We start from the raw sequence: 106,926 nt of genomic DNA on the forward strand, positions 1-106,926 counted from the left end.
GGTGTCGTTAAAATGGTTCAGCTCTTTTGGGAGGGCTTTAGCTGCGGGGCAATGGATACGAGATTGGTATTCTCCTATTGTAACTGAAGACGACAGAAAAGATATTAATGATGGCATCCATGCGGTGCAACTCTATTTTTCTAGCAAACATGTTAAAGCCACGCCCTTTTTTTATTTTTCACCTAAAACTTACGAAGCGCCCGGGATTAAAATCCATATTGATAGCAACCCGAAATTTATAGGTTTAGGGTTGCGATCTCAAACCCTTATCAATGTGATTTTCCCCGTTTATGCTAAAGATTTATACGATGTGTATTGGCGTAACTCTAAGATTGGCGAATGGGGGGCATCGCTTTTAATCCACCAACGCTTTGACTACAACGAGTTTAACTTTGGCTTTGGTTATTACCAAAATTTTGGCAACGCTAACGCAAGGATTGGCTGGTATGGTAACCCGATCCCTTTTGATATAAGAAGTAACAGCATTTATGGTTTGGTTTTTAGTAACGCTGTTACCGCAGACTCTGTTAGCGGATATGTCTTTGGTGGAGGCGTGTATAGAGGGTTTTTATGGGGGATCTTAGGCAGATACACTTATGCCACCAGGGCGAGCGAAAGGTCCATTAACTTGAACTTGGGTTATAAATGGGGTTCTTTTGCTAGCGTTGATGTGAATTTAGCATACTATGCGGTGAGCATGCACAACGGCTATAAGGTTAATGATCTCACTAGCCCTTTTGATAAAGCCTTTAAGGCGAACACACAAGACAGAAGCAATCTCATGGTGAGTTTGAAATTCTTTTTTTAAACCCTATCAATTAGGCTTGGTGGAGTTGAGCCATTGTTTTTGGAAATTAATGGATTTTCTCAATTCGGCTTCTAACTGGGCTAAAACATCTTTTAAAGGCTTAACATCAATCAAATTGTCTTGCTTGAAGGAATCTAGCTGTTTGTCAATTTGCAAAGCGGCATCTAGCGCATCTTGGGGATCAACCGGATTGCCTAAAGCCTTTTTAATCGCTTCGCCGATTTCAATCGTTTCAGAACCTTGATGATCTTTTAAGTTAGGATTATTTTCTTTGTCCTTAGGCTTAGGCTCTAAAATCAAGCGCAAATGTTTGATTTTTTCATGCAAATCGTTAAGATCTTTTAAGTGATCGGTATTGCGCCCCCTATCCACCGCTTTTTCTAAAAGCTTATCGCTCAGGCTCACTAATTGATCGCTTAATTTCACGCTGTTAGCTTGAGCTTCTGTCACTTCATCAATATCAATCGCTGCTAAAGCGCTCACAAAATAAAAGGGCAACGCCCACCTTCTAAAACGAGAGAAAAACTTCTGCATTTACCTTCCTTAAATACGCTATAAAAATGATACTTTTTAATATGGTGGAGCTGTGGGGAATCGAACCCCAGTCCAAAAATCTTGTCCTAAACACAAACTTCTACAATGCTTAGAAAATTGGTTAGCTTTTTAGCCTTAAAACTAGCTCTGGTCCAACTTTCTAAAACCTTGAGGTAGTTTCAAGAGTTCTTGTTTCTTAGTTTAAAAGGCGAACCACCTTTTAAAAGCGTCTAGCTTAAGGTTATGGAGTGATTAAAACGCTAGAAATTCTAATCAGTCCAGCTCCAAAAGGAGATTAACTCACGCAGCTTTAGCGTAAGCTGGAGCGTAATCTGTGTTGTTTACAGTTATTTTTGTTGCTGTTTTACAAGTAGCACTTGGCATGCTATCTGCGCGACAAGAAATCTGTCGAAATCCAAGTCAGCCCCATGGTTTTCAAAAGCTTGGTTATTGTAACTAACTTTTATTAATGAGCGGCTAAATCATTGGCGCACAATATCAATGTTTTCATCTTTAGGCTTAAAGACAAAGATTTCATCAGCAATGGTGGGGTTAATTTCTGCTTGAGAAAAAGTGATCGTTACAAGATTGTTCATTCCATCTTTAAATTCCAGTGAAAAAGGCTTGCCGTCTTTAAAAACCAAACGATAAGTGGTTTTGTTGATAGTCGTTTGAAACGAGCCGTCATCTTGCTTTTTTAAGCGCTTGAGAATGGTGAAAAAATCCGTCTTGTCTTTTAAGGGCGTGATGGTCGCTTGAAACAAATTAGGCTCATAAATTACCACTTCTTTATCGTTCATGTAAATTTCTTTTTTTAAAGGCTTTTCATAAACCCATAAAGCCCAATTAGGGGCTTTAACCTTTAAAACCCCGTAATAAACTAAGGGCTTTTCATTTTTTAAAACCTGCTTGAAATGCGCGCTAAAACTTTGCAAATGCTGCAAAACCTCTTCTTCTTTAGAAAGCGTTGGAGGATTTTTAGCATGAGCAACGCTCATAAAAATTAAAACCATTACAATCTTTAAAAAAGCTTTCATTGTTCAAACCTTAAAACAATCTCTCATCTTTAATAAAACCCTTTATTTTACAAGACTTTTATTTTATCCATGCTAAAATGGGATTAAAAACTGACGCTTTAATAAAATAAATGAGATTGAAGCACTCTTAATAAGGTTATTACTACTATGATAAAAGCAATCATTGGAAAAATCATTGGCACCAGAAACGATCGTTGGATCAAACAATACAAAAAACAAGTCCTAACGATCAACGCCTTAGAGCCTGCTTATGAAAAAATGAGCGATGTTGAGCTGCAAAACGCTTTTGAAGAATTAAAAAAACGAGTGCGATCCACAGAAAAAGATTTGCAAGAAAAAACCCTTTTAGAAGTTTTACCAGAAAGCTTTGCTATCACTAGAGAAGCGAGCAAAAGGATCTTAAAGATGCGCCATTTTGATGTGCAACTCATTGGGGGCATGGTCTTAAACGATGGCAAAATCGCTGAAATGAAAACTGGGGAGGGTAAGACTTTAGTCGCTACTTTAGCGGTGGCTTTGAACGCTTTAAAGGGCGAGAGCGTGTATGTGGTAACGGTCAATGATTACCTAGCCCATAGGGACTCTAAAGAAATGGAGCCGTTGTATCAATTCTTAGGTTATAGCGTAGGCACGATCACCGCGAGCGTGCGAGATGATGATGAACGCTTAGAAATTTATTCTAAAGACATTGTTTATGGCACTAATAATGAATTTGGCTTTGATTATCTAAGGGATAACATGAAATATTCTTTAGAGCATAAGGTGCAAAAATCGCATGCGTTCGCTATTGTTGATGAGGTGGATTCCATTTTAATTGATGAAGCGAGAACCCCTTTAATCATTTCAGGGCCTGTGGATAGGCGCATGGAAAATTACAACAAGGCTGATGAAGTCGCTAAAAGCATGCAAGTGGAAACCGATTTCACCATAGACGAAAAAAACCGCGCGATTTTGATCACTGAAGAGGGGATTAAAAAAGCCGAAAACCTCTTTGGCGTGGATAATTTATACAAGATTGAAAACGCCGCCCTGTCGCACCATTTGGATCAAGCCTTAAAAGCGAATTATCTCTTTTTTATTGATAAAGATTATATTGTAGCCAATAATGAAGTGGTGATTGTAGATGAATTTACCGGCCGCTTGTCTGAGGGGAGGCGCTTTAGTGAGGGCTTACACCAGGCTTTAGAGGCTAAAGAGGGCGTGAGCATTAAAGAAGAGAGTCAAACCTTAGCCGATATTACTTTCCAAAATTATTTCAGGATGTTTTCTAAACTTTCAGGCATGACAGGCACGGCTCAAACCGAAGCCACAGAATTTTTAGAAATCTATAATTTAGAAGTGGTGTCTATCCCTACTAATCTAGCGATCAAGCGAAAAGATTTGAACGATTTGATCTATAAGAGTGAAAAAGAAAAATTTGACGCGGTGATCCTTAAAATTAAAGAATTGCACGATAAGGGACAGCCCGTTTTAGTCGGCACGGCCAGCATTGAAAAGAGTGAAACCTTGCACGCTTTACTCAAAAAAGAACGCATCCCTCACACCGTTTTAAACGCCAAGCAGCACACCAAAGAAGCTGAAATCATCAAAGACGCCGGGCTTAAAGGGGCGGTTACGATTGCGACTAACATGGCAGGGAGGGGCGTTGATATTAAGCTCACTGATGAAATTAAAGAGCTTGGGGGGTTATATATCATTGGCACTGAAAGGCATGAGAGCCGCAGGATTGACAACCAATTAAGGGGGCGGAGCGGACGCCAAGGCGATCCAGGAACAAGCCAATTTTATTTGAGTTTAGAAGACAATCTGTTACGCATTTTTGGGAGCGATAGGATTAAGGGGGTGATGGAAAAATTAGGGCTTAAAGACGGCGAACACATTGAATCCAAGCTCGTAACAAGAGCGGTGGAAAACGCACAAAAAAAAGTGGAGAATTTGCATTTTGAAAGCCGTAAGCATTTGTTAGAATACGATGATGTGGCTAATGAGCAACGAAAAAGCGTGTATAAATTTAGAGATGAGTTGTTAGATGTTAATTATGATATTGGCGCTAAAATCGCTGAAAACAGAGAGTACGCGCTCAATCAAATCTTTTCTAAACTCAAAGCCTTTGACCATCAAAACCTGTCTGAAGAGGAACTTTTAGGGCTTAAAAACGTCTTAAAAGAAGATTTTAACGCTCATGTTGCATTAGAAGATTTAAAAAAAGCCTCTCCTATTGAAGAATTTGTAGCTGAAAAATTAAAAAACGATTATGAAAACAAAATGAAAGTTTTGGATAGCGAACAAAGAAGCCGGATCGAGCGCATCGTGTATTTGCAGATTTTAGATAACGCATGGCGAGAGCACCTTTACACGATGGATAATCTCAAAACCGGTATTAATTTAAGAGGCTATAACCAAAAAGACCCCCTTGTAGAATACAAAAAAGAGAGTTATAACCTTTTCTTAGAACTCATTGAAGACATCAAAATGGAAGCGATCAAAACCTTTTCTAAGATCCAGTTTGAAAACGAGCAAGATTCTAGCGATGCGGAGCGTTATTTGGATAACTTTAGCGAAGAAAGAGAGCATGAGAGCGTAACTTACCGCCATGAAGAAACTTTAGATGAAGATTTGAATATGTCCATGAAAGCTTTTTCTAAAACCCCTAAAAGAAACGAGCCTTGCCCTTGTGGGAGCGGGAAAAAATATAAAGATTGTTGCGCTAAAAGCGGGCCTAAAAAGGGCTTATTTGCCAAATAGATCCTTAATCTTTTTCCTCATCAAGCGTTATTTGCGTTTTGATAAAAGCCAGCCTTTTATTAGCATCACCGCTTTGTTAGCCTTTTTTGGCGTGGCGGTTGGCGTGATGGTTTTGATTGTGGCTATGGCGATCATGAACGGCATGAGTAAGGAATTTGAAAAAAAGCTTTTTGTGATGAACTACCCCTTAACGCTCTATACCACAAGCCCTTATGGGATCAGCAAAGAAGTGGTTCAAGCTTTGGAAAAAAAGTTCCCTAATCTGCTTTTTAGCCCCTATTTGCAAACCCAAAGCCTAATCAAAAGCGCGCATTCCATGAATGGCGGCGTGGTGTTTGGGGTTGATTTTTCTAAAGAAAAACGCATCAATGAAGTTTTAAACGACGCTTTAAAAAACACCAATACAAACGATCTTTTTAAAAACCCTTTTAATTTGATCGTGGGGAAAAGCTTGAGATACAGCTTGAATTTAGATCTCAACCAAAAAGCCGATTTGTTTTTCACCGAATTAGAGCCAACAGGCCTAACTCTCTCCCCTATCATGAAGCGTTTTACCATAAAAGGTGATTTTGATTCAGGGCTAAAATCTTACGACATGAGCTACATGTATACCAGCCTTCAAGCCATAAGCGCGATCAGGAGGTTACCTTTAGGGCTTTATGATGGGGTGCATGTCTATTCTAAAACGCCCATGAAAGATATTGAAATTTTACGCAACGCTTTAAAAACCATCAACCACCATGGCATAGGCATTGAAGGGTGGTGGCAGCAAAACGGGAATTTTTTCTCGGCTATGGAATTGGAAAAAAGAGCGTTATTCATTGTGCTCATGCTCATTATTTTAATGGCGTCTTTGAATATCATTAGCTCGCTTTTAATGGTGGTGATGAACAGGCGTAAAGAAATCGCCCTACTCTTTAGCATGGGGAGCAGTCAAAAAGAAATCCAAAAAACCTTTTTTTATCTGGGCAATATCATTGGTTTAGGTGGTGTGGTGCTTGGAGTAGTTTTAGCGTTTATAAGCATGTATCTTTTAAGCGTGTTCCCTATCATTTCACTCCCGGCGGATGTCTATGGCATTAACACTTTGCCTTTAGATTTGTCTTTAATGGATTTTATGCTCACTCTCATAGGTTCTGTGATTATCGTAGCCCTTTCTTCTTATTACCCGTCTAAAAAAGCTTCTGCTATTGACGCTTTAAGCGTGTTAAGGAATGAATAAATTAAAAAATTAAATAATATTGAGATGAAATAAGGCTTTGAGTGTCTGTATTTGACTAACAAAGAAAAATTTTATTCTTAAAATTAAAAAAAACCATAATATTATGCTAGTATTAACGCACGACTTAGTTAAGAATTAACTTTGTAAGTCGGACTTCGTAGCAAAAAGGACGGAAGATGAACAGACTGATTAGATGTTTAAGATCTGTAAGAAAAAATTTTCTTTGAACGGTGTTGACTTACTCTATTTAGAATTTTTGGTTTATACTAAAGGTTAAACACATGAACTATAAAGTTGCATCTGCTAAAAATATCGCAACGCTTCTTTTTTTATTCTCTTCTCAAAGTGAAGCTCTTGATTTGGGTAAAATCGCTAAAATTAAAGCGGGTGCTGAAAGTTTCTCTAAAGTCGGTTTCAACAACAAACCTATCAACACTAATAAAGGGCTTTACCCTACCGAAACCTTTATGACGATTATGGCTTACATGCAAGTGGATTTTACGGAGCTTTTGCCCAAAAGCGCTACGGCTAACGGGCATCATTTAGACGGGAGCCTTGGGGGTTGGGGGGGTGCTGTAATTTATGATAGCACTAAGGATTTTATTAACGAAGTTACAGGGAAACCCTATGGGTCTATGGCTTGGAACTATGTGGGCTATTGGGGCGGTCTTGTAGGGCAAAAACCATGGGCAACTTGCGGGTTAGCCACAGGGAATTTAACCCAAGGCCAATACGATAAGATGACTCAGGCTGAAATGACGCAGTTATCCGATCAAGAAGCTTTAGCGGCTTCCACTTGCGCAAAAACTTATGCCGATCACACCAGAAACTATGTGATTTATAACGCTTACTTGCGCTACAACTACAAAGATATTTTTGAAATTAGGGGCGGGAGATACGAATCCCCAGCGGATTATATGAGTGGTTACAACCAAGGCTTGGATATGACCTTAAATTTAGGGAATTTCAAATTCTGGTGGTTTAGCTCTTTTGGCCGTGGTTTTGCCTATAACGAGTGGCTTTATAATTTCTATTCGCCTAAAACCTACACTCTTAAAAACGGGCAAACCATAAACCCTGGGGTGCATGCCTTTTACATCATTTGGAATTACAAGGGGTGGAGCATTCAGCCTTTCGTCTATTTTTCACCCTTTAACGAATACGACCCTAACTTTACGATCACTTATGATAGTAACCCCACTTTTACTGGCTTGGGGTTCCGCTCTCAAACCGATGTTACCGTGCTTAATCCTTTTTACGCTAAAAGCTTTTGGGACACCTATCAGTTTGGCATGCCAGCCGGCAAAAACGCGCACAGCTTGATGATCAAACAAAAGTTTGAATGGAATGAATACAATTTTGGTTTTGGGATTTATAAATCCTTTGGGAACGCTAACTGGATGATAGGCTACCATGGTAACCGCTTGGGCTTTGACTTTTGGACGAACAGCGTTTATGCAAACACCCTTAACTCTTTGTCTTACATGATGGACGCGAACGCTTTCACCGTGTTTGCCTTTGGCGGTGGGGTGCATAGGAAACTCCTTTGGGGCTTATTGGGGCGTTTGACTTATGGGCCTAGGGCGAACGAACAAGTCCTATCGCTCAACTTGGGCTATAAATTCACTAAAAATTTCTCAGCCGACATTAAATTTGAATATTATAATGTGTTGATGCATCAAGGCTATAAAATGGGGTGGAACGGGCCAAAATTAGACAGCCAGCCTGCCACTGATCAAGACAGGAGTCATATTTTTACCGAGATAGTGTGGAAGCTTTAAAACCCCTTTAATAAAACCCTTTAAGGGGTTGTTAAAACACCTAGCCATGAAACAGCCATTAAAAAAAACGCTTTATCGCCTGTTTTAGGGCTTGTTTTTAAAATTAGAATTTTAAACTTTTTTATTTTATTGTGCTATAGGTATTTTTGGCTTTGTGATACTAAAACTTTTTAAAATGAGGTTTTTTGTTTTTGTCATTTTAAAAATCATTTTTTAACTTCTTTATTTGGGGTTAGGGGTTTGAAGGTCAGTAGTTTTTCTCGGTAATATTCGTATTGCTTTTTTCGGGCTTCTATTTCAGCGGGGATACCGGCTAATAAATCGGTGGTTAGGGCTGAAAATTGATCCAAAATCTTAACGATCTCTTGTTGGATCTCTAGGGGTGGGATGGGGATGGTTATTTGCATAATATTATTACTAGAAATGCTATAAGGTATAGCGCTTCTATTTGAAATAGAATATAAATAATTTTGCATGTTTGTTAATACATAATAAAGGTATCTATTGATTAGGGTTTCGTTTGGAATGAGAGAAAAACAAACATCATTCGCCCAAAACTTTTGGTTTTGCCAATTGACAAATCCGGCTGTTCCATATTGAGCTATAGTGATTGTATTTTCCTCTCTGTTATATTCATTTAAATATCCCATAAATCCTATTCCACCAGATACAACGGGATATTTTCCTTTATCTAGTATTTCTTTTTTTGTAACCCTTTTACCTCTAATTATTTCACACACCTCCCCCAACTTCCTAAACCCCACCCCCTTAGGCGCTAAAGTATGGAGTAAGGTTTTCAAGCGTTTGGGGTAGGGTTTTGCGCTAATTTTTGCGTCTTTGCGATTTTGGTTAATATCATCAAAGTCTAAAAGCATGTTTTGGTAATACTCATATTGCTTTTTGCGTGCTTTTAATTCTGTGTTTAATTCTGTGTTTAATTCTGTGTTTAATTCTGTGAAAGCGTCCAAAACCTTAACGATCTCTTGTTGGATCTCTAGGGGTGGGATGGGGATGGTTATTTTTGAAAGTAATTGCTTTGAAACATTGAAGCGTGTTACACCATTAGCAACTTTTGAAATATTTTTCCTAAAATTGTAGTCTCTTAAAAAATGTTTAAGAAACGATGGATTAAATAAATTCTTATCAAAAAATCTAAAACCAAAACAAAAACTATTAAGATAAATATCTTCCTCAATCTTTTGAGTAACTACGCAAGACATCGCACAATCCTCTAAATTTTCAGATGAACCAGTAAAAAGCACATCGCCTAATTGAATTGTATTTTGTTTTTCTTTATCCCCTATTTGAACGCTTTCTAAAGCATTTAGATCTAATTGCGGATTATTAAAAACATTGATATAAGGAACATAAAATTTATTCCCTTGAGAGAAAGATTTTTTACTTTTTCCAACAAGTCCACCATAAAATTCCCCAATCTCCCCCAACTTCCTAAACTCCACCCCCTTAGGCGCTAGAGTGTGGAGGAGTCGCTCTATGTGGTTCATTTTGCCCCCCTTCTAAATGGCTAATGATAAATTCAAGGCTTTAAGCCCTCATCGCGCGCATGGAATTGGCTAAGGCTAAAAGCGTAACCCCCACATCGCCAAAGACCGCTTCCCACAAGCTCGCTACCCCCATAAGCCCTAGCACGATAAAAACGGCTTTAATCCCTAAAGCAAACAAGATATTTTGCCAAATAATGCTTTTCGTTTTTTTAGCGATCGCTAAAACTTTGACTAACGAATTTAAGGAGTCATTGGTGATCACAATGTCTGCGCTTTGCTTGCTCAACTCTGAGCCTTTCCCCATGCCAATCCCCACGTCAGCGCTCGCTAGAGTTGGAGCGTCATTGATGCCATCGCCTACAAAAATCGCCGGGGCTTTATAGCGTTCTTTAAAGGTTTTAAACACGCTCGTTTTTTCTTCAGGCAACAAGCTCGCATGATATTCACAGCCTAGAGCTTGAGCGATGCTTTCAGTCGCGCTTTTTCTGTCCCCGCTCAAAATGCAAAAATTTTCTATCCCTTGCGCTTTTAAATCCCTTAAGCACTCTATGGCGTCGTCTTTAATCTCATCGCTAATGACGATGTAGCCGATATAAGTTTGGTTAAAAGCCACATGCACGATCGTGCCGTTTTCTTTGGAAGGGCTGTGCGCGATATGGAATTGATCAAGCATTTTTTCATTCCCTGCGATGATTAGATCCGTATGGCATTGCGCTTTAACCCCCATCCCGCTCACTTCTTCGTAATTTTTAATGTCATGCTGGTGCTTATCGTCCTTTAGCATTTCTTCGCATGCTTTTTGAATGGATAAAGCGATCGGGTGCGTGGATAAAAGCTGCGAACAAGAAGCGTAATGCAAAACTTCTTCCTTAGAATGCCCGTTTTGCGGCACAATATCCGTTACTTTAAAAACGCCTTTAGTCAAAGTGCCGGTTTTATCAAAAGCGATGCTTTTAGCTTGGGTAAGCACCTCTAAAACATGCACGCCTTTCATTAAAATCCCCTTTCTACTCGCCGCTCCCACGCCCCCAAAATACCCTAAAGGCACAGAAATCACTAACGCACAAGGACAGCTCACCATTAAAGCCACAAGCCCCCTATAAATCCACTCATCAAAGCTCCCCATAGAAAACAAGGGCGGTAATACAGCGATCATTAAGGCAATGAATAAAACGCTTGGGGTGTAGTAGCGTGAAAATTTAGTGATAAATTTCTCTGTTTCGCTCTTTTCATTCGTGGCTTGTTGGACTAAATCCACCACTTTAGCGATAGAAGAATCTTTATACATTTTCTCTACTTGGATTTCAAGGACCGCTTTTAGATTCAAGCTCCCCCCTAACACTTTAGAACGTTCGCTGACATTAACAGGCATGGACTCCCCGCTCAACGCCCTTTCATCTAGCAAACTTTCGCCCTTAACTACCACGCCATCCACAGGCACTTTTTCGCCAACTTTCACCACCACGATGTCATTGACTCTTAAATCTTCAGGTGCAACGCTCACTAGATCATCGCCCTTTTTCAAATAAGCCAGATTAGGAGCGACATCCACTAAAGCCTTAAGGGATTTTTTAGAGCGAGCGATAGCGAGTTTTTGCAAAAATTCGCCCGCTGAATAAAACACCATAATAGACACGCTCTCTTCATAAGCCCCCACGCAAAAAGCCGCAATAGTCGCAATGAGCATGAGAGCGTTTTCATCAAAAAATTGCCCTTTTCTAAGCCCACGAAACGCCCCTAAAATCACATCTTTACCGCTCACTAGATACACTAAGGCTAGCACCACAAACACCGCTTTTTCAATCAAAGGGCTAGGATCTAGGTGTAAGATTAAAATCGCGCCCAAAAAAACAATGATCGTAGTGATGAGTGGGGTAAAACTCAAGGGCTTTTCTGTGGCCTCTTTAAAAGACAGGCTCAAATGCGGTTCATTCTGCTTGATAAAAGCCTTAACTTTTTCAAAATCGCTCGTATCCAAAAACAGCTTACTAGTGCTGAAATTGATTTGAGCCTTTTTCACATAGTCTAGTTTGTTTAAATCCCTTTCTAATTTAGACGCGCAATCAGGGCAATCCAAATTGTGAATGTGGTATTCTTGCATTTTCTCTCCCTTATAAAAATCCTTTTAAGAAATCTTTCTAAAACTCAACGCTTTAAGCATGTGAGATTTTTCTATATTCTCGCAAGCGTTTAAATCCGCAATCGTCCTAGCGACTTTTTTGACCTTATTAACAGAGCGCATGGACAGATTAAACCTTTCAACCGCCTGCTCCAACAACTTTTGCGCTTCAGCGTTTAAAGGGCAAAATCGTTCGATCTGCTCTTCATTAAGCTTACCATTAAAAGCGCTCTGTTCCCTTAACTTTTGTTGTTTGAAAGCTAATAATACCAATTCATGCATCTCTTTTGAAGTCCAAGAATGCGACGGCGTGTCTTTATAATTCCCCTCTTCCATTTGCACGAACAAATCAATCCTATCCAAAAAAGGCTCGCTCAAGCGGTTTTTATACTGCGTGATCTCTCTGTCTTGGCAACGGCATGCTTTGGTGGTGCTGAGTAAATTCCCGCACAAGCAAGGGTTTTGAGCCCCCACGAATAAAAAAGAGGTTTCGTATTCAATCTTGCTATGCACTCGTGAGATCACTAATTTATTGTTTTCTAAAGGCTCTCTTAAAGCTTCCAAAATATCCTTTTTAAAATGGGGCAATTCATCAAAAAAAAGCATGCCGTTATGCGCCAATGCGATTTCGCCAGGTTTTGGCTCTTTTAAAGAGCTTGAGCCTAAAATACTGGATTTTGAAGCGCTCTGGTGAGGGTTTCTAAAACTCCTTAAAGGGTAATAGGTGCTGTCTTGCTCGCTTAAAATGCGTAATTTTGTCGCTTCTAGGATTTCATTCAGGCTTAAGGGAGGCAAAATATAACGCATGCGATTAATGATCATGCTTTTCCCACACCCTGGACTTCCCTCTAAAATCAAATTATGAAACCCAGCGCTAGCGATCAAAGCAGCTTCTTTAGCGACAGCTTGCCCCTTAACTTCTTTAAAATCTAAGGCATAGGTGTCTGAAAAATAATACTCTTTATCGTTCAATTCTATCGTTTTAAAGGGTAGTTTTTTCGTGTGGGTGTCTGCTTTGGTTTCAGGGTTTTGTAAGATTTCTAACGCTTCTTTAAAGTGCTCCACAAAAAAGCATTGCAAATTAGGAATGAGCGAAAAAAGCTCCTCATTCGCCTTAGGCGCAATGACTTTAGCATGGGGGCACTTAATGGCAATGTCTAAGAGCATGGGGAAAATGTTAGAATTGGGTTTGATCTTGCCATCAAGCCCTAACTCCCCAAAAGCAAACCACTCTTTAAAAGCCAACTCTTGTTTTTGTAAAGCGATTAAAAGAGCGATAGGCAAATCAAAATGGCTCCCAGATTTAGGCAAATCTGAAGGCGAAAGGTTGATGGTGATTTTTAAAGGCGGGAAAGTGAAATCGTTATTTTGTAAAGCCGATTGGACCCGTTGCTTGGCTTCTTGGATAGAGCTATTAGCCAAGCCTGAAATCACAAACGCCGGTAAAGCCCTTGTGAAAGTCGCTTCCACAGCCACGATTTCCGCCACTCCCCTTTGCATGGTCGCGCAAAATATCGTGTTGATCATGGTGGTTACTCGCGTTTTTGTTTTTTTTGCAGCTCTTTGAGTTCTTTTTCAAATTTCTTACGCTTCAAAATGGATAATTTATCCACGAATAACACGCCATTGAGGTGATCGATCTCATGCTGAATGGCTACGGCTAAAAGCTCGATCGCTTCTAAAACTTTCACTTCAGCGAAGCGGTTTTGATACTCTATCTTAACCTTTTCAAAACGCTCCACCTCTTCGTAAAATCCCGGCACAGACAAGCACCCTTCTCTATACATCATTGACCCTTTAGTTTCTATCCATTTAGGGTTAATGATTTCTAGGCAATCTTCTTTGTGTTGCACGCCGTCTTCTTGCGGGAGATTGATAATGAGCATTCTTAAAGGCAAGCCCACTTGAATAGCGGCTAACCCTATCCCTTCACTAGCGATCATAGTCTCATGCATATCGTCTAGTTGTTGGTGGAGTTTTGAATCAAAAGAAACGACCTCTTTAGAAATCGTTCTTAAGATTTTAGAAGGGTAATGGATAATTTCTAATAACGCCATGCGATCACTTCACATTTTTCTGCAACACTTTATCGATCAAGCCATACTCTTTAGCTTCTTTAGCGCTCATGTAAAAATCCCTGTCCGTGTCTTTAGCGATTTGTTCCAAACTCTGCCCTGAATTTTGAGCCAAAATAGAATTCATCAAACCCTTAAGCCTGAGAATTTCGTTAGAAATGATTTCAATATCGCTCGCTTGCCCTTGAGCCCCCCCTAAAGGCTGGTGGATCATAATCCTTGAATGGGGCAGTGAAAAACGCTTGCCCTTAGCCCCACAGCTCAGTAAAAACGCCCCCATAGAAGCCGCTTGACCGATGCAAATCGTGGAAACATCAGGGCGGATAAAATTCATCGTATCATAAATACTAAGACCGCTTGTTATCACCCCACCGGGAGAATTGATATACAAGCCAATGTCTTTTTCAGGGTCTTCAGCTTCCAAAAACAAGAGTTGGGCCACAATAGAAGACGCCACGCTGTCATTAATCTCACCGCTCAATAAAACAATGCGATCCTTTAAAAGGCGCGAATAAATATCATAGCTACGCTCCCCACGATCGGTATTCTCTATTACATAAGGAATGTATCCCATCATTTCTCCTTTTTTTAGCTGTTCAACCCACTTGAGTTTTTTGAGCGTTAGGCCTCATTTTCTCTAAAATTTCTTGCTGTTCTTTAGGCAAATTTTTATCCAACAAATAAGCTAACACCCTATCTTCAATCATCGCCATTTTCACCGCCGCTAACATGTTATTTTTGCGGTATTGTTCAATGAGGCTTTCTGGGTTTTGCCCTGTCATCATCGCTTCATAATACAAGGTTTGAAAGACTTCATTGTCATGCACGCCAATTTTTTCTTCCTTCGCTAAAGCGTCAATGATAAAAGTGATTTTCACGCTTTTTGTCGCATCGTTTCTAAAGCTCTCACGCTTTTCTTTGGCTTTTTCTTGACTTTCTTGTAAGGATTTGACTTCTTCGGCTTGCATGGAATAAAGAGCGTTCCTGAATAACAAATCCATTTCTTGCTCTATGATCGTTTTAGGCAAATCAAAAACGATCTTTTCATCTAAATTTTCAATCAATTTTTCTTTCAGCTCTTCATTATAGAGCCTAGCCTTATTTTCTAAAAATAACTGCCCTTCAACCCTTTCTTTTAAAAGCTTTAAAGTCGCATTCTCTTCATTGGCCAGCACGATTTTAGCGAGTTCGTCATTGATTTCTAACGCTTCACGCGCTTGAATCTGGCGTAATTTCACTTTAAAAAGGGCTTCTTTGTCGGCCAAATGCTCTGCGTGGTATCCGCTAGGGAAAGTCAAAGGGAATTCTTTTTCTTCGCTAGCTTGCATGCCTAAAAGAGCCTTTTCAAAATCTTCTAGCATTTGCTTATTGCCTAAAATCAAAGTGAAATTCTCAGCCTTGCCTCCTTCAAAAGGCGTATTATCTATAAAGCCTTCAAAATCAATCGTCAATTTATCGTCGTTTTGAGCTTTTCTTTGAGCGTCAGCATCCACGAATTTCGCGTAATCTTTAGCGAGCTGTTTCAAACGCTCATTAATTTTTTCTTCATTGGGGATTTCCACTCCCACGCTAGGCACACACTCTTTAATCTTGTCTAAAACAATCGTGGGTTTCAAGCCAATGTCCGCTTCTATTTCAAAATGCGTGTCTTTTTTTTCAAATTTAGTGAAATTGTGGCTGCCGATGAGGTCCTTAGTTTCAATCCCTAATTCTTTAAGAGCGTTTTTTAAAACCTCTTGAATCATTTCTTCTTGAGCGTCTTTTTCAATTTGGGCTTGATAGCGGGTTTTCACTAAACTAAGGGGGACTTTACCTCTTCTAAAGCCATCAATTTTAACTTTTTGGGCGATTTTTTGAGCGATTTTATCATAACGCTTTTCTAAATTCTCAATGGAAGGTTTAGCGCTCAAACGGGCGTTGGCGGTGTCAATCTTTTTCACTTCAAGATTCATCTCTTTCCTTAATGGTTAAAAAATTAAATTTTTGTAGTCATTATAGCTTAATTTGTTTTAATTCCGGTTTATAAAAAGCGGTTTTAATTCTGGTTTTCAAAAATTGAAAAAACTAAAAATCATAAGTTGAAGTGAGATAGACAGAAATATTGCGCCTGAAATGAAGGGTGTATAAAGGGGTTTTAAAATAATCATTGGTTAAAAAAGGGATGCGCGCACCAAATTCTATCGCCCAATTCTTATACCTTGAAAAGCGGTAACGATACCCCACATTCAACATCACTTGAAACATGTAAGGGTGGTAAATACTTGAAGGATCTTTAGCCCACTTTTTAAAAATCTTTGTTTCATAAAACCAGGTTTCTCCCACGAAATTCATCCCTAAAATCAGCGTCCCGAAAGAGCGTTTGTATAAAAAGTCAGCTCCCGCGCCATAAAAAATAGCGTTAATAAAAGTCTCTTTTCTTTGCAACTTTTCTCTATAGCTTTTAGGGATTTGCGAACTCTCCCTCAAACTATCGCCCAATACGCCTTTATTTTTAAGAAAAAACCCATAAGCATAATCCAAAGAAACATAAAAACGGAAACCATAGCGCTCTTTTTTAGGAAAAAATTGTTTATAGCCATAAATCAAACTGACTTCAGCAAAAGGAATGTCTCGGTATTTTGAATGGTTTTCAAATCTTTCCCTGCTCTGTAGCCATGACATTTGCACCACGCTTGTGCCATAATAGTGGGAGCTTTTGTCTATGTTAAAAAGCTTTCTTTTAGGCTTTTTAGACCCAGTGAAACATGGAGAGTGGGTTTTGCCCCTTAAACACTTCTTGGCTAAAAACCGCTGGAATCCTAGATCTTTTTCTTTGATAATTGTGTAAGTAACCAAATCATCAGCCCTTAAACACACGCTCAAAAAGAACGCTAAAAACCCCTTTTTAAGCAGTCTGTTCAAGCGTTCTTCTCTTATGCGTTATTTGTCTTTATCGGTTTCTCTTGTTTTTCAATTCCTTGGCGTCTTTTTGATAAGATTCTAAATTCTTTTGAGTGAGTTTTTTGTCTATTTCTTGCATGATATTTGCAAAAATCTTATTCAAAGCGCTCTTGATCGCATCATTAGAATTATCCGTTCCCTTAACCATAGTGCTAACCAACCCCCCACTATGGCTTGAATGGGTGGTTTTTAAGAATTTTTCTTGGATGTCTAACTCGCTCAAATCCATCGTAAAAGAATCTAAAGTTTCCCCACTCATAGGCTCTAGTATGGTAACCTTAATAAACCCAGCCGGGATTAAAACCCCCTCCATTTTATCCAAACCAGTGGAGAATAACAACCCAGGTTCTGATTTTTTCTGTGTGGTTCTTTTAGGATCGGGGCGTAAAACAATTTCCCCATTCATAGCGACAGCCAAATACCCTTCTTTTTTTTGTGCGAAAGAAAAATCGTCTTTATCGCTGCTATCCACGCTAATAACCTTATAGCCTTGATTTTGTAAAATCTGTTCAACCTTGAGCACGGTTTGATTCTTGAATTTATTTTCATACTCTTTAGCGATATTATCGCTGTATTGAAAAGCTGGCCTTAAAAGTAGAATCTTTTCGTCTAACGCTTGAACTTTCTCGCTAGCTGGATGGTAATTCAATTTCAAAGCGACTTCATTGGTTTCAATAATGTGCGGGCTGCATCCCACTAATAACGCTACCACGCTCGCGCCTAAAAGGCATTTTTTCCATGCAAAATCTTTAAAATGATTATTTGCTTTCATCGTTCTATCCTTGATTGTAATATTTTAGACTTCTATAACAACAAACCCGAAGCAACCAACACGCTTTTGTTGTCAAAATGTTATTTTACCCTAACATCTTTAGATTATTAGTTTTTTTCTATTTTTTAGCGTTATAATCCCCACTTTTACCTCCACTCTTATACTCCAACACCACATCGCTAATCACCATGCCCTTATCAATGGCTTTCACCATGTCATAAATAGTTAAAAGCCCTACGCTCACACTCATTAAAGCCTCCATTTCTACACCCGTTTTAGCTTGAGTTTTGACTCTTGCATAGAGTTTAAAACTGCAAGTCTCTTTTTCTTCTAAAATATCAATATCCACCCCATTGAGCATGATTGAATGGCACATGGGAATGAGCTCGCTTGTCTTTTTAGCCCCCATGATCCCAGCAATAATCGCAGTCTGTAATACCGGACCCTTTTTAACGCAATGATTAATAATAGCATCATAAGCCTCTTTATTCATGCTGATACGACCGCTTGCTAGAGCGATTCTTTCAGTGGTTTCCTTATCCCCTATATCCACCATTTTAGGCTGATTTTCTTCATTCAAATGAGTGAGCGGCATTTTTTACCTTATTGTTTGGGGCGAAACGCTTGAATGTTTTTTTCATTCACTTGCATGTAATTCCCTAAAATCAAATCCACGCAATAAGGAATCGCTGGAAAAACCGCTTCTAAGCATTCTCTAATACTTTTTGGCTTACCAGGGAGATTAATGATCAAACTCTTATTCCTAATGCCAGCGCTCTGGCGCGATAGAATCGCTGTAGGCACATATTTCAAACTAGTCATTCGCATAAGCTCTCCAAACCCAGGAAGCATTTTTTGGCACACTTTTTCTGTGGCTTCTGGGGTTATGTCTCTTAAAGCAGGGCCTGTGCCTCCTGTGGTAACGACTAGATCGCATTGGTATTCATCGCACATTTTAATCAGCGATTTTTCAATCAAATCCCTTTCATCAGCGACAATTTCGTAATGAAATTTTAAAGGATTGAGCAAATATTCACGCAACACTTCTTGTATCGCTTTACCGCTTAAATCTTCATAAACCCCTTTTGACGCTCTATCGCTTGCGCTCAAAACGCCTATATGAATCGTTTGCATTTTAACTCCTTTTTAAGCTAAAAGCCCACTCCCTTTTAAAGGGTGGCTTCTTTCTTTAGCGTAAATGCGTTCATTATCAATCAAATCGTATTTCCAAATAGGAGCGTTACGCTTAAAATCTTCAATAAAATCTTCGTATAGTTCTAAGGCATTTTTTCTATTCTTTCCCATTAAAACGCATAAAAATGAGCTTTGTCCTATCAAAACATCGCCCAAGCTGTGTGCCATTTTTAACACCACGCCCAAATCTTTGGCTTTATGGCGCCATTTTTCAAACCAAGCCTTTAATAGCACCTCATAAATATCAAAACTCAAGCCTTGAATGTTATCCTCTTTTCTCACAATCCCCACAAACACACAAAACGCTCCAAAGTTTTTCGCACAAGCTTCCTTTTGGTAGGCTTTCAAAAGCTTCTCCGTATCTAATGCCCCTTGAATGATTTTTAACACCTAGCCCCCACAAACCGGTGGCAACAAACTTACCACATCGCCATCTTTTAAAGGCGTGTTTAAATTGTCTATTAAGTGATCATTAAGGGCTATCGCGCAAACGCCCAACCACTCTTTTAGGCCCTCTTTTTCTTGTAAAATCGCTCTTAATTCTTTTAAATCATTCGCTTTGATGAAAAAATTTTCTTCTTTTATGGGTCCAAAGAATCGCACTTCTACCATCATTTACCCCTATATCCAATCTTTTAAAAGCATGATTTTAATATTTTTAAAACCTCCTTAAAGCATCCATGGTTTTCACAATAAATGCCCCATTTTGAGCTTTTTGACTTCCAAATACCCTTGATTGTGCTCGTTAGCGCACACGATCAAGCTCTCTCTTGTTACCTCAGCGTATTTTTCTAAAGCGGCGATTTTTTTAGGGTTGTTCGTGAGTAAGCGCATTTTTTTAATGCGGTAATATTCTAAAATCTCACCCGCAACACTATAATCCCTTTCATCGTCTTTAAACCCTATCATTTCATTGGCTTGAATGGTATCATAGCCCTTATCTTGCAAAGCGTAGGCATTGACTTTATTAAATAGCCCTATCCCACGCCCTTCTTGGCGCAAATAAATCACTAGCCCCCCTTCTTTAGAAATCCTTTCTAACGCCATTTGCAACGCCCCTCCGCAATCGCATTTTTGAGAGCCTAGAGCATCACCCGTTAAGCATTCTGAATGCAAACGCACTAAAGGGTTTTGAGAAAAATTAGGGGTGAAAACCACTAAATGATCTTTAGAGCCATTAGAACCCTTTTCCCTAAAACACTGGATATAAAACTCCCCAAATTGCGTGGGTAATTTGGCTTGGTTAGAAATTTCTAATCGTTTCAAGGATACTCCTAAAATTAGTTTTAAAACGCATCTTTTAAAAAAAGGTATTCTATCAAAACTCTTTATAATTTTCTTAAATTTTAAGCTCTTAAAATTTGTAAGTCAAATTCAAGCCATTAGGGCTTAAACCAGAACGGATTTCATGTTTATTGCGGATCCCTAAAGCTTCCCCAAGCCCTAAATCCCTAATGATAAAACCGATAGGATCCATAAGAGCGATAACCAAACGCCCTAAAAATAACGAGCCAAAAAGCCTGCCTTCATTGCGTTGGATATAGCGTGTGAGCTGGTAAAACCCTTCCCCTAAAATGGAGCCTAATAAAGGCGTGATCACTAAATCCTGCCAGCTAGGCACTTCCACAAACGCTTCCAAACCATATTCCCAAAAAAGCGTGGAAGTGATAAAAGAAAAAAACGCTGATGCCATCCAGCTAAACCCAGCCATGCGCGGTTGCATATAATACATAGCCCCAAAATAAGGGTGCAAAATTTCATTGAAAATAAAACTATCGTTGTCCAGTTTTGGCCCCATGCGGACATTTTCAAACCAACTTTTGACGCCAAACTTTTCTTTATCCCAATTCGTTACGCTCTCTGGCATGAGATACAACCCCACAATCCCTATCACCAAAGACACGCCTAAAATCCCTATACTTGTGCCTAAATATTTCCAACGGCTATTTGGGGCATAAGGGATCGTGTTGCTCTTTTTAAACTTCTTTTTAAAATAATGCCATGAGAGATTTTTAGAAGGGCGTCTGAGCGTTTCTTCTAATTGGATGCTGTTAGCGTTTAAAAAACTACAGCCTAACCCCCAAACCACCACGCAAACTACCCAAATCTTTTGGAAGGTTTTTAGGAATATTTTCAATAATATTTTTAGGAATGTTTTTAATGAAATCAGCATAAACTCTATTATTACTCTCATCAGGTTGCAAACTTTATTGCTTGACTTAAAAAGAGTTTATTATATCTTAAAAATATTGCAACGCATTCAATGAAATTGAACAAGCTTTAAAGGCTAATCGTTTCTACAAGCTTAAGCCCAAACCCGCTCAAAGCCTGATACTGCCTGTCTTCAGAAGAGCTTAAAAGCCTGAAATCCTTTATTCCCAAATTTTTTAACACTAACGCCCCAATCCCAAAATCTTTAACGATATTGTTTTCTTTAGAATGCGTGTTCATAAAGATCAAATAACCCCCTTCACGCTTCAAATACTCTAACGCTTTAAAAAACGCTTCAAACGCGTCAGTCGTTAAAAAATCAAAATCCTCTTTGATAGGGTGGAAACGCACTAAAGGGGCTAAACCATGGGTTTTTGCACCTTTAAACTTAAAAGCGTAATGGTTTTTTTGCTGGTGGTCTAAAAAAGTGTAGCATTGCGTTTGGTGTTTTAAAAACTCTCTTTCTTCTTGGCAAAACATTTTCAGCAAATTTTCATTTTCCAAACGATAGCTAATCAAATCAGAGACATAAAGGGTTTTAAGATTATGCTTAAGGGCGAAATCGCTCAAAAATTTATCCCCTCTCCTCGCCATAGAGCCGTCTTCTTTCATGATTTCACAAATCACGCTCACGGGCTTTAATCCAGTTAATTTGCATAAATCCACGCTCGCTTCCGTATGGCCTGTGCGCGCTAACACGCCTCCATCTTTTGCGATTAAGGGGAAAATATGCCCCGGGCGCACAAAATCGCTCGGTTTGGTGGTGTCTTTACACAATAATTCAATCGTTAAATGTCTTTCAAAAGCAGAAATCCCGGTTTTGGCTTCTTTAGCGTCAATGGACACCGTGAAAGCGGTCTCATGGTTAGAATCATTCACGCTAACCATAGGAGGCAATTCAAATTTTTTCGCTAAATCTTTGGTTAAAGACACGCAAATCAACCCCCTAGCATGCGTGGCCATGAAATTGATTTTCTCAGGGGTAGAAAAAATCCCGGCTAAAACCAAATCCCCCTCATTTTCTCTGTCTTCATCATCCATAACAATAAGCATTTCGCCATTTTTATACGCTTCTAAAGCTTCAGTAACTCGTTTTAAGATCATTCTAACTCCCTAGTTTTATTCAATAATATTTAGTTTTATAGAAAAAAGAAATATAGCATGTTTAATAACGATTATTACTTTATTGTTAGTGAGGGAAAAAATGATTTCAAAATATTCCATTGTTTAATCGCACCCTTGTGTAAAGAGCGGCCAATCCTGATGCTTAAAGGTAATTTTTTAGGCCTTTGTTTTTCTGTGTTGGAGTTTTGAGCGTTCATCCCGTCGCAAGCGATCGCAAATTCCTCTAACACATAGTTTTTGACCCCATGCCAATAATGCCTATCCATCACGCAATCTATAGGCATCACCCATTCTTTCGCGCTGTATTCCAATAATTTTTGCGCGGCTTTGGGGGCTAAAACATACCCTTGAGTGCCAATGCCATCTTTAAAATGTAAGATTTGAGAAACCCCCTTAATGGGAGTTTTTTGTTTAGCCACATTTTCTTCTAAATGCATCAAGCGGATATAGCCTAATTCGTTGATGTGTTCACCACAAAACTCCAAGCTTTCTTTAAAACGCTCTTTTAAAGTGATGTCATCTTCTAAAATACAGATCGCTTCATTGAGTTCTATGCATTTTTGCCACAACAAATAATGGCTCGCATAGCACCCAAGCTCCCCAAACCCCATTCTCTTCCCGCAATGCTTGAGCGCGTAAAAGAAATTTTTGAACGCGCAAGGAGAGTGTTTTTTATTTTTACAAAAAGCCAATAAATTTTCAATCATGAAAGAAGGGTGCAAATGCTCTAAAATCAAGGGGTGCAATTGAGTGGGAGAGGTTTTAGAATAGATCGCATCAAAAATTTCATAAGAGATCCCTTGAAGTTTGAGACTCTCTAAAAGGGGGGTTATATGAGTTTCTTTTAAAGAAAAATTTTGACAGGTTTTGGGGCTTAAATGAATAATAAAAACACGCATGCTAGCCTTAATTCTTAATACAAATAAAATCAATGTTAAACTTGATTACATTCTAGCGCAAATTTTAGTAAAATACGCATCATGTTAGATGATATTCCTATTACCATTCAAAAAAGTAAAAAAATCAAAACCCTGAGCTTGAATATCACGCCCTCTTTAGAAGTGATTCTCAAAATGCCCTATTCTTGCTCTCAAGCCAGAGCGAACGCTTTTTTAAAAGAACAGAAAGCTTGGCTAAAAAAAACCCTTTCAGCCATGCGAGAAAAATACTCGCTCTTGCACACTAACCTAGAAAAATATCAAAACAAAATCCTTGTGTTTGATGAGATGAAAAACGCTAACGATTACACCCTAACAGAGCTTAAAAAAATCTTAAAAACTTATTTGGAGCAAAAACTCCCCTTAATCGCTCAAAAAATGCAAACTTCATACACCCATTTCAGCATTAGAAATAACGCTAAAGTTTTAGGGAGCTGCTCTTATCATAACCGCTTGAGTTTTGCTTTATTATTGATTTGCGCCCAAAAAGAAGCGATTGATTACGTCATCATCCATGAGCTCGCCCACACGATCCACAAAAACCATTCTCAAAATTTTTGGCGTTGCGTAAAAATCTTTTGCCCTAATTACCGTGCTCTAAGAGAGCATTTAAAGCAAAGGGTTGTTTTTTATGCCCAATTGCTTAAGCAACTACAACCCTAAAGATTAAACCTTAAAAATGATAGCTCACATACGCTGTTATGCTTCTGGGAGGTGCGGCTTCTTTACCATTAGGGCTAGTGCCTATCCCGCTAAACCAATACTTCATGTTAAAAATATTATTGATTTGCAAGCTCGCATTCACGCTTTGATTTTTACGCTCCCACAGAGTGCTAGAAATTTGCAAATTCCACACCCAATACCACGGCGTCATGCCCGCTGTTTTGGTAGTGATGGCCCCGTTTTTAATCGTGGGTGCGTATTCTGTAAAAGGCACGGTGTTTAACACATCGCTATAAGCCGTGCTATAAAAGAACGAACTCAACCCGATCGTGGTTTTAGCGTAAGTGTAGCTCGCGTCTAAAATGAATTGGTGCGGGCTGACAAAAGGGAGCTTTTTGCCAAAAATATCTTTTTTAGGCCCTTTAGGATTGGCAGGGTTAGTAACCATCGTGTGGCTGGTGATAACAGCGTCTATAAAAGTGTAAGCCGCATGGAAATTAAGCCCTCTAATAGGCGTGTAATACAATTCCAGCTCCACGCCTTGCGATCTCGCATTGACCGGCTCTTTATTATCCCCATAGCGCCCGGTAAAATAATTATTCGCAAAAATCACAAAATAATTCGCGTTAAAACTCACTTGATTGTTAAAATAGTAGCGTGAGCCGCCTTCCATGACATTAAAGATTTGAAAATAATCCGTACTTGTGCCTACAAAATTACCGATATTGCTGAATTGGGGCGGGATGTAGCTTCTTTGATAATTGAAATAAAACAACCAATCCTTAATGGGTTTATAGCCGACATTCAGCGCCGGATTTAATTGGTTATAACGCTCTTTTGTGGTTTTTCCTGTTTGACCTGCTTTAAAAGGGGGAGCGTCTTTTTTTTCGTAATTTAAAAAAGTGTATCTCAAGCCTGGCGTGATCGTTAGCATGCCGTCATTGAAATTGATTTCATCGCTGGCATACACGGCGGTATAATTGTTGAAATTATTGAGTGAAGTTCCTGCATCAAAACCACTCCCATTATTAGGCACGCTAGGGTTTTTCCTGGTGGTGGATCGGCGGTATAAATCTTCTGTTAAAAACCGCATTCCCATATTAAAAGTTTGTTTGACTTTACCGGTATTGACAATGAGATTGAGTTTTGGCTCAAAGGCATTCACCACGAAGCGGCGGATATTGTCAAAAAATTGCCAACAAGGACTACTCGTATCGCTATAAGAATACAACCCGCAATTAGGGTTAGTCGCGCTGATTTTTCCTTTGCCTTTAAAAGGTAAGATCTTATTTTGACTGCTCATATACACGCTTTGGTATTGGTTGGAAAACCCAAAATCCCTGCTCATGTCATGCGTGAAATAAGTGAATTTAAAATCTCCCCCCACTTTCCTATCCGGATCGCCAAAATAATTTTGATACACGATCCCAAAGCGCTTGGCTCGCCCTCCATCTTGATTGTCAGGGCGCTCGTTAATAAAGCGGTTATAGGCATAATCTTGCGCGCTCAAAGTGCCTGGGTGGTAAGAATTGTATTGATAATACTGGTAATAAGCTTTAAAAGTGTTGGTCGCATTAATCTTATAAACCGCATCAAGCAAGTAGTTTTGCACCTTTGTGGGGCTGTTTTGCCTGAAACCTTGCCCGTTAATCCAATTGCCTTGCATGCTAATGCCTATATGTTTGCCTAGCATTCCAGCCGTTCGCCCGTAAGTGTTAAACAGCATCTGATTGCCTAAAGTTTGGGCTAAGGGTTTGCCCTTTTCTTCAGGATCTACAAAGCCCCCTGTGGAGGATCGCCCCCAAAAAGTGATTCTTTCAGCCGCTTGATTTTCCCACTCTTTAGGGATTTCTTTAGTGATGACATTCACCACGCCCCCAAAAGTGTTAGGGCCGTATTGCACGCTCGTGCCACCTTTAATCACGTCAATCCTATCCACTGACTGGAAAGTAACAGGGAAAATCGCCAGTTCAATATTAGAATACGGCGCGCCATAAATGGGGATACCATTGACTAAAATCATGCCCGTATTGCTATGCCCGTTACCACCCCCACCAAAACCGCGCACTGAAATTTTAGGCAGCACGCCTGTGCCTGTAGCGTCTCTGATTTGAATCCCTGGCACGTTTTGCAAAGCGTTTTCAATATTCAAATTACCCATTTTTTTGAGTTCTTTGTTGGAAATCACCGTGCGAGAGCTTGTGGAATTACGCACCTCTTCGCTTTGCCATGAAAGCGGGGCACTGGAATTGAATTTTTGCTCAGTGGTTGTAACTTTTTTTAAAAAATGGTGCTGTTCTTTCGCGCCTGCAAAAGAACTAAAAGTCCAAAAAGTCAAAGCGCCCAACGCTAAAAAATAGGGGGTTTTTACCCTCAAATAACCATTCATTATAATAACCTTTCTCATTTAATTCAAACCGATGCATACTATAAAAATAATTATTATAATTAGCTTAAGAATTGAAGTTTGATTTTATTTATTTACAATTCGTTATCAAAACGATTTGAAAAAGGTTTTTAGTGTTTTTTAAATAGCTACCGAGCGCCTTTTAAAACAGAATGTTACGGGAATTTTTGAATGCGTTATTTATCAATTTGACGAAGAAACCATCACAACCGCTATCGCAAAACCAGCGTCATGGCTGATGCTCGCGCTCAAGCTTTGGATGTTGAAATAATCCATTTTTTCTTTGGAAAGGGTGATTAAGGGGGCGTTTTTAGGGCTTTTAGAAATGCGTATATCCAAAAAGCTCAATTCCTTACCAATGCCCACTTGAAGGGCTTTAGAACAAGCCTCTTTAAGCGCGAAAAACCCAGCGATACTACTAGATTTATCCTTGCATAAAAGAATCTCGCTTGGCGATAAAAAACGCTCTAAAAACCTCATTTCAAAGCGTTTCACACACTTTTCTATCCTAGCAATAGAGACAATATCTACGCCAATCATTTAAAACTATTGAATAATGAAATCAGTGAAAAAGACATTTTTAATAAAGCCATCAATCAAAAACGAATTCAAATGGCTCTTAATTTCATCTTTAAGCTTGTTTTTGCCTTTATTAGTAACCACTTCTTCCACGCTTTTAGACGACAGAATCTCTATAATCGTGTCTTTAATCGCTGTGTCTTTAACCTTGACTTCATTTAAAAGCTTTTCATTACTCAATTCTAACGAAATAGAAGCCTTAAGGTAGCGTCTGCCATTTTGAGAGACCAAATTCACCGCAAAAGGCGCATCAATCGCATACAAAGGTCCAAGCACTAAATATTGCTGGATATTAGAGCCTTCTTTGGCCTCTTGATTTTTGTTCGCCATAGGATTAGCTTGAACTTCTTGGGTGTTTTTAGAAGCGTTTTCTTTAGATTCTTCCTTATTCCCCATAAGCAGCATGATAATCACCCCCACTAATAAAAGCATCACTAACACGCTTCCAATGATGACAAATAAAAGGGCTTTGCTTTTTTTGGGAGGTTGTTGCGCGGTATTTTCTTGTTCTTCTGCCATGCCTATTCCTATTGAAAATAAGTTAAAGTGGTTTTCCCGAATTTTTTCTGTTTGATTATAGCTAAAGTTACAAGACTTTTAGGCATTTCATGCAGACTTTCATGCTCAAAAACCACTAAAAGATTTTTTGGATTAAAGCGTTTCAATAACCTTTCTAAAGCTTGAAAACATTTTTCATAAATCCCTAAAAACCCGCTTGTTTCAAAAGGCGGATCCAAATAAATAATATTCAAAACGCCATTTTTTAAACGCAGCGTGGGCAAAAGCTTGAAAGCGTCATCTAAAAAGGTTTGGATTTCCATTTCCTTTTTCAGGCGGTTTTTAAAAAGTGCAATATTTTCTAAAAGCGTTTTATAAGCGTCTTTATTTTGCTCAAAAAACACCGCGCTTGTTGCCCCCCTACTCAAAGCCTCTAACCCCATAGAAGCACTGCCTGAAAACACTTCTATAAAATGCGCGCTCCTAATTTCTGCTTGCAAGGTGTTAAAAAACGACTCTCTTACGATCGCTTTGGTGGGGCGCGTGCTAGAAACGTTAGGCAAATTCAAGCCCAATCCCTTACAAGCCCCCCCAATAATTTTAAATTTTTTTACTGGCTGATGATTTGGCATAATTTTTGGGTGTATTCTTCTAGTAATTGCTGGATCTTTTGCTCTTTAGAAAATTGGATTTCTTCGCAAGGTTTTTCGCTCGTCTTTAAAGCGCGATAAAAATTTTTTACATCTTCTTTCACGCTCTGTTTGGTGAAAGGCTTTCTTAAGCATTCTTCTATAAAGCATAGGGGCTTATTAATCTCTAGCGTTTCATCATCGCTTAAAACAAGATCGCAAACTTCCACAGGAGAGAGGTAACCGCTCAAATAAAATTCCAAACTCCTTTGAATCAACAAAGACTTGCAAGAAAGAAAAATTTTCAAAAAACCCCTTTTATCCCATCAACAAACTTAAATTGTTTCAAATTATAGCGATTCTTTCTTTTAAACACCAATATTAAATAAATAAACTTAAAAAGTGTTTCATTTTGTAAAAAAGAAAAACAGAATGTTAAAAATAAAGCTCAAATAACACCCCCTTTTTTTTTTTTTTGGTATAATGTCGCCTAAGGTAAGAGCGAAAGGCGTATTATATTCCTTCCTTCTTTACTATAACTTAGCATTTTAATAAACTTTTTCATTAAAATGTCCTAACGCTCTTACCTTAATTGAGAAAGCAAGTTAGCCCCTCTCAACTTTTCACGCAAACTAACCTTGAAAGCGTAGTGTTTCATAGTAAATGCTTAGTGTTTAATATTCTAAAATCCAAGATACCAATCCCCCCTTTAAAAATACGCAAACTCTTTATTATTATTAATTATTATTAGATTATCAAAACGCTTTACATTTTATTTTTTTTCACAAACTCTAACGCTTTGAAACGCTCCCCTAAACCCCCAGGGCTAATTAGGGGCTTGATTTTAGCCGCTTTTTTTAAATACCTTTCATAACTCACGCTCTTTGAAAACATTTCTAACAATCCCATAAGCCCCATATCCAGCAAAGCGTTAGCCTGCGATTTGAAGAATGAAAATTGCGCGTGGTGTTTTTCAAACAAAAAACGCACCAAAGAAAAATTGACATCATAAGTCAAATCGCTTTGCTGATACAAAGAAGCTAAATTATTTAAAATATCCTTAAAATCCAGCGCTTGATGGTTTTTAAAAGCCCTTAAATGCATGTCTTTCCGCTCTGTTTCACCGCCATAATCAAAGCTCAAAAACACCCAAGAAGAAGCCTCGTTCAATTTCTCTAACAAATCCTTAATGAAAGCCTCTAAAAACAACGGCGCGCACCCTTGTATTAAATTCAAAGTTTTAAGAAGTTCTTTAGTGGGTTCATCAATACCGCCCCAAACGCCCTGATGATCATGGGTGATGAAAAGCATTTGGTTGTCTTTAATGATCTCGCAAGCGAACGCGTCAAACAATTCATTAGAGACAACAAACGCGCTTTCATGCCCCTTGAAATCTAGATCTTTCAGATCGCAGATCATCAGATCCAATTGCGTGGCTTGTTTGAAAATGGTTCGTTGGAGTTTTTGCAATTCCTTTAAAGGCTCACAGCTGATAAACTCGCATTTTTCCATTACGCCCACGCTCAAAGCGTTTAAAAAGCTGGCTATATCGCTCAAAAAATGCCCATGATGAGAGCCAATTTCTACAATTTTTAAAGGCAAAAATAATTTTTCTTCTTCTAAAAGCTTGATGACATAAAACGCCATAGCGCCCCCAAAAAACTTGCTCAAAGACACCGAAGTGTAAAAATCCCCTTTTTGACCGATTAGCGCCTTTCTGTAATACCCTTTTTCTCCATAAAGCCACTCTTGCATGTAATTTCCAAACGAACGCACGATTTTCCTTTCATTCAAACTCATCTCAACCAACAATAACAGAGCGCTATTCTAGTCAAAATCGCCTTATTTTTGCGCTATGATATTCAATAATAAAGACTTTTTAAGCTAATTTAGTAGGGAGTTTAAAGTTTGGAAATTTTAAGGCGAGAATGCGGGGCGGTGGAAGAAAACGCTTATATTGTGAAGCTTTCTAGTGGGATAGATTTTATTATCGATCCCGGATTTTCTAGCAGCGAATGGGTGTTAGAAAACGCCAAAAACCCTAAGGCGATTTTAATCACGCATGGGCATTATGATCATGTATGGGATAGCGCTCAATTGTCAAAAACCCTTAAAGACACCCCCATTTACGCCCCAAAAGACGATGTTTTTATGCTAGAAAATGATATTTTCCATTTAGGCATGCCGGTTTTTAGCCCCAATTTTAGCGTGCCTTGCAATAAGGGTTGCACCACTTTAGAGATAGCAAACACTACCATTAAATACTGGCATTTTCCCGGACACACGCCCGGTTGTTCTATCATAGAAATAGAAGGGGTGATTTTTAGCGGGGATTTTATTTTTTATCGCAGCATTGGCCGTTATGATTTCCCTTATTCTAATGAAAAAGACATGAAAGAGTCCTTAATAAGGTTTCAAAATTTAGATTTTTCTAAAGACATAGAAATTTATCCAGGGCATGGGGATAAAACAAGTTTTTTTGCCGAAAGAGAGCATTCTAAAATTTGGGTTTCAAGGATGGCTTAATTGTTAAGCCGGCTAGAAAAAGAGCGTTATTTGCGCCATATCATGCTAGAAGATGTGGGCGAAGAAGGCCAATTGAAGCTTTTACAATCTAGCGTTTTAGTCATTGGGGCTGGAGGTCTTGGATCAGCGGTTTTGATGTATTTGTGTGCCGCTGGGATAGGAAAAATAGGTATTGTAGATTTTGATGTGCTAGATGTGAGTAATTTGCAACGCCAAATTATCCATTCACAGGATTTTTTAAACCAACCTAAAGCCTCTAGCGCGAAAGCGCGCTTGAAACAACTCAATGCGGGTATTGAAATAGAGGCTTTTGAAGAACGCTTTAAGGCTCATAACGCTCTTTCTCTCATAGAACCTTATGATTTTATTATAGACGCTACAGACAATTTTAACGCTAAATTTTTGATCAATGACGCTTGCGTGTTAGCCCAAAAACCCTATTCGCATGCCGGGGTTTTAAAATACAGGGGGCAAAGCATGAGCGTTTTACCCCATAGCGCATGCTTAGCGTGTGTTTTTGATAAGCCCCCTAAAAAGGGATTAAATCCTATTTCAGGGCTTTTTGGGGTCTTACCTGGGGTTTTAGGATGTATCCAAGCGAGCGAATGCCTTAAATATTTTTTAGGGTTTGAAACTTTACTTATAAATACTTTACTTATAGCCGATATTAAAACGATGGATTTTAAAAAAATTCAAGCACCCAAAAACCCTGATTGTAGGGTTTGTGGCACGCATAAAATCACGCATTTACAAGATTATGAAATTTAGATTAAGGGGTAAGTTTTGGATTTATCAACCATATTAGGCTTGGTATTGGCGGTCGCTTCTATTTCGTTAGGCGATATTTTAGAAGATGGCAACCCGTTGCACATTATCCATTTGAGTTCAGTCATCATCATCGTGCCTACTTCGCTTTTTGCCGCTATGACAGGCACGCATGCGCGTTACGTGAAAGCCGCTTACAAAGAGATAAAAATTGTTTTTTTAAACCCTAAAATCAATTTAAACGAAACCATTAAAAATTTAGTGGAATTAGCCACTCTGGCTAGAAAAGATGGGGTGTTGAGTTTAGAGGGGCGAGTGGCGCAAATTGAAGACGATTTCACCCGTAATGGCTTGTCTATGATCATAGATGGCAAGGATTTAAAATCCGTTAAGGAAAGCTTAGAAATCAGCATTGAAGAAATGGAAGAGTATTACCACGGCGCCGCTCATTATTGGGAGACTGCCGGTGAGACCGCTCCTACTATGGGGTTAGTGGGGGCGGTTATGGGGCTTATGCTAGCCTTGCAAAAACTAGATAACCCGGCTGAAATGGCAGCAGGAATCGCTGGGGCTTTTACGGCTACTGTTACAGGAATTATGTGTTCTTATGCGATTTTTGGCCCTTTTGGGCATAAGCTCAAGGCTAAGTCTAAAGACATTATCAAAGAAAAAACCGTTCTTTTAGAAGGGATTTTAGGCATCGCTAATGGGGAAAACCCAAGAGATTTAGAAAACAAACTCTTAAACTACATCGCTCCCGGTGAACCTAAAAAATCTCAATTTGAGGGCTAAACATGGCTAAGAAAAACAAACCCACCGAATGCCCCGCTGGTGAAAAATGGGCGGTTCCTTATGCGGACTTTTTGTCGTTGTTGCTCGCGCTTTTTATCGCTCTTTATGCCATTTCAGCGGTCAATAAATCCAAAGTGGAAGCCTTAAAAACCGAATTTATTAAGATTTTTAATTACGCTCCCAAGCCAGAGGCGATGCAGCCGGTTTTAGTGATCCCTCCTGATTCAGGGAAAGAAGAAGAGCAAATGGCGAGCGAAAGCTCCAAACCGGCTTCGCAAAATACCGAAACAAAAGCCACTATCGCTCGCAAAGGCGAAGGCAGTGTTTTAGAGCAAATTGATCAAGGCTCTATTTTAAAGCTCCCCTCTAATTTGCTGTTTGAAAACGCTGCATCAGATACCATTAATCAAGACATGATGCTTTATATTGAACGGATCGCTAAAATCATTCAAAAACTCCCTAAAAGGGTGCATATTAATGTGAGAGGTTTTACAGACAACACGCCTTTAATTAAAACCCGTTTTAAAAGCCATTATGAATTAGCCGCCAATCGCGCTTATAGGGTGATGAAAGTCCTTATACAATACGGCGTGGATCCTAACCAATTGTCTTTTTCTTCTTATGGCTCTACCAACCCTATCGCGCCTAATGACTCCCTAGAAAACAGAATGAAAAACAACCGTGTGGAAATCTTTTTTTCAACCGATGCGAACGATTTGAGTAAGATCCATTCTATTTTAGATGAAGAATTCAATCCTCACAAACAGCAAGAATGAATCGCATGAAACCAATTTTTTTGTCAATCTTTTTGTTGTTAGCGAGCCTTATCGCTAGAGAAAAGGACGCTTCTTCAAACCTTTTTGATTTGATTGATAAGGGGATCAACAGAGAACAAGAATTAAAAGAGCAGGAGCAAAAAACGCGCTTAAAACTGGCTCAAAGCCCTTTGGTGGCTTTAGAGATTGTCCCCCAAGAAACGCCCTATTTAGAATGGCAAGGGGCTAGGGAGTCGTATTATTTAAAGGTGAGCGCTGTGGTGGAGAGCGTGGTTATTTTAAAAATTGACATCAATCAAGGGCGTTCTTGCTCGCTCTACCCCACGCCTAAAAGCGTTTCTTTGGTTAGGAATCAAAGCGTAGCCTATGAAATTTTATGCGAAAACCAGCCGCTATGGATAGAAGTTAGCACCAATCTAGGCAAACGCACCTTTCAGTTTTAACCCACAACCAACATTAAAGAATGCCTTTAGCGTTTTAAAACCCCTTTATTCAAATAAGTTTGGTTATAATGCTAGGCATGGGCGTTTTTAAACAATTGATCAAAGAATTGTATGAATGGTTGCTCCATTTTGTAGATGTGGCTACGCAGCATTTAGTTGTTATGGTATTAAAAATAAGCATGGTAAAATATTTGGTAAAAGAATTTCATGATCGCTTCATTTATTTTATAGATTTGATCGCACAGCATTTTATCATCGTTGCGCTTTCTAGTCTTATCGTGTTGGTGTTTGGGGTTTTGATTGGGGTTTTTGTGTTTTATAACTCAAAGGCTAGAGCGTTCTTGCTCCCTGCGGTGAATTTCCTCTACACCATCCCATCGCTGGCGTTATTTGCGTTATTCATTCCTGTGATTGGGGTGGGGTTAAAAAACGCGCTTTTAGTGTTGGTCTTATACGGCTTATTACCCATTGTCCATAGCACTTATAACGCTTTAAAAGAGGTGCGAGAAGAAGTCATTAAGGCTGCTGTCGGGCTAGGGTGTAACCCCAAAGAGTTGTTTTTTAGGGTGCACTTCTTGCTCGCTATCCCCCAAATTTTAGCGGGCTTAAGGATTGCGGTGGTGATGTTAGTGGCGATGGCTGGGATTGGGGCGCTCATTGGGGCTGGGGGTTTAGGGCAGGCGATTTTTAGAGGACTAAACACGCAAAACACCACGCTTTTAGTGGCGGGCAGTTTGATCATTGCTCTTTTTAGCGTTTTAGCGGATCAATTTGTGAGCGTGTTCCAGCATGAAAACGCCTTGCAACGCCTATTTTCTCAAAACGCCACCCAAAAACAAAAAAGAGGAGTTTATATTAATTTAGCGGTGTTTCTTTTTTTATTGCTAGCGAGCGCTTTATGGCTCATTCCTAGAAACGCTACGGAAGAAAAGCCCTTAGTCGTGGCGACAAAACCTAGCAGCGAGCAGTATATTTTGGGCGAGATTTTAAGCCTTTTGTTAGAAAAACACCATATTCCTATCAAGCGAGCGTTTGGCATTGGCGGGGGGACGATGAATATCCATCCGGCATTACTTAGGGGCGATTTTGATTTGTATGTGGAATATACCGGCACCGCTTGGGTGAATACGCTCAAAAACCCTTTGACTCAAAAAGTGGATTTTGAAACGATTAAAAAGCGTTATGAGAAGGAATTTAATCTTTTATGGGTGGGGCTTTTGGGCTTTAATAACACCTATTCCTTAGCGATTTCTAAAGAAGACGCTCAAAAATACGCTATTGAAACTTTCAGCGATTTAGCCCTTCATAGCCAAAATTTTGATTTTGGTGCGGAGTTTGACTTTTTTGAAAGAGAGGACGCTTTTAAGGGCTTAATGAAAGCTTACCGCTTTCATTTTAGAAGTTTGCATGAAATGGATATTAATTTGCGTTATAAGAGTTTTGAATCCCATAAAATCAACGCTTTAGACGTCTTCACTACAGACGCTCAAATCAAACAGCTGGATTTAAAGGTGCTTAAGGACGATAAAGGGTTTTTCCCTAATTATCAGGCCGGTATTGTTATGAGAAAAGAAATTATCAAAAAGTATCCGGAAGCGTTAGAAATCTTAGAAAAATTGAATGCAAAAATTAGCGATGAGAAAATGCAGGATTTAAACTATCAGGTGGAAGCGTTGAAAAAAAGCCCCCAAATAGTGGCTAAAGATTTTTTAGAAAGCTTAGGGTTATAGCATGAAAGAAATCGTTACAATAGAGAATGTGTCTTTTAACTACCACAATCGCGCGATTTTTAAAGATTTTAATTTAAGCATTCAAGAAGGGGATTTTTTATGCGTTTTAGGGGAGAGCGGGAGCGGTAAAAGCACGCTTTTAGGCTTGATTTTAGGGCTTTTAAAACCCAGTTTGGGGAGCGTTAAAATCTTTAATGAGACCCTTTCAAACAACGCTTTTTTACGCCAAAAAATAGGCTATATCGCTCAAGGCAATTCCTTATTTTCTCATTTAAACGCCTTACAAAACATGACTTTTTGCCTTAATTTACAAGGCATAGACAAACAAACCGCTCAAAAAGAAGCCAAAGCCTTAGCGTTAAAAATGGGGTTAGATGAGAGCCTTATGGATAAATTCCCTAATGAATTGAGTGGGGGGCAAGCCCAAAGAGTGGGCATCATTAGGGGGATTATCCACAAGCCAGAACTCATTTTATTAGACGAGCCTTTTAGCGCTTTAGATAGTTTTAATCGTAAGAATTTACAGGATCTCATCAAAGAGATACACCAAAATTCTTGCGCTACTTTCATTATGGTAACGCATGATGAGGGCGAGGCGCAAAAGTTAGCCACAAAAACCCTAGAAATCAAAGCCCTTAAACAAGAGCAATGATTTTAAGGCTCGTTTAAAAATTCTGGCGTGGTGTTGTTGGTGGGCGTTTGCATAGAAGAATTAGAGCTGTTTGAAGTTTTTTTAGCGGGTTTTTCATTGAATGGGGGGGCTTTATAGCCGCAAGCTTGAATCGTTATTGCTACAAGCGTTAAAAAGCATGTTAAGATCAGTTTATGGAACAAAATATTTTCTCCTTACTCATTCAAAAAAAGTCTTATAAAAAGCTTGAAACCCTTTTGAAACTCAAAAAGCTTAAGGTTTTTATGCCTTTAAGTTTACAAGAAAATTTGCTTTTTATCTTCATAAAAGATTCTAAATTGCTTTTTGCGTTTAAAGATCTTTGGGCTTCTAAGGAATTTAACCAACGATTCGCTAAAGAAATCAGCCACTTTTTAAACACGCAAGGGCATGCTTATGGGTTTGACGGGTTGAATGGGTTAGAAGTTTTAGGTTATGTGCCTAAAGACATGCTAGAAAAAGCCAATTTTTATGCCCCAATTAAAAAACAAGCCCGTTTTTTTCGCCCTAGCGCTTTAGGGTTGTTCCATAACCCCATTAAAGACGCTCGTTTGCATGAATGTTTTGAAAAAGCGCGCGCTTTGATCCACTACCAACGCAGTCTTTTTGAGGAATGAATGGCTGATTTATTGTCCAGTTTGAAAAACCTTTCTAATAGCAGTGGCGTGTATCAATATTTTGATAAAAACCGCCAACTGCTCTATATCGGTAAGGCGAAAAACTTAAAAAAGCGCATCAAAAGCTATTTTTCCATCCGTAATAATGAAATCATGCCCAACCATCGCATCAGTTTGCGCATCCAAATGATGGTCAAACAAATCGCTTTTTTAGAAACCATTTTAGTGGAAAACGAGCAAGACGCTTTGATTTTAGAAAATTCTTTGATCAAACAGCTCAAACCCAAATACAACATTCTTTTAAGAGACGATAAAACTTACCCTTATATTTACATGGATTTTTCCACTGATTTCCCTATCCCTTTAATCACACGAAAAATTTTAAAACAGCCTGGCGTTAAATATTTTGGCCCTTTTACGAGCGGGGTTAAGGATATTTTGGACAGCTTGTATGAATTGCTCCCTTTGGTTCAAAAGAAAAATTGCATCAAGGATAAAAAGGCATGCATGTTTTATCAAATAGAGCGTTGTAAAGCCCCATGCGAGGATAAAATCACCAAAGAAGAATATTTAAAAATCGCTAAAGAATGTTTAGAAATGATTGAAAATAAAGACAAACTCATCAAAGAGCTTGAATTGAAAATGGAGCGCCTTTCTAGTAACTTGCGTTTTGAAGAAGCCCTAATTTATAGGGATAGGATAGATAAAATCCAAAAAATCGCCCCTTTCACTTGCATGGATTTAGCCAAACTCTACGATTTGGATATTTTTGCTTTTTATGGCGCAAGCAATAAGGCGGTGTTAGTGAAAATGTTTATGCGTGGGGGTAAAATCATTTCTTCAGCGTTTGAAAAAATCCACTCCCTTAATGGGTTTGACACCGATGAAGCGATGAAGCAAGCCATTATCAATCATTACCAATCGCATTTGCCTTTGATACCAGAACAGATTTTATTGAGCGCTTGCTCTAATGAGACGCTTAAAGAATTGCAAGAATTTATCTCTCATCAATATTCTAAAAAAATCGCTCTTAATATCCCTAAAAAAGGCGATAAGCTCGCTTTAATAGAAATCGCTATGAAAAACGCTCAAGAGATTTTTAGCCAAGAAAAAACCTCTAATGAAGATCTGATTTTAGAAGAGGTGCGATCGCTTTTCAATTTAGAGTGCGTGCCTTATAGGGTGGAAATCTTTGACACAAGCCACCATGCCAACAACCAATGCGTGGGGGGAATGGTCGTGTATGAAAACAATGCATTTCAAAAAAACTCTTATCGGCGCTACCATTTAAAAGGCTCTAATGAATACGCTCAAATGAGCGAATTGCTCACTAGAAGAGCCTTAGATTTTGCTAAAGAGCCACCGCCTAATTTGTGGGTAATAGATGGAGGGAGGGCGCAATTAAACATCGCTTTAGAAATTTTAAAAAGCAGCGGGAGTTTTGTAGAAGTGATCGCTATTTCTAAAGAAAAAAGGGATTCTAAAGCTTATCGTTCTAAAGGGGGCGCTAAAGACATTATCCATACGCCTAGCGATACTTTTAAATTACTTCCTAGCGACAAACGCTTGCAGTGGGTGCAAAAATTGCGCGATGAAAGCCACCGGTATGCAATAAACTTCCATAGATCCACTAAACTTAAAAACATGAAACAAATCGCTCTTTTAAAAGAAAAGGGCATAGGAGAAGCTAGCGTGAAAAAATTATTGGATTATTTTGGGAGTTTTGAAGCGATAGAAAAAGCGAGCGAACAGGAAAAAAACGCCGTTTTGAAAAAGCGAAATTAAAGGAAAAGACATGAAAAAAAGATTGAATATAGGGCTTGTGGGTTTAGGGTGTGTGGGGAACGCGGTCGCTAAAATCTTACAAGAAAATCAAGAAATCATTAAAGACAGGGCCGGCGTGGAAATTAAAATTAAAAAAGCGGTGGTGCGAGACGTGAAAAAGCACAAAGGCTATGCTTTTGAAATCAGTAATGATTTAGAAAGCTTGATAGAAGATGAAGAAATTGATATTGTCGTGGAGCTTATGGGTGGGGTGGAAGTGCCTTATCTTTTAGCTAAAAAAACTTTAGCCAAACAAAAAGCCTTCGTTACAGCCAATAAAGCCATGTTAGCGTACCACCGCTATGAATTAGAGCAAACCGCTAAAAACACCCCCATAGGCTTTGAAGCGAGCGTGTGTGGGGGTATCCCTATTATCAAGGCTTTAAAAGACGGCTTGAGCGCTAATCACATCCTTTCTTTTAAAGGGATTTTAAACGGCACAAGCAATTACATTTTAAGCCAGATGTTTAAAAATCAAGCGAGCTTTAAGGACGCCTTAAAAGACGCGCAACATTTAGGCTATGCGGAATTGAACCCTGAATTTGACATTAAAGGCATTGATGCGGCACACAAATTATTGATTTTAGCGTCTTTAGCGTATGGTATTGATGCGAAATTAGAAGAAATTTTGATTGAAGGCATTGAAAAGATAGAGCCAGACGACATGGAGTTTGCTAAAGAATTTGGTTATAGCATCAAACTTTTAGGCATCGCTAAAAAACACCCAGATTGCATTGAATTAAGGGTGCATCCAAGCATGATTAAAAACGAATGCATGCTCTCTAAAGTGGATGGGGTGATGAACGCTATCAGCGTTATAGGGGATAAGGTGGGCGAGACTTTGTATTATGGGGCTGGGGCTGGAGGAGAGCCTACCGCAAGCGCGGTCATTAGCGATATTATAGAAATCGCAAGGAAAAAAAGCTCTCTAATGCTAGGCTTTGAAACCCCTCAAAAACTCCCCCTAAAACCCAAAGAAGAAATCCAATGCGCTTATTATGCACGCTTGTTAGTGAGCGATGAAAAAGGGGTTTTTTCTCAAATTAGCGCGATTTTAGCCCAAAATGATATTTCACTCAACAATGTCTTGCAAAAAGAAATCTTGCATTCCAACAAGGCTAAAATCTTATTTTCCACGCACACCACCAACGAAAAGTCTATGCTGAACGCCCTTAAAGAGCTTGAAAATTTACAAAGCGTGTTGGATACCCCTAAGATGATCCGTTTGGAAAATTAAATGCGTTTTTTGAACAACAAACATAGAGAAAAGGGCTTAAAGGCTGAAGAAGAAGCTTGCGGATTTTTAAAAACGTTAGGGTTTGAAATAATAGAAAGGAACTTTTTTTCACAATTTGGCGAAATTGATATTATCGCTTTGAAAAAAGGGGTTTTGCATTTCATTGAAGTCAAAAGTGGGGAAAATTTTGATCCCATTTATGCGATCACGCCGAGTAAATTAAAAAAGATGATTAAAACGATCCGCTGTTATTTGTCCCAAAAAGATCCTAACAGCGATTTTTGCATTGACGCCCTCATTGTGAAAAATGGTAAATTTGAGCTTTTAGAAAATATCACTTTTTAGATTTTTATCCAAAACCCATGCGTTTTCATTAACATTCTTAAGCTAATATAATTCTCGTTAATCAAAATCATATATTTAGGAGTAACTAATGAGTCACTATATTGAATTAACTGAAGAAAATTTTGAAAGCACCATTAAAAAAGGGGTTGCGTTAGTGGATTTTTGGGCGCCATGGTGTGGTCCTTGTAAGATGCTATCCCCTGTGATTGATGAATTAGCTAGCGAATATGAAGGTAAGGCTAAGATTTGTAAAGTCAATACCGATGAGCAAGAAGAATTGAGTGCGAAATTTGGTATCAGGAGCATTCCCACGCTTTTATTCACAAAAGATGGCGAAGTGGTTCATCAGTTGGTGGGCGTGCAAACTAAAGTCGCTTTAAAAGAACAATTAAACAAACTTCTAGGCTAATAGCATGATAGATTGCGCGATTATTGGAGGTGGTCCTGCAGGTTTGAGTGCAGGGCTTTATGCCACTAGAGGCGGTGTTAAAAACGCCGTTTTGTTTGAAAAAGGAATGCCTGGAGGACAAATCACTGGCAGCAGTGAGATTGAAAATTATCCGGGCGTTAAGGAAGTGGTGAGCGGGTTGGATTTCATGCAACCATGGCAAGAGCAATGCTTCCGCTTTGGCTTGAAGCATGAAATGACCGCCATTCAAAGGGTTTCTAAAAAAGACTCTCATTTTGTTATTTTGGCAGAAGACGGCAAGACTTTTGAAGCTAAGAGCGTGATCATCGCTACCGGTGGTAGCCCTAAACGCACAGGCATCAAAGGCGAGTCAGAATATTGGGGCAAAGGCGTGAGCACTTGCGCGACATGCGATGGCTTCTTTTACAAAAATAAAGAAGTAGCGGTGCTTGGTGGGGGCGATACCGCCGTAGAAGAGGCGATTTATTTGGCCAATATCTGCAAAAAAGTCTATCTCATCCACAGAAGAGATGGTTTTAGGTGTGCGCCTATCACTTTAGAACATGCCAAAAACAATGATAAGATTGAGTTTTTAACCCCTTATGTGGTGGAAGAAATCAAGGGCGATGCTTCTGGCGTGTCTTCTTTAAGCATTAAAAACACAGCCACTAATGAAACAAGAGAATTAATTGTGCCGGGGTTTTTTATTTTTGTGGGTTATGATGTGAATAACGCTGTGTTGAAACAAGAAGACGGCTCTATGCTATGCAAATGCGATGAATACGGCTCTATTGTCGTGGATTTTTCCATGAAAACGAATGTTCAAGGCTTGTTTGCAGCAGGAGATATTCGCATTTTTGCCCCTAAGCAAGTGGTTTGTGCGGCAAGCGATGGCGCTACGGCGGCTTTAAGCGTGATTTCTTATTTAGAACACCATTAAATCAAGCTTATAACCCTAGATTTTAGGGTTATAAGTTCTCGCTTCAAACATTCATTGGATTTTCAAAACTTGTAAGGTATTTTAGTTTTTTGTTTAGTTGCAATGCGATTTCATTCTCTTGCTTTGTTTTAATTAAATATTGATCACAAAATTTAAAAACGCTCAAAACATTTTTTACAATCAATATAATAAAAGAACTTGTTTAATCAAAAAAGCGCTCCTTAGGGGGTTGTTGGGATTTAGTTGGGGGTTGTAGGGGAGAGAACTATTTTAATACCCCCTATTCTCTTAAGAGTTTTATTGTAAAACAGAGCCTAAAAACGATATACTCTATTAAAAATTATGGGAGTCTAAGCTTTGCGTGTTTTTATCATTTCTTTAAATCAAAAAGTGTGCGATACATTTGGTTTGGTTTTTAGAGACACCACGACTTTACTCAATAGCATCAATGCTACCCACCACCAAGCGCAAATTTTTGATGCGATTTATTCTAAAACTTTTGAAGGCGGGTTGCACCCCTTAGTGAAAAAGCATTTACACCCTTATTTCATCACGCAAAACATCAAAGACATGGGGATTATAACCAATCCTATCAGTGAGGTTTCTAAGTTTTATTACGCTTTAAAGTATTGTGCGAAATTTATGAGCTTGGGGGAGCTTGGGTGCTATGCGAGCCATTATTCCTTGTGGGAAAAATGCATAGAACTCAATGAAGCGATCTGTATTTTAGAAGACGATATAACCTTAAAAGAGGATTTTAAAGAGGGCTTGGATTTTTTAGAAAAACACATCCAAGAGTTAGACTATGTGCGTTTGATGCATTTATTATATGACCCCAATGTCAAAATTGAGCCGTTAGATCATCAAAACCAAGAGATACAAGAATACATAGGGATCATTAAAACTTATAGCGAAGGAGTGGGGACGCAAGGCTATGTGATCACGCCCAAGATTGCCAAAGTTTTTTTGAAACACAGCCGAAAATGGGTTGTTCCTGTGGATACGATAATGGACGCTACTTTTATCCATGGCGTCAAAAATCTGGTGTTACAACCTTTTGTGATCGCTGATGATGAGCAAATCTCTACGATAGCGCGAAAAGAAGAACCCTATAGCCCTAAAATCGCTTTAATGAGAGAACTCCATTTCAAATATTTGAAATATTGGCAGTTTGTATGACTCATAATAAAATTGTAAAAAATACTAACGAGCGTTTTAAAGCTTTAGTTGTCCCTATTTGATTAGAATAATTTAATTAAAATAAGACTAGTTTTTAATCGCTTTTTTAAAAATGGATTAAAATTTCAAACGAATTTTAAAAGGGTTTTAACCCTTTTAGCTTCTATACACAATCTAAATAAGACGCATTAAGAAAATGAAAGTGCATCAGAAAATTATTTTCTAATGTTATTAAGATTTTTTAGGATTAGCTTCGGTTACCCTAATCGTTCTGCCCATAAAATCCGTATTGTCTAATTTAGCAATCGCTTCGCTAACGCCCTCTTCTTGCATTTCCACAAAGCCAAAACCTTTAGGTTTCTTCGTTTCTCTGTCATAAATCAGCTTGACATTAAACACCTTGCCAAATTGACTGAAAAGCTCCTTGACTTGCTCACTGGTAGCGCTATAAACCAAATTCCCTACATAAATGTTTTTCAAGATAAAATTCTCCGGTAAAAAAATGACAACCTACCCATAAGAATATGAAAAAGTTATAAAAAAGTAACACTTCTAAAACCCAAACACATCCAAAACAGAAGTATGGTGGATTTTATCTAATGATTGCTTAAAAAATTATAAAAGCTATTAAAATTGGGTATTGATAATAAAATAGAACTTACACAAGCAAGCGGTAATTTTAAAAAGCGTTATTAAGGGATATGGGGAGCATGGTTTCAAAATCACCCCCTATCCTTTTAAAAGCTTTACCATAAAACAAAGTTTTAAAAAACAACATTAAAGCCAAACAAGAATGTTTTGCTTAATGCCCTTCATCGGTTAAAACGGCCCCTGCCAAATACACATAAGTGAGAATCATGAAAACAAAAGCTTGTAAAATCCCCATAAAAAACAAAACCATAAAGGGCGCTACAGGAACCGCCCAAGGCACTAATAAAAGCATGATGAGCAAGAACATGTCATCGCCCTTGATATTCCCAAACAAACGAAACGATAAAGACACGATCCTAGAAAAATGCGAGATGATCTCAATAGGGAACATGAAAGGGGCGAGCCATTTCACAGGGCCTGCAAAATGAGCGAAATACTTAAAAAAACCCTGCACTCTAATGCCTTCAAAATGGTAATAAAAAAACACAATCAGCGCTAAAACCAGCGTAAAGCTCCAACTAGCCGTAGGGGATTCAAAACCTGGAATGATGCCTATCATGTTAGAAAAAAAGACATACAAAGCGATCGTGCCTGCTAGGGGGAAGTATTTGCGGGCCAATTCTTCGCCTATAATATCCTTAGCTACGCTCAAAATCGCGCTAATGATGCTCTCATACACGTTCTGCAAACCCATAGGCACCATCTGCATTTTGCGCGACGCGCCAAGCGAAATGAAAAACATCAAGACCGCTGTCAAAACGACAAAAAACCCAGTGATAAAATCATGATTGGAGCTAAAAAAATTAGCAATAGTAAATACTCTGTGTTCCATGAAAAAGTTTCTCTAAGCCTTATTGAAAATTTCCTTAATTGTAGCAATTAAGTTTTAAAAACTCATTAAACCAAGCTTTTTAACGAGTTTTTTAACGATTTGTCTTGTTTTCTTTTAAAATTCACCCATAATAATTAGGGGCTTCTTTAGTAATATCCACGCCATGCACATGGCTTTCTTTTAACCCCGCGCTAGTGATTTCTACAAATTCAGCGTTTTGATACAATTCCAAAATATTCTTCGCCCCCTGATACCCCATAGAAGAGCGCACGCCCCCTACTAATTGGAAAATCATATCCGAAACCTTACCACGATAAGGCACACGCCCCTCAATGCCTTCTGGGACTAGCTTTTCACTCGCTACACCCTCTTGAAAATACCTATCAGAACTCCCCTTTGTCATAGCCCCAATGCTGCCCATGCCCCTATAGCTTTTATATTGCCTCCCTTGATAAATCATAAAATCCCCTGGAGATTCTTCTGTGCCAGCGAGTAAAGAGCCTATCATCACGCTTGATGCCCCCAAAGCCAAAGCCTTAGCCACATCGCCTGAATAGCGGATCCCTCCATCTGCAATCACAGGAATATCAAATTTAGACGCCACTTCCACGCAATTATCAATCGCGCTCACTTGGGGCATTCCCACTCCAGCCACAATCCTAGTGGTGCAAATGCTTCCTGGCCCAATACCCACTTTAACAGCGTCCGCTCCCGCGCTAATCAAATCGCTTGTGGCTTCTTTAGTTACTACATTCCCCACAATCACATCCACCACCAAGCTTTTTTTAATCTCTTCTAAAGTGTGTAAAATGTTCGCCGAATGCCCATGCGCGCTGTCTAACACCAACGCATCCACCCCCGCTTTAACTAACATTTCAGCCCTATCCAACTGCCCCACTCCAATAGCCGCCCCCACTCTCAACCTCCCAAAATCATCTTTATTAGCCTCAGGGTATTCAATGCGTTTTTGAATGTCCTTAATCGTGATCAAGCCTTTTAAAACATTATCTTTATCCACAATGGGCAATTTTTCAATCTTATGCTTGTGCATCAAATCGCTCGCTTCATCCAAACTAATGCCTACATGAGCGGTAACTAAAGGCATTTTAGTCATCACATCGCCCACTTTTTTACTCAAATCGGTTTCAAAGCGCACATCTCTGTTGGTTAAAATCCCGATCAACAACCCCTTATCATCTACCACAGGCACGCCTGAAATCTTGTAATTATCCGTTATGACTTTAGCGTCCGCTAGCGTCCTGTGTGCATGGATAAAAATAGGATCATTAATCACCCCGCTCTCGCTTTTTTTAACTTTAGTGATTTCTTTGACTTGCGTTTGAATATCCATGTTTTTATGCACGATGCCAATACCCCCAAGGCGCGCCATAGCGATAGCGGTTTTATGCTCTGTAACCGTATCCATAGCCGCGCTAATAAAGGGGATATTCAAACGAATGTTTTTAGTTAGGCGAGATTTTAAGCTCACATCTTTAGGTAAAACGCTAGATTTTCTAGGTACCATCAACACGTCTTCAAAAGTCAAAGCCCTTTGTAAAATTCTCATTTTCTATCCTTAATCTAATTTTAAATCTAATTCTTGTTCTAAAGCGTAAGAAACATCTAAAAGGCTTTGCTCATCAAAAGCCTTAGCAATGAATTGCATCCCTATGGGCAAGCCTAAAGGATCTTTAGCGACCGGTAAAGAAAGCGCCGGCAAACCGCTCAAATTCGCCCCAATCGTGTAAATATCGCTCAAATACATTTCTAAAGGGCTTGCATGGTAATTGAACAAGTGGGCGGTCGTAGGAGCTACAGGGGTGAAAATCAAATCCACTTCTTCAAAAATCTTGTTGTATTGCTCTTTAACCATCAAACGCATTTGCTGGGCTTTCAAATAATAAGCGTCATAATACCCGCTGCTTAAGACAAAATTCCCTAGCATGATGCGCCGTTTCACCTCATCGCCAAAACCTTCACTGCGGCTTTTGAGATACAATTCTTTCAAATCTTTAATATTTTCAGCCCTCCTCCCATAACGCACCCCATCAAATCTGGCCAGATTCGAACTCGCTTCAGCCATGCTGATAATATAATAGATAGAGATTTGATAATGCGAATCCAACATCTTTTTTTCCACAATCTCATGCCCCATTTCTTTCAAGGCTTTAAGGGTGTTTTCATAAGCGAGTTGCACTTCATGGCTCGCGTCTTTAATGTGATCCCTTAAGGTAGCGATTTTAAAGCGTTTATCTCTGTTAAGGTTTTTAAAGGTTTGCGTGGGTTTGAGATTCGCGCTCGTGGAGTCCTTGCTATCATACCCACTAATTGCGTCAAATAAAATAGAAGCGTCTTCTACATTTTGCGTGATAGGCCCGATTTGATCAAAACTAGAGCAATACGCGATCAAACCATAACGGCTCACCCTCCCATAAGTGGGCTTTAACCCCACGCACCCGCAATAGCTCGCCGGCTGCCTGATAGACCCGCCCGTATCGCTCCCTAAAGCCGCCACCGCTAAGCCGCCCGCCACGGCTGCTGCGCTCCCTCCGCTACTCCCTCCAGGCACTCTGTTTTTATCTCGTGGGTTTTTAGTGATCCCATAACAACTAGACTCCGTAGTGCTTCCCATCGCAAACTCGTCCATATTAGAAAGCCCAAACCCTGCCATGCTGTTTTGGTGCAAGTTTTCCATCACGCTCGCATGATAAGGAGCGACATAGCCTTCTAAAATCTTGCTGGAGCAAGTGATTTCCCACCCCTTCACGCTGATATTGTCTTTAATAAGGATCGGCACCCCTTTAGCGCTAGCGCCATTAAGGCTAGGGGCTTTAATATAAGCGTTCAAATCTGAAGCTCTAACCTTAGCGTCAATTTCGTTTTTAAGGGTTTCTAATTCATCTTGGGATAAAGAAAGGGCTTGTTTTAAAGTGATCATGTTTTAGCCTTACAAAAAATTTAATGGTAGTTTAACATGCTTACATATAAAACGAGCTTATAAGAGCGTTTTTAAAAAGCGTTCAACTCGCTTATTCAAATCTTTTAAACTGGAGCTGTTGTCTATAACATAATCGCTCATGGCGCGTTTCTGCTCTATATCCATTTGGCAACTTAAGCGCTGCAAAATTTCAGTTTCTTTGAGTTTGTCTCGCTCTAAAAGGCGCTCAATTTGTAAAGCCCTAGGCGCATAGATTAAAACCACTTTACTCACAGGGTAGTGCTCTTTTCCCCCCACTTCAAAAAACAAAGGGATGTCTAAAAAATACGCTTGATGATTTTTTTCTAATTCATAGGCTTTTTTAAGCATGCTTTCACGGATCAAGGGGTGCAAAAAATCCTCTAGCCATTTTAACTCATGAGCGTTTTGAAACACGATCGTGCCAAGTTTTTTCCTGTTAAGAATATCTTTTTCTAAAATATCTGATCCAAAATGTTGGGCGATTTTTAACCGATGCTCTTGCAATAATTGGTGGGCGATCTTATCCGCATCTAAAATTTTATAGCCTTGCGATTCCAATATTTTAATGGTGGTGCTTTTACCGGTGCCTATCCCCCCTGTGAGAGCGATAGCGTTTTTTAAAACCATTTTAAGATTTGATATTGTCTTTAAAGACTTCTTGTAAATTTTTAGGCAAAGCGAATGCAGCCCTATGAATGTCTTCGTTATAATACCTCACGCTTTTTAGCGCTTCTATTTTTGGCGTCATTAAATCTTTTAAGGGGTGGGTTTTAAAAGAAGCGTAAATATAACCCTTATTGCTCAAAATCCTTAAAGGCGCTACAAAAGGCATGACAACAGAAAAAACTCCGCCCATGTTTTTAAGGGCGTTTTGCATGCTCACATGCTCTAATAGTGGGTGTTTGGCCACCGAAATAAACACGCCATCTTCTTTAAGCATTCTTTTTAAACCATCCATTTTATGAATATCCGGCTCTTGCAAGCAAAGAATCAAATCGTATTTTTTAATGTCTAAATCTAAAAGTTGTTTAGCGTGCGTGAAATTCTTATTGTTTTTCACTTCATGGAAATGGGGGAAAAAACTAATAAAACTATCTAATATCTTTTCATCTGCTTGCACAAAATCTATATGCGTGTCGTATTTAAAAAGCTGGTGGGCTAATTCCAAATCAAACCCATCCACGATTAAAACCTCTTTAAGCTCCTTTTTAGTGCAACCCCCCATATGAGCGAGCAACTCGCTTTCAATGTGCAAAAAATTCTTGAACAGCAACTGGCAATTAAGCATCGCAATCTCGCCAAAATCCTTAGATTTAAAAATCTCTAAGATATTATGCTCGCTTCTAACGTCTAATAATTTCGCTTCTATGGTGTATTCTTTACGCAAATACGGCGTGATTTCTTGGGTGATCCACATTGACATTCTCTCTCTCATCACTTTGTAATATTTAATTTATATGCTACCCAAAAAATCTAAATTATTGTAATAAAAGCCTTAACTTTCCTTAAGACATTCTAAAAAGAGTTCCGTATCGCTCTTAAAGCGTTCTTTTTTAAAGTCCAAATCAATACTGATGGCTTTATGCTGGCTGTCTAATTTATCGGTTGAATGCTTTTTTAACACCATTTGACACTTTGAAACCTCAATCGTATCTAAAGCCTTATCCCCTATCGTATAAAGATCATCGCTCTTTTTTTCTAACAAAAACGATTCATAAAAAGGCCTCAAACTCAAATCGCTGTTATTGGTGGTATAAACATACGAAGAAATCTTGCCCTTAAATTGCGCGATTTGCGTTTTAGTGTCATTAAAAGTGAAAGTTTGGATCTGGCGATCTTTATCGTTTTGATCTTTTAAAAAACGCTTCAAGGCTTTGGATTTGATTTCTACCAACCATTGATCCCCTTCTTTACTCATCATAATATCCCCATTTTTTAGGGGGTAGAAATTTTGTTGGGAATATTCAATGAGTTTTGGATTTTTTGTTTTTCTTTTAGGCTTGTAAAGGAATGGGTTTTTTGTATCATTATTGGCATTGTTAGCGTTGTTATGCGGATCATTTGGGTATAAGGGCGGGTTTTTTTCATTATTATCGCTTGGCTCATTCAATAAAATCAAAGGAGTTTCTTTAGGGTCATTGTCTTCGTCGTTGGTTAGTTGGAAAAAAGCGTTTCTTTTCTCTATAGGCTGATACACCATGTTTTGTAAAAAAATCGTTTCGCTAAAGACTTCATAATCCGAATCCACATAGCTGGGGCGTTTAGAGCCGTCATTTTCTTGCTCTTGGGCTTTTTTTTGCAACTTAATAAACCTCTCTTGCGAGCAAGCTAAAAAGCCTATTAAAATCATTATTGCCACGCTTATTTTTTTGACTAAAAACAATACTAGACCCTTATTTAAGCTTTAAATAACTATAATATTGTAATCTAATTTTGATTAAATTGAAGCGATAAAAAAGATGAATACAAGCCCTAAAACTTTAAAAACCATTGCGATTTTAGGCCAACCTAATGTGGGGAAAAGCTCACTATTTAACCGCCTGGCTAGAGAAAGGATCGCTATCACTTCAGATTTTGCAGGCACGACACGAGACATTAACAAACGAAAAATCGCATTGAACGGCCATGAAGTGGAATTGTTAGACACAGGGGGCATGGCTAAAGACGCTCTTTTGTCTAAAGAAATCAAAGCCCTTAATTTAAAAGCCGCTCAAACGAGCGATTTGATTTTATATGTTGTGGATGGCAAGTCTATCCCTAGCGATGAAGACATCAAGCTTTTTAGAGAGGTTTTTAAGATCAACCCTAACTGCTTTTTAGTGATCAATAAAATTGATAACGACAAAGAAAAAGAGCGAGCTTATGCGTTTTCTTCTTTTGGCATTCCAAGGAGTTTTAACATCTCCGTTTCGCACAATAGGGGCATTAGCGCATTAATTGATGCGGTGTTGAATGTGCTGAATTTAAACCAAATCATAGAGCAAGATTTGGATGCGGATATTTTAGAAAGCCTAGAAACCCCTAATAACGCTTTAGAAGAAACTAAAGAAGAAGAAATCATTCAAGTAGGCATCATTGGGAGGGTGAATGTGGGCAAAAGTTCGCTTTTAAACGCGCTCACAAAAAAAGAAAGGAGTCTTGTCTCTAGCGTGGCTGGCACGACCATTGACCCCATAGATGAAACCATTCTAATAGGCGATCAAAAAATCTGCTTCGTGGATACCGCTGGCATCAGGCATAGGGGTAAAATCTTAGGCATTGAAAAATACGCGCTAGAACGCACGCAAAAAGCCTTAGAAAAATCCCACATCGCGCTTTTAGTTTTAGATGTGAGCGCTCCTTTTGTGGAATTAGACGAAAAGATCAGCTCTTTAGCGGATAAACACTCTTTAGGCATCATTCTCATTTTAAACAAATGGGACATCCGCTACGCCCCTTATGAAGAGATCATGGCAACCTTAAAAAGGAAATTCCGCTTTTTGGAATACGCCCCTGTGATCACAACCAGCTGCTTAAAAGCGCGTCATATAGATGAGATCAAGCATAAAATCATAGAAGTCTATGAGTGTTTTTCCAAACGCATTCCCACAAGCTCACTCAATAGCGTGATTTCTCAAGCCACCCAAAAACACCCCTTGCCAAGCGATGGCGGGAAATTAGTGAAAGTGTATTACGCCACGCAATTTGCCACCAAACCCCCTCAAATCTCTCTTATAATGAATCGCCCTAAAGCCTTGCATTTCAGTTACAAACGCTATTTGATTAACACCTTAAGGAAAGAATTTAATTTTTTAGGCACGCCTTTAATCCTTAACGCTAAAGATAAAAAGAGCGCTCAACAAAATTAAATTTTTTATGCATTAAACCCCCTTAAAAAAGCGTTTTTGCTTGATTTATCTTTAGGATTTGATTATAATTACCGCTCAATCAGTCAGGCTAAGCGGTTGAATCGCTTGGTTTTGGCATCTATTAGAAAAGGGGTTATCCACATGAACAAAGCGGAATTTATTGATTTGGTTAAAGAAGCGGGTAAATACAACAGCAAAAGAGAAGCTGAAGAAGCGATCAACGCCTTTACTCTGGCGGTAGAAACAGCTTTAAGCAAGGGTGAGAGCGTGGAATTGATTGGTTTTGGCAAATTTGAAACCGCAGAGCAAAAAGGCAAAGAAGGTAAAGTTCCAGGAAGCGATAAAACTTATAAAACCGAAGACAAACGAGTACCTAAATTCAAACCCGGCAAAATCCTTAAACAAAAAGTTGAAGAAGGCAAGTAAGTCTGATCCACTCAGCAAGGGGCTTATCAATAAAGCTTCTTGCTTTCTTATGTCCTTGTAGCTCAGCTGGATAGAGCGTATGATTCCTAATCGTAAGGTCGTGGGTTCGAATCCCGCCAAGGACACCACTCGCATTATTTTTACTATCATAGGGATTTAAAATAGTCGTTGTTTGTGTTTTTGATGAAATAAGGTAATTGAAATAAGGTAATTAAAAGAACTTAAAAATTTAACCTTATCCTTAAAAAGCACTCAAAAAAATATTTTATTTTTCATCTTATTTAAAAAATATTCAAAGCATTTTTTACAATTAAAAAGATCTTTCAAAAAACAAGCGATAACCTCTTAAAAAGCGCTCTTTAAGGGGTTTTAGTTGGGGGGTTGTAAGGGAGGATTTTTCAAAATACCCCTTATCCTATTTAAGAAAATGGGTTTAAAAATCAAACTTAAAAAATGGGTTTTATCGTAAAATAAAATCTTAAAACGATAAAATCAAGCCATTAAAATCCCCTTTTTTAAAAATTGAGTTATCCCTATTTAAAATTTTAGGAAAGCCAAAAACAAATCATAATCCCCTAGAATTTAAATTAAAACCCACTAACCTTATAAGATTATTAAGAATATCCGCATGACAAATCCCTTCAAAAATGATATAATAGCCTTGATGAACTCATTTTAAGGAAAATGCCCATGCGTTTGCACTCTGCCTTTTTTGGTATCAATTCATTGCTCGTTGCCGCTCTTTTGATGAGTGGTTGCAGTCTCTTTAAAAAGCGTAACACTAACGCCCAGTTAATCCCCCCTTCAGCTAACGGCTTGCAAGCCCCCATTTATCCCCCAACCAATTTCACCCCTAGAAAGAGCATTCAGCCTCTCCCAAGCCCTCGCATTGAGAATAACGATCAGCCTATCATTAGTTCTAACCCCACTAACGCTATCCCTAACACCCCCATTCTCACGCCTAATAATGTCATTGAACTGAATGCGGTGGGCATGGGTGTGGCTCCAGAATCCACCATTTCGCCCTCTCAAGCCTTGGCTTTGGCCAAGCGAGCGGCCATTGTTGATGGCTACCGCCAACTAGGTGAAAAAATGTATGGTATTAGAGTGAACGCTCAAGACACCGTCAAAGACATGGTTTTGCAAAATTCCGTGATTAAAACGAGAGTCAACGCCCTCATTCGTAACGCTGAAATCACTGAGACCATCTATAAAGACGGCTTGTGTCAAGTGAGCATGGAGCTTAAATTAGACGGCAGGATTTGGTATCGCATTTTGAGCGGAGCGAGAGGATAAACCCTCTTACTCTATAATCATGCGGTATTTTAAAAGCGCTTTTTTATTATTTTTCATGACGCTTTTTTTTGTCTCTTGCTCTAAGCACCCTTTTTCTAAGCAAACCCCCAAAACTAAGGAGCAGATCAGACAAGAAGAAGCCTATAAAAAAAGAGAAGAGACTTTGAATGCCTTACGCCAATTCAGGCTCATTTATATCAACACGCCGGTTTTTCGCTTTTATGATTACGGCACGATTAAAACCGATAAAGACCATAATATTGAAGTAACCCTTTATAAGCTCAGCCAAAGAGTGGGCGATATTTATATGACTAAACGAAACATTTGTTTTAGCCAAAAATGTTCGGCTAAATGGATTGCTGCAAGGGATTTGTTTGGTAAGGTGAGCTATGGGGATTTGTTTGATGATATTGTTTTAGGGAGGGATATTTTTAAAGGTTTGGGCAAGCGCCACCTAACTCCTGAATACGTGATCCAAAGGTTTCAAAAAAGCGGGGAAATTATCCTTTATGAAAGAAAAAATGGCCTGATTTCTTTCCAAAATTTGACGCAAAAAATTGCCATTAGGATTGAACCCTATGAGCCTTCTTTACAAGATTTAGAAGACAATGAAAACGCTGATAGCGAGCTTCAATGAAAAACTTTTCCTCATTCTGTTATTTTAAAAAGCTCAAAAAACGCCATTTAATCGCTCTGAGCCTGCCCTTGCTTTCTTATGCCAATGGCTTTAAAATCCAAGAGCAAAGCCTGAATGGCACGGCTTTAGGCTCGGCTTATGTCGCTGGGGCTAGGGGCGCTGACGCTTCCTTTTATAACCCGGCGAATATGGGCTTCACTAACGATTGGGGTGAAAACAGAAGCGAATTTGAAATGACCACCACCGTGATCAATATCCCGGCCTTTAGCTTTAAAGTCCCTACGACTAATCAAGGCTTGTATTCGGTAACGAGTTTAGAAATTGATAAAAGCCAACAAAATATTTTAGGCATCATCAACACTATAGGGCTTGGCAATATCCTTAAAGCGCTTGGCAATACGGCCGCTACCAATGGCTTACCACAAGCAATCAGTCGTGTTCAAGGGCTGATGAATCTAACCAATCAAAAAGTTGTAACGCTCGCTTCAAATCCTGACACTCAAATCGTGAATGGCTGGACAGGGACGACTAATTTCGTTTTACCCAAATTCTTTTATAAAACACGCACGCATAACGGCTTCACTTTTGGGGGGAGTTTCACCGCTCCTAGCGGGTTGGGCATGAAATGGAACGGTAAAGGGGGGGAATTTTTGCATGACGTTTTCATCATGATGGTGGAGCTTGCCCCTAGCATGAGTTACACTGTTAATAAGCGCTTTTCTGTGGGGGTGGGTTTAAGGGGACTTTATGCGACCGGGAGCTTTAATAACACCGTTTATGTGCCTTTAGAAGGCGCTTCGGTTTTGAGCGCGGAGCAAATTTTAAATCTACCCAACAATGTTTTTGCCGATCAAGTGCCAAGCAACATGATGACTTTATTGGGCAATATTGGCTACCAGCCGGCGCTTAATTGCCAAAAAGCCGGTGGGGATATGAGCGATCAAAGCTGTCAAGAGTTTTACAACGGCTTGAAAAAAATCATGGGTTATAGCGGCTTGGTGAAAGCGAGCGCGAATCTTTACGGCACGACTCAAGTCGTGCAAAAATCTAACGGGCAAGGCATATCGGGGGGCTATAGAGTGGGTTCGAGTTTACGCGTCTTTGATCATGGGATGTTTTCGGTGGTGTATAATTCTTCGGTTACCTTTAACATGCAGGGCGGTTTAGTAGCTATCACAGAGCTTGGCCCTTCTTTAGGGAGCGTGTTGACTAAAGGCAGTTTGAATATCAATGTTTCACTCCCCCAAACCCTTAGCCTGGCCTACGCCCACCAATTTTTTAAAGATCGCCTAAGGATTGAGGGGGTGTTTGAGCGCACCTTTTGGAGTCAAGGGAATAAATTCTTAGTAACCCCTGATTTTGCGAACGCTACTTATAAGGGCTTAAGCGGAACAGTGGCTTCACTAAACTCTGAAACGCTTAAAAAAATGGTAGGCCTAGCGAATTTTAAAAGCGTGATGAACATGGGGGCTGGCTGGAGGGACACGAACACCTTTAGATTAGGGGTAACTTACATGGGTAAAAGCCTGCGTTTAATGGGCGCTTTTGATTATGACCAAGCCCCAAGCCCCCAAGATGCGATAGGCATTCCGGATTCTAATGGCTATACCGTGGCTTTTGGGACGAAATACAACTTTAGAGGCTTTGATTTGGGCGTGGCGGGGAGTTTTACCTTTAAGAGCAACCGCTCCAGTTTGTATCAATCCCCAAACATTGGGCAATTGAGAATCTTTAGCGCTTCCTTAGGCTATCGCTGGTAAAACATGCCAAACAATCAAAACATGTTGGATAACCAAACGATTTTAATCACCGGAGGCACTGGGAGTTTTGGCAAATGCTTTGTTCGTAAAGTTTTAGACACCACCAACGCTAAAAAAATCATTGTTTATAGCCGAGATGAATTGAAACAAAGCGAAATGGCCATGGAATTTAATGATCCCAGGATGCGTTTTTTTATCGGCGATGTCAGGGATTTAGAGCGCTTGAATTACGCTTTAGAGGGCGTGGATATTTGTATCCATGCGGCCGCGCTCAAGCATGTGCCCATCGCTGAATACAACCCCCTAGAATGCATTAAAACCAATATCATGGGAGCGAGCAACGTGATTAACGCATGCTTAAAAAACGCCATCAGTCAGGTCATCGCCCTAAGCACCGATAAAGCCGCTAACCCCATTAACCTCTACGGCGCAACGAAATTGTGCAGCGACAAGCTCTTTGTGAGCGCGAATAACTTTAAAGGCTCTTCTCAAACGCAATTTGGCGTGGTGCGTTATGGTAATGTGGTGGGGAGTCGTGGGAGCGTGGTGCCGTTTTTTAAAAAATTAGTCCAAAACAAAGCGAGTGAAATCCCCATTACCGATATCCGCATGACACGATTTTGGATCACTTTAGATGAGGGGGTTTGTTTTGTGCTTAAAAGCTTGAAAAGAATGCATGGGGGTGAAATTTTTGTGCCTAAAATCCCTAGCATGAAAATGACTGATCTCGCTAAAGCCCTAGCCCCCAATATTCCTACTAAAATCATAGGGATTCGCCCGGGCGAAAAACTCCATGAAGTGATGATCCCTAAAGATGAAAGCCATTTGGCCCTAGAATTTGAAGACTTTTTCATCATTCAGCCCACTATAAGCTTCCAAACGCCCAAAGATTACACGCTCACCAGACTCCACGAAAAAGGCCAAAAAGTCGCCCCCGATTTTGAATACAGCAGCCACACTAATAACCAGTGGCTAGAGCCTGATGATTTATTGAAATTATTATGAATTTTTTAGAAGATTTATTTTACCCCTTAAGATTGTTAGAAAACAAACGCATTTTATTGCTTGTGAGCGGCTCTATTGCGGCGTATAAATCCCTGGAATTAACGCGCTTGTTGTTTAAAAGCGGGGCCAGTATTCAAGTGGTGATGAGTGAGAGTGCAAAAAAATTCATCAAGCCTTTAAGCTTTGAAGCTTTGAGCCACCATAAAGTCTTGCATGATCGTAATGAAAAATGGTATTACAACCACCAAAACAAATTGCACCATAACCACATCGCATGCGCTGCTAATGCTGATTTACTCATCTTTGCCCCTTTAAGCGCTAACAGCCTGTCTAAAATCGCTCACGCTTTAGCGGATAATATCGTAAGCGCGACTTTTTTAGCTTGCGCTTCCCCTAAAATCCTAGCCCCCAGCATGAACACTAACATGCTCAATTCCCCTATCATTCAAAGTAATTTAAAACGCTTGAAAGATTCCAATCATATTGTTTTAGACACGCAAAACGGCCTTTTAGCATGCGATACTAAAGGCGATGGGGCGATGGCTGAGCCTTTAGAAATCCTTTTTAAAGCCACTCAAACGCTCTTAAAAGACGCTTATTTTGAAAACAGAGAAGTCATAGTCATGGGCGGCGCAAGTATAGAAAAGATTGACAGCGTTAGAGTTATTAGCAATCTTTCTAGCGGGATTCAAGCGAGCGCTTTGGCTTTGGCGTTATATTTTAAGGGTGCGAAAGTAACTTTGATTGCATCAAACTTCCCTACCCCCTTGCCTAAAGAAATCACAAGCGTTTTAGTCAGTGATACCGCTTCTTATGAAAACGCCTTAAATAACGCCGCTAACAACCTGCAAAAACATGCCTTAAAACCCTTGCTCTTTAATTTAGCCGCCATTAGCGATTATGTGCCTAAAACTTCTTTTAATTATAAGCTTAAAAAAAGCGAAATCGGCGAAACGCTAAACATTGAATGCGTTCAAAATAAGGATTTACTGGCTTCTGTCAATCCCAACCAATTCGTTAAAATCGGTTTTAAAGCCGAAGATGATCAACAAAACGCCATGCAAAATGCACAAAATCTTTTAAAACCTTCTCAAGATAACGGCAAGGGTTGCTCTGTGGCCGCTTTGAATCTCATTAAAGATTCACGCCCTTTTGGATCATTAGAAAATGAATTGTGGCTTTTTAGCCATAAAAAAACCCAAAAAATCCCTTCTATGAACAAATTAGAAGCGAGCTTTAAAATCCTTGATTTTATCAAAGAGAACGCCCTTTAATGCTAGAAGCCCTAAACGCCCTAAACCAACTTAACGCTCTTCATTCCAAAAACGCCGCGCACCACTTTAACGCTGCCTTACCCATTCTTTTAAAGGTTTTAGAAAAACAAGATAAAGATCTTTTTCTTTTGCAAGTGGGTAATAAAATTATCCCCACCAAAAGCGAACAGGAATTAAAAATCAATCAGCCTTATTTTGCGATTATGCAAAGAGATCGGCTGGGCGATATTGTGCTTAAAAATTTAGTGCCTGCCCCAAAAATCTTAGACGCATTAAACGATTTGCCCGCTATTGAAATGAAGAAAATAAAAGAAATATTGAGTACCAAAGACAATACCCCTTTAAAAGAATACAAAGAACTTTTGAGCGAAAAATTAATTCATGCTAAAAGCTCTCAAGAGTTTTTGAATACGGCCAACATGCTTTTAAGCTTGCAATCGCAAGTTTTAAGCTTTGTGGTTGAAAACGAACGCAAAAAAGCTTTTTTACAGATGAAAGCCAAAAAACAAAGCGTTGATTTTTACGCTCTGTATCCTAACTTGGGCGAAATTGGCGGTATCATTTACTTGAAAGAAAAAGAAAAACAACTTTTTTTAAAAACCACCCTCCAAAGGACTAAAGAGGTTTTAAAAGAGGCTCAAAACACCCTTTTAGGCTTTTCTTCTGTGGAAATCGTGTGCGAAAAAACCCCCATGCTTTTTGCCTTTGAAGAGCGTTTATTGGACACGCTAGGGTAGAAAAATTTGGAATTTTAGAATCCCTCACGCATTGTTTAAAAGTTTTCCAACCACTAAGGCTTTATCTTTGGCTTGCGTGATCGCGCTAATGACTGCGATACCCCCATATTCGCGCAATTTTGAAGCGTTATCTGTCGTGATGCCCCCAATCGCTATGAGGGGTTTTTTTACCCCGCTATCTCGTATTTTTTTTAAAAGATCTATACCTACAACTTCTTTAATGTCTTTTTTAGATGGTGTGGGGAAAATAGGGCCTACCCCTAAATAGGCTACGGCGTCTAAATGGCACGCTTTTAGGGCTTGCTCTAAAGTATTGACGCTCAAACCGATAAAAAGGCGCTTTTTGCATAAAGTTATTACCTCTTCTATAGCCATGTCTTCTTGCCCCACATGCACGCCATCAGCCTTTAATTCTAGCGCGAGTTGCACCTCATCATTGACAATAAAAGGCGCACCGTATTTTTGGCATAATTTTTGACACTCTAGGGCTAATTGTTTGATTTGAGTAGGATCTTGTAAGGCTAAATCGCCTTTTTGGCGGAATTGAAACGCTGTGATTTGAGATTGTAAGGCTAATTCTAAAGTGTCTAAAAGCATGTTTGTCCTATCGCCTTTTATATGGTAGAAATCTTGCGAACCAGCCACAAACATGAGTTTCAAACAATTCGCATCAAACAAGCTTTTTAATGCTCCATAAATTCAAAGGCCCATGCCCATGCCCAATGTTTAAGGGGTTTTGAATGATGATAGTTAAAAGCTCTTTAGCTTTTGTGATAGCGTTTTTTAAATCCAACCCTTGAGCGAGTAAGCCCACAATCAAGCTAGACAGAACACAACCCGTGCCATGCGTGTTTTTGGTGTTAAAGCGCTTGGCGTTTAGGATAAATTCAATATCTTCTAAAAACACCCAGTCGTTGCTAAATTCCCTTTGAAAATGCTCTGTATGCCCCCCTTTAATCACAGCGTTTTTCACGCCTAAATCCCTTAAAATACCCATCGCTTTTGAAGCGCTTTTATTATCTCGCACTTGAACGCCTGTGAGCGCATAAACTTCAGGGAGGTTAGGGGTTAGTAAATTGGTTTTAGGTAAAAGGCGTTTTTTTAAACTTAAAATCGCATCTTCTTCTAAAAGCAAAGCCCCATTCTTTGCCACCATCACCGGATCTAAAACGCACAACCCAAAATCGCAAGTTTCTAAAGTGTCCGCTACGCATTCAATGATTTGATTGTTGCATAACGCTCCCATTTTGAACGCTTTGATAGAAAAATCATCTCTAATGGCTAAGATTTGCGCTTCCACGCTCTCAACGCTCAACGGATAAACCCCATGCACGCCCTGTGTGTTTTGAGCGGTGATGCAAGTGATCACGCTTGTCCCAAACACGCCCAAAGTTTGAAACGCTTTCAAATCGGCTTGTATCCCAGCGCCCCCACCGCTATCGCTGCCAGCAATGCTTAAAACTTGCGGGTAAATTTTCACCACTCTTCCTTAATAAGGCTATTTTCTAACTTTATGGGCAAGCTTAGAGCGTCTAAAAAATAAAACAAGAACGAACCATTAGAGCCGTTATTTTCTAACGCTTTTTTTTGCGCACTAAAAGCGGCTTGTTTATAGAAAGCGCAAAGTTGCGCCATAGAATCTAAGGGATCTTTTTTCAAACTTAAAAAGCTCGCGCACGCTGCTGCGTGCAAACACCCAGCCCCCGTAATGAGCGCTAAATACTCGCTCCCCCCAGTAACACTCAAAACCTTTTTCCCATCGCTCACGTAATCTGTTTTACCCGTCATTACCACTATCACGGAATATTTTTGAGCCGCTCGTTTGACCATTTCTATAGGCGTAGCGGAATGCTTGGAATCTAACCCCTTGCTTTCGCAAGAAATACCCACTAAAGAGCCTAATTCTGCGGCATTACCCCTAAGCGCGCTAATCCCTTCGCTTTCTAAAAGCTCTAAACTGGTGTCATGACGCAAAGCGCTCGCTGAACACCCCACCGGATCTAACACAATGGGTTTGTTCAAAGCCTTGTAATGTTTGATAGCCTCTTTAGCGCATAAAATAGTGCGTTCATTGAGAGTGCCAATATTGATAGCGAGCGCGTCAGAAATTTTCGCTAAATCTTGCATCTCATCAATCGCATCACTCATTAAAGGCGATGCCCCTAAGGCTAACAAGCCATTGGCCACAAATTGCGCCACCACATAATTGGTGATATTATGCACTAAAGGGCGTTTTTGGCGTAATTCCTTTAACATAACGAACCTCCTTAAACTTTCTTTTATTTTACAAAAAATCCATTAAACGGCGGCTGTCTTTGAGCTTTAATACAAAAGCGTCCAACAATGAACTATTTTTCATTAACCTCATCTTTTTTAACCCCATTTTTCTTAAATATAGCGCTAGTGAGATCACAAAAGCGGTGGAAAAAACGAGAAAGGCTTGCGGCGACTTTTTCTTTCACCTCTTGATAGCGCGAATTTTTGCTAAACCTAGAGACTTTTTCTTCAATGATTTCAGGGAATTTTGTCCCGCTGAAATCAATTTCGCCCCCCCTAAAGGCATGCTGCATGAACGAATAGGCTTTTTCTTCATTCAAGCGGTTTTCTTTTATGATAGTTTGGAATTCCTCTTCTCTTTTTTGGTGGATATAGTCTTGAAAATACGCATGGACTTCTTGGTCTTTGTTGTATTTGTCAATGAAATCCATGATCAAATCTTTTTTATTCCTTAACTCTATGCTGGAGTTAAGGATCGGCTCTATTTTGGTTTTAACGCCTTGAATTTCCACCCCATGCTCTTTAGCGAATTTTTCAATCAAATTCAAAATATAGTCAATATTGACTTCCACCTGCTTAATGAGTTCAATTTCAAAAATCAAATCGTCATTAATCTCTTCTTTATCCCTCCCTTTTTCTGGCCTCATTTCATCGTAAAAATCAAGGTATTTGCTTTGATAGTTTTGAAAATCCCTGGGGTTGATGTAATCGTCTTTGTTAAAATTTTCAAAGCTGTTTAAAATATTTTCTAATTTCAAAATCTTGCCAAAAAGCTTGATGAAATCCTTTTTCTGGCTTTCTGAAATGATTGGCTCTTTTAAGGGAAATTCAGTTAAAAGCCTTCCAATCAAACCCTCATAGCCCTCGTATTCTTTATGATTATCCGTGTAGCCTTTCAAATAATCTTCATATTTTCTTAACAGCGCGATAGACCTAGCGTCCTTGTTGCCAAAAAGCATGAGAGCGTCATTCAAATCCTGCTCTAAATCCCTAAAACACACGATATTCCCATGCGTTTTAACGCTATCTAGAATGCGGTTTGCACGTGAAAAAGCCTGAATTAGCCCATGGTATTTCAAGTTTTTATCCACCCAAAGGGTATTGAGCCTAGTAGCGTCAAACCCGGTCAAAAACATGTTCACCACCATTAAAAGATCGATTTCACGATCCTTCATTTTTTGAGAAAGATGCTTGTAATAGCTTTGGAATTTTTGATCCGAAGTGTCAAAAGAAGTTTTAAACATCCCGTTATAATCCGCAATCGCGCCCTCTAAAAAATCCCTTGAGCTTTTGTCTAGCCCGCTAGCGCTTTCATTGTTTTCATCTTCTAGCGCTTCAATTTCTTCATTAGCGCTATAGCTGAAAATGGCAGCGATTTTAAGGTCGTGTTTTTCTTCTTTAAAGGCTTGGTAGTATTTTTTCAGCGCTTCTATGCTAGAGCATGCCAGAATGGAATTGAATTTTTTATTTTTAGTGGCTTGATGGAAACGCTCTACAATGCATTTAGCGATTTCTTTGATCCTCCTAGTATCTAAAAGGGCGTTTTTTTCATCAACCGCTCTAACCTTATTGTCTTTAATGTCCTCTTTAGCTTTAATGGTGTTGTGGTATTCCACTCTAAAGGGCAACACGTTTTTATCCCTGATCGCATCAATAATGGTGTATTGGTGGAGGCATGTCCCAAATTTCTGCTCTGTCGTGCCTAAAGGGTTGTTTTTATCGCAATTTTGCGCAAAAATGGGCGTGCCGGTAAAGCCAAAAAGGTGGTATTTTTTAAACGCTTTAGTGATAGTTTGATGCATTGAGCCTAACTGACTCCTGTGGCATTCATCAAAAATCATCACCACTTCTTCATTAAAAATCGCATGCCCTTTAAGGTGGGCTTTAACGAATTTGTCTAATTTTTGGATCGTGGTGATAATGATTTTAGCACTAGGGTTTTCAAGCTGTTGTTTTAAAATCTTGGTGCTGGTGTTGGAATTGGCGCAATCTTTTTGGAATTTATCGTATTCTTTCATGGTTTGATAGTCTAAATCTTTCCTGTCCACCACAAACAAAACCTTTGAAATGCCTTCTAATTCTTTAGCCAGAGTCGCGCTTTTAAAGCTCGTTAAGGTTTTACCGCTCCCTGTCGTGTGCCAGATATAGCCTCCGCTTTGGCTTTTCGTTTTACTATTTTGCGCGGCTTTGATTTTTTCTAAAATCCTTTCTGCCGCCACGATTTGATAAGGCCGCATCACCAATAAAACCTCTTCGCTAGTAAAAACGCAATAGCGCGTTAAAACGTTCAAAAGGCTGCGCTTTGCAAAAAACGACTGAGCAAAATCCATTAAATCCTCAATATTATGATTCTTGCTATCTGCCCAATAATTCGTGAATTCAAAAGTATCGGCTTTATGGTTTTTTTCAATTTGGGCAATTCTTGTGGTGTTTGAATAGTATTTAGAGCTCGTGCCGTTACTGATGACAAAAATCTGCACGAACTCAAAAAGCCCGTCCTCAGCGCTAAAACTATCCCTTTTATAGCGCTTGATCTGATTGAACGCTTCTCTAATCGCCACGCCTCTTTTTTTCAATTCCACATGCACTAAAGGCAAGCCATTCACAAGGACACTCACATCATAGCGGTTCGCATACTTCCCCCCTTCATTGCTGTATTGGTGGATCACTTGCAAAGCGTTTCTATGGATATTTTTCTTATCAATGATTTTAATGTTTTTGGTTTGGCCATTCTCTAGCGTGAGATTAAAAATCGGATCTTCTTGAATTTTTCTCGTTTTAGCCTTATAGTCTTCGTTTTTATTAGCGATGAATTGAGAATAAAGAGTGTCCCATTCTTTGGGCGTGAAAGAATGATCGTTAAGCTTTTCTAACTGCTCTTTTAAATTGTCTTTCAATTCCTTTTCGTTGTGGATTTGTTTAAATTCATAGCCTTGTTTTTCTAAAAGCTTAATAAACTCCCTTTCTAGCTCTGCTTCGCTTTCATAAGCGCTTTTCCTCTCACTATCGCTATGAAATTCCGCTACTACCGTGCTTTCATTGCTTTCTGCGATCGTTTCGTAATTCATGTTATTCCTTATTTTGGAGGGGTTTGAAAGTCAATAGTTTTTCTCGGTAGTATTCGTATTGTTTTTTCCTGGCTTTAATTTCAGCGGGGATACCGGCTAATAAATCGGTGGTTAGAGCTAAAAATTGATCCAAAATCTTAACGATCTCTTGTTGGATCTCTAGGGGCGGGATGGGGATGGTTATTTTTGAAAGTAATTGCTTTGAAACATTGAAGCGTGTTACACCATTAGCAACTTTTGAAATATTTTTCCTAAAATTGTAGTCTCTTAAAAAATGTTTAAGAAACGATGGATTAAATAAATTCTTATCAAAAAATCTAAAACCAAAACAAAAACTATTAAGATAAATATCTTCCTCAATCTTTTGAGTAACTACGCAAGACATCGCACAATCCTCTAAATTTTCAGATGAACCAGTAAAAAGCACATCGCCTAATTGAATTGTATTTTGTTTTTCTTTATCCCCTATTTGAACGCTTTCTAAAGCATTTAGATCTAATTGCGGATTATTAAAAACATTGATATAAGGAACATAAAATTTATTCCCTTGAGAGAAAGATTTTTTACTTTTTCCAACAAGTCCACCATAAAATTCCCCAATCTCCCCCAACTTCCTAAACTCCACCCCCTTAGGCGCTAAAGTATGGAGTAAGGTTTTCAAGCGTTTGGGGTAGGGTTTTGCGCTAATCTTTGCGTCTTTGCGGTTTTGGTTAATGTCATCAAAGTCTAAAAGCATGTTTTGGTAATACTCGTATTGCTTTTTTCGTGCGTTTAATTCTGTGTTTAATTCTGTGTTTAATTCTGTGTTTAATTCTGTGAAAGCGTCCAAAATCTTAACGATCTCTTGTTGGATCTCTAGGGGTGGGATGGGGAACTTATATTTTTTAAAAGCGGTCATATCCACAGAAGCAAAACCTGAAACATTAATATTATTTTTACACCATTCCCCTAAAAGAAAGCATTGATAAAAAAAGAATTTCATGTCTAAAGCAAGATCACAATTCGCTTTTTTGCTTAAAAAAGTGAATTGTTGATTCGCTAACGAATCAACGATTAAAAGGGCATGCTCTCCTATCGTTGCTGTTGTAGAAATAATAATAGAATTTTTAGGGAATAATTTCTTACCTTTCAAAGCCTTTGGGGTAATGTGTTGGATAGAGTCTTTTAAAATCCTCCCATTTTCTCTAATATCTTCCATTCTAAACCAAGGGATAGTCCCATTTTTCCAAAATTCAGGATTGTTTTTTGATGGGGTGTAACCATTTTTAATTTCAAAAACCTCTTCAAGCGTTTTAAACTCCACCCCCTTAGGCGCTAAGGTTTGGAGCAGTCGCTCTATTTTATGCATTTTGCCCCCTTAAGCTTCTAGCTCTTTAATAATTAATTCAAGGCTGTTTCTTAAAGTGCTCTGTTTTTCTACGATTTGAGCGATCTCACCATTAAGCGCTTTAATGTCAATGATTTCTTTCGTGTCTTCTTGCTCCACATAGCGGTTCACCGAAAGGTTGTAATCGTTTTCTTGGATTTTCTCTATATTGGCTAGGGCCGAAAAATGCTTGATGGCTTTCCTTTCAATATAGGTTTGCAAAATCTTTTCTCGGTTATGCGCTTTGAGCTTGTTTTTCTTGCCTTCTTTGACAAATTCCTTACTCGCATCAATAAAAAGCGTGGTGTCGTCTTTTTTGTTTTTCTTAAGCACTAAAATGCAAGTAGCGATATTCGTTCCAAAAAAGAGGTTGTCTGGTAAAGCGATCACGCAGTCAATGACATTCTCTTTGACTAAATATTCTCTGATTTTTGCTTCAGCGTTCCCCCTATAAAGCACCCCGGGAAATTCCACGATCGCAGCCGTGCCTTGATTGGATAAATAAGAAAGCATGTGCATGGTGAAGGCGAGATCAGCGGCGTTTTTGGGTGCTAACACACCGGCCGGGCTAAAGCGCTCATCGTTCATTAAAAGGGGGTTGTTATCGCCTATCCATTTAGTGGAATAGGGAGGGTTGGAAACGATCGCATCAAAAGGCTCATCGTCTTTATGTTTTGGGTCTAAAAGCGTGTCCCCATGCGCGATGTGGAATTTAGAATAATTGATGCCATGCAAAAACATGTTGATACGGCAGAGATTGTAAGTGGTCAAATTGATTTCTTGCCCAAAATACCCTTTTGAAACATTTTTATCGCCTAGCACTTTAGAAAATTGTAAGAGTAAGCTCCCGCTCCCGCAGCATGGGTCATAAACTTTATTAATGTTCTCTTGGTTGTGTAGGGTGATTTTAGCGAGCAGTTCGCTCACTTCTTGGGGGGTGAAAAATTCCCCTCCGCTTTTGCCGGCATTGCTCGCATACATCGCCATTAAATATTCATAAGCGTCGCCAAAAACATCGATCCCGCTTTTTGGTATTCGCCTAATTGCATGCCCCCTATGGCTTGAAGGATTTTAGTCAATTTTTCCACCCTATTTTTATGAGAGCTCCCTAATTTGTTGCTATTGACATCTAAATCCGCAAACAAGCCTTTGACATTTTCCTCTGATGGAGTGTGAAGGCTGGATTTTTCTATTTCGTTAAAAATATTTTGTAGGGTTACATTGAGATCTTCGTTACTAGGCGCGTTTTTTAAAACATTACAAAATAAAGCGCTTGGCGGGATGAAAAAGCCTTTTTCTTCAATGGTTGATTTCCTTACGATTTCAGCCTCTTCATCGCTTAATGAAGCGTAATCAAAGTTAGGATCAAGCTTTCGCTCGTATTCATTGTGGTGGTTAGCCATGTTTTCTGAAATGTAGCGGTAAAAAAGAATGCCTAAAACGTATTGCTTAAAATCCCAGCCATCCACTGAGCCTCTCAATTCGTTCGCCACTTTCCAAATGGTGTTGTGCAATTCGTTACGCTCTAATGAAGAAGATTCGTTCGCTTTGTTTTTGTTTTCCATGATAATATAAGCCCCTTTTTTGTGTTTTTTTGATTGGCGGTTTTGTTTGGCGTTTTTAGCCTTTAAAGGTTTCATTATAGCAAAGAATATTATTTTTTTATTCCTTGCGTTTTTCCATGCGTTTGTGGGATAAATAAGCTATAATCCCATTTTTCAAAAGTCATTTTTAAAAGGGGTTTGAATGGTATTTGACAGAACAATAAGCGTAAGAGAGAAAAAAGCGGCCAAAACGCTTGGGATTGTGGGGATCGTCTTTTTTATTTTGTTTGGCATAATGATAAGCGGGGTGGCTTTTCAAAAAGAGTGGGTGCAACAATTGGATTTGTTTTTCATTGATTTAATCCGCAACCCTGCCCCTATTCAAGGGAGCGCGTGGCTTTCTTTCGTGTTTTTTAGCACATGGTTTGCGCAAAGCAAGCTCACCACTCCTATAGCCTTACTCATTGGCGTGTGGTTTGGGTTTCAAAAACGCATCGCTTTGGGGGTGTGGTTTTTCTTTAGCATCTTGTTAGGTGAATTCACCTTAAAATCCCTTAAGCTTTTAGTGGCGCGCCCACGGCCTGTAACCAATGGCGAATTGGTTTTTGCGCATGGCTTTAGTTTCCCCAGCGGGCATGCTTTGGCTTCAGCGCTTTTTTACGGCTCTTTGGCGTTGTTGCTATGCTATTCTAACGCAAACAATCGCATTAAAACTATTGGTGCTGTGGTTTTGCTTTTTTGGATTGTTTTAATGTCGTATGATAGGGTTTATTTAGGGGTGCATTACCCTAGCGATGTTTTAGGAGGGTTTTGTTTAGGGATTGCTTGGTCGTGTTGCTCTTTAGCGCTTTATTTAGGGGTTTTGAAACGCCCTTACAAAAACGCTTAAAGCGTTTTTTAAAATCTCATTTTTTAAAAAGAAAGCGATGAGTTAGGGTATAATTCCTCTTTCTTTTTAACCTCATCAAATTCATCTTTATAGCGGTTTGGAAAATCCGGGTCATAATCCACAACGCTTTTTAAAAAACCGCTGAATTTTTTATTTTTGTCGCTAAGCTCTTGAGCCATAGTGTAATCAATTTTTTCTTTGTATTTAGCGTTCAATAAAATAGCGCTTTTATCCTCATCCGTTCTTAAATCAATCACGCCAATCCCAAAACTCGCATGCAAACGCTTCAACAAATCCATGAGTTGGGGATTGTGCGTATCAATATGACGGCCCACTAAATACCCCTCATTAGAGCTGTTAGAAATCGCTTGAAAATAACACTCCCTACAATTATTCACGCTGATTTCTTTTTTCAATTCAAAGCTCACCAACTTAACGGGCAAAGTGTCAAATTTTTTAGAAAAAGCGATTAAATTTTCATTAGACAATTCAGCGTGCAAAAACCTAACCCCCACCATGTCCGGATAAAGCCACCTGTCCATGCCTTTTGGCGATTTCACACTCTCTTCGTGAAAAATGGTTTTCGTGTAGCATTTCAAATTTTCATTATGAAAAGCCATGTAGGTTAAAAAGGGGTGCAAATCCCTTTCATGCATGATTTTATTATGCGCGATTTTAACGCTTGGAGTGCTTGGCTTTTCTATGTTTAAAACCGGCTCTTTAGCCGTGCCTTTTAAAACGATTAAGGCTGGCTTTTCTTGCGCTTTAAAAAAGGGTAGTTCTTCGCCCTTATTTAAGGCTGTATAAATAAGGGAGCTAACACTTCTATCTGGAGTGTTGCCCCCATAATCAAACATTTTTGTAATCTCGCCTTTTTCAAAAAGCTCTTTAGCTTTATCATACACTTCAGTAACCTTAATCGGTCCTGTAATCTCTAAAACGCTCTGAACGATTTCAATGTCTCGTGGTTTCATTTTTTGCTCGCTAAATACTCTTCATAACTGCCTTTAAAATCAATGATTGAAGCGCCTTTAGGGCTTGGGACTAATTCAATGATCCGATTAGCATACGCATCAATGAGTTCTCTGTCATGGCTTATGCAAATCACTGCCCCATCAAATTTAAAGAGCGCTTCGCCTAAAGCAATAATCGCTTCTAAATCCAAATGGTTGGTTGGCTCATCTAAGACTAAAAAATTCCCCCCCTCTAGCATGAGCTTGGATAAAACCATGCGGTGTTTTTCGCCTCCGCTTAAAGCGTTCACGCACTTTTCTTGCTCTTCGCCATTAAAAAGCATCCTCCCTAAAGCGTTCCTAACCTCTGCGCTTTCAATCTTTTTATTGAAATTAAAAAGCCATTGATACAAGGTCTCTTCGCCGCTGATTTCTTCGCTCACATTTTGAGGAAAATACCCTCTTGAAACCGTCGCTCCCCATTTCACCACGCCCTTATCCGGCTTTAACTCTTCTACTAGAATTTTACAAAGCGTGGATTTACCCACGCCGTTTGGCCCTATGAGAGCGATTTTATCTTTAGGCATCACTTTCAGGCTCACTTGATTTAAAACAACTTGATCGTCATAACTTTTAGAGATGTTTTCGCATTCTAAAGCTTCATTACCAATGGTGCGTTTGGGTTTGAAAATAATGCTAGGATCCCTCCTGCTAGATACCGCTAAGCTTTGAATGTCTAATTTATCCAGTTGTTTTTGGCGGCTGGTGGCTTGCTTGGCTTTAGAAGCGTTAGCGCTAAAACGAGCGATAAATTTTTCTAGCTCTTCTTTTTCTTTGAGTTTTTTATTGCGTTCGGCTTCTTGCTGTTTAGCGATCAAGGTAGAAGCGATATACCAATCGTCATAATTCCCGCTAAATTCGCGCACGCTGTGAAAATCCAAATCCAAAATGTGCGTGCATACCGCATTCAAAAAATGCCTGTCATGGCTGATGACTACCATCGTGCCTTCATGGCGTTTGAGATTGTTTTCTAGCCATTCAATGGCGTTTAAATCCAAATTGTTAGTCGGCTCATCTAAAAGCAAAATATCCGGTTTAGGGAACAAGACTTGAGCGAGAAGGATTTTAAATTTATCGCTGCTTGGCAAGGTTCTCATCAAATCATTGTGCCTAGAGCTAGGAATGCCTAAATCTTCTAGGATTTTTTCAATCACCACTTCGCATTCATACATGGGATCTTCTTCCACGCAAATGGTTTCTAACTCCCCTAATCTGGCATTCACTTTATCATCGCTCAAATCGCCTTCGGTGTATAAGCGCTCTTTTTCTTTGATAGCGTCATACAAACGCTTATTGCCTATCAAAACCGCATCTTTAAGGCTCAAATCTTCAAAAGCGTATTGATCCTGCCCTAAAACCCCCATCCTCATCCCGCTTGTGATGATGACTTCGCCACTACTGCAATCAATGCTCTTGCTTAAAATCTTTAAAAAAGTGGACTTCCCTGCCCCATTAGCCCCAATCAGCCCGTAGCGTTTGTTTTTATCCAGCTTGATATTCACGTTTTCAAACAATTTTTTAGTCGCATAGCGTTGCGTTAAGTTGATGGTTTGCAGCATCTTATGATTTCCTTATTTTTGTGATTAGAGAAAGTTTATTGTAGCGTTTTCTTTGCAATATTGTATCCCTTGCTTATCATGGTTCTCTGTAAGGTCTTTGACGCCCAAAATCTTGCCCGAGTTTATTTAATTTTTTCTCTTGATTTTTTACTCAAATTAAGGTAAAAATAATGTTTTAAAGCAAGAAAAGGATCGTATCATTGAAAATATTTGATTACGAAGACGTCCAACTCATTCCTAATAAATGCATCGTGAATAGCCGTTCAGAGTGCGATACGACCGTTATTCTAGGCAAACATGCGTTTAAAATGCCCATAGTCCCAGCCAACATGCAAACAATCATCAACGACTCAATCGCAGAATTCCTAGCAGAAAATGGCTATTTCTACATCATGCACCGTTTTGATGGAGTGGCAAGAATCCCTTTTGTCAAAAAAATGAAAAAACGCCAATTAATTAGTTCGATCAGTGTTGGGGTGAAAAAGGAAGAATATCTTTTGATAGAAGAGTTAGCCAAACAAGGATTAACGCCAGACTATATCACGATCGATATTGCGCATGGCCATTCAAATTCTGTCATTGAGATGATCCAACACATCAAAACGCATTTGCCAGAAACTTTTGTGATTGCCGGGAATGTTGGCACGCCAGAAGCAGTCCGTGAATTAGAGAACGCCGGTGCTGACGCTACGAAAGTTGGCATCGGGCCTGGGAAAGTGTGTATCACTAAAATCAAAACAGGCTTTGGCACGGGTGGTTGGCAACTAGCAGCTCTCAGGTGGTGTGCTAAAGCAGCAAGAAAGCCCATTATCGCAGATGGCGGCATTCGAACGCATGGCGATATCGCAAAATCCATACGCTTTGGCGCGACAATGGTGATGATTGGTTCGCTTTTTGCAGGGCATGAAGAATCATCTGGAGAAACAAAAATAGAAAATGGTGTCGCATATAAAGAATATTTCGGTTCGGCATCAGAGTTCCAAAAAGGTGAAAAGAAAAATATTGAAGGCAAGAAAATTTGGATCCAACATAAAGGCTCGTTAAAAGACACGCTGGTTGAAATGCAACAAGACTTGCAATCTTCAATCTCTTATGCAGGTGGGAGAGACCTTGAAGCGATTCGAAAAGTGGATTATGTGATTGTGAAAAATTCAATCTTCAATGGGGACACAATCTAAAGAAAATCAATGAAAAGCGATTTGTTTTGACTTGGGTTTTTTGTTGTTTCTCAATTTTTTTTGCATTGCGTCTTGTTAAATCATTTTTTTAAATTCAAGCGCATAGCCTTTAGGGCTAATTTTTATGAGCGAAATGCCTTTCAATGCAATCGCATAAGATGTGGATCATAAGAATGTGCATTTCTTGGATTCGTGGAGTGTCATCGCTAGGGACAATCAAAGCCATATCGCTTAAAGGCTTCATTTTCCCCCCATCACGCCCCGCTAAACTAAGCGTTTTCATCCCTAAATCTTTGGCTTTTTCATAAGCTTTTAAGACATTTTTGGAATTACCGCTTGTAGAAATCCCTATCAAAACATCGTTTTTTACCCCTAGTGCTTCCACTTGTCTGGCAAACACTTCTTCATAACCATAATCGTTCGCAATGGCGGTAAGAGCTGATGTATCCGTGCTTAAACTTAAGGCGCTCAAGCCTTTCCTTTCTAGTTTATAGCGCCCAGTCAATTCAGCGGCAAAATGTTGCGCATCGCTCGCGCTCCCCCCGTTACCGCAAATAAGGATTTTCCCTTGATTTTCTAAAGTTTCTATCAAAAGATGAACGCTTTGCTTTAACGCTCCTTGTAAACTTTCTAAGCTTTTTTCTAACGCTTCCTTATGGGCTAAAAATTCTTTTTGAATCAAATCATCAATCATTGCATGTCCTTTTAATTTTTTCTATGATAGCGCTTGTGGAATAACCTTCTTCAAACTCCATCAAACGAGTTTCTTTAGCAAACTCGCTCCCTATGACTTCTTTATTGAGATAGTCCGCCCCCTTGACTAAAATATCAGGCTTTAGGGCTTGAATTAATTTTATGGGCGTGTCTTCTTCAAACACCACGATATAATCCACGCAAGACAAACTCGCTAAAAGAAACGCTCTGTCTTTTTCGCTCACTATGGGGCGTTTATCCCCCTTAAGCCTTTTAATGGAAGCATCGCTGTTTAACCCCACAATGAGAATATCCCCTAAAGCTTTAGCCTTTTGCAAATAGCTCGCATGCCCTTTGTGGAGGAGATCAAAACAGCCATTGGTGAAAACGATTTTTTGCTGATCTAAAGTTTCTAACAGCTTTTCTAAAGGGAGGATTTTAGGGTGCGTTTGGTTCAAAATCAAAGCGATTTCTTCTAAACTCGCTAACGCGCTCCCCATTTTACCCACCACCACCGCCGCAGCCGCATTGGCAAACTCGCAAGCATCTTTTAGGCTCTTTGATTCTAATAAAGAAAGTGTTAAAGACGCTATCACCGTATCGCCTGCCCCCGTTACATCATAAACTTCTTTAGCGATAGTGGGGCAATTGACTAACTCGCCTTTTTCTAAAAAAGCGATGCCTTGTTCACTCAAGGTAACTAAAGGCATAGCGATTTGATAAGTTTCTTGTAAGATTTGGAGCGCTTTTGATAAATTCGCATGGCTGTCTAACTTCAAATGGAGCGCATGCTCCAGTTCAAAACGATTAGGCGTGATCAAACTCGCATGGGAATATTTGCTATAATCCTTCCCTTTAGGGTCGCATAAAATGAGCTTGTGGTGTTGGTTGGCTAGAGTGATCATTTTTTGAGTGAGTTCAAAATCCAACACGCCCTTATTGTAATCTGAAAGGATCACACCATCTATTTCTTGGATTTTTTCTGTGAAAAAATCTAAAAGTTTTTTTCTTAAATCAGCGTTTAAGGGATCTTTGATTTCCTTATCCACGCGCACAATTTGCTGGTTTTGCGCGATGATGCGCGTCTTAAGCGTGGTGCAACGGGTTTTATCTATTAAGACGCCTGAAGTGTCAATCCCTCTTGTTTTTAAAGCGCTAATGAAATGCTTGCCCTCTAAATCATCGCCCACTACCCCACATAAAAAGACTTTAGCTTTTAAAGAGATAAGGTTATTAGCCACATTGGCCGCTCCGCCTAAATTCTTGCTCTCTTTTTTGACTTCTAAAACAGGTACAGGGGCTTCAGGCGAAAGGCGTTCGCTCTTCCCCCACAAATAATAATCAGCGATCAGATCGCCTACGACTAAGATTTGTTTCATGCGTGTTTCTCCTTAAAAATCGCATGGATATGGGGCAAATAATCTTTAATGCCGCTTTCCAAATCGTATAAAGGGGTGTAATCTAAATCCAAAATAGTAGGTTCAATGTGCGCTTGGGTGTGCTTTTGGAAAAAAACATAAGGGTTTTTGATATAACTCACTTTAAAATCCCCTAAATGCTCTTTTAAAATGCTAACGATTTCATTATAACTTCTAGCTTGGGAATAACCCACATTATAAACCCCGCTTTTTTGAGCCTTCATCGCTTTCACGTTCGCTTGGATCACATCTTCAATATAGACAAAATCCCTTAATTGCTCACCAAATTCAAAAAGCTTGACTTCCTTAAACGCCATTGCCTGTAAAGCGAGTTGCAAAACCATAGAAGCGGTTTTTTCTTTATAAAATTCTCTAGGCCCATAGACATTAAAAAATCGTAAGCCCACTTGAATGTTATCGCTTGAATGGGATCGGACAAATTCGTCCATGCAAAGCTTGGAAAAGCCATAAACGTTTTCAGGGCTTTCGTTTTTGCCTACCACATTGGGGGCTTTGGTGTTGCCATAAACGCCCGCTGAAGAAGCGTAAATCACTTTAGCTTTTTTTGAGCGAGCGATTTCTAAAAGGTCTAAAAAAGCCTGATAATTGGTTTTCATCACTAGTTCTTGATCCAGCATGGTCGTATCAGAAACAGCGGCTTGGTGGAACAAATAATCAAAATGCAATTTTTCTAAACGCCTTAAATCTAAGGGGTTGTTAATATCAGCTACAATCACTTCGCCCTTAAAACCGATTAAATTCTTAAAATGCCCTAAAGAACTCGGACGGCCATTACTAGAAAGCGTGTTGTTACGGAATTTATCTAAAATAACCACTTTAGCTTTAGGGTGGTTCTCTTGAAAATAAAAGGCCAGATTACTGCCCACAAAACCAGCCCCACCGGTGATTAAAATCGTTTGATTTTCTAATCCATCATCAATATAACGCATTACTATCCTTATTTAATCCAATTGATCATCTCTTTAAGATCTTTACATTGTATCCAAGAATGAGGAGTTTTTAAAAAATTTGCACTCAATAAAAGGTTATTTTTAACTTTAGCGTTCAAGCCGGCTAACATGTCGCTCTCCTTATCGCCTATCATAAAAGACTGCTCCAAACCAATTTGATGCTCTTTAGCGGCTTGTAAAATCAAAAAGGGTTTTGGCTTCCTGCAAGCGCAATTTTCTTCTGGAGCGTGCCTGCAAAAATAGATGCCATCCAAATTAAAACCTAATTCTTTGAGCAAGCTTTCTTGGAGATATGCGGTGAGATTTTCAAAATCTTTAAGGGTGTAATAGCCCCGGTTGATCCCAGATTGGTTGGTGATTAAAAGCAGTTTGTAGCCTAAAGATTTCGCATGCTTTAGCAATTCAAAAATCCCTTTTTGAAACTCAAAATCTTCTTTTTGGCTCACATAGCCTTTATCAATATTAATAATGCCGTCTCTGTCTAAAAAAAGGGCTTTGTTAGTGTTCATGCGAATGCGTTCCTTTATGATCATGCTGAGTGGTGTTGTTTTGATGATGCATCGCATGAGGCATTTTGTGGTTAATGAGCATGATCCCCATATAAAGGACATAAAGCCCAAAAACCCCCATTAAACCTTTAGACAAAAGATTGAAAAATTTCCTGTAAGAAACGGAAATTTTGCTTAAAAGAATCCCCATTAAAAACAACGGCACGCTGGTGCCAAGCCCAAAAGAAAGGCCTAGCATCGCTCCCATAAACGCGCTATGACTGAGAATCACGCTCGCTAAAAACGAATACACCATCATGCAAGGTAAAAACCCGTTCAACACGCCTAGAAAATACAGCCCTAGAATGTTTTGAGATTGCAAGGTTTTTTTCATCAAAAAAGAGATAAAAGGGATTTCAAAGCTTAATTTTTCCGCTTTAGCTCCCAAGAGCGCTAAAAGGATTAAAACAATCCCCATGCTCATCAATAAAACACCCCTAAAACCCATGCCCACACTAAGACTATGCCCTAAACCTGCCGTTATAGCCCCTAAAAGCATGTAAGTGCTGATCCTCCCTACATTATAAAGGGCATGGCAAGTGAGCTGGTAAGAAAAGCTCGTAACTTTAGAAAACCTTATTTGACTGAACGCGCTCACAATCCCCCCACACATGCCCACACAATGCCCTAAAGACATGCTCAAAGCGGCTAAAAACATGCCCAAAAAACTCAAATTCTGCATCATTTGCATTCTAATATCCCTGCTTTTTTAAGAGCGATTTCCATCCCGTCAAAAACCAAGCGCTCCTTGCAAACAGAATGGGGTAAAAACGCGCTCAAATACTTCGCATCGCCCCCACAAAGATAGATTTTTTGATCTTTGGCTAAATGCTGGATGCAAGAGATGACGCTCAAAACCATGCCGTAATTCACAGCATCTCTAGTGTTTTTAGGTAAAACTTCTAAAGAATCTAAGGCTTTGAAAGGTTGCTCTAAAATTTTAGCGCTTTTTTTATACGCATGAATATATTGGGCTAATCCGGGCAAAATACACCCTCCTAAATGCTTGCCCTCTTTGACTAAATCAATCGTAATCGCGCTCCCCGCATCCACTACCACGCCATTATTTAACGCTAAACATGCCATTTGCCGGTCTATCCCAAGCCCTACATAGTCGGTTTCTAAATGAAAAAACCCTGCAATATTTTTAGCGTTAGGGTAACAATTTAAAAGGGCTTTTTCATTTTCTTCATTCACGCTAATGTAAAAAATTTCCTTTTGAATACCCAAACGCTTTAAATCTTCTTTAGCGCTTGAAAAGAGCCGATAGTTTTGTGCGAAATGGATACGCGTGTTGCCTATATCGCATAAAACCAGGTTTTTCAAATCTTTAAAAGATCGCCCAGCTGGCATAAACCTACTTCTTATTCATTTCTAAAGCTTTTCTTCTTTCTTCAAGCTCTTTTTCATCTCTTTCTTGATGTTCTCTCGCTCTTTGTTCAAATTCTTTTGCTCTTTGTTCGGCTTTAGCTTTTTTCTTTTCTTCTTTCAAGCGGCGTTTTTCTTCTTTAGGACTGAGTTTTGGCGCTTCTTTAAAAGCGTTACTCTCTTTTGAAACAGGAGCGTTTTCTGTGCCTTTTTCATTACCCTCTTTTAAAGCAGGAGCGTTTTTGTTTTCTTGATTTTCTTTTATGCCTTTTTGGATAGCGTTATTTTGATTGTTAGCAGGCTCCATATCGTGCCTTCTGGTTTTAACTTCTTCTTCTTCAAACCCGCTATTTCTTGGCTTAACTTTGTTTTCTTCTAAAGGCTTTTCTTTAGCTTTATGCCTTTCTTGCAAGTAAATAGGAGCGTTCCCCTTTTCGCCTTTTTGAGATTTTTTAGATGCCGATTTTTCCACAACGGGATAAAGTTTTGGTTTAAAATCATTATAATCTAAATAGTAGCGATCATAATACACCCGATTTTTATCATAAAACACCCCTTTATCCAAACGATTGGATGAAAAAAACTTAAAACTGCCTATAGTTGGCGTTTTATAGACATTATACGAATCAAAATCATTCAAATCCACCTCTATCACATACCCGCGCTTTTCTAAAGAATACAATTTATTATGGTTTAATACAATCGTGTTGAGCGAAGCAAAGGGCAGTTTCACGCTGTTTAATTCCCTCAAACTCTTATCCATTTGCAAAATCTGCCCGTCTAAAGTCAGCACGTATAAAGTCCCCTTATCATAAAGCAAATCTATAATATCCCCATCATAGTTGAACTCTTGACCGCTCACGACTGAGAGTATTCTTTTTCCTGTAGAAGCGATCATGTTATTGCCATCTACGATAAGGTAAGTGATATTGTTAAAAAACTTATCGCTGCTGATAACAATGTTTCTAATAGGCGTAGGGTTTCCATGCACATAATCCACGACCAACAAACGCCCATCTAGCATAGGGAATACCACGACCGTATCCATAAAAATAGGCATCGCCATCAAAGAATTGATCGTGGTGCTTGGGGAACCTTTCTCGCTAAAAAGCAACTTTTGAGAAGTGATGTCGTATAAATTCGCTGAATTGTCCGCTAACACCACCGCTAAAAGATTCCCTTTAACGCTCGCACTCAAGGCAAAAGTCTCCAAAGGAATAACGATAGATTGTTGGCTGGCGTTAGGGTTATTGCTAATCAATTCCACTTGATGACAGACTTTATCTTGGACTTCCGCTTCAACGCCCTTTAATTTCAATTCCGTTTCTTCAGTCTTAGCCACCTTGCTTTTGCTTGTTTTTTTATCAATCTTATTCAAGCAATCTTGCGCAAGAATAAAAAACCCTTGACTCTCATTTAAAAAACTGCTTTCATAATTGAAATTCTTACCGATTCTTAGCTGTGTCAAACCTTTATCGCCTATCACCGCTCCGTTTTTCAAAATCGCTCCATAACGATTGGACGAAACGATACTTTCTTGCAAATGGTTAGGGAAATACGCTTCGCCTTTAACTTGGTGTTTAGCGGGTTTGAAGTATTTTCTCATGTTACAGCCGCTAAAGGCAATTAGGGCTATGAGTAAGATTAAAAATGGTCTGTTCATCAAATCAATGCGTTCCTTGAATGGTTTCTTTCTTTAGATTGGTTGGTTTGGAAGGGTTTTGCTGAATATCTTCTAACATTCCATAATGTTTTAAAACAGAGATTATAGCATAGAGTGAAGAACTTAGAGGGATAGTGGATAAACTTTGATGCGCTTTTTTAATTGCGTCTTTAGAATTTTCTTCATACAATAAATCCACCGCTTGCAAAGCGCTCATTTCTTTAAGAATGGGGCTTTTTTCAAGCAAGTTTTTATCTCTAGAGAGCGATGCGTAAGAATACTCTGCAAAAGTTTTAACGATTTCATTAGAAGATTGCGAAAGTTTTTTAAACTCGTTTGCATCGTTCCTCTCGCTCGCTCTAGCGAATTGATACAAATCATACAGCTCTGGGGCGACTTCTTTTAATTTTTTTTGCAAGGCTATATTATTAGGGCTCTCTAACACTTGATTATAAATTTGAGTGATTCTCTCTCTCGTTTGCTCATGCTTATAATCTTGTAATTTTGTATCCCCTAAATAAGCGATAAAAGCCACCACGATAAACAACAACACCCACTTGTAGCGTTTGAAAAACTTTTCTAATCTAAACGCTCCCTCTAAAAGCTTTTCATCGCTTTTAAATTCGTTTCTAACTTGCTCTAAATTTTCCTTAATGTTCATGCCTTGCTCACTCCTGTGCTGCCAAACCCCCCGCTACCCCTTGAAGTTTCATCTAATTGTTCGCATTCTATAAATTCGGCTTTATAAGTTTTTTGAACCACCCCTTGAGCGATCCTATCCCCTACTTGAACTTTAAAATCTTTATCGCTCAAATTCGCTAAAATGACCTTAATTTCGCCCCTATAATCATTATCCACCGTGCCAGGAGAATTTAACACCATCACCTGATGATTCAACGCCAAACCGCTACGGGTGCGCACTTGTAATTCATACCCCACTTCTAAAGACAAACAAATCCCTATTTTCACCAACCCCACGCTATGAGATTTGATCATTACTTCTTCTACCGCATGCAAATCAAAGCCTGAAGAACCCTCGGTTTGGTATTCAGGGATAAGGGCGTTTGGGTGGATTTTTTGGATTTTAATTTTCATCAAAACAAATCTCTTTATAATAAATGTCTAAAATTTCAAAATCGCTCTCGCCATTGGGTAATTGAATGCTCACCGCATCGCCCTTGCTCTTACCGATCAAACTCTTAGCGATCGGCGAACCAAAAGAGATTAACCCTTTAGCCGGATCGCTCTCCACGCTCCCTACTATCGTATAAGAAAACTCTTTATCGTTATCCAAATTAAGGATTTTGATCGTGCTGCCAAAACTCACTTTATTATGGGCTAAAACGCTCGGATCAATCACTTGAGCGTTAGAAATAATCTCGCTCAAATCCACGATTCTCGCTTCAATGAAGCGTTGTTTTTCTTTAGCGGCATGGTATTCAGCGTTTTCTTTCAAGTCCCCATGCCCTCTAGCAATATCAATTTCTTTCACAATATTAGGCCGTTCCACCTCTTTTAATTGCTTCAATTCCGCGCAAATCTTATTGTATCCATGCATGCTCATAGGTTCTTTATTCATTTAATCTCCTAAGCTTACTCAAGCAGAGATTATAATAAAAATTAAGTTAAATTCAGCAAAAAAGCCATCTCTTTGGCGACTTTTCTCGCGCTCCCACTGGCTAAATATTCCCTTAATCTCAAACTTTCTTTAAAATAGCGCTCTCTATCCATTTCCTTATACGCTTTCAACAAACCCTCCACGCTCAAAAAATGCTGGATCAATTCTGGGTGTAACTGACTCTCCCCAAGCCCTGGAGTTTCATCATTTAAGGCGTTATAAAAGATATTCGCTAAACCTATGTAATGCAAATTGACAAACATTCTAGCGATCAAAAAATCCATCGTTTTAGCCCTATACGCCAACACAAAAGGCGTGCCAATCAAAGCGGCCTCTAAAGTCGCTGTGCCGCTGCAAATGAACGCAAACTCCGCTTCAAACAAACTCTTATGCGCATCATAAGAAATTTCAAATAATTCAATGTCTTCTCCATAAAGAGCTTTTAAATCCAACCCCTTAAAGAAACTCGGCACCACTAACACACGCCTTTTAAACCCTTCGTTTTGTTCTAAAATTTGAGCCACTTTGACAAACAAAGGGAACATTTTAGCGATTTCGCTTTTCCTACTTCCTGGCATAAACACTAGAGTTTCGCCCTTAATATCTTTTTTATAGTATTTAATTTCATCTAATAAAGGGTGTCCTACATATTGGGCTTTTTTTTGGTAATAGCCCACTTCAAAAGGTAAAATCGCTCCCAAAAAATCGCAGTATTTTTCAAGGCTTTTAGCGCGCCATTTTTTCCATGCCCAAACTTGCGGTAAAATATAATACATGATTTTTTTATGCGGGTCTTGTTTTTTGATTTTTTTGGCTAGGGGGATATTGAAAGAAGAAGAATCCATTAAAAGCACCATATCCGCTTGTTTGGCTAATTGGACCATTTCTTTATGGGCTTTGAGTAAAAACCCTAAACGGCCTATCACATCTCTAAAACCCATGACAGAAAATTCCCTAGGGCTATAAAGCGCGCCTTTCCCTTCAAACACGCCAATGAAACGATAATCTTTAGGCAAATTGCGCCGTAACTCCTCTAAATGAATATTAGAGCTCGCTTCTAAAGCGCTCACTAAAATCGTGGGCATTATTTGTCTTTCAAAAGGTTTTGGACTTGATAGAGCTTGATTTCTTTATGCAAATCCCTTAATTCAATTTTGAGTAGCGAATTTTCAAAATCTTTCTTAGAGAGATGGTTTTTTAAAAGCCTGTTTTCGCGCAAAACACTGCGGTATTGCAAATAAATCCCTTCATTGAACAAACGCTTGCATGGTTTAGCTTTCATCACTTGATTATCCTTAGTGTAAACCTCCACTTCTTCAAGGGCTTTAGGGAAAATCCATTCTTCTCCTGTGTTTTGTGTTTCTTTGTTTAAGCGGGAATTTTCTTTTTCTAATTTTTTTTGATAGATTTCTTGCTTCAAACCTTTTAAGGCGCTTTTTTTCTTACGCAAGATTTCTTGGACTTGCTTCAATTCTAAACGGATTTTTTTTAAAACTCCTCTAGTGTCTTCAATTTCTTGCTGGTAAGCGTTCAATTCTTCTTGCATCGGTTTTTATTCCGCTAACATTTCTAAAGACAACAAACGCATTTCATTGCCTTGAGCGATAACGACATTCTTGCTGTGGCATTTCTCACACACCCCATAATCTAGGGCGTTAGGCTTAAAAACATGCGAGCAATCCTTACATTCTAATTCAACCTTTTCATCTACAATGTCTAAAATAGCGTCTTTACACACCAAAGATTCTTCTCTAAAAGTCTCAAACGCGCTCACAAACAAGCTCTTATCCATAGCGCTTCTTTCGCCAATACCGACCACGACTCTTTCAATCTTATGGGCTTGATTTTTCTTCGCATGCTCTTCGCAAAGAGCGATTAAAGAAGAAACGACCGAGTATTCATGCATACTAAACCTTAATCTTTAAATTAGCCCCTATTATATTGTATTAGAGTAATCCTTTGGTTTATTGCTTAAGATTCAATAGGGTGTTAAGGATTTGATCGGATGTGGTTACCGCTTTAGAGTTCGCTTGAAACCCCCTTTGAACCACAATCAAATTCGTTAAACTCCGGCTCAAATCCACATTACTAGACTCCAGTTTGGATCCTGAAATTGAACCCCTACGCCCCGTATTAGCCGCACCGATTAAGGCTTGCCCTGAGTTTCCGGTTTGAGAAAAGACATTCCCGCCTAAAGCCTGTAAGCCTGCATCGTTAGCGAAATTCGCTAAAGCCACTTGAGCGAGCGCTAAAGTCCTGCCATTGCTGAACGCTCCTAAAAGCACCCCATCTGAATCAAAGCGGACATCCATCAAATCGCCCGCTTGATAGCCGTTTTGCTCAATCGCGTAAGTTTCAGAAATCTTATCCACGCTTGTTAGCCCATCAAAGCTCCCTGAAGAACCAAAGGCTAAATTGATGCGTTGAGGGGCATCAGCACCATTTTTAGGGTCAAATTGCAAAAGAGGCGGATTCATGCCTGCAAGCGATCCGTCGTTATTAAAATGCAAACGGCCTCCTTCAAACACATTAGGTCTAGCCGCCGATCCCCCTACTAATTCCCCAGGCTCAGGCACGATCACTCTAAAATTCCATTCCGCTCCCCCACTCCTATAAAACTCAATGCGCATGGCGTGTTTAGTACCTAAGCTGTCTATCACATCAATGCTTGTCGCATGCGTAGCGTGGGTGAATTTAGAACTGCTCGCTGACGCTCCCCCCTCAATCAAAGAAGCGGTGTTAAGCCCTTTCATCGCGTTTTTAAACAAAACATTGTTCGTTACGCTGTCTGAAGAATACCCGCTCACAAAGATATTAAGATTTTCTTTAATGACATTTTTATTGTCTTTATTATTGATTTCAAACATGCCGTATTGGTTGATTGTAACCCCCACAGAAGCCGCTGAGTCCTGGTAATTGTCCGCTAAACTAGGATCTTTAACGATATTAGCGTCATGCTGGATTAAGGCGCGCAAGTCTTCAGTGGTCCTAAACTGCCCAATATCCGCATTAGGGCTGATAGAATGCGTGTAGCTGTATTTGAAAGCCGTTACATCTTTATCGCCGTCTAAAAAGTTAGCGAACGCTCCGGTCCCGGCTTGAGTAACCACAATGTTTTTAAGCTTTTCGTCGCCGTCTAACTCATTGGTGTTTTCCAAACGCAATTGCTTGCCGTCCAAATAAGCTTCAATCCCTGTTTGGCTTTTGACTGCATTGATCGCGTTTTTAGCTGCCACTAAGCTTGAAGTCCGGCTCACCGCTGAATCGTTCGTGAAAGAAATCTTAACCCCATTCAATTCAAGCGTGCTGTTTTCTGCAGAAGGGAGGATGTCTTTGACCATTTTTGCGCTTTTATAGCTCACCCAAATCCCTTGATTTTCATTCAATAAAAGAGCGTCGCCATCTTCATTGTATAAAGAGCCCATGTCTTCGGCGACTTGAGCTAGATTCGTGCCTGAATCATACACCGGATTAATGCCATCTGAAGGAGTTTTAGCCGAAGAATCCAAAGCGAATATCGCCGCTGTTTGATCGGCATGCCTTCCAGCGTTTAAATTCGCCCTCATAGAAATGCGGTTACTCGCTCTAGCTGGCATCACCATTCCTGGATCAATTCTAATGTTTTCTAAAGGGCCGGTGTTATCCACTTTTAAAGCGTCCGTATCGCTCCCTTTATTGCCGGTATCGCTCCCGTTTCTCACCCACCCTTGTACCACAAGCCCGCCGGTGGTAACCAAACTCCCTTGCGAGTCAAAAAGAAACTCCCCATCTCTAGTGAAATTGCGCGTGATCCCCCTATCAGGGCTAATGATAAAAAAGCCATCGCCTTGAATCGCTAGATCGGTTTTGACATCTGTGTTTTGGATATTGCCTTGTGAAAAGATTTTAGTCGTCGCATCCACGCCTACCCCAAGCCCCACAGAAAAGTCATTCTGCCCTGCCAACCCGTTTTTATAGGGCGCGGTAGCGATGAGTTTGACTTGAGAGAGCATATCCACAAAAGAAGCCCTAGAATATTTAAACCCAGTGGTATTCACATTCGCAATATTGTTACTCTCAATATCCAAAGCGATTTGATGGGCTTGCATCCCATTGACACCAGACCATAAAGACCTAAGCATGGTTATCCTTTAATTTAAAGAAATTCAATCTGTACAAAATAAAGCAAAAGTTGTTCCTAAATAGCTTTTTAGAACGATTGGTTGCGGATTTTAAAGTTTTGTTAACAAAAAAAATCAGTCAAATTCATAAGGAAATAGGGGGTTTTGCAACACCACCCCCATAACGCTTTTTAAAGGTTATCGCTCAAGCTTAAGAATCTAACTCGCTCTAGTGCAAAATCGCGCATTCATGATCTTGAATCTCTTCGGCTGAAGCGCGATTTAAAGTCAATGGGTTAAATTGTGTCGCTAGCAAAACAAAGGAGTTATCGCTTTGTTGCACCACCGCTAAGCCATAGTCCCCCATGCGTTTGTGCGCGTTAGGCACTTCTTTATTAAGCATGACAAACGGGCTTTTTTGCGCTAGTTCGCTCTCTGTTACCCGACGCGCCAAATATTTATGCCCGTTCAAGCCACCTGATAATGGCGACCAACGGCTGTTGATTTTTTTTAGATGATTGTCCAGTTGTTTGCGTGCATCAAGGCTAATGCAAGAGATATGGATGTGAAAATGGTTTTGCGATCGCCCTTTGCTGGAGTTAATCGTCAAAGAAATCGCATAATCAGGAATGGGTTTGCCGTATTTTTTACTCATAAAATCGCGTACTTGCCATGATAGGTAAAAAAAGTTAGGCGTAGAGGGATCAAGCAGCAAAGGGTTTTCAATACCGCTAATGTGAGTTGTTGGCATCAACAAATATTGCAATGGGCCGTTAATATCTTTTAAAACCACATAGCCGGCATCGGGTTTGACTTCTATGCATGGCGAAGGATTTTGATTTTTCTCATAATTGGGCAAACATTTCTCAAAAACAATCTTACGCAACACATTTGGATCTTTAGCGTTTAAACTCATAACAGCGATAGCCACCACTAAAAAAAGAAAGCCCGCTTTTTTCATCTTTTTTGCTCCTTGTTTTTTGATGAGAGTTTTTGCAAACCCTCTTGTTATTTTTCTACAATAGCGGTTAAAATCTTTAATCATTATAATTATTTTAATGAATTTTGACTTATTGGTAACATTTAGTAACCTATTTTTAGAAAGAGCTTTTTGAACATTCACTAGCTAAAGAGAACTTAAAAAATAATCAAAGGCATTTTTTAAAATAAACATAACAAAATAGCTTGCGCTAAGCAGGCGATAATTTTTCACCATGCGATCTTATGGGGTTGATACTTATCACAATAAAGCATTTTATAACCTTGATTTAGGTAATATCATCACACTAATACCACAATAAGGACGATTATCATGCAAGATTTACCCCCATGTCCTAAATGCAACGATGCCTACACCTACCATGATGGCACACAACTGGTTTGCTCTAGCTGTTTGTATGAGTGGAATGAAAATGAAGCTAATGATGAAGAATTAATCGTTAAAGATTGCCACAATAATCTTTTACAAAATGGGGACTCGGTCATTCTCATTAAGGATTTAAAGGTTAAAGGTTCATCTTTAGTGCTTAAAAAAGGCACCAAAATCAAAAATATCAAGCTTGTCAATAGCGATCACAATGTGGATTGTAAAGTGGAAGGGCAGAGTTTGTCTTTAAAATCTGAATTCCTCAAAAAAGCTTAGGAAAATACAAAAGCTTAAGAAAAGCTTAGTGGTTTTTTGAGCTTGTAAAAATCATTTTTTAGAAAAAATCAACTTATCCAGCTTGAAAAAAATCACCGCTCCAATGGTTTGCCCCAAGAAAAGATTGAGCCACAACGGAAAATTGAAATAATAAAAAACCTCCATAAAAGGTAGCATCACCAACGCACTCAACATCCATCTAAGCCAATAAACCAAAAACAGCTTAGAAGCGTATTCTGTGCCAAGTTTCTTAAAAAATTCTCGCATAAAGACAACCCTTTAAACCCTTTTTGCAAACTCTCCCTAAAAAGGAAAGCCCGCTATCAAGGAATATTCCTAAATCTCATGCCTTTAGACAATCGTATAGGACACTCTTTTTTCAAAAAGTTTGCTCTCGTAATTGCCTAAATCCCTACCATCTACAAGGGCAAAGGTATCGCCAAAAGTCGCCAACAAGGCAGTATCTAATTGCATGTCCTTATGACGATTCAACGGGATAAAGACTTCCTTGTGGTTATTTTGAAAATCAAACGCTAGAAATGAATCTTTCAAATACACTTCTACCCTAGAAGCGTTTTTCACTACGCTGTTTTGAGCCAATTTCAAGCCTTGCACTTCAGCACTTTTAATCCCGCACGCATGGCATAAGGACACAAACATGCTCTCTTGTGAAATGGTTGCAAACCAAGGCAAACTATCTCGTTTAGGCAAATTTTCTTTACCCTCTAGAGCCTTTTGTCTCTTAGGCATCTCATGCTTGATGAACGCATAAAAATTGCGAACGCTTTCTTTAGGGGTTGTTCCCTTGAGCTGGTTGGCAATGTTAGCCACGCTCGCATCGTCTCTTTCATAACGCCCCATTGCTACAAAATCGCTCGTTTCAAACAAACGCTCATTCAATTGATAGCTAGCGATTTCATAAGACAAATGGACTTGCTTTTTTTGAGCGCTTTTTAAAAAATCCACTTGCAAATAAGGCACTCCAAAATTGAGCATGCTTTCATAGCTAGCATGGTTGCCTTGTAAATGCACATTGCTCGCTACAACACTCGGCATGGGAATGAAAAGTGAAGTGTGTTCTGCAGAATCAAAATCAATGCTGTACTCAGCCTCTATTTTATATTTTTTTGCAACACTCCCTTTGCTTTCTTCTGCCTGCAAAATCTGTGCTCCTAAAACAGCACCTGTAGCGCCTAAAGCAGTCGTTTTAATAAAATCCCTTCGTTTCATAACTATAACTCTTTATTGTAATTTTTAAATTCGTTGAATGAATGAAAAAGTAGGACACACCACCAAAGGATTGATGGGTATCCAAAAACCTAAATTTTGAAAGACAAAGCGTTCCTAAAAAATAAGAACGCTCAAAGAAAAGGGTTACTTTTTCTTTTTTGTGTGGTGCATGTCTTTTGCGTGCATGTCTTTCATCATTTTTTGGTGTTTTTCAAGAGCTTTTTTAACTCCCTCAGCGTATTTGGGGTCAGCTTTCTTGAAATGCTCCAATTGTTTATCCACAATTTCCTTATGGGTAACATGAGCTAAAGACTCTCCAATAGTGTCATGCAACCTTTCTTTTTCATCAGCTGGCAATGAGCGGTAGTAATCACCTGGTTGGGTGTAGTAATCGCTATCATCAGCTCTGTAATCCCAATTCCACACTTCAAACTCTTTTTCAATATGAGCTAAGTTGAACTTAGGATCCCTAGCACTCTTATCTTCTTTATAGCCAGGCAATGAGCTAGGCGTATAGTTTTGTAAAGAGCCATAATACCCGTTTTGCATGTAACCATCTCTGCTAGAAGAGTGGAATGGGCATCTTGGCCTGTTAACCGGTATCTGAGGATAATTAACCCCTAAGCGGTAGCGGTGTGTGTCCCCATAAGAGAACAAGCGCCCTTGTAACATCCTATCAGGGCTATAGCCAATTCCAGGAACGACATTAGCCGGAGTGAATGCCGCTTGCTCCACTTCTGCGAAATAGTTTTCAGGATTCTTATTCAACTCTACAATGCCCACTTCCATCAACGGATAATCTTGGAGATACCAAATTTTAGTTACATCAAACGGATGGAATCGATACTTCTTAGCGTCCTCTTCTGGCATCACTTGAATGCTTAATTTCCATTTTGGGAAATCCCCTCTAGCGATCGCATCGAATAAATCCCTTTGATTGGAATCGGGATCATGCTTTCTGATTTCTGCGGCTTCTTCGTTAGTCAAGTGCTTAACGCCTTGCATGGTGTGAAAGTGGAATTTCACCCAAAAGCGTTCGCCTTTAGCGTTGATAAGACTGAAAGTGTGGCTACCAAAACCATCCATGTGGCGGAAAGATTTAGGAATACCTCTATCGCTCATAACCCATGTGACTTGATACAAGCTTTCAGGAACATTGCTCCAAAAATCCCACACCATATCGTGGTTAGGCAAATTGGTTTGAGGGTCTCGTTTTTGAGTGTGGATGAAATCAGGGAATTTGATCGCATCACGGATAAAGAAAACAGGCGTGTTGTTCCCTACTAAATCCCAGTTACCTTCTTCAGTGTAATACTTCATCGCAAAACCTCTAGGGTCTCTTACCGCATCCGCACTGCCTCTTTCACCAGCCACAGTAGAAAATCTGAAGAAGCATTCTGTTTTTTTGCCCACTTTAGAGAAAATTTTCGCTTTAGTGTATTTAGTGATGTCTTTAGTCACGGTGAAAGTGCCATAAGCTCCGCTTCCTTTAGCATGCACGACCCTTTCAGGAATCCTTTCTCTGTCAAACGCCGCTAACTTTTCCAAAAACCAAGTGCTTTGTAATAAAACAGGACCTCTAGGGCCAGCCGTAATCACATTGTTGTCATCCCAAACGGGAGCGCCAAAAGCAGTGGTTTGTTTCACTTCTTTATTAACCATCTTTTTTCCTTTTATGATTTTAAATCTTCGTAATATGGCACTAGGCCAATTACTTGTGGTGATTATTACATAATTTGTTATACAAAGACTAACAAGATTCAATTTCCTTAAAAAATCTTTTTTTTAAGAATAAAAAACCCCTTTAAGTATTTCTATTTGTAACAATTAATGAAAATAAGAAAAAAGATTAAAAACAAAATTTTATTTTTAATCTGGTTTTAATAATAATTATCATACTATTCTATCTCAATGCATTGATTGACTTTGTTTTTTTTTTTTTGATTTTTATTTTTTAAATTTTTAAATTAAGGAGAATTGTTGGATGTTTTTAAGATCATACCCAAAGCTTAGATACGCTTTATGTTTCCCCCTACTCACTGATATTTGTTATAGCGAGGAGCGTACTTTAAATAAGGTTACCACCCAAGCCAAAAGGATTTTCACTTACAACAATGAATTTAAAGTAACCTCTAAAGAATTGGATCAACGCCAAAGCAATGAAGTCAAAGACCTGTTTAGAACTAACCCTGATGTGAATGTGGGCGGAGGGAGCGTGATGGGGCAGAAAATCTATGTGAGGGGCGTTGAAGACAGGCTTTTAAGGGTTACGGTGGATGGGGCTGCGCAAAATGGCAATATCTACCACCACCAAGGCAATACCGTGATTGACCCTGGCATGCTCAAAAGCGTGGAAGTTACCAAAGGATCAGCGAATGCGAGCGCAGGACCAGGAGCGATTGCAGGAGTGATTAAAATGGAGACTAAAGGAGCGGCTGATTTTATCCCTAGGGGGAAAAATTATGCGGCGAGTGGGGCGGTGAGTTTTTATACCAATTTTGGCGATCGAGAGACTTTTAGATCGGCTTACAAAAGCGCGCATTTTGATATTATCGCTTACTACACGCACCAAAATATTTTCTATTATAGAAGCGGCGCTACAGCGATGAAAAACCTTTTCCATCCCACACAAGCCGATAAAGAGCCAGGAACCCCTAGCGAACAAAACAACGCTTTAGTTAAAATGAATGGTTATTTGAGTGACAGAGACACGCTCACTTTCAGCTGGAACATGACACGAGATAACGCTACACGCCCTTTAAGGAGTAACGCTATAGGGTTAGCCTATCCTTGTGAAGCCCCTTTTAGCCCTGATGGCGATCAAGGGTGTCCTAATGTGTTAGATAGTTTCACCAGATACATGTATCACTCTGTTAATAGCGCAAACAATCTTTCCTTACAATACAAAAGGGAAGCGGGTAATTCTTTTGGCGACCCACGATTGGATTTTACCCTTTATACAAGCATCAGGAACGCTCAGTTTGATCCTCTATTTGATCCTAATGACGTTTATGCCAAATTCCCCACTTCTTTAGCGAGTGCATGGGAAAAAGAAAATTACCCATGCGTTGAAGGCGGGTATTGCACCCCAAGCTTTTCAGATGTGGATAAACCAAGCTCACAGCCTAGGAATTTGTTTTTAAACAATACCGGCTTAAACCTCAAAGTTGCGCATGTGATTGATGAAGCCACAGACAGCCTTTTTGAATACGGATTCAACTACCAAAATTTAAGCGTTTTTGACGCTCGTATCCCCAAATCAGAATTATACAGGCCCAATCAAGTCTATACTGATGATAAAGGGCAAAAACAAATCGCTTGCTCTCTTGTGGATAATAACCCTAATGACCCTACGCTATGCCAAAGAGGGAAAGCCAATGGGAATATTTATGGAGGCTATGTGCAAGCGAATTACTCGCCTCATAAAATCATCACTTTTGGAGCCGGGGTAAGGTGGGATGCATACACGCTTTATGATAAAGACTGGAACCACCGCTACACTCAAGGCTTTAGCCCTAGCGCAGCTCTTGTGATAAGCCCCATTGAGCCTTTATCTTTAAAAATCACTTATTCTCAAGTTACAAGGGGGGTTATGCCAGGAGATGGCGTGTATATGCGCCAAAACGATTTGCGATACGCTAAAAATATCAAGCCTGAAGTGGGCTCTAACGCTGAATTTAATATTGATTATTCAAGCCAGTATTTTAGCGGGAGGGCTGCGGCGTTTTATCAAGCCTTAGATAATTTCATCTCCCAATACGCGCAAAGTTTAATCGTAACCAATTTGAGTCAAGCGATTCGCATTTATGGCTATGAAGTGGGTGGGACTTTCAAATACAAGGGCGTGAGTTTGAATGTAGGGATCTCGCGCACCTGGCCCACCACTAGGGGGTATTTAATGGCGGACAGCTATGAGCTTGCCGCAAGCACCGGTAACGTTTTTATCATAAAGCTAGATTACACCATCCCCAAAACAGGGATCAATCTTGCATGGCTTAGCCGCTTTGTTACCGGTTTGGATTATTGCGGGTTTGATATTTACTTGCCTGATTACGGGACGGCTGAGAAACCCAAAACCCCTACCGATTTAGCCAAATGCGGATCCCAATTGGGGTTAGTGCATATGCATAAACCGGGCTATGGCGTGAGTAATTTTTATATCAATTGGAGTCCTAAAACCAAAAGCCACTGGAAGGGTTTGCTGCTTTCGGCGGTGTTTAATAATGTTTTCAATAAATTCTATGTGGATCAAACAAGCCCCTATGTCATGAGCCCGGACATGCCAGGCACTGACGCTATTAAAAGAGCGATCGCCGAGCCCGGGTTTAACGCGCGTTTTGAAGTGGCTTACAAATGGTAGTTAGTGGAGCTTTAAGCGTTGCGCATGCGTGATAGCAACGGCTATCGCATCGCTAATATCCAAAGGCTTGATTTCGCTTGTGATGTTAAGCAAGCGTTTGACCATAAAGGCCACTTGCTCTTTAGCGGCTTTCCCGTTACCGGTCAGGGCTTTTTTGACTTGCAAGGGCGTGTATTCGCTGAAATTGCCGATCCTTTCTAAAATCTTTAAGGACAACGCCCCCCTGAATTGCGCGAGCTTGATCACGCTTTTAGGGTTATACCCAAAAAAAATATCTTCAATCGCCACTTCATGCACTTCGTAACGATCCAATAAACAATCTAAGGCTTCTATCAAGTCTAAGATTTGTTCTTGCAAGCGTGTCGTGGTGATATTAATGAACCCGGCCGTGATTAAAGAAAGCTTGTTAGAAGCATGAGAAATGATAGCATACCCGCATTTCCTGCTGCCCGGATCTATTCCTAAAATACGCATCAATCATTCCTATTATTTAATTGCAAGGTTTAAAAAACGCTATTATTATATCCATGTTTCTTGTTAGCGCAAAATACAAGATTGCATTAAAACTTTTAAAAAATTTAGCACATAAATAAGGGAGCAATAAATGAAAGCAAACACGATCATACTAGTGGATTGGGAGAATTTCAGGCGCGATATTAAACAAACAAAATGCGTTAATTATAATATCGCTTTAGATGTGATCGTTACTATCAGGGCTTTTTTACTAGATGATGAGAGGATTATTCGTATTTATTTTTATACCACCCCACCCTTTGATTTTGAACATGCGTTATGGGATAAGAGGAACGACACGCTCCAAAATGAAAAAAATCCGGGAACAGAAATGAAAATCTTCACGAGTAGCGACATTGAAGAGATCTTACAAAGCAGTGAAGCGACTAAATGGGAGAAGATTTATAGCGATGTGGAAAATTTCCAACACGATCTCGCTTCATTGGATCAAGTGGAATTGAGATTAGGGAGGACTAAGTTAAACGCAATAAGAGTGGAGTTTGATGGGAGTTATAGGGCGTTATTGGAACAAAAGCAGGTGGATATGCTCATGGGTCTTGACATTCAAAGAATCGCTTTTAAAAAAATAGCTGACAGGATTTTGATATTTTCAAAAGATACGGATCTAATCCCAGCGCTCAAATTAGCCAGAGATGAGGGGCTAAGGGTGGATATTGCCGATTTGTCTAACAGGTTGTCTCTTCTTAGCCAGGACTTGAAATACAATTCGGATAAAGTGAGGAAATTGAGTAGTAACGAAGTCAAAGACAAGCTTTTTTCCATCAGAGAAAGTCTCACTAAAACCAACTGGGCTTAAACTAAACCATAAATAAGGTTACTTCATTTTTAGAGGGTTTAAAAAATCATTTTTTAAAAACTCAGTTATTGGCATTTGATTAAAACAAAGCCAGAATTTTTAAAGGGGTTTTAGGCTTATTTTTCTCATACCGACTAAGTAGGCTTGGGTAATTCATTGCCTTTTTCTTATTCTTTTGTGGTAGGATTGGGGTTATCAAGGTTTAGGGGATTAGTATCTTTCCCCTTGTAATTTGGCGCTAAAGGCGACTCAATTAGCCCATTCCTTGATTTATCCACTTCATAGCTTAATAACCCACTCACTCTTTAATGATTCGCCTTATCCATTATCCTTCTCGCTTCCTCTATGATTTGATTGTAGCTGTTTGATCCGTTTTCCTTTATTGCTCCTTGACTTGTCATTTATGTTAAAGTTTCAAAACATATTAGCCTTATCAAGCATGCCTAGCACTCAGCTCATAACTGATGGTCAATTGCTATTCTTGAGATTTTGCTAATGTTTTTTACAGACTAAACTATCCTTATCATTTCATTTTGTCCATTGTTTTTGATATTAGTTTATTTTTACGCTCGCATTCGCTCAAACTTAAAGGCTCTTTATAATTTTGCTCTCCAATTCTTTATTTTTAATAAATTCTCTTGACTGGTTAAATCTTTTTGCATAGGATCAAAATCATTAAGGTTTGAGATGCTATAGTTGATGCCATCTCTGTAATCGTTAGAGAGTATCGCAACGGTCTCTAACTCCCTTAAAATCTTTTCATCTCTTTCAAACCCTTGTAATCGCATAGCGATCATTTACTGCTTTTTCCGTTTCTCTCTAATAGCTTTTTAATGGCTTCTTTCTAACGCTCTTTTTAGGGGATACTTTAAGGCCGCTCCTGCGGTGGCTTCGTTTAGGGCGTAGCCGCTAAACTAAAAACCTTTTTTAAGAGCGCAGTTGTTGTAAGGCTTCTTTAATCGCTGCTTCTATGCTGAGATTGGGTTTTAGGGTTTTTAACACTTTATTGATTTCAGTGCTTTTAAAGCCCAAACTCTCTAGGGCTAAAAAGACTTCATTGCGCGCAGGTTTATTTTCATCTTGAATGAAAAAGCCAATCAAATCCACCATGATCTTATCAGCGAGTTTTTTGCCAATGCCTGGGACTTGCTGGAGTCTTTTGACTTCTTTAGTGGCGATAATGTTTTCAAATTCATTCGGCGAAAAGCTTGAAAGAATGGCTAAAGCGATACGCCCCCCTACCCCATTGATTTTTAAAAGCCTTTCAAAGAGGATTTTTTCGCTCTCTTCTAAAAACCCGTATAAAAAATGCGCGTCTTCTTTAATCACTTGCAAGATTTTCAAACGCACTTTTTGGCCCGCTTGAAGCAAAGCAGAAGTGCGCATAGAAACTTGCACCCCATAAACAACCCCTTGCACTTCTATATGCACTTCTAAAGCGGAGATTTTTTCCACAACCCCTATCAAACCCACTATCATTTTTGTCTCTTTCTTATGATTTAGCCTTTTTTAGCGCTTTTTAGGGACTTTTTTGATTTTATGATCTTCATAGATCACATCCACGCTTTCATTATGGCTTAACATGGCGGTTGAATTACTCACTTTGGGGTAATTGCGATGGTAGATCACGATATTTTCTTGCTTGAAAGGGTTTTTAGTCATAATGCTTGCATGCTGGAAGCTGTTTTCTATGCTGATGAGTTTAGCGTAGCATTCGTTATTGATTTTTTGCAATTCTAACATTTGAGCTTTTAGGATTTTCAAACGCTTCAAAGCAAACATAAACTCGCTATAAGCGTCTTTCACGCTTTCTTGTTGCATTAAAGAGCGTTTGATTTCTTCAGTGGCGTTTTTAAGCTTTTCCATGATGGCTTGATGGTTTTTGACCAAGTGGTTTAAGGACTGGTGCTGAGCGATGATTTTTTTGGATTTTAACCCTAACGCATTGAGTTTTTGTTTAGCAATCTTCAATTCTTCTTGGTTTTCTCGCCCCCCAAAAGCGTAAAAAATAAAGCGGTTGCCATTGCCGTCCACCTCATCAATCAAACATTGCTTGGAAAAATACAGCTTGTTATCGCTTTTGAGCTTTTCTAAAGCGATTTCTTTCGCATAGACCACGCTCCCCGCGCTCGCTTCCACTTTAACGCTATTGGCATACACTTTAGCGCGCTCCAAATACTTGCACTCAAACTCTTTAGCGTAGCACACGCCCTTATGGTTAGTGATACGCGCTTTATTGGCATAGACATAGCTTTCAGGGTGGATTTGCCCCTCTATAATAATTTCTTTAGCCACTAAGATCACATTCTTGCCCACATTACCCTTAATGTTAATCGCGCTCGCTTCTAAAATGAGGTTAGAATCAATCGCATCGCTCAATTCGTCTTTAGCTTGAATCTCTAAAACTAGCCCGCTTTCCACTCCCCCTAAAAGATTAGGCGTTTCAATGGACTTGATCCCGTTTTTAAAAATAAAATTTTGCTTAGAAACCAAACGCCCTTTTTCCATTTTAACCCCTTGTAAGGCTTTGGAGTAATACACTAAAGCGTTATTTTCTTCTCTTTCTTCAAAAGCGTTTTTGTCATGCCCTATAGGGGTGGGCGAATTAGCAACTTTAGGCAATTCAATATAAAGGCCTTTAAGGTTACGGCCATCTCTACCTTGTTTGGGGTAACTCACCCAAGCGACTTTTTGATTTTCTTTAGCGATATAGTAATTTTCTTTAACAAAAGATTCTTCTTGATCGCTTAAAAAAATGGTATGCGTTGGAAGGTATTCTTCTTCTAATAAAAAATGGGATTTTTCTTCTGTATTAGGGATAAAAGTTAAAGAAGCGTATAAAATAAAGCGCTTGTTTTGGGCTTCTTTTTGATATTTTCTTAACTCTGTTTTTAAATTTTCATACATTTGTGAAAAATGCCTAAACACCACGCCTTCAAAAGCCAAACGCTCTTTAATATACGCAAACATTTCTTGGTAATACTCTTCAGTGTCTAGGACAATAAAACACTCATCTAAAATGATCTCAATCTTACTCAAATTTTCATCCACTTCCACTTGAAAAAAGCGCTTATAAGCGTTTGATTTGATTTTAATGTCATGGGTTTGATAAAGGGTTAGCTCTTTTTTTTCATAGTATTCATCTTCTTCTAATTGTTGCAATTCCCCACCAAAAGCCTCGCTAAAATCGTCTTTAGCGCTGTTTTTGATAAAAATAGAAGTTTTTAAAATCTCAAACCACAGATCTTCTGTTTGTAATTTATTTTCAGCGGCCGCTTTTTTTAATTCTTTTTGAATGTCTTTACACCGCTCAACTTTTATAGGGGCAAAATGCTCCAGGCTCATTTTTTAATCCTTAAATGGTATAATATAAGAATTTGAAAAAAGAAATATGCTAACAAAAAAACACTGAAAATTAGGTAATAAATACGACTAGTATGCTAAAAAAAATATTTTTAACCAACAGCTTAGGGATTTTATGCTCTAGGATTTTTGGCTTTTTACGGGATTTGATGATGGCTAATATTCTAGGGGCTGGGGTGTATAGCGATATTTTTTTTGTGGCTTTCAAATTGCCTAATCTATTCAGGCGTATTTTTGCGGAGGGCTCTTTTTCTCAAAGCTTTTTACCAAGCTTCATACGAAGCTCTATTAAAGGGAGTTTTGCGGGTTTGGTGGGGCTTATTTTTTGCGGCGTTTTATTGCTATGGTGCTTATTGGTGGCGCTCAATCCCTTATGGCTCACCAAACTCCTAGCTTACGGCTTTAATGAAGAAACAATCAAGCTATGCGCCCCTATTGTAGCGATCAATTTTTGGTATCTTTTATTGGTGTTTATCACCACTTTTTTAGGCACGCTTTTACAATACAAACATAGCTTTTTTGCCAGCGCTTATAGCACAAGCTTACTCAATTTATGCATGATTTTAGCCCTTTTCATTTCTAAAGAAAAAACGCATTTAGAAGCGTTGTATTATGTGAGTTATGGCGTGCTTTTAGGAGGCGTGGCTCAAATTTTATTACACTTTTATCCTTTAATAAAATTGGGCTTATTGAATTTATTATGGAAAGGATTTTTGAGCTTTAAGACCAAAAATGCCGCCAAAAAAAAATACCGCTTCAATCAAGTTAAAAAGGATTTGAAAGCGTTTTTCAAGCAATTCCTCCCCAGCGTTTTAGGCAATTCCAGCACTCAAATCGCTTCTTTTTTAGACACCACAATCGCCTCTTTTTTAGCGAGCGGGAGCATGTCTTATTTGTATTACGCTAATAGAGTCTTCCAGCTCCCTTTAGCCTTATTCGCTATCGCTATCTCTAGCGCCCTTTTCCCTAGCATTGCGATCGCGCTTAAAAATAATAAGCAAGATCTAATCTTACAACGCTTGCAAAAGGCGTGGTTTTTTTTGGTGGGGGTTTTACTTTTTTGCAGCATTGGGGGGATCATGCTAAGCAAAGAAATCACCGAGCTTTTATTTGAAAGGGGGCAATTTAGCCCTAAAGACACTTTAATCACTTCGCAAGTCTTTTCGCTCTATCTTTTAGGCTTGCTCCCTTTTGGGCTAACTAAACTCTTTTCTTTGTGGCTTTATGCGAAATTAGAGCAAAAAAAAGCGGCTAAAATCTCTTTAATTTCGCTTTTTTTAGGTTTAGCGGCTTCTTTGAGTTTAATGCCTTTGTTAGGGGTTTTAGGCTTGGCTTTAGCGAATAGTTTGAGCGGGTTATTTTTATTTGTTTTAACGATCAAAGCGTTTGGCTTTCAATTATTCTTGGGTATAATCAAGAATTTAAAATCATGGCTTGTAATCCTTTTCCTCGCTTGCGTGGAAATCTTATTACTCTTAGCATTCAAATCGTGGGTTACACATTTATATTTATTTTATTATTTTCAAGGTTTTTAAATGTTTATTTATGATACCAAATCAAAACAAAAAGTCCCTTTTGAGCCTTTAGTCCAAAATAAGGCAAATATTTATGTGTGCGGGCCTACGGTGTATGATGACGCTCATTTAGGGCATGCCAGGAGCGCGATTGCCTTTGATTTGTTAAGGCGCACGCTTGAATTGAGCGGCTATGAAGTGATGCTAGTAAGGAATTTCACGGATATTGATGATAAAATCATCAACAAAGCCTTAAAAGAAAACAAAAGCATTCAAGAATTAAGCAGCATTTACATTGAATCTTACACGAGGGATTTGAACGCTTTGAACGTGAAAAAACCCAGCCTAGAGCCTAAAGCGAGCGAGTATTTAGACGCTATGGTGCGCATGATTGAAACGCTTTTAGAAAAAAATTTCGCTTATAGAGTCTCTAATGGGGATATTTATTTAGACACGAGCAAGGATAAAGATTACGGCTCTTTGAGCGTGCATAATAGCAGCGTTGAATTTAGCCGTATTGGTTTGGTGCAAGAAAAACGGCTTGAGCAGGATTTTGTGTTGTGGAAAAGCTATAAAGGGGATAATGATGTGGGCTTTGATAGCCCTTTAGGCAAAGGGCGCCCTGGCTGGCATATAGAATGCTCTAGCATGGTTTTTGAAACTTTAGCGCTCGCTAACACCCCTTATCAAATTGACATCCATGCAGGCGGATCGGATTTGTTATTCCCCCACCATGAAAATGAAGCGTGCCAAACCCGTTGCGCCTTTGGCGTGGAGCTTGCCAAATACTGGATGCACAACGGCTTTGTGAATATCAACAATGAAAAAATGTCTAAAAGTTTAGGGAATAGCTTTTTCATTAAAGACGCCCTGAAAAACTATGATGGCGAAATTTTGCGCAATTACTTACTAGGGGTGCATTATCGCTCTGTTTTGAATTTCAATGAAGAAGACTTGTTAGTGAGTAAAAAACGCTTGGATAAAATCTATCGCTTAAAACAGCGCGTTTTAGGGATTCTTGGAGGAATAAATCCAAACTTTAAAAAAGAAATTTTAGAATGCATGCAAGATGATTTAAATATTTCTAAAGCGTTGAGCGTTTTAGAAAGCATGCTTTCTTCTACGAATGAAAAACTGGATCAAAACCCCAAAAACAAGGCTTTGAAAGGCGAAATTTTAGCGAATTTGAAATTCATAGAAGAACTGCTTGGTATTGGGCTTAAAGACCCTAGCGCGTATTTCCAGTTAGGCGTGAGCGAGAGCGAAAAACAAGACATTGAAAACAAGATAGAAGAAAGAAAACGCGCCAAAGAACAAAAAGATTTTTTAAAAGCCGATAGCATCAGAGAAGAGCTTTTAAACCACAAAATCGCTTTGATGGACACCCCACAAGGCACGATTTGGGAAAAGCTTTTTTAAACGCCTCCAATTTTACCTTTTTACACATTCTAACCAAAATTTTCAGTAAGAGAGGCTTTTTAAGCTTTTCAAATTTTACATTTTTACACATTCTAGCCCAAAATTTCAGCAATTTTACTTTTTAATCCTATGGGTTTTATATTCATTTATCTTAACTTAATAAAAATTTAACATTGGTTGTAGATACTGCATATTTATAACCTTAATCGTAAATGCAACAGAAATTTTCTAGTCTAAAGTCGCACCCTTTGTGCAAAAATCGTTTTACAAAAAGAAAGGAAAGAAATGGAAATACAACAAACACACCGCAAAATCAATCGCCCTATTATTTCTCTCGCTTTAGTGGGGGCATTAATGAGCACCGAACTAGGGGCTAACACGCCAAATGATCCCATACACAGCGAGAGTCGCGCTTTTTTCACAACCGTGATCATTCCAGCCATTGTTGGGGGTATCGCTACAGGTGCTGCTGTAGGAACGGTTTCAGGACTTCTTAGCTGGGGGCTCAAACAAGCCGAACAAGCCAATAAAACCCCAGACAAACCCGATAAGGTTCGACGCATTCAAGCAGGAAGAGGTTTTAATAATTTTCCTCACAAGGAATACGACTTATACAAATCCCTACTATCTAGCAAGATTGATGGAGGTTGGGACTGGGGGAATGCCGCTAGGCATTATTGGGTCAAAGACGGGCAATGGAACAAGCTTGAAGTGGATATGCAAGACGCTGTAGGGACTTATAACCTTTCAGGCCTTATCAACTTTACCGGTGGGGATTTAGACGTCAATATGCAAAAAGCCACTTTGCGTTTGGGCCAATTCAATGGCAATTCTTTTACAAGCTTTAAAGATAGCGCTGATCGCACCACGAGAGTGAATTTTGATGCTAAAAATATCTTAATTGATAATTTTGTAGAAATCAACAATCGTGTGGGTTCTGGAGCCGGAAGAAAAGCCAGTTCTACGGTTTTGACCTTGAAAAGTTCAGAAAAAATCACGAGCCGTGAAAACGCTGAAATCTCTCTTTATGATGGTGCCACGCTCAATTTGGTTTCAAGCTCAAATCATAGCGTTGATCTTTATGGTAAGGTGTGGATGGGCCGTTTGCAATACGTGGGAGCGTATTTGGCCCCTTCATACAGCACGATAAACACTTCAAAAGTGGTAGGGGAAATGAATTTTCGCCATCTCGCTGTGGGTGATCAAAACGCCGCTCAAGCAGGCATTATCGCTAATAAAAAGACCAATATTGGCGTGCTGGATTTGTGGCAAAGTGCGGGGTTAAGCATTATCACCCCTCCAGAAGGCGGTTATGAGAGTAAAACTAAAGATAACCCTTCTCAAAATAATCCTAAAAATGACACGCAAAAAACAGAAACTGAACCCACGCAAGTCATTGATGGGCCTTTTGCTGGTGGTAAAGACACGGTTGTGAATATTTTCCACTTAAACACTAAAGCCGATGGCACGATTAAAGCGGGAGGGTTTAAAGCTTCTCTTAGCACGAATGCGGCTCATTTGAATATCGGCGAAGGCGGTGTCAATCTGTCCAATCAAGCGAGCGGGCGCTCTCTTTTAGTGGAAAATCTCACCGGGAATATCACCGTTGAGGGGACTTTAAGGGTGAATAATCAAGTGGGCGGTGCTGCTATAGCAGGCTCAAGCGCGAATTTTGAGTTTAAGGCTGGCGCTGATACCAACAACGCCACAGCCACTTTCAATAACGATATCCATCTAGGAAAAGCGGTGAATTTAAGAGTGGATGCTCATACAGCTTATTTTAATGGCAATGTTTATCTGGGAAAATCCACGAATTTAAGAGTGAATGGCCATAGCGCTCATTTTAAAAATATTGATGCCAGCAAGAGCGATAATGGGCTAAACACTAGCCTTTTGGATTTTAGCGGCGTTACAGACAAGGTCAATATCAACAAGCTCACTACATCTGCCACTAATGTGAACATTAAAAACTTTGATATTAAGGAATTGGTGGTTACAACCCGAGTTCAAAGTTTTGGGCAATACACTATTTTTGGCGAAAATATAGGCGATAAATCGCGCATTGGTGTCGTGAGTTTGCAAACGGGATATAGCCCGGCTTATTCTGGGGGCGTTACTTTTAAAAGCGGTAAAAAACTCGTTATAGATGAAATTTACCATGCCCCTTGGAATTATTTTGACGCTAGGAATGTTACCGATGTTGAAATCAACAAGAGGATTCTTTTTGGAGCCCCAGGAAACATTGCCGGCAAAACAGGGCTTATGTTTAATAACCTAACCCTAAATAGCAACGCGAGCATGGATTATGGTAAGGATTTGGATTTAACCATTCAAGGGCATTTCACCAACAATCAAGGCACGATGAATCTTTTTGTCCAAGACGGGCGTGTAGCGACCTTGAATGCAGGCCATCAAGCAAGCATGATATTTAATAATTTAGTGGATAGCGCAACCGGGTTTTACAAACCACTCATTAAGATCAATAACGCTCAAAACCTCACTAAAAATAAAGAACATGTTTTAGTGAAAGCGCGAAACATTGATTATAATTTAGTGGGAGTGCAAGGCGCTAGTTATGATTCTATTTCTGCAAGCAACACCAATCTGCAAGAACAATTCAAAGAGCGCCTAGCCCTTTATAACAACAACAACCGCATGGATATTTGTGTGGTGCGAAAAAACAATCTCAATGACATTAAGGCATGCGGGATGGCTATCGGCAACCAAAGCATGGTGAATAACCCTGAAAATTACAAGTATCTTGAAGGTAAGGCATGGAAAAATACAGGGATTAATAAAACGGCTAACAACACCACAATCGCTGTCAATTTAGGCAACAATTCTGCACCTACTAGTTCTGAGAGCAATACCACAAATTTACCCACAAACACCACTAACAAGGCGCGTTTCGCTAGCTACGCTCTCATAAAGAACGCTCCTTTCGCTCGTTATAGCGCTACTCCTAATTTAGTCGCTATCAATAAGCATGATTTTGGCACCATTGAAAGCGTGTTTGAATTGGCTGATCGCTCTAAAGATATTGACACGCTTTATACTCATTCAGGCGTGCAAGGCAGGGATCTCTTACAAACCTTATTGATTGATAGCCATGATGCGGGTTATGCCAGAACCATGATTGATGCTACAAGCGCTAATGAAATCACCCAGCAATTGAATGCGGCCACTACCACTTTAAACAACATAGCCAGTTTAGAGCATAAAACCAGTGGCTTACAAACCTTGAGCTTGAGCAATGCGATGATTTTAAATTCTCGTTTAGTCAATCTCTCTAGAAAGCACACCAACAATATTAACTCGTTCGCTCAACGCTTACAAGCTTTAAAAGACCAAAGATTCGCTTCTTTAGAAAGTGCGGCAGAAGTGTTGTATCAATTTGCCCCTAAATATGAAAAACCTACCAATGTTTGGGCTAACGCTATTGGGGGAACGAGCTTGAATAATGGCGGTAACGCTTCATTGTATGGCACAAGCGCCGGCGTAGACGCTTACCTTAATGGGGAAGTGGAAGCCATTGTGGGCGGTTTTGGAAGCTATGGTTATAGCTCTTTTAGCAATCAGGCAAACTCTCTTAACTCTGGGGCCAATAACACTAATTTTGGCGTGTATAGCCGTGTCTTTGCCAACCAGCATGAATTTGACTTTGAAGCTCAAGGGGCGCTAGGGAGCGATCAATCAAGCTTGAATTTCAAAAGCGCTCTATTACAAGATTTGAATCAAAGCTATAATTACTTAGCCTATAGCGCTGCAACAAGAGCGAGCTATGGTTATGACTTTGCGTTTTTTAGGAACGCTTTGGTGTTAAAACCAAGCGTGGGCGTGAGCTACAACCATTTAGGTTCAACCAACTTTAAAAGCAACAGCAATCAAAAAGCGGCTTTGAAAAATGGCGCAAGCAGTCAGCATTTATTCAACGCTAGCGCTAATGTGGAAGCACGCTATTATTATGGGGACACTTCATACTTCTATTTGAACGCTGGAGTTTTACAAGAATTCGCTCATGTTGGCTCTAATAACGCCGCATCTTTAAACACCTTTAAAGTGAACGCTACTCGCAACCCTTTAAATACCCATGTCAGAGTGATGATGGGTGGGGAATTGCAATTAGCTAAAGAAGTGTTTTTGAATTTGGGCTTTATTTATGGGCACAACTTGATTTCCAATGTAGGGCATTTCGCTTCCAATTTAGGAATGAGGTATAGTTTCTAAATACCGCTCTTAAACCCATGCTTTGGCATGGGTTTGAAATCTTACAAAAATTTAACCCCTACAACGCATACACCACAAGCTTATTATCATGCCAGATCGCTTCTAAGGGCGTGTCATAGAGCGCACTTAAATTGTGTGAAGTCATAGCGATTGGCGTGGAAGCTTGCAAAAAAAGTTTTTTATCTTTGAGCATGACCACATGCGTGGAGTGCCTGGCAACCAAATTCGGATCATGGATATTGACTAAAACGCTCAATTCTCGTTTTTTCATCTCATCTTTAATCGCATCAAAAAAAAGGGCTTGGTTTTTTAAATCTAAAGCGCTCGTAGGCTCATCCAGTAACAATAAGGGCGTTCTTTGCAATAAACTTCTGGCTAAAAGCACCATTTGCCTCTGACCGCCGGACAAATCGTTAATGCCTTGATCTTTTAAGGACTCTAAATCCAAGCGCTCTAAAACGCTAGTGGCTTCTTTAATGTGCTTGGCTTTAGGCATAGCGAATAGATTCAAATGCGTCGCCTTCCCCATTAAAACAAAATCCAACACGCTGAAATTAAACGCATAATATTCCACTTGGGGGATATAAGCGATTAGTTTGGCTTTTTCATAAGGCTTTAAGGGTAAAATATCTTTGTTACACGCCTTGATTTCGGTTTCTTCTAAAGGCTTTAAAAGCCCTAAAAGGCATTTTAAAAGCGTGGTTTTACCAGAGCCATTAGGCGCTAAAATGCTGGTGATGCTGTTTTTTGGCACGCTAAAACTCAACTTGTCTAAAATGAGTTTTTGAGAATATTTAAAGGACAGGTTTTTAACTTCTAAGACCATCACACCCCCCTAGTTCTAAACAAAAGCCATAGGAAAAAAGGCGCTCCTAAAACGCTTGTCGCAATGCCTACCGGTAAATCATAGGGGGTAATGGTTTTAGCCACCACATCCGCTAGAAGCAAGAAAAACGCTCCCATTAACAAAGAGCTTAAAAGCAGTTTTTGTAAATTCGCCCCAAAAAACAACCTAGCCACATGCGGAATGACTAACCCAATCCAGCCAATCGTGCCGGACACGCTCACCGCTAAAGCGCTCGCAACGCTCACGCACACCAAACAAAGCGATCGCAACAGCACCGGGTTAATCCCCAAGCTCAAACTTTGTGCATCGCTCAAGCTCAATAAATTGATGCGCCACCTTAACAAAAAAAGCGGGATAAAGCCTAAGGATAGCCCTATGAAAGCGATCAAGCAATCCTTATAACTGCTCAAAGACAAGCTCCCTAAAAGCCACACGACAATCGCTTGCGCTTTTTGGGGGATCACAAAGAATTTTATCGCTCCAGCAAGTGCGCTTAAAAACGCGCTCAACACCACCCCTGAAAGCACCAACGAAAGGACGGAATTACCCAAAACCCTATTCATCGCCAAAACAGCAAGGCTGGCTAAAATCGCCCCAAAAAACGCTAAAATCGCAATGTTAGACTCCACTACCGCTATCGCCATCGCCACGCCTAGCATCGCCCCGCTAGAAATCCCTAATAAAAAAGGGTCAACTAAGGGGTTTCTAAAAATCGTTTGCATCACCACCCCACTCCCGGACAAACTCGCTCCCACCAGGAGCGCTAAAATCACTCGTGGTAGTCGTATTTCTAAAATAATAATACTTAAAGAGCTCAGTTCTTCATTGTGCAAAAAGTGGTTTTTCACATTCAGGCACACTTCTTGCCATTCTTCCAAACTCAAGGACTCCCCTCCAAACAAAAGCACCACCACCGCTAAAATCACGCAAGCTAAGGCGATATGATAGGTTTTAAGCATCACGCTTCCTTTTAAGAACGATTAATCTGAACAAAGAATCATACCAACTACTCGGGAGGATTCTATACAACGCTAACAATAGTTGGGTTTTTAAGCCGATCAAATAGCGGGCCTTGATTTTTTGACTCATGCTAAGAAAAACGATTTTTTGCGCCACGGCTTTAGCGCTTAGGGCGTTTTCATACACGCTCGCATAAAAAGTTTTAGCCGCATCCACTTCTAACGCATAAACGCTATCTTTTCGCTCATCGTTTTCAAAAGCGGTTTTTTCCCAGTTGCTTTTCACCGGGCCTGGCTCAATCAAACACACTTGAATGTTAAAGGGTTTAAGCTCTAAACGCAAAGCGTCGCTATAAGCCTCTAAGGCATGCTTACTCGCGCTGTAATGGCCTAAAAAGAGCATGCTCATACGCCCCGCTATGGAAGAAAGATTGAAAATCTTAGAATAAGGCTTGTTTTTTAGTAAGGGCAAACAAAACTGCACCACTTCACAAAGGGCGAAAAAATTCACGCCAAATTGCTTTTTAACCTCTTCAATAGGCGTGTCTTCTACGCTCCCAAACACCCCATAACCGGCGGAATTGATCAAAACATCGCAATGATCTTCTTTGGTGCTGATGTTTAAAAACACTTCTTTTAAAGCGTTAGAATCGCTCACGTCAATATCAACGCTCTCGCATAACGCATGGTTTAAGGCTACGCACAAAGTCGCATGCCTAGAGAGCGCATAGACTTTATACCCTTGATCTAACAGCATTAACGCGCACTCCAACCCAATCCCAGAACTCGCCCCAGTAATAATTGCCACCTTTTGGCTTTCTTGTTTCTCTCCAACGCCCATTCTCTAACGCTAACCCTCTTATTATTTTTATAATTCCTCTAATATTCACTCAATATTACTTAATTTTTACTAATATATAGTTCTTGGAATGTTTTTTACAAAAAACATTTTTAACACCAATTTTAATTAAGGAGAAGCAATGCCTCAAATACAATCATCGCATTCTAGCCATTTTGATTTTACTATAGACACAGCGGATCGCACTAAATTATTGATGAGCTATTTAGTCGTGCCTACAACCGCTAATTTCAACAACGTCATGCATGGGGGGGAATTATTGAATTTGTTGGATAAAGTGGCTTATGTGTGTTCGACTCGTTATTGCGCTAAAGGAACGGTCACTTTAAGCGTGGATGGGGTTACTTTTAAATACCCCATTCCTGTAGGGAATTTGCTCACTTTTTTAGCCAGTATCAATTATGTGGGCAACACTTCGTGCGAAGTGGGGATTAAGGTTTTGAGCGAAGATATTAAAACTCGTGAAATCACGCACACCAATTCTTGCTATTTCACCATGGTGGCTGTGGAAAATGGCAAACCCACCCCCATGCCTAAATACGAGCCTAAAACAGAGGTTGAAATCCGCCGTTATGAAGGGGCTTTGAAACGCAAGGAAATGCGCACACGAGGGTATTTAAAAAGCGGGAAACACGAGGGTATTTAAAAAACAAAAAAAGTGCAAGCGGTGTTTTACCCCTAAATTTATCCCTAAAAAAGGGGGGTGATTGGTTTGAGCGGTTGGTTTAAGCGTTATAAGGGGTGTGGGTGGATTAAAACAACTCGTTATGACTGCCTAACCTTACTAAAAAGAGGGTGTTTTCTTGTTTTTTAATTTGATAGACAAGCAATAAATCCGGTTTTAGGTGGCATTCCCTAAAATCTTTTAAACCGCCTTTGAGTGGGTGGTCTTTGTATTTGGGAGCTAGGGGTTGCTCTTTGGCTAAATTTTCAACCACTTTATATAAAAGCTTTAAATCAAACCCGTTTTTAACAAGAATTTTAAGATCCTTATCAAATTTTTTACTGGTTTCAATCATCAGCATTTTTAAATCTTAAGTTTTCACAATGTTTTTTAAAATCCTCTATGCTTTTAAAACAAAGGTGGTTCTTGGTATCTTCAGCCCTTGCTAAGATTTCTCGCTCTTCTTCTATGGTGTATCCGTTTTCGGTTAAATGGAGCGCCTTAAATTGGAGTGCTTTTTTGATTCTTTGTTTTTGAGCTTGGATTTCCTTCAATTTTTCTAACGCTCTTTTTTGTTTGGTCTTGATAGAATTTAAAAAGTTAAAAAGCTGTTTTTCACTGTATTGGGTGTAGTCTTTTTCTGCGGTGGTGTTAGGCATGCTTATTCCTTTTTTAAAAATATCAACTCATTATAGCACAAGCGATTTGGTTTAAGCGTTATAAGGAGTTTGGGTGGATTAAAACAACTCGCTATGACTGCCTAACCTTAACAAAATCAGCTCATCATCTTGCACTAAATACACAAGCAAAATGTCGGATTTAATATGGCATTCCCTAAAAGGTTTCCACTTTCCCTTTAAGGCATGATCTTGAAATCGTGGATCTAGCGGTTCTTTTTTTCTTAGAATGACTTCATTCAAAACGCTATCATCAAACCCATTCAAAAGCAATTTATCAAAATCTTTTTGAAAAGATTTTTTAAGATTGAGCTTCAACACCTAAAGCCTTTTTTCTCTCATTGCTATAACTAGAAAAATCCTCAACGAACAAATCTGTTTCTTTGTTGAGTGCATCTCTCATGGCTTGTTGCGTTTGAATGTTTGGGATCTCATGCCCCAAACAGCAATCTCTTTTATCATCAAAAGCTTGGCTGATTTTTTGCAAGAGTTCATTTAATGCGTCTATTTTATCCTTAAAGTTTTGATCCCTCTTTTCCAATTCTTTAGCCATTTTTTCTTTAAAAGAAACTCTATCATTTTGCATCTTTTTGATTTTTCGCTCTAATTGATGGATTAAATTAAAAAGCTGTCTTTCGCTGTATTTTGTGTAATCTTTGTTGGTGGTGTTTGGCATATTTATTCCTTTTTTTAAAAATACCAATTCATTATAGCGCAAGCGATAGAGTGGGATTAAAAAGGTTAGAAAAATCAAAACTTAAAGATTAAAAAGCGAAAACAGTGGGGATTGGCAAAAAGAAAAAGATCAAACCCCAAAAAAAAAGAAAGCTTTAAAAAAAGAGAGTTTAAAAAAGAAACCCATTAAAAAGAGAATTCAAAAACAAAGGGTTCAAAAAAGAGAATTTAAAACCCCCAAAAAGAGAGAGTTTAAAATAAACTCCTTAAAAAAGGGAGTTTCACAAAGGGTTTTAACGCTTTAGTAAGCAAACACATAGTTGAGATACACACTATAGAGTCTGCGGTATTTGAGTTCAGCCCCCATAAAGGAATAATAGTTCGTGTTAATGGTGGGGATTTTAAGCCCTAGTTCAATGCCGTGTTG

General features: G+C 39.3%; 106 protein-coding genes, 1 tRNA gene, 1 other RNA gene and 1 pseudogene (1 of these 109 cut by a window edge). 37 read left to right on the forward strand and 72 right to left on the reverse strand.

Annotated features, from left to right (window positions below; all coding sequences use genetic code 11):
• A protein-coding gene (gene hofE, locus EAL87_RS03030; RefSeq protein WP_120912931.1) for an outer membrane beta-barrel protein HofE crosses the window boundary here: on the forward strand, positions 1-808 show its 3' portion. Its footprint begins 560 nt before the window's first position; the window shows 808 of its 1,368 coding nt (coding positions 561-1,368); its start codon lies off the left edge, out of view; it ends in the stop codon at positions 806-808.
• 6 nt (positions 809-814) lie between these two features.
• On the opposite strand, the gene EAL87_RS03035 is transcribed toward hofE, so the two are convergent.
• From EAL87_RS03035 to lolA, 3 genes are all read right to left on the reverse strand, one after another.
• Positions 815-1,342, reverse strand: a complete 528-nt coding sequence (locus EAL87_RS03035; RefSeq protein WP_120912932.1) for a hypothetical protein — start codon at positions 1,340-1,342, stop codon at positions 815-817.
• 42 nt (positions 1,343-1,384) lie between these two features.
• Positions 1,385-1,770: a transfer-messenger RNA gene (ssrA, locus tag EAL87_RS03040) on the reverse strand.
• A gap of 54 nt (positions 1,771-1,824) precedes the next feature.
• Positions 1,825-2,379 carry a LolA-like outer membrane lipoprotein chaperone gene (gene lolA / locus EAL87_RS03045; RefSeq protein WP_120912933.1) on the reverse strand — a complete coding sequence of 185 codons (555 nt, stop codon included), beginning with the start codon at positions 2,377-2,379 and terminating at the stop codon, positions 1,825-1,827.
• A gap of 147 nt (positions 2,380-2,526) precedes the next feature.
• Between lolA and secA the strand changes: the two genes are divergently transcribed.
• From secA to hofF, 3 genes are all read left to right on the forward strand, one after another.
• Positions 2,527-5,124 carry a preprotein translocase subunit SecA gene (gene secA / locus EAL87_RS03050; RefSeq protein ID WP_120912934.1) on the forward strand — a complete coding sequence of 866 codons (2,598 nt, stop codon included), beginning with the start codon at positions 2,527-2,529 and terminating at the stop codon, positions 5,122-5,124.
• A complete protein-coding gene (locus tag EAL87_RS03055; protein ID WP_120912935.1) occupies positions 5,114-6,346 on the forward strand; it encodes an ABC transporter permease in 1,233 nt (410 codons plus the stop codon). Before secA ends, EAL87_RS03055 begins: the two co-directional genes overlap by 11 nt.
• Before the next feature lie 281 nt (positions 6,347-6,627).
• Entirely contained in the window at positions 6,628-8,127 is a 1,500-nt protein-coding gene (gene hofF, locus EAL87_RS03060) for an outer membrane beta-barrel protein HofF (protein WP_120912936.1), read from the forward strand.
• Positions 8,128-8,333: 206 nt separating this feature from the next.
• Here the strand turns inward: hofF and EAL87_RS03065 are convergent, their stop codons facing one another.
• The 16 genes from EAL87_RS03065 to EAL87_RS03140 form a co-directional block, all read right to left on the reverse strand.
• A complete protein-coding gene (locus EAL87_RS03065) occupies positions 8,334-9,632 on the reverse strand; it encodes a restriction endonuclease subunit S (protein ID WP_120912937.1) in 1,299 nt (432 codons plus the stop codon).
• Positions 9,633-9,672: 40 nt separating this feature from the next.
• On the reverse strand, positions 9,673-11,733 hold the full coding sequence (locus EAL87_RS03070) for a heavy metal translocating P-type ATPase (RefSeq protein ID WP_120912938.1): 2,061 nt from the start codon (positions 11,731-11,733) through the stop codon (positions 9,673-9,675).
• Positions 11,734-11,757: 24 nt separating this feature from the next.
• The gene (locus EAL87_RS03075; protein ID WP_120912939.1) at positions 11,758-13,278 is read right to left on the reverse strand and encodes a YifB family Mg chelatase-like AAA ATPase; all 1,521 of its coding nucleotides are present in this window, start codon (positions 13,276-13,278) and stop codon (positions 11,758-11,760) included.
• A 5-nt stretch (positions 13,279-13,283) separates the two neighbouring features.
• Entirely contained in the window at positions 13,284-13,808 is a 525-nt protein-coding gene (gene def, locus EAL87_RS03080) for a peptide deformylase (protein ID WP_120912940.1), read from the reverse strand.
• 4 nt (positions 13,809-13,812) lie between these two features.
• Positions 13,813-14,400: an ATP-dependent Clp endopeptidase proteolytic subunit ClpP gene (gene clpP, locus EAL87_RS03085; protein WP_000540573.1), complete on the reverse strand. Its 588-nt coding sequence runs from the start codon at positions 14,398-14,400 to the stop codon at positions 13,813-13,815.
• A gap of 22 nt (positions 14,401-14,422) precedes the next feature.
• On the reverse strand, positions 14,423-15,778 hold the full coding sequence (gene tig, locus EAL87_RS03090) for a trigger factor (RefSeq protein ID WP_120912941.1): 1,356 nt from the start codon (positions 15,776-15,778) through the stop codon (positions 14,423-14,425).
• A gap of 112 nt (positions 15,779-15,890) precedes the next feature.
• Complete coding sequence (locus tag EAL87_RS03095; RefSeq protein ID WP_120912942.1) at positions 15,891-16,727, reverse strand: outer membrane protein; 837 nt, start codon at positions 16,725-16,727, stop codon at positions 15,891-15,893.
• Between the two features lie 28 nt (positions 16,728-16,755).
• Positions 16,756-17,538, reverse strand: a complete 783-nt coding sequence (gene hpaA, locus EAL87_RS03100) for a flagellar sheath lipoprotein HpaA (protein WP_120912943.1) — start codon at positions 17,536-17,538, stop codon at positions 16,756-16,758.
• Positions 17,539-17,656: 118 nt separating this feature from the next.
• Positions 17,657-18,133 (reverse strand): cyclic pyranopterin monophosphate synthase MoaC, encoded by a 477-nt coding sequence (moaC, locus tag EAL87_RS03105; RefSeq protein ID WP_120912944.1) that lies wholly within the window; start codon positions 18,131-18,133, stop codon positions 17,657-17,659.
• An 8-nt stretch (positions 18,134-18,141) separates the two neighbouring features.
• Positions 18,142-18,672: a molybdopterin adenylyltransferase gene (gene mog / locus EAL87_RS03110; protein ID WP_120912945.1), complete on the reverse strand. Its 531-nt coding sequence runs from the start codon at positions 18,670-18,672 to the stop codon at positions 18,142-18,144.
• Positions 18,673-18,684: 12 nt separating this feature from the next.
• Complete coding sequence (locus EAL87_RS03115) at positions 18,685-19,122, reverse strand: molybdopterin synthase catalytic subunit (RefSeq protein ID WP_120912946.1); 438 nt, start codon at positions 19,120-19,122, stop codon at positions 18,685-18,687.
• Positions 19,123-19,344: a MoaD/ThiS family protein gene (locus EAL87_RS03120; RefSeq protein WP_000230573.1), complete on the reverse strand. Its 222-nt coding sequence runs from the start codon at positions 19,342-19,344 to the stop codon at positions 19,123-19,125.
• A 75-nt stretch (positions 19,345-19,419) separates the two neighbouring features.
• Positions 19,420-19,998: a GTP cyclohydrolase II gene (gene ribA / locus EAL87_RS03125; RefSeq protein ID WP_120912947.1), complete on the reverse strand. Its 579-nt coding sequence runs from the start codon at positions 19,996-19,998 to the stop codon at positions 19,420-19,422.
• Positions 19,999-20,086: 88 nt separating this feature from the next.
• The gene (locus EAL87_RS03130; protein ID WP_240444231.1) at positions 20,087-20,863 is read right to left on the reverse strand and encodes a DUF3943 domain-containing protein; all 777 of its coding nucleotides are present in this window, start codon (positions 20,861-20,863) and stop codon (positions 20,087-20,089) included.
• Positions 20,864-21,012: 149 nt separating this feature from the next.
• Positions 21,013-22,047, reverse strand: a complete 1,035-nt coding sequence (locus tag EAL87_RS03135; RefSeq protein ID WP_120912949.1) for a bifunctional 3,4-dihydroxy-2-butanone 4-phosphate synthase/GTP cyclohydrolase II — start codon at positions 22,045-22,047, stop codon at positions 21,013-21,015.
• A 74-nt stretch (positions 22,048-22,121) separates the two neighbouring features.
• Positions 22,122-22,967 (reverse strand): glycosyltransferase family 25 protein, encoded by an 846-nt coding sequence (locus tag EAL87_RS03140; RefSeq protein WP_120912950.1) that lies wholly within the window; start codon positions 22,965-22,967, stop codon positions 22,122-22,124.
• A gap of 81 nt (positions 22,968-23,048) precedes the next feature.
• Between EAL87_RS03140 and EAL87_RS03145 the strand changes: the two genes are divergently transcribed.
• On the forward strand, positions 23,049-23,669 hold the full coding sequence (locus EAL87_RS03145) for a M48 family metallopeptidase (protein ID WP_120912951.1): 621 nt from the start codon (positions 23,049-23,051) through the stop codon (positions 23,667-23,669).
• A gap of 10 nt (positions 23,670-23,679) precedes the next feature.
• Here EAL87_RS03145 and EAL87_RS03150 read toward each other — a convergent pair whose 3' ends face one another.
• The 6 genes from EAL87_RS03150 to EAL87_RS03175 form a co-directional block, all read right to left on the reverse strand.
• Positions 23,680-26,058: a TonB-dependent receptor family protein gene (locus tag EAL87_RS03150; protein WP_120912952.1), complete on the reverse strand. Its 2,379-nt coding sequence runs from the start codon at positions 26,056-26,058 to the stop codon at positions 23,680-23,682.
• Positions 26,059-26,259: 201 nt separating this feature from the next.
• The gene (acpS, locus tag EAL87_RS03155) at positions 26,260-26,616 is read right to left on the reverse strand and encodes a holo-ACP synthase (RefSeq protein ID WP_120912953.1); all 357 of its coding nucleotides are present in this window, start codon (positions 26,614-26,616) and stop codon (positions 26,260-26,262) included.
• Positions 26,617-26,622: 6 nt separating this feature from the next.
• Positions 26,623-27,174, reverse strand: a complete 552-nt coding sequence (gene fliL, locus EAL87_RS03160; protein ID WP_000797017.1) for a flagellar basal body-associated protein FliL — start codon at positions 27,172-27,174, stop codon at positions 26,623-26,625.
• 8 nt (positions 27,175-27,182) lie between these two features.
• Complete coding sequence (gene rsmD, locus EAL87_RS03165) at positions 27,183-27,785, reverse strand: 16S rRNA (guanine(966)-N(2))-methyltransferase RsmD (protein WP_120912954.1); 603 nt, start codon at positions 27,783-27,785, stop codon at positions 27,183-27,185.
• Complete coding sequence (locus tag EAL87_RS03170) at positions 27,764-28,090, reverse strand: dihydroneopterin aldolase (protein ID WP_120912955.1); 327 nt, start codon at positions 28,088-28,090, stop codon at positions 27,764-27,766. Before EAL87_RS03170 ends, rsmD begins: the two co-directional genes overlap by 22 nt.
• Positions 28,091-28,547: 457 nt before the next feature.
• Positions 28,548-29,558 carry a class I SAM-dependent methyltransferase gene (locus EAL87_RS03175; protein WP_120913014.1) on the reverse strand — a complete coding sequence of 337 codons (1,011 nt, stop codon included), beginning with the start codon at positions 29,556-29,558 and terminating at the stop codon, positions 28,548-28,550.
• Between the two features lie 132 nt (positions 29,559-29,690).
• On the opposite strand from EAL87_RS03175, the gene EAL87_RS03180 reads away from it, so the two are divergent.
• From EAL87_RS03180 to egtV, 7 genes are all read left to right on the forward strand, one after another.
• Positions 29,691-30,308 carry an MBL fold metallo-hydrolase gene (locus EAL87_RS03180; protein WP_079354580.1) on the forward strand — a complete coding sequence of 206 codons (618 nt, stop codon included), beginning with the start codon at positions 29,691-29,693 and terminating at the stop codon, positions 30,306-30,308.
• Positions 30,309-31,076 (forward strand): HesA/MoeB/ThiF family protein, encoded by a 768-nt coding sequence (locus tag EAL87_RS03185; protein ID WP_120912956.1) that lies wholly within the window; start codon positions 30,309-30,311, stop codon positions 31,074-31,076.
• A gap of 15 nt (positions 31,077-31,091) precedes the next feature.
• Positions 31,092-31,865 (forward strand): flagellar motor stator protein MotA, encoded by a 774-nt coding sequence (gene motA / locus EAL87_RS03190; RefSeq protein WP_000366185.1) that lies wholly within the window; start codon positions 31,092-31,094, stop codon positions 31,863-31,865.
• Between the two features lie 2 nt (positions 31,866-31,867).
• A complete protein-coding gene (gene motB, locus EAL87_RS03195) occupies positions 31,868-32,641 on the forward strand; it encodes a flagellar motor protein MotB (RefSeq protein WP_120912957.1) in 774 nt (257 codons plus the stop codon).
• Between the two features lie 5 nt (positions 32,642-32,646).
• Positions 32,647-33,084, forward strand: coding sequence for a hypothetical protein (locus EAL87_RS03200; RefSeq protein ID WP_001877960.1), 438 nt, complete (start codon positions 32,647-32,649; stop codon positions 33,082-33,084).
• Between the two features lie 68 nt (positions 33,085-33,152).
• Positions 33,153-34,814, forward strand: coding sequence for an ergothioneine transport permease/ergothioneine binding protein EgtU (egtU, locus tag EAL87_RS03205; RefSeq protein ID WP_120912958.1), 1,662 nt, complete (start codon positions 33,153-33,155; stop codon positions 34,812-34,814).
• A 1-nt stretch (position 34,815) separates the two neighbouring features.
• Positions 34,816-35,466 (forward strand): ergothioneine transport ATP-binding protein EgtV, encoded by a 651-nt coding sequence (gene egtV, locus EAL87_RS03210; RefSeq protein WP_120912959.1) that lies wholly within the window; start codon positions 34,816-34,818, stop codon positions 35,464-35,466.
• Between the two features lie 2 nt (positions 35,467-35,468).
• On the opposite strand, the gene EAL87_RS03215 is transcribed toward egtV, so the two are convergent.
• A complete protein-coding gene (locus tag EAL87_RS03215) occupies positions 35,469-35,648 on the reverse strand; it encodes a hypothetical protein (RefSeq protein ID WP_000468793.1) in 180 nt (59 codons plus the stop codon).
• Here EAL87_RS03215 and EAL87_RS03220 point away from each other — a divergent pair.
• From EAL87_RS03220 to EAL87_RS03250, 7 genes are all read left to right on the forward strand, one after another.
• Entirely contained in the window at positions 35,640-36,101 is a 462-nt protein-coding gene (locus tag EAL87_RS03220) for a hypothetical protein (RefSeq protein ID WP_120912960.1), read from the forward strand. The two genes, EAL87_RS03215 and EAL87_RS03220, sit on opposite strands and share 9 nt — an antisense overlap.
• A complete protein-coding gene (gene uvrC, locus EAL87_RS03225; RefSeq protein ID WP_120912961.1) occupies positions 36,102-37,886 on the forward strand; it encodes an excinuclease ABC subunit UvrC in 1,785 nt (594 codons plus the stop codon).
• 10 nt (positions 37,887-37,896) lie between these two features.
• Positions 37,897-39,162: a homoserine dehydrogenase gene (locus EAL87_RS03230; protein WP_120912962.1), complete on the forward strand. Its 1,266-nt coding sequence runs from the start codon at positions 37,897-37,899 to the stop codon at positions 39,160-39,162.
• A complete protein-coding gene (locus EAL87_RS03235) occupies positions 39,163-39,507 on the forward strand; it encodes a YraN family protein (RefSeq protein WP_097708573.1) in 345 nt (114 codons plus the stop codon).
• Between the two features lie 88 nt (positions 39,508-39,595).
• A complete protein-coding gene (trxA, locus tag EAL87_RS03240; protein WP_000020199.1) occupies positions 39,596-39,916 on the forward strand; it encodes a thioredoxin in 321 nt (106 codons plus the stop codon).
• Between the two features lie 4 nt (positions 39,917-39,920).
• Positions 39,921-40,856, forward strand: coding sequence for a thioredoxin-disulfide reductase (trxB, locus tag EAL87_RS03245; RefSeq protein ID WP_120912963.1), 936 nt, complete (start codon positions 39,921-39,923; stop codon positions 40,854-40,856).
• Between the two features lie 357 nt (positions 40,857-41,213).
• On the forward strand, positions 41,214-42,035 hold the full coding sequence (locus tag EAL87_RS03250) for a glycosyltransferase family 25 protein (RefSeq protein WP_120912964.1): 822 nt from the start codon (positions 41,214-41,216) through the stop codon (positions 42,033-42,035).
• A 231-nt stretch (positions 42,036-42,266) separates the two neighbouring features.
• On the opposite strand, the gene EAL87_RS03255 is transcribed toward EAL87_RS03250, so the two are convergent.
• From EAL87_RS03255 to EAL87_RS03285, 7 genes are all read right to left on the reverse strand, one after another.
• Positions 42,267-42,515 carry an RNA-binding protein gene (locus tag EAL87_RS03255; protein ID WP_000790557.1) on the reverse strand — a complete coding sequence of 83 codons (249 nt, stop codon included), beginning with the start codon at positions 42,513-42,515 and terminating at the stop codon, positions 42,267-42,269.
• Between the two features lie 322 nt (positions 42,516-42,837).
• On the reverse strand, positions 42,838-43,518 hold the full coding sequence (locus EAL87_RS03260) for a F0F1 ATP synthase subunit A (RefSeq protein ID WP_000401209.1): 681 nt from the start codon (positions 43,516-43,518) through the stop codon (positions 42,838-42,840).
• Positions 43,519-43,639: 121 nt separating this feature from the next.
• Entirely contained in the window at positions 43,640-45,085 is a 1,446-nt protein-coding gene (gene guaB / locus EAL87_RS03265; protein ID WP_053575352.1) for an IMP dehydrogenase, read from the reverse strand.
• Positions 45,086-45,094: 9 nt separating this feature from the next.
• Positions 45,095-46,456 (reverse strand): Asp-tRNA(Asn)/Glu-tRNA(Gln) amidotransferase subunit GatA, encoded by a 1,362-nt coding sequence (gatA, locus tag EAL87_RS03270; protein ID WP_120912965.1) that lies wholly within the window; start codon positions 46,454-46,456, stop codon positions 45,095-45,097.
• Between the two features lie 57 nt (positions 46,457-46,513).
• A complete protein-coding gene (coaE, locus tag EAL87_RS03275) occupies positions 46,514-47,104 on the reverse strand; it encodes a dephospho-CoA kinase (RefSeq protein WP_120912966.1) in 591 nt (196 codons plus the stop codon).
• A 1-nt stretch (position 47,105) separates the two neighbouring features.
• A complete protein-coding gene (locus tag EAL87_RS03280; RefSeq protein WP_120912967.1) occupies positions 47,106-47,894 on the reverse strand; it encodes a spermidine synthase in 789 nt (262 codons plus the stop codon).
• A gap of 78 nt (positions 47,895-47,972) precedes the next feature.
• A complete protein-coding gene (locus EAL87_RS03285) occupies positions 47,973-48,860 on the reverse strand; it encodes a hypothetical protein (RefSeq protein WP_120912968.1) in 888 nt (295 codons plus the stop codon).
• Between the two features lie 76 nt (positions 48,861-48,936).
• Between EAL87_RS03285 and der the strand changes: the two genes are divergently transcribed.
• The 9 genes from der to EAL87_RS03330 all read left to right on the forward strand — a co-directional run bounded on the left by der (position 48,937) and on the right by EAL87_RS03330 (position 57,460).
• Positions 48,937-50,325: a ribosome biogenesis GTPase Der gene (der, locus tag EAL87_RS03290; protein ID WP_120912969.1), complete on the forward strand. Its 1,389-nt coding sequence runs from the start codon at positions 48,937-48,939 to the stop codon at positions 50,323-50,325.
• A 141-nt stretch (positions 50,326-50,466) separates the two neighbouring features.
• Positions 50,467-50,751, forward strand: a complete 285-nt coding sequence (locus tag EAL87_RS03295) for an HU family DNA-binding protein (protein WP_001029061.1) — start codon at positions 50,467-50,469, stop codon at positions 50,749-50,751.
• A 51-nt stretch (positions 50,752-50,802) separates the two neighbouring features.
• Positions 50,803-50,879: transfer RNA gene (locus EAL87_RS03300), tRNA-Arg, on the forward strand.
• Positions 50,880-51,441: 562 nt separating this feature from the next.
• The gene (locus EAL87_RS03305; protein WP_120912970.1) at positions 51,442-52,047 is read left to right on the forward strand and encodes an LPP20 family lipoprotein; all 606 of its coding nucleotides are present in this window, start codon (positions 51,442-51,444) and stop codon (positions 52,045-52,047) included.
• Between the two features lie 19 nt (positions 52,048-52,066).
• The gene (locus EAL87_RS03310) at positions 52,067-52,684 is read left to right on the forward strand and encodes an HP0838 family lipoprotein (RefSeq protein ID WP_120912971.1); all 618 of its coding nucleotides are present in this window, start codon (positions 52,067-52,069) and stop codon (positions 52,682-52,684) included.
• Complete coding sequence (locus EAL87_RS03315; RefSeq protein ID WP_120912972.1) at positions 52,681-54,444, forward strand: OmpP1/FadL family transporter; 1,764 nt, start codon at positions 52,681-52,683, stop codon at positions 54,442-54,444. The genes EAL87_RS03310 and EAL87_RS03315 overlap by 4 nt, the downstream gene beginning before the upstream one ends.
• 21 nt (positions 54,445-54,465) lie before the next feature.
• Positions 54,466-55,449 (forward strand): UDP-N-acetylglucosamine 4,6-dehydratase (inverting), encoded by a 984-nt coding sequence (gene pseB / locus EAL87_RS03320; protein WP_162972578.1) that lies wholly within the window; start codon positions 54,466-54,468, stop codon positions 55,447-55,449.
• Positions 55,446-56,723, forward strand: a complete 1,278-nt coding sequence (gene coaBC, locus EAL87_RS03325; RefSeq protein WP_120912974.1) for a bifunctional phosphopantothenoylcysteine decarboxylase/phosphopantothenate--cysteine ligase CoaBC — start codon at positions 55,446-55,448, stop codon at positions 56,721-56,723. The genes pseB and coaBC overlap by 4 nt, the downstream gene beginning before the upstream one ends.
• Positions 56,723-57,460: a hypothetical protein gene (locus EAL87_RS03330; RefSeq protein ID WP_120912975.1), complete on the forward strand. Its 738-nt coding sequence runs from the start codon at positions 56,723-56,725 to the stop codon at positions 57,458-57,460. Before coaBC ends, EAL87_RS03330 begins: the two co-directional genes overlap by 1 nt.
• Positions 57,461-57,484: 24 nt before the next feature.
• On the opposite strand, the gene thiE is transcribed toward EAL87_RS03330, so the two are convergent.
• The 6 genes and pseudogenes from thiE to EAL87_RS03360 all read right to left on the reverse strand — a co-directional run bounded on the left by thiE (position 57,485) and on the right by EAL87_RS03360 (position 65,736).
• Positions 57,485-58,138 carry a thiamine phosphate synthase gene (gene thiE / locus EAL87_RS03335; protein WP_120912976.1) on the reverse strand — a complete coding sequence of 218 codons (654 nt, stop codon included), beginning with the start codon at positions 58,136-58,138 and terminating at the stop codon, positions 57,485-57,487.
• A complete protein-coding gene (gene thiD / locus EAL87_RS03340) occupies positions 58,131-58,940 on the reverse strand; it encodes a bifunctional hydroxymethylpyrimidine kinase/phosphomethylpyrimidine kinase (protein ID WP_162972568.1) in 810 nt (269 codons plus the stop codon). The genes thiE and thiD overlap by 8 nt, the downstream gene beginning before the upstream one ends.
• Positions 58,937-59,716 (reverse strand): hydroxyethylthiazole kinase, encoded by a 780-nt coding sequence (thiM, locus tag EAL87_RS03345; RefSeq protein WP_120912978.1) that lies wholly within the window; start codon positions 59,714-59,716, stop codon positions 58,937-58,939. Before thiM ends, thiD begins: the two co-directional genes overlap by 4 nt.
• 92 nt (positions 59,717-59,808) lie before the next feature.
• Positions 59,809-62,805, reverse strand: coding sequence for an HsdR family type I site-specific deoxyribonuclease (locus EAL87_RS03350; protein WP_120912979.1), 2,997 nt, complete (start codon positions 62,803-62,805; stop codon positions 59,809-59,811).
• Position 62,806: 1 nt separating this feature from the next.
• Positions 62,807-64,153 (reverse strand): restriction endonuclease subunit S, encoded by a 1,347-nt coding sequence (locus EAL87_RS03355; protein WP_120912980.1) that lies wholly within the window; start codon positions 64,151-64,153, stop codon positions 62,807-62,809.
• A gap of 9 nt (positions 64,154-64,162) precedes the next feature.
• A pseudogene (locus EAL87_RS03360) lies at positions 64,163-65,736 on the reverse strand (type I restriction-modification system subunit M).
• Positions 65,737-65,917: 181 nt separating this feature from the next.
• On the opposite strand from EAL87_RS03360, the gene EAL87_RS03365 reads away from it, so the two are divergent.
• The gene (locus EAL87_RS03365; protein WP_120912981.1) at positions 65,918-66,604 is read left to right on the forward strand and encodes a phosphatase PAP2 family protein; all 687 of its coding nucleotides are present in this window, start codon (positions 65,918-65,920) and stop codon (positions 66,602-66,604) included.
• Positions 66,605-66,627: 23 nt separating this feature from the next.
• Here the strand turns inward: EAL87_RS03365 and EAL87_RS03370 are convergent, their stop codons facing one another.
• Both EAL87_RS03370 and EAL87_RS03375 read right to left on the reverse strand, forming a co-directional pair.
• On the reverse strand, positions 66,628-67,578 hold the full coding sequence (locus EAL87_RS03370) for a COG2958 family protein (RefSeq protein WP_120912982.1): 951 nt from the start codon (positions 67,576-67,578) through the stop codon (positions 66,628-66,630).
• Positions 67,575-69,176, reverse strand: coding sequence for an ABC-F family ATP-binding cassette domain-containing protein (locus EAL87_RS03375; RefSeq protein ID WP_120912983.1), 1,602 nt, complete (start codon positions 69,174-69,176; stop codon positions 67,575-67,577). Before EAL87_RS03375 ends, EAL87_RS03370 begins: the two co-directional genes overlap by 4 nt.
• Before the next feature lie 200 nt (positions 69,177-69,376).
• On the opposite strand from EAL87_RS03375, the gene guaC reads away from it, so the two are divergent.
• On the forward strand, positions 69,377-70,354 hold the full coding sequence (guaC, locus tag EAL87_RS03380; RefSeq protein ID WP_162972569.1) for a GMP reductase: 978 nt from the start codon (positions 69,377-69,379) through the stop codon (positions 70,352-70,354).
• 115 nt (positions 70,355-70,469) lie between these two features.
• Here the strand turns inward: guaC and gmhA are convergent, their stop codons facing one another.
• The 15 genes from gmhA to cdh form a co-directional block, all read right to left on the reverse strand.
• The gene (gene gmhA, locus EAL87_RS03385; RefSeq protein WP_120912985.1) at positions 70,470-71,048 is read right to left on the reverse strand and encodes a D-sedoheptulose 7-phosphate isomerase; all 579 of its coding nucleotides are present in this window, start codon (positions 71,046-71,048) and stop codon (positions 70,470-70,472) included.
• On the reverse strand, positions 71,041-72,426 hold the full coding sequence (rfaE1, locus tag EAL87_RS03390; protein ID WP_120912986.1) for a D-glycero-beta-D-manno-heptose-7-phosphate kinase: 1,386 nt from the start codon (positions 72,424-72,426) through the stop codon (positions 71,041-71,043). The genes gmhA and rfaE1 overlap by 8 nt, the downstream gene beginning before the upstream one ends.
• Entirely contained in the window at positions 72,423-73,415 is a 993-nt protein-coding gene (gene rfaD / locus EAL87_RS03395; protein WP_120912987.1) for an ADP-glyceromanno-heptose 6-epimerase, read from the reverse strand. The genes rfaE1 and rfaD overlap by 4 nt, the downstream gene beginning before the upstream one ends.
• 8 nt (positions 73,416-73,423) lie before the next feature.
• Complete coding sequence (gene gmhB, locus EAL87_RS03400) at positions 73,424-73,945, reverse strand: D-glycero-beta-D-manno-heptose 1,7-bisphosphate 7-phosphatase (RefSeq protein WP_120912988.1); 522 nt, start codon at positions 73,943-73,945, stop codon at positions 73,424-73,426.
• Positions 73,935-74,675: a sulfite exporter TauE/SafE family protein gene (locus tag EAL87_RS03405; RefSeq protein WP_120912989.1), complete on the reverse strand. Its 741-nt coding sequence runs from the start codon at positions 74,673-74,675 to the stop codon at positions 73,935-73,937. Before EAL87_RS03405 ends, gmhB begins: the two co-directional genes overlap by 11 nt.
• The gene (locus tag EAL87_RS03410; RefSeq protein WP_120912990.1) at positions 74,666-75,337 is read right to left on the reverse strand and encodes a type III pantothenate kinase; all 672 of its coding nucleotides are present in this window, start codon (positions 75,335-75,337) and stop codon (positions 74,666-74,668) included. Before EAL87_RS03410 ends, EAL87_RS03405 begins: the two co-directional genes overlap by 10 nt.
• A gap of 4 nt (positions 75,338-75,341) precedes the next feature.
• Positions 75,342-77,015: a plasminogen-binding protein PgbB gene (pgbB, locus tag EAL87_RS03415; protein WP_120912991.1), complete on the reverse strand. Its 1,674-nt coding sequence runs from the start codon at positions 77,013-77,015 to the stop codon at positions 75,342-75,344.
• Between the two features lie 4 nt (positions 77,016-77,019).
• Positions 77,020-77,676 (reverse strand): hypothetical protein, encoded by a 657-nt coding sequence (locus EAL87_RS03420; RefSeq protein WP_120912992.1) that lies wholly within the window; start codon positions 77,674-77,676, stop codon positions 77,020-77,022.
• Positions 77,673-78,110: a dUTP diphosphatase gene (gene dut / locus EAL87_RS03425; protein WP_000694132.1), complete on the reverse strand. Its 438-nt coding sequence runs from the start codon at positions 78,108-78,110 to the stop codon at positions 77,673-77,675. The genes EAL87_RS03420 and dut overlap by 4 nt, the downstream gene beginning before the upstream one ends.
• Complete coding sequence (gene greA, locus EAL87_RS03430; RefSeq protein ID WP_001031335.1) at positions 78,100-78,594, reverse strand: transcription elongation factor GreA; 495 nt, start codon at positions 78,592-78,594, stop codon at positions 78,100-78,102. The genes dut and greA overlap by 11 nt, the downstream gene beginning before the upstream one ends.
• Before the next feature lie 41 nt (positions 78,595-78,635).
• Positions 78,636-79,718, reverse strand: a complete 1,083-nt coding sequence (gene lpxB, locus EAL87_RS03435) for a lipid-A-disaccharide synthase (RefSeq protein WP_120912993.1) — start codon at positions 79,716-79,718, stop codon at positions 78,636-78,638.
• On the reverse strand, positions 79,718-80,179 hold the full coding sequence (gene mua, locus EAL87_RS03440; RefSeq protein WP_120912994.1) for a nickel-binding protein Mua: 462 nt from the start codon (positions 80,177-80,179) through the stop codon (positions 79,718-79,720). The genes lpxB and mua overlap by 1 nt, the downstream gene beginning before the upstream one ends.
• Positions 80,180-80,185: 6 nt before the next feature.
• Positions 80,186-80,539, reverse strand: a complete 354-nt coding sequence (gene hypA, locus EAL87_RS03445; RefSeq protein ID WP_120912995.1) for a hydrogenase/urease nickel incorporation protein HypA — start codon at positions 80,537-80,539, stop codon at positions 80,186-80,188.
• A gap of 58 nt (positions 80,540-80,597) precedes the next feature.
• Positions 80,598-82,754, reverse strand: coding sequence for a flagellar hook protein FlgE (gene flgE, locus EAL87_RS03450; protein WP_097687951.1), 2,157 nt, complete (start codon positions 82,752-82,754; stop codon positions 80,598-80,600).
• A 208-nt stretch (positions 82,755-82,962) separates the two neighbouring features.
• Complete coding sequence (gene cdh / locus EAL87_RS03455; protein ID WP_240444227.1) at positions 82,963-83,778, reverse strand: CDP-diacylglycerol diphosphatase; 816 nt, start codon at positions 83,776-83,778, stop codon at positions 82,963-82,965.
• Between the two features lie 267 nt (positions 83,779-84,045).
• Here cdh and EAL87_RS03460 point away from each other — a divergent pair, with 267 nt between their 5' ends.
• Positions 84,046-84,375, forward strand: a complete 330-nt coding sequence (locus tag EAL87_RS03460; protein WP_001937592.1) for a zinc ribbon domain-containing protein YjdM — start codon at positions 84,046-84,048, stop codon at positions 84,373-84,375.
• A gap of 51 nt (positions 84,376-84,426) precedes the next feature.
• Here the strand turns inward: EAL87_RS03460 and EAL87_RS03465 are convergent, their stop codons facing one another.
• From EAL87_RS03465 to EAL87_RS03475, 3 genes are all read right to left on the reverse strand, one after another.
• The gene (locus tag EAL87_RS03465) at positions 84,427-84,642 is read right to left on the reverse strand and encodes a hypothetical protein (RefSeq protein ID WP_001206523.1); all 216 of its coding nucleotides are present in this window, start codon (positions 84,640-84,642) and stop codon (positions 84,427-84,429) included.
• A gap of 84 nt (positions 84,643-84,726) precedes the next feature.
• On the reverse strand, positions 84,727-85,605 hold the full coding sequence (locus EAL87_RS03470) for a twin-arginine translocation signal domain-containing protein (RefSeq protein ID WP_120912997.1): 879 nt from the start codon (positions 85,603-85,605) through the stop codon (positions 84,727-84,729).
• Between the two features lie 144 nt (positions 85,606-85,749).
• Entirely contained in the window at positions 85,750-87,267 is a 1,518-nt protein-coding gene (locus tag EAL87_RS03475) for a catalase (protein ID WP_120912998.1), read from the reverse strand.
• A gap of 322 nt (positions 87,268-87,589) precedes the next feature.
• Between EAL87_RS03475 and EAL87_RS03480 the strand changes: the two genes are divergently transcribed.
• Entirely contained in the window at positions 87,590-89,965 is a 2,376-nt protein-coding gene (locus EAL87_RS03480) for a TonB-dependent receptor (RefSeq protein ID WP_120912999.1), read from the forward strand.
• Here the strand turns inward: EAL87_RS03480 and ruvC are convergent, their stop codons facing one another.
• A complete protein-coding gene (gene ruvC / locus EAL87_RS03485) occupies positions 89,966-90,439 on the reverse strand; it encodes a crossover junction endodeoxyribonuclease RuvC (protein ID WP_001221139.1) in 474 nt (157 codons plus the stop codon).
• Positions 90,440-90,569: 130 nt separating this feature from the next.
• Here ruvC and EAL87_RS03490 point away from each other — a divergent pair, with 130 nt between their 5' ends.
• Positions 90,570-91,295, forward strand: a complete 726-nt coding sequence (locus EAL87_RS03490; protein ID WP_120913000.1) for an NYN domain-containing protein — start codon at positions 90,570-90,572, stop codon at positions 91,293-91,295.
• 167 nt (positions 91,296-91,462) lie between these two features.
• Here the strand turns inward: EAL87_RS03490 and EAL87_RS08330 are convergent, their stop codons facing one another.
• The 4 genes from EAL87_RS08330 to EAL87_RS03510 all read right to left on the reverse strand — a co-directional run bounded on the left by EAL87_RS08330 (position 91,463) and on the right by EAL87_RS03510 (position 94,640).
• Complete coding sequence (locus EAL87_RS08330; RefSeq protein ID WP_258220166.1) at positions 91,463-91,597, reverse strand: hypothetical protein; 135 nt, start codon at positions 91,595-91,597, stop codon at positions 91,463-91,465.
• 294 nt (positions 91,598-91,891) lie between these two features.
• Positions 91,892-92,092, reverse strand: a complete 201-nt coding sequence (locus EAL87_RS03500) for a DUF3519 domain-containing protein (protein WP_120913001.1) — start codon at positions 92,090-92,092, stop codon at positions 91,892-91,894.
• Between the two features lie 130 nt (positions 92,093-92,222).
• Complete coding sequence (gene ruvA / locus EAL87_RS03505; protein WP_120913002.1) at positions 92,223-92,774, reverse strand: Holliday junction branch migration protein RuvA; 552 nt, start codon at positions 92,772-92,774, stop codon at positions 92,223-92,225.
• Positions 92,775-92,804: 30 nt separating this feature from the next.
• Entirely contained in the window at positions 92,805-94,640 is a 1,836-nt protein-coding gene (locus EAL87_RS03510; RefSeq protein ID WP_120913003.1) for a FapA family protein, read from the reverse strand.
• A gap of 92 nt (positions 94,641-94,732) precedes the next feature.
• Between EAL87_RS03510 and murJ the strand changes: the two genes are divergently transcribed.
• From murJ to EAL87_RS03525, 3 genes are all read left to right on the forward strand, one after another.
• The gene (gene murJ / locus EAL87_RS03515; protein ID WP_120913004.1) at positions 94,733-96,193 is read left to right on the forward strand and encodes a murein biosynthesis integral membrane protein MurJ; all 1,461 of its coding nucleotides are present in this window, start codon (positions 94,733-94,735) and stop codon (positions 96,191-96,193) included.
• Positions 96,194-97,591, forward strand: coding sequence for a cysteine--tRNA ligase (gene cysS, locus EAL87_RS03520; protein ID WP_120913005.1), 1,398 nt, complete (start codon positions 96,194-96,196; stop codon positions 97,589-97,591).
• A gap of 285 nt (positions 97,592-97,876) precedes the next feature.
• Positions 97,877-101,818 (forward strand): vacuolating cytotoxin autotransporter, encoded by a 3,942-nt coding sequence (locus tag EAL87_RS03525; RefSeq protein WP_120913006.1) that lies wholly within the window; start codon positions 97,877-97,879, stop codon positions 101,816-101,818.
• 58 nt (positions 101,819-101,876) lie between these two features.
• On the opposite strand, the gene EAL87_RS03530 is transcribed toward EAL87_RS03525, so the two are convergent.
• The 3 genes from EAL87_RS03530 to EAL87_RS03540 are packed head-to-tail and all read right to left on the reverse strand — an operon-like array spanning position 101,877 to position 104,465.
• Complete coding sequence (locus EAL87_RS03530; RefSeq protein WP_000242349.1) at positions 101,877-102,644, reverse strand: ABC transporter ATP-binding protein; 768 nt, start codon at positions 102,642-102,644, stop codon at positions 101,877-101,879.
• Positions 102,644-103,624 carry a FecCD family ABC transporter permease gene (locus EAL87_RS03535; RefSeq protein WP_000921458.1) on the reverse strand — a complete coding sequence of 327 codons (981 nt, stop codon included), beginning with the start codon at positions 103,622-103,624 and terminating at the stop codon, positions 102,644-102,646. Before EAL87_RS03535 ends, EAL87_RS03530 begins: the two co-directional genes overlap by 1 nt.
• The gene (locus EAL87_RS03540) at positions 103,617-104,465 is read right to left on the reverse strand and encodes an SDR family oxidoreductase (protein ID WP_120913007.1); all 849 of its coding nucleotides are present in this window, start codon (positions 104,463-104,465) and stop codon (positions 103,617-103,619) included. Before EAL87_RS03540 ends, EAL87_RS03535 begins: the two co-directional genes overlap by 8 nt.
• 139 nt (positions 104,466-104,604) lie before the next feature.
• Here EAL87_RS03540 and EAL87_RS03545 point away from each other — a divergent pair, with 139 nt between their 5' ends.
• A complete protein-coding gene (locus tag EAL87_RS03545; RefSeq protein WP_120913008.1) occupies positions 104,605-105,129 on the forward strand; it encodes an acyl-CoA thioesterase in 525 nt (174 codons plus the stop codon).
• Positions 105,130-105,235: 106 nt separating this feature from the next.
• Here the strand turns inward: EAL87_RS03545 and EAL87_RS03550 are convergent, their stop codons facing one another.
• From EAL87_RS03550 to EAL87_RS03570, 5 genes are all read right to left on the reverse strand, one after another.
• A complete protein-coding gene (locus EAL87_RS03550; RefSeq protein ID WP_120913009.1) occupies positions 105,236-105,508 on the reverse strand; it encodes an HP0892 family type II toxin-antitoxin system mRNA interferase toxin in 273 nt (90 codons plus the stop codon).
• Positions 105,495-105,806, reverse strand: a complete 312-nt coding sequence (locus EAL87_RS03555; RefSeq protein ID WP_120913010.1) for a type II toxin-antitoxin system antitoxin — start codon at positions 105,804-105,806, stop codon at positions 105,495-105,497. Before EAL87_RS03555 ends, EAL87_RS03550 begins: the two co-directional genes overlap by 14 nt.
• Before the next feature lie 78 nt (positions 105,807-105,884).
• A complete protein-coding gene (locus tag EAL87_RS03560; RefSeq protein WP_120913011.1) occupies positions 105,885-106,145 on the reverse strand; it encodes an HP0894 family type II toxin-antitoxin system mRNA interferase toxin in 261 nt (86 codons plus the stop codon).
• Positions 106,126-106,500, reverse strand: coding sequence for a type II toxin-antitoxin system HP0895 family antitoxin (locus tag EAL87_RS03565; RefSeq protein ID WP_120913012.1), 375 nt, complete (start codon positions 106,498-106,500; stop codon positions 106,126-106,128). Before EAL87_RS03565 ends, EAL87_RS03560 begins: the two co-directional genes overlap by 20 nt.
• 300 nt (positions 106,501-106,800) lie before the next feature.
• The coding region (locus EAL87_RS03570) for an outer membrane beta-barrel protein (protein ID WP_001987031.1) at positions 106,801-106,926 on the reverse strand (126 nt) is incomplete at its 5' end.

Source organism: Helicobacter pylori (assembly GCF_003636935.1).
GTDB lineage: Bacteria > Campylobacterota > Campylobacteria > Campylobacterales > Helicobacteraceae > Helicobacter > Helicobacter pylori_CH.

Excerpts from the sequence above, each read along its gene's own strand:
- EAL87_RS03035 (WP_120912932.1), bottom strand. The coding sequence starts at position 1,342 with ATGCAGAAGTTTTTCTCTCGTTTTAGAAGGTGGGCGTTGCCCTTTTAT.
- lolA (WP_120912933.1), bottom strand. The coding sequence starts at position 2,379 with ATGAAAGCTTTTTTAAAGATTGTAATGGTTTTAATTTTTATGAGCGTT.
- secA (WP_120912934.1), top strand. The coding sequence starts at position 2,527 with ATGATAAAAGCAATCATTGGAAAAATCATTGGCACCAGAAACGATCGT.
- hofF (WP_120912936.1), top strand. The coding sequence starts at position 6,628 with ATGAACTATAAAGTTGCATCTGCTAAAAATATCGCAACGCTTCTTTTT.
- EAL87_RS03065 (WP_120912937.1), bottom strand. The coding sequence starts at position 9,632 with ATGAACCACATAGAGCGACTCCTCCACACTCTAGCGCCTAAGGGGGTG.
- EAL87_RS03070 (WP_120912938.1), bottom strand. The coding sequence starts at position 11,733 with ATGCAAGAATACCACATTCACAATTTGGATTGCCCTGATTGCGCGTCT.
- EAL87_RS03075 (WP_120912939.1), bottom strand. The coding sequence starts at position 13,278 with ATGATCAACACGATATTTTGCGCGACCATGCAAAGGGGAGTGGCGGAA.
- def (WP_120912940.1), bottom strand. The coding sequence starts at position 13,808 with ATGGCGTTATTAGAAATTATCCATTACCCTTCTAAAATCTTAAGAACG.
- clpP (WP_000540573.1), bottom strand. The coding sequence starts at position 14,400 with ATGGGATACATTCCTTATGTAATAGAGAATACCGATCGTGGGGAGCGT.
- tig (WP_120912941.1), bottom strand. The coding sequence starts at position 15,778 with ATGAATCTTGAAGTGAAAAAGATTGACACCGCCAACGCCCGTTTGAGC.
- hpaA (WP_120912943.1), bottom strand. The coding sequence starts at position 17,538 with ATGAAAGCAAATAATCATTTTAAAGATTTTGCATGGAAAAAATGCCTT.
- moaC (WP_120912944.1), bottom strand. The coding sequence starts at position 18,133 with ATGCCGCTCACTCATTTGAATGAAGAAAATCAGCCTAAAATGGTGGAT.
- mog (WP_120912945.1), bottom strand. The coding sequence starts at position 18,672 with ATGCAAACGATTCATATAGGCGTTTTGAGCGCAAGCGATAGAGCGTCA.
- EAL87_RS03120 (WP_000230573.1), bottom strand. The coding sequence starts at position 19,344 with ATGGTAGAAGTGCGATTCTTTGGACCCATAAAAGAAGAAAATTTTTTC.
- EAL87_RS03135 (WP_120912949.1), bottom strand. The coding sequence starts at position 22,047 with ATGATCTTAAAACGAGTTACTGAAGCTTTAGAAGCGTATAAAAATGGC.
- EAL87_RS03140 (WP_120912950.1), bottom strand. The coding sequence starts at position 22,967 with ATGCGTGTTTTTATTATTCATTTAAGCCCCAAAACCTGTCAAAATTTT.
- EAL87_RS03145 (WP_120912951.1), top strand. The coding sequence starts at position 23,049 with ATGTTAGATGATATTCCTATTACCATTCAAAAAAGTAAAAAAATCAAA.
- EAL87_RS03150 (WP_120912952.1), bottom strand. The coding sequence starts at position 26,058 with ATGAATGGTTATTTGAGGGTAAAAACCCCCTATTTTTTAGCGTTGGGC.
- acpS (WP_120912953.1), bottom strand. The coding sequence starts at position 26,616 with ATGATTGGCGTAGATATTGTCTCTATTGCTAGGATAGAAAAGTGTGTG.
- fliL (WP_000797017.1), bottom strand. The coding sequence starts at position 27,174 with ATGGCAGAAGAACAAGAAAATACCGCGCAACAACCTCCCAAAAAAAGC.
- rsmD (WP_120912954.1), bottom strand. The coding sequence starts at position 27,785 with ATGCCAAATCATCAGCCAGTAAAAAAATTTAAAATTATTGGGGGGGCT.
- motB (WP_120912957.1), top strand. The coding sequence starts at position 31,868 with ATGGCTAAGAAAAACAAACCCACCGAATGCCCCGCTGGTGAAAAATGG.
- EAL87_RS03200 (WP_001877960.1), top strand. The coding sequence starts at position 32,647 with ATGAAACCAATTTTTTTGTCAATCTTTTTGTTGTTAGCGAGCCTTATC.
- egtU (WP_120912958.1), top strand. The coding sequence starts at position 33,153 with ATGCTAGGCATGGGCGTTTTTAAACAATTGATCAAAGAATTGTATGAA.
- egtV (WP_120912959.1), top strand. The coding sequence starts at position 34,816 with ATGAAAGAAATCGTTACAATAGAGAATGTGTCTTTTAACTACCACAAT.
- EAL87_RS03220 (WP_120912960.1), top strand. The coding sequence starts at position 35,640 with ATGGAACAAAATATTTTCTCCTTACTCATTCAAAAAAAGTCTTATAAA.
- uvrC (WP_120912961.1), top strand. The coding sequence starts at position 36,102 with ATGGCTGATTTATTGTCCAGTTTGAAAAACCTTTCTAATAGCAGTGGC.
- EAL87_RS03230 (WP_120912962.1), top strand. The coding sequence starts at position 37,897 with ATGAAAAAAAGATTGAATATAGGGCTTGTGGGTTTAGGGTGTGTGGGG.
- EAL87_RS03235 (WP_097708573.1), top strand. The coding sequence starts at position 39,163 with ATGCGTTTTTTGAACAACAAACATAGAGAAAAGGGCTTAAAGGCTGAA.
- trxA (WP_000020199.1), top strand. The coding sequence starts at position 39,596 with ATGAGTCACTATATTGAATTAACTGAAGAAAATTTTGAAAGCACCATT.
- trxB (WP_120912963.1), top strand. The coding sequence starts at position 39,921 with ATGATAGATTGCGCGATTATTGGAGGTGGTCCTGCAGGTTTGAGTGCA.
- EAL87_RS03260 (WP_000401209.1), bottom strand. The coding sequence starts at position 43,518 with ATGGAACACAGAGTATTTACTATTGCTAATTTTTTTAGCTCCAATCAT.
- guaB (WP_053575352.1), bottom strand. The coding sequence starts at position 45,085 with ATGAGAATTTTACAAAGGGCTTTGACTTTTGAAGACGTGTTGATGGTA.
- gatA (WP_120912965.1), bottom strand. The coding sequence starts at position 46,456 with ATGATCACTTTAAAACAAGCCCTTTCTTTATCCCAAGATGAATTAGAA.
- coaE (WP_120912966.1), bottom strand. The coding sequence starts at position 47,104 with ATGGTTTTAAAAAACGCTATCGCTCTCACAGGGGGGATAGGCACCGGT.
- EAL87_RS03280 (WP_120912967.1), bottom strand. The coding sequence starts at position 47,894 with ATGTGGATCACCCAAGAAATCACGCCGTATTTGCGTAAAGAATACACC.
- der (WP_120912969.1), top strand. The coding sequence starts at position 48,937 with ATGAATACAAGCCCTAAAACTTTAAAAACCATTGCGATTTTAGGCCAA.
- EAL87_RS03295 (WP_001029061.1), top strand. The coding sequence starts at position 50,467 with ATGAACAAAGCGGAATTTATTGATTTGGTTAAAGAAGCGGGTAAATAC.
- EAL87_RS03305 (WP_120912970.1), top strand. The coding sequence starts at position 51,442 with ATGCGTTTGCACTCTGCCTTTTTTGGTATCAATTCATTGCTCGTTGCC.
- EAL87_RS03310 (WP_120912971.1), top strand. The coding sequence starts at position 52,067 with ATGCGGTATTTTAAAAGCGCTTTTTTATTATTTTTCATGACGCTTTTT.
- EAL87_RS03315 (WP_120912972.1), top strand. The coding sequence starts at position 52,681 with ATGAAAAACTTTTCCTCATTCTGTTATTTTAAAAAGCTCAAAAAACGC.
- pseB (WP_162972578.1), top strand. The coding sequence starts at position 54,466 with ATGTTGGATAACCAAACGATTTTAATCACCGGAGGCACTGGGAGTTTT.
- coaBC (WP_120912974.1), top strand. The coding sequence starts at position 55,446 with ATGAATTTTTTAGAAGATTTATTTTACCCCTTAAGATTGTTAGAAAAC.
- EAL87_RS03330 (WP_120912975.1), top strand. The coding sequence starts at position 56,723 with ATGCTAGAAGCCCTAAACGCCCTAAACCAACTTAACGCTCTTCATTCC.
- thiM (WP_120912978.1), bottom strand. The coding sequence starts at position 59,716 with ATGTTAAAGGAATTACGCCAAAAACGCCCTTTAGTGCATAATATCACC.
- EAL87_RS03350 (WP_120912979.1), bottom strand. The coding sequence starts at position 62,805 with ATGAATTACGAAACGATCGCAGAAAGCAATGAAAGCACGGTAGTAGCG.
- EAL87_RS03355 (WP_120912980.1), bottom strand. The coding sequence starts at position 64,153 with ATGCATAAAATAGAGCGACTGCTCCAAACCTTAGCGCCTAAGGGGGTG.
- EAL87_RS03365 (WP_120912981.1), top strand. The coding sequence starts at position 65,918 with ATGGTATTTGACAGAACAATAAGCGTAAGAGAGAAAAAAGCGGCCAAA.
- EAL87_RS03370 (WP_120912982.1), bottom strand. The coding sequence starts at position 67,578 with ATGAAACCACGAGACATTGAAATCGTTCAGAGCGTTTTAGAGATTACA.
- EAL87_RS03375 (WP_120912983.1), bottom strand. The coding sequence starts at position 69,176 with ATGCTGCAAACCATCAACTTAACGCAACGCTATGCGACTAAAAAATTG.
- gmhA (WP_120912985.1), bottom strand. The coding sequence starts at position 71,048 with ATGATTGATGATTTGATTCAAAAAGAATTTTTAGCCCATAAGGAAGCG.
- rfaE1 (WP_120912986.1), bottom strand. The coding sequence starts at position 72,426 with ATGAAACAAATCTTAGTCGTAGGCGATCTGATCGCTGATTATTATTTG.
- rfaD (WP_120912987.1), bottom strand. The coding sequence starts at position 73,415 with ATGCGTTATATTGATGATGGATTAGAAAATCAAACGATTTTAATCACC.
- gmhB (WP_120912988.1), bottom strand. The coding sequence starts at position 73,945 with ATGAACACTAACAAAGCCCTTTTTTTAGACAGAGACGGCATTATTAAT.
- EAL87_RS03405 (WP_120912989.1), bottom strand. The coding sequence starts at position 74,675 with ATGCAAATGATGCAGAATTTGAGTTTTTTGGGCATGTTTTTAGCCGCT.
- EAL87_RS03410 (WP_120912990.1), bottom strand. The coding sequence starts at position 75,337 with ATGCCAGCTGGGCGATCTTTTAAAGATTTGAAAAACCTGGTTTTATGC.
- pgbB (WP_120912991.1), bottom strand. The coding sequence starts at position 77,015 with ATGAACAGACCATTTTTAATCTTACTCATAGCCCTAATTGCCTTTAGC.
- EAL87_RS03420 (WP_120912992.1), bottom strand. The coding sequence starts at position 77,676 with ATGAACATTAAGGAAAATTTAGAGCAAGTTAGAAACGAATTTAAAAGC.
- dut (WP_000694132.1), bottom strand. The coding sequence starts at position 78,110 with ATGAAAATTAAAATCCAAAAAATCCACCCAAACGCCCTTATCCCTGAA.
- greA (WP_001031335.1), bottom strand. The coding sequence starts at position 78,594 with ATGAATAAAGAACCTATGAGCATGCATGGATACAATAAGATTTGCGCG.
- lpxB (WP_120912993.1), bottom strand. The coding sequence starts at position 79,718 with ATGCCCACGATTTTAGTGAGCGCTTTAGAAGCGAGCTCTAATATTCAT.
- mua (WP_120912994.1), bottom strand. The coding sequence starts at position 80,179 with ATGCAAGAAGAATTGAACGCTTACCAGCAAGAAATTGAAGACACTAGA.
- hypA (WP_120912995.1), bottom strand. The coding sequence starts at position 80,539 with ATGCATGAATACTCGGTCGTTTCTTCTTTAATCGCTCTTTGCGAAGAG.
- flgE (WP_097687951.1), bottom strand. The coding sequence starts at position 82,754 with ATGCTTAGGTCTTTATGGTCTGGTGTCAATGGGATGCAAGCCCATCAA.
- cdh (WP_240444227.1), bottom strand. The coding sequence starts at position 83,778 with ATGATTAAAGATTTTAACCGCTATTGTAGAAAAATAACAAGAGGGTTT.
- EAL87_RS03460 (WP_001937592.1), top strand. The coding sequence starts at position 84,046 with ATGCAAGATTTACCCCCATGTCCTAAATGCAACGATGCCTACACCTAC.
- EAL87_RS03465 (WP_001206523.1), bottom strand. The coding sequence starts at position 84,642 with ATGCGAGAATTTTTTAAGAAACTTGGCACAGAATACGCTTCTAAGCTG.
- EAL87_RS03470 (WP_120912997.1), bottom strand. The coding sequence starts at position 85,605 with ATGAAACGAAGGGATTTTATTAAAACGACTGCTTTAGGCGCTACAGGT.
- EAL87_RS03475 (WP_120912998.1), bottom strand. The coding sequence starts at position 87,267 with ATGGTTAATAAAGAAGTGAAACAAACCACTGCTTTTGGCGCTCCCGTT.
- EAL87_RS03480 (WP_120912999.1), top strand. The coding sequence starts at position 87,590 with ATGTTTTTAAGATCATACCCAAAGCTTAGATACGCTTTATGTTTCCCC.
- ruvC (WP_001221139.1), bottom strand. The coding sequence starts at position 90,439 with ATGCGTATTTTAGGAATAGATCCGGGCAGCAGGAAATGCGGGTATGCT.
- EAL87_RS03490 (WP_120913000.1), top strand. The coding sequence starts at position 90,570 with ATGAAAGCAAACACGATCATACTAGTGGATTGGGAGAATTTCAGGCGC.
- EAL87_RS03500 (WP_120913001.1), bottom strand. The coding sequence starts at position 92,092 with ATGATCGCTATGCGATTACAAGGGTTTGAAAGAGATGAAAAGATTTTA.
- ruvA (WP_120913002.1), bottom strand. The coding sequence starts at position 92,774 with ATGATAGTGGGTTTGATAGGGGTTGTGGAAAAAATCTCCGCTTTAGAA.
- EAL87_RS03510 (WP_120913003.1), bottom strand. The coding sequence starts at position 94,640 with ATGAGCCTGGAGCATTTTGCCCCTATAAAAGTTGAGCGGTGTAAAGAC.
- murJ (WP_120913004.1), top strand. The coding sequence starts at position 94,733 with ATGCTAAAAAAAATATTTTTAACCAACAGCTTAGGGATTTTATGCTCT.
- cysS (WP_120913005.1), top strand. The coding sequence starts at position 96,194 with ATGTTTATTTATGATACCAAATCAAAACAAAAAGTCCCTTTTGAGCCT.
- EAL87_RS03525 (WP_120913006.1), top strand. The coding sequence starts at position 97,877 with ATGGAAATACAACAAACACACCGCAAAATCAATCGCCCTATTATTTCT.
- EAL87_RS03530 (WP_000242349.1), bottom strand. The coding sequence starts at position 102,644 with ATGGTCTTAGAAGTTAAAAACCTGTCCTTTAAATATTCTCAAAAACTC.
- EAL87_RS03535 (WP_000921458.1), bottom strand. The coding sequence starts at position 103,624 with ATGCTTAAAACCTATCATATCGCCTTAGCTTGCGTGATTTTAGCGGTG.
- EAL87_RS03540 (WP_120913007.1), bottom strand. The coding sequence starts at position 104,465 with ATGGGCGTTGGAGAGAAACAAGAAAGCCAAAAGGTGGCAATTATTACT.
- EAL87_RS03545 (WP_120913008.1), top strand. The coding sequence starts at position 104,605 with ATGCCTCAAATACAATCATCGCATTCTAGCCATTTTGATTTTACTATA.
- EAL87_RS03550 (WP_120913009.1), bottom strand. The coding sequence starts at position 105,508 with ATGCTGATGATTGAAACCAGTAAAAAATTTGATAAGGATCTTAAAATT.
- EAL87_RS03555 (WP_120913010.1), bottom strand. The coding sequence starts at position 105,806 with ATGCCTAACACCACCGCAGAAAAAGACTACACCCAATACAGTGAAAAA.
- EAL87_RS03565 (WP_120913012.1), bottom strand. The coding sequence starts at position 106,500 with ATGCCAAACACCACCAACAAAGATTACACAAAATACAGCGAAAGACAG.